The organism is Vibrio sp. 2304 (assembly GCF_033339475.1).
GTDB lineage: Bacteria > Pseudomonadota > Gammaproteobacteria > Enterobacterales > Vibrionaceae > Vibrio > Vibrio alginolyticus.
The window spans coordinates 1-115,343 of the sequence record NZ_JAWOUQ010000011.1; the positions used below are offsets into that span (position 1 = coordinate 1).

The 115,343-nt window shown below is 45.5% G+C and carries 95 protein-coding genes, 1 tRNA gene, 1 other RNA gene and 1 other annotated feature (1 of these 98 running past the window's edge); of the genes, 62 read left to right on the forward strand and 35 right to left on the reverse strand.

Annotated elements, in window-relative coordinates:
• Positions 1-81 precede the first annotated feature (81 nt).
• The 5 genes from R7P64_RS18555 to rpsU form a co-directional block, all read right to left on the reverse strand.
• Positions 82-157, reverse strand: a tRNA-Ile gene (locus R7P64_RS18555).
• Between the two features lie 155 nt (positions 158-312).
• On the reverse strand, positions 313-2,175 hold the full coding sequence (gene rpoD, locus R7P64_RS18560; protein WP_005395986.1) for an RNA polymerase sigma factor RpoD: 1,863 nt from the start codon (positions 2,173-2,175) through the stop codon (positions 313-315).
• Between the two features lie 99 nt (positions 2,176-2,274).
• The gene (gene dnaG, locus R7P64_RS18565; RefSeq protein WP_005379719.1) at positions 2,275-4,041 is read right to left on the reverse strand and encodes a DNA primase; all 1,767 of its coding nucleotides are present in this window, start codon (positions 4,039-4,041) and stop codon (positions 2,275-2,277) included.
• Between the two features lie 149 nt (positions 4,042-4,190).
• Positions 4,191-4,634, reverse strand: coding sequence for a GatB/YqeY domain-containing protein (locus R7P64_RS18570; protein ID WP_005379720.1), 444 nt, complete (start codon positions 4,632-4,634; stop codon positions 4,191-4,193).
• A gap of 27 nt (positions 4,635-4,661) precedes the next feature.
• Positions 4,662-4,877, reverse strand: a complete 216-nt coding sequence (gene rpsU, locus R7P64_RS18575; protein ID WP_001145625.1) for a 30S ribosomal protein S21 — start codon at positions 4,875-4,877, stop codon at positions 4,662-4,664.
• Between the two features lie 230 nt (positions 4,878-5,107).
• Here rpsU and tsaD point away from each other — a divergent pair, with 230 nt between their 5' ends.
• Together tsaD and R7P64_RS18585 are read left to right on the forward strand one after the other, a co-directional pair.
• Positions 5,108-6,124, forward strand: a complete 1,017-nt coding sequence (gene tsaD, locus R7P64_RS18580; RefSeq protein ID WP_005379854.1) for a tRNA (adenosine(37)-N6)-threonylcarbamoyltransferase complex transferase subunit TsaD — start codon at positions 5,108-5,110, stop codon at positions 6,122-6,124.
• Between the two features lie 176 nt (positions 6,125-6,300).
• A complete protein-coding gene (locus R7P64_RS18585; RefSeq protein WP_213966846.1) occupies positions 6,301-7,116 on the forward strand; it encodes an alpha/beta fold hydrolase in 816 nt (271 codons plus the stop codon).
• Positions 7,117-7,150: 34 nt separating this feature from the next.
• On the opposite strand, the gene plsY is transcribed toward R7P64_RS18585, so the two are convergent.
• Entirely contained in the window at positions 7,151-7,762 is a 612-nt protein-coding gene (gene plsY, locus R7P64_RS18590) for a glycerol-3-phosphate 1-O-acyltransferase PlsY (RefSeq protein WP_005379857.1), read from the reverse strand.
• A 250-nt stretch (positions 7,763-8,012) separates the two neighbouring features.
• Between plsY and folB the strand changes: the two genes are divergently transcribed.
• Genes folB through R7P64_RS18605 form a run of 3 tightly spaced genes read left to right on the forward strand, consistent with a single transcriptional unit; the run spans position 8,013 to position 9,669 of the window.
• Entirely contained in the window at positions 8,013-8,372 is a 360-nt protein-coding gene (folB, locus tag R7P64_RS18595; protein WP_005387458.1) for a bifunctional dihydroneopterin aldolase/7,8-dihydroneopterin epimerase, read from the forward strand.
• Positions 8,369-8,851: a 2-amino-4-hydroxy-6-hydroxymethyldihydropteridine diphosphokinase gene (gene folK, locus R7P64_RS18600; protein ID WP_005387457.1), complete on the forward strand. Its 483-nt coding sequence runs from the start codon at positions 8,369-8,371 to the stop codon at positions 8,849-8,851. The genes folB and folK overlap by 4 nt, the downstream gene beginning before the upstream one ends.
• Positions 8,852-8,865: 14 nt before the next feature.
• The gene (locus R7P64_RS18605) at positions 8,866-9,669 is read left to right on the forward strand and encodes an undecaprenyl-diphosphate phosphatase (RefSeq protein WP_137281697.1); all 804 of its coding nucleotides are present in this window, start codon (positions 8,866-8,868) and stop codon (positions 9,667-9,669) included.
• Between the two features lie 52 nt (positions 9,670-9,721).
• Here the strand turns inward: R7P64_RS18605 and R7P64_RS18610 are convergent, their stop codons facing one another.
• Complete coding sequence (locus R7P64_RS18610) at positions 9,722-10,942, reverse strand: multifunctional CCA addition/repair protein (protein ID WP_213987290.1); 1,221 nt, start codon at positions 10,940-10,942, stop codon at positions 9,722-9,724.
• A 138-nt stretch (positions 10,943-11,080) separates the two neighbouring features.
• Between R7P64_RS18610 and R7P64_RS18615 the strand changes: the two genes are divergently transcribed.
• The 3 genes from R7P64_RS18615 (at position 11,081) to ggt (ending at position 15,387) form a co-directional block, all read left to right on the forward strand.
• Positions 11,081-12,697, forward strand: a complete 1,617-nt coding sequence (locus R7P64_RS18615; RefSeq protein ID WP_033906082.1) for an ExeA family protein — start codon at positions 11,081-11,083, stop codon at positions 12,695-12,697.
• On the forward strand, positions 12,697-13,383 hold the full coding sequence (locus R7P64_RS18620; protein ID WP_005387437.1) for a general secretion pathway protein GspB: 687 nt from the start codon (positions 12,697-12,699) through the stop codon (positions 13,381-13,383). The genes R7P64_RS18615 and R7P64_RS18620 overlap by 1 nt, the downstream gene beginning before the upstream one ends.
• Positions 13,384-13,656: 273 nt before the next feature.
• Positions 13,657-15,387 carry a gamma-glutamyltransferase gene (gene ggt, locus R7P64_RS18625; protein ID WP_318123811.1) on the forward strand — a complete coding sequence of 577 codons (1,731 nt, stop codon included), beginning with the start codon at positions 13,657-13,659 and terminating at the stop codon, positions 15,385-15,387.
• 88 nt (positions 15,388-15,475) lie between these two features.
• Here ggt and R7P64_RS18630 read toward each other — a convergent pair whose 3' ends face one another.
• The 3 genes from R7P64_RS18630 to R7P64_RS18640 all read right to left on the reverse strand — a co-directional run bounded on the left by R7P64_RS18630 (position 15,476) and on the right by R7P64_RS18640 (position 18,337).
• Positions 15,476-16,087, reverse strand: a complete 612-nt coding sequence (locus tag R7P64_RS18630) for a TIGR04211 family SH3 domain-containing protein (protein WP_005379900.1) — start codon at positions 16,085-16,087, stop codon at positions 15,476-15,478.
• 178 nt (positions 16,088-16,265) lie between these two features.
• A complete protein-coding gene (locus tag R7P64_RS18635) occupies positions 16,266-17,525 on the reverse strand; it encodes an inorganic phosphate transporter (RefSeq protein ID WP_005379898.1) in 1,260 nt (419 codons plus the stop codon).
• A 131-nt stretch (positions 17,526-17,656) separates the two neighbouring features.
• Complete coding sequence (locus R7P64_RS18640; RefSeq protein ID WP_005379896.1) at positions 17,657-18,337, reverse strand: TIGR00153 family protein; 681 nt, start codon at positions 18,335-18,337, stop codon at positions 17,657-17,659.
• Positions 18,338-18,549: 212 nt separating this feature from the next.
• Between R7P64_RS18640 and R7P64_RS18645 the strand changes: the two genes are divergently transcribed.
• Positions 18,550-20,082, forward strand: coding sequence for an inorganic triphosphatase (locus R7P64_RS18645; RefSeq protein WP_005379894.1), 1,533 nt, complete (start codon positions 18,550-18,552; stop codon positions 20,080-20,082).
• A 41-nt stretch (positions 20,083-20,123) separates the two neighbouring features.
• Here the strand turns inward: R7P64_RS18645 and R7P64_RS18650 are convergent, their stop codons facing one another.
• Positions 20,124-20,897 (reverse strand): potassium channel family protein, encoded by a 774-nt coding sequence (locus R7P64_RS18650; RefSeq protein ID WP_025768395.1) that lies wholly within the window; start codon positions 20,895-20,897, stop codon positions 20,124-20,126.
• 105 nt (positions 20,898-21,002) lie between these two features.
• Between R7P64_RS18650 and R7P64_RS18655 the strand changes: the two genes are divergently transcribed.
• The 3 genes from R7P64_RS18655 to hldE all read left to right on the forward strand — a co-directional run bounded on the left by R7P64_RS18655 (position 21,003) and on the right by hldE (position 26,714).
• A complete protein-coding gene (locus tag R7P64_RS18655) occupies positions 21,003-22,259 on the forward strand; it encodes a methyl-accepting chemotaxis protein (RefSeq protein WP_005379890.1) in 1,257 nt (418 codons plus the stop codon).
• A gap of 113 nt (positions 22,260-22,372) precedes the next feature.
• The gene (gene glnE / locus R7P64_RS18660) at positions 22,373-25,216 is read left to right on the forward strand and encodes a bifunctional [glutamate--ammonia ligase]-adenylyl-L-tyrosine phosphorylase/[glutamate--ammonia-ligase] adenylyltransferase (RefSeq protein WP_267922876.1); all 2,844 of its coding nucleotides are present in this window, start codon (positions 22,373-22,375) and stop codon (positions 25,214-25,216) included.
• Between the two features lie 67 nt (positions 25,217-25,283).
• The gene (gene hldE / locus R7P64_RS18665; protein WP_017633601.1) at positions 25,284-26,714 is read left to right on the forward strand and encodes a bifunctional D-glycero-beta-D-manno-heptose-7-phosphate kinase/D-glycero-beta-D-manno-heptose 1-phosphate adenylyltransferase HldE; all 1,431 of its coding nucleotides are present in this window, start codon (positions 25,284-25,286) and stop codon (positions 26,712-26,714) included.
• Positions 26,715-26,892: 178 nt separating this feature from the next.
• On the opposite strand, the gene tolC is transcribed toward hldE, so the two are convergent.
• A complete protein-coding gene (tolC, locus tag R7P64_RS18670) occupies positions 26,893-28,221 on the reverse strand; it encodes an outer membrane channel protein TolC (protein WP_005379884.1) in 1,329 nt (442 codons plus the stop codon).
• Positions 28,222-28,450: 229 nt separating this feature from the next.
• On the opposite strand from tolC, the gene nudF reads away from it, so the two are divergent.
• The 6 genes from nudF (at position 28,451) to parC (ending at position 35,463) form a co-directional block, all read left to right on the forward strand.
• Positions 28,451-29,101, forward strand: a complete 651-nt coding sequence (gene nudF / locus R7P64_RS18675; RefSeq protein WP_005379881.1) for an ADP-ribose diphosphatase — start codon at positions 28,451-28,453, stop codon at positions 29,099-29,101.
• Positions 29,101-29,544 (forward strand): DUF1249 family protein, encoded by a 444-nt coding sequence (locus R7P64_RS18680; protein ID WP_005379879.1) that lies wholly within the window; start codon positions 29,101-29,103, stop codon positions 29,542-29,544. The genes nudF and R7P64_RS18680 overlap by 1 nt, the downstream gene beginning before the upstream one ends.
• A 61-nt stretch (positions 29,545-29,605) precedes the next feature.
• The gene (gene cpdA / locus R7P64_RS18685; RefSeq protein ID WP_005379877.1) at positions 29,606-30,412 is read left to right on the forward strand and encodes a 3',5'-cyclic-AMP phosphodiesterase; all 807 of its coding nucleotides are present in this window, start codon (positions 29,606-29,608) and stop codon (positions 30,410-30,412) included.
• 47 nt (positions 30,413-30,459) lie between these two features.
• Positions 30,460-31,044: an esterase YqiA gene (yqiA, locus tag R7P64_RS18690; RefSeq protein ID WP_258652993.1), complete on the forward strand. Its 585-nt coding sequence runs from the start codon at positions 30,460-30,462 to the stop codon at positions 31,042-31,044.
• A gap of 249 nt (positions 31,045-31,293) precedes the next feature.
• Positions 31,294-33,174 (forward strand): DNA topoisomerase IV subunit B, encoded by a 1,881-nt coding sequence (gene parE, locus R7P64_RS18695; RefSeq protein ID WP_005387417.1) that lies wholly within the window; start codon positions 31,294-31,296, stop codon positions 33,172-33,174.
• 3 nt (positions 33,175-33,177) lie between these two features.
• Complete coding sequence (gene parC / locus R7P64_RS18700) at positions 33,178-35,463, forward strand: DNA topoisomerase IV subunit A (RefSeq protein WP_017633605.1); 2,286 nt, start codon at positions 33,178-33,180, stop codon at positions 35,461-35,463.
• A gap of 37 nt (positions 35,464-35,500) precedes the next feature.
• Here parC and degS read toward each other — a convergent pair whose 3' ends face one another.
• The 3 genes from degS to zapG all read right to left on the reverse strand — a co-directional run bounded on the left by degS (position 35,501) and on the right by zapG (position 38,767).
• Positions 35,501-36,565, reverse strand: a complete 1,065-nt coding sequence (gene degS / locus R7P64_RS18705) for an outer membrane-stress sensor serine endopeptidase DegS (RefSeq protein ID WP_017633606.1) — start codon at positions 36,563-36,565, stop codon at positions 35,501-35,503.
• 190 nt (positions 36,566-36,755) lie between these two features.
• Positions 36,756-38,123: a Do family serine endopeptidase gene (locus tag R7P64_RS18710; RefSeq protein WP_025768400.1), complete on the reverse strand. Its 1,368-nt coding sequence runs from the start codon at positions 38,121-38,123 to the stop codon at positions 36,756-36,758.
• Positions 38,124-38,323: 200 nt separating this feature from the next.
• A complete protein-coding gene (zapG, locus tag R7P64_RS18715) occupies positions 38,324-38,767 on the reverse strand; it encodes a Z-ring associated protein ZapG (RefSeq protein ID WP_213987294.1) in 444 nt (147 codons plus the stop codon).
• Positions 38,768-38,962: 195 nt separating this feature from the next.
• Here zapG and zapE point away from each other — a divergent pair, with 195 nt between their 5' ends.
• From zapE to sspB, 8 genes are all read left to right on the forward strand, one after another.
• On the forward strand, positions 38,963-40,066 hold the full coding sequence (zapE, locus tag R7P64_RS18720; RefSeq protein WP_005387411.1) for a cell division protein ZapE: 1,104 nt from the start codon (positions 38,963-38,965) through the stop codon (positions 40,064-40,066).
• A gap of 251 nt (positions 40,067-40,317) precedes the next feature.
• Positions 40,318-40,746: a 50S ribosomal protein L13 gene (gene rplM, locus R7P64_RS18725; RefSeq protein WP_005372872.1), complete on the forward strand. Its 429-nt coding sequence runs from the start codon at positions 40,318-40,320 to the stop codon at positions 40,744-40,746.
• Positions 40,747-40,761: 15 nt separating this feature from the next.
• Positions 40,762-41,154: a 30S ribosomal protein S9 gene (gene rpsI, locus R7P64_RS18730; RefSeq protein WP_005372876.1), complete on the forward strand. Its 393-nt coding sequence runs from the start codon at positions 40,762-40,764 to the stop codon at positions 41,152-41,154.
• A gap of 694 nt (positions 41,155-41,848) precedes the next feature.
• Positions 41,849-42,439 (forward strand): ubiquinol-cytochrome c reductase iron-sulfur subunit, encoded by a 591-nt coding sequence (gene petA / locus R7P64_RS18735; RefSeq protein ID WP_005372877.1) that lies wholly within the window; start codon positions 41,849-41,851, stop codon positions 42,437-42,439.
• Complete coding sequence (locus R7P64_RS18740; RefSeq protein WP_005372880.1) at positions 42,439-43,704, forward strand: cytochrome b; 1,266 nt, start codon at positions 42,439-42,441, stop codon at positions 43,702-43,704. The genes petA and R7P64_RS18740 overlap by 1 nt, the downstream gene beginning before the upstream one ends.
• Positions 43,701-44,438, forward strand: a complete 738-nt coding sequence (locus tag R7P64_RS18745; protein ID WP_005372881.1) for a cytochrome c1 — start codon at positions 43,701-43,703, stop codon at positions 44,436-44,438. Before R7P64_RS18740 ends, R7P64_RS18745 begins: the two co-directional genes overlap by 4 nt.
• 96 nt (positions 44,439-44,534) lie before the next feature.
• Positions 44,535-45,170, forward strand: a complete 636-nt coding sequence (gene sspA, locus R7P64_RS18750) for a stringent starvation protein SspA (protein WP_005372897.1) — start codon at positions 44,535-44,537, stop codon at positions 45,168-45,170.
• 17 nt (positions 45,171-45,187) lie between these two features.
• On the forward strand, positions 45,188-45,673 hold the full coding sequence (gene sspB / locus R7P64_RS18755) for a ClpXP protease specificity-enhancing factor (protein ID WP_005387408.1): 486 nt from the start codon (positions 45,188-45,190) through the stop codon (positions 45,671-45,673).
• Between the two features lie 71 nt (positions 45,674-45,744).
• Here sspB and R7P64_RS18760 read toward each other — a convergent pair whose 3' ends face one another.
• The 4 genes from R7P64_RS18760 to R7P64_RS18775 are packed head-to-tail and all read right to left on the reverse strand — an operon-like array spanning position 45,745 to position 49,195.
• Positions 45,745-46,413 (reverse strand): BON domain-containing protein, encoded by a 669-nt coding sequence (locus tag R7P64_RS18760; RefSeq protein ID WP_017633609.1) that lies wholly within the window; start codon positions 46,411-46,413, stop codon positions 45,745-45,747.
• A 21-nt stretch (positions 46,414-46,434) separates the two neighbouring features.
• Positions 46,435-47,025: a phosphoheptose isomerase gene (locus tag R7P64_RS18765; RefSeq protein ID WP_005372901.1), complete on the reverse strand. Its 591-nt coding sequence runs from the start codon at positions 47,023-47,025 to the stop codon at positions 46,435-46,437.
• Positions 47,026-47,028: 3 nt separating this feature from the next.
• Positions 47,029-47,397, reverse strand: coding sequence for a YraN family protein (locus tag R7P64_RS18770; RefSeq protein ID WP_005372903.1), 369 nt, complete (start codon positions 47,395-47,397; stop codon positions 47,029-47,031).
• Positions 47,384-49,195 (reverse strand): penicillin-binding protein activator, encoded by a 1,812-nt coding sequence (locus tag R7P64_RS18775; RefSeq protein WP_318123815.1) that lies wholly within the window; start codon positions 49,193-49,195, stop codon positions 47,384-47,386. The genes R7P64_RS18770 and R7P64_RS18775 overlap by 14 nt, the downstream gene beginning before the upstream one ends.
• Positions 49,196-49,263: 68 nt before the next feature.
• Between R7P64_RS18775 and rsmI the strand changes: the two genes are divergently transcribed.
• The 16 genes from rsmI to lpxC all read left to right on the forward strand — a co-directional run bounded on the left by rsmI (position 49,264) and on the right by lpxC (position 67,572).
• A complete protein-coding gene (gene rsmI, locus R7P64_RS18780) occupies positions 49,264-50,127 on the forward strand; it encodes a 16S rRNA (cytidine(1402)-2'-O)-methyltransferase (protein ID WP_005372907.1) in 864 nt (287 codons plus the stop codon).
• 167 nt (positions 50,128-50,294) lie between these two features.
• Positions 50,295-50,725, forward strand: an RNA gene (rnpB, locus tag R7P64_RS18785) — RNase P RNA component class A.
• A gap of 175 nt (positions 50,726-50,900) precedes the next feature.
• Positions 50,901-51,851: a 16S rRNA (cytosine(1402)-N(4))-methyltransferase RsmH gene (gene rsmH / locus R7P64_RS18790; protein WP_005372918.1), complete on the forward strand. Its 951-nt coding sequence runs from the start codon at positions 50,901-50,903 to the stop codon at positions 51,849-51,851.
• 5 nt (positions 51,852-51,856) lie between these two features.
• Positions 51,857-52,174, forward strand: coding sequence for a cell division protein FtsL (gene ftsL / locus R7P64_RS18795; RefSeq protein ID WP_005387405.1), 318 nt, complete (start codon positions 51,857-51,859; stop codon positions 52,172-52,174).
• Entirely contained in the window at positions 52,171-53,964 is a 1,794-nt protein-coding gene (locus tag R7P64_RS18800) for a penicillin-binding transpeptidase domain-containing protein (protein WP_086046525.1), read from the forward strand. Before ftsL ends, R7P64_RS18800 begins: the two co-directional genes overlap by 4 nt.
• 62 nt (positions 53,965-54,026) lie before the next feature.
• Positions 54,027-55,508: a UDP-N-acetylmuramoyl-L-alanyl-D-glutamate--2,6-diaminopimelate ligase gene (gene murE / locus R7P64_RS18805; RefSeq protein ID WP_239938443.1), complete on the forward strand. Its 1,482-nt coding sequence runs from the start codon at positions 54,027-54,029 to the stop codon at positions 55,506-55,508.
• On the forward strand, positions 55,505-56,869 hold the full coding sequence (locus tag R7P64_RS18810; protein WP_318123817.1) for a UDP-N-acetylmuramoyl-tripeptide--D-alanyl-D-alanine ligase: 1,365 nt from the start codon (positions 55,505-55,507) through the stop codon (positions 56,867-56,869). Before murE ends, R7P64_RS18810 begins: the two co-directional genes overlap by 4 nt.
• Positions 56,869-57,951, forward strand: a complete 1,083-nt coding sequence (gene mraY, locus R7P64_RS18815) for a phospho-N-acetylmuramoyl-pentapeptide-transferase (RefSeq protein ID WP_005372931.1) — start codon at positions 56,869-56,871, stop codon at positions 57,949-57,951. The genes R7P64_RS18810 and mraY overlap by 1 nt, the downstream gene beginning before the upstream one ends.
• Before the next feature lie 39 nt (positions 57,952-57,990).
• Complete coding sequence (murD, locus tag R7P64_RS18820) at positions 57,991-59,304, forward strand: UDP-N-acetylmuramoyl-L-alanine--D-glutamate ligase (protein WP_213972922.1); 1,314 nt, start codon at positions 57,991-57,993, stop codon at positions 59,302-59,304.
• Between the two features lie 18 nt (positions 59,305-59,322).
• The gene (ftsW, locus tag R7P64_RS18825; RefSeq protein WP_005372933.1) at positions 59,323-60,519 is read left to right on the forward strand and encodes a cell division protein FtsW; all 1,197 of its coding nucleotides are present in this window, start codon (positions 59,323-59,325) and stop codon (positions 60,517-60,519) included.
• Positions 60,506-61,573 carry an undecaprenyldiphospho-muramoylpentapeptide beta-N-acetylglucosaminyltransferase gene (murG, locus tag R7P64_RS18830; RefSeq protein ID WP_213972921.1) on the forward strand — a complete coding sequence of 356 codons (1,068 nt, stop codon included), beginning with the start codon at positions 60,506-60,508 and terminating at the stop codon, positions 61,571-61,573. The genes ftsW and murG overlap by 14 nt, the downstream gene beginning before the upstream one ends.
• 23 nt (positions 61,574-61,596) lie before the next feature.
• Positions 61,597-63,054, forward strand: a complete 1,458-nt coding sequence (gene murC / locus R7P64_RS18835; RefSeq protein ID WP_005387395.1) for a UDP-N-acetylmuramate--L-alanine ligase — start codon at positions 61,597-61,599, stop codon at positions 63,052-63,054.
• Between the two features lie 192 nt (positions 63,055-63,246).
• Positions 63,247-64,029 (forward strand): cell division protein FtsQ/DivIB, encoded by a 783-nt coding sequence (locus R7P64_RS18840; RefSeq protein ID WP_025768409.1) that lies wholly within the window; start codon positions 63,247-63,249, stop codon positions 64,027-64,029.
• A complete protein-coding gene (gene ftsA, locus R7P64_RS18845) occupies positions 64,022-65,284 on the forward strand; it encodes a cell division protein FtsA (RefSeq protein ID WP_005372946.1) in 1,263 nt (420 codons plus the stop codon). The genes R7P64_RS18840 and ftsA overlap by 8 nt, the downstream gene beginning before the upstream one ends.
• 30 nt (positions 65,285-65,314) lie before the next feature.
• Positions 65,315-66,553, forward strand: coding sequence for a cell division protein FtsZ (ftsZ, locus tag R7P64_RS18850; protein WP_017633617.1), 1,239 nt, complete (start codon positions 65,315-65,317; stop codon positions 66,551-66,553).
• Positions 66,554-66,654: 101 nt separating this feature from the next.
• Complete coding sequence (lpxC, locus tag R7P64_RS18855) at positions 66,655-67,572, forward strand: UDP-3-O-acyl-N-acetylglucosamine deacetylase (RefSeq protein ID WP_005381871.1); 918 nt, start codon at positions 66,655-66,657, stop codon at positions 67,570-67,572.
• A gap of 113 nt (positions 67,573-67,685) precedes the next feature.
• Here lpxC and R7P64_RS18860 read toward each other — a convergent pair whose 3' ends face one another.
• The gene (locus tag R7P64_RS18860; protein WP_033906094.1) at positions 67,686-68,144 is read right to left on the reverse strand and encodes a DUF721 domain-containing protein; all 459 of its coding nucleotides are present in this window, start codon (positions 68,142-68,144) and stop codon (positions 67,686-67,688) included.
• Between the two features lie 407 nt (positions 68,145-68,551).
• Between R7P64_RS18860 and secA the strand changes: the two genes are divergently transcribed.
• The 5 genes from secA to carB all read left to right on the forward strand — a co-directional run bounded on the left by secA (position 68,552) and on the right by carB (position 77,626).
• Positions 68,552-71,281, forward strand: coding sequence for a preprotein translocase subunit SecA (gene secA / locus R7P64_RS18865; protein WP_047102008.1), 2,730 nt, complete (start codon positions 68,552-68,554; stop codon positions 71,279-71,281).
• Between the two features lie 155 nt (positions 71,282-71,436).
• On the forward strand, positions 71,437-71,835 hold the full coding sequence (gene mutT, locus R7P64_RS18870) for an 8-oxo-dGTP diphosphatase MutT (RefSeq protein WP_005387387.1): 399 nt from the start codon (positions 71,437-71,439) through the stop codon (positions 71,833-71,835).
• 110 nt (positions 71,836-71,945) lie between these two features.
• Positions 71,946-72,755, forward strand: coding sequence for a 4-hydroxy-tetrahydrodipicolinate reductase (gene dapB / locus R7P64_RS18875; protein WP_005381860.1), 810 nt, complete (start codon positions 71,946-71,948; stop codon positions 72,753-72,755).
• A 481-nt stretch (positions 72,756-73,236) separates the two neighbouring features.
• Positions 73,237-74,376: a glutamine-hydrolyzing carbamoyl-phosphate synthase small subunit gene (gene carA, locus R7P64_RS18880; protein WP_213972920.1), complete on the forward strand. Its 1,140-nt coding sequence runs from the start codon at positions 73,237-73,239 to the stop codon at positions 74,374-74,376.
• A 16-nt stretch (positions 74,377-74,392) separates the two neighbouring features.
• On the forward strand, positions 74,393-77,626 hold the full coding sequence (gene carB, locus R7P64_RS18885) for a carbamoyl-phosphate synthase large subunit (RefSeq protein WP_005381854.1): 3,234 nt from the start codon (positions 74,393-74,395) through the stop codon (positions 77,624-77,626).
• A 323-nt stretch (positions 77,627-77,949) separates the two neighbouring features.
• Here carB and R7P64_RS18890 read toward each other — a convergent pair whose 3' ends face one another.
• On the reverse strand, positions 77,950-78,375 hold the full coding sequence (locus R7P64_RS18890; protein WP_318123820.1) for a hypothetical protein: 426 nt from the start codon (positions 78,373-78,375) through the stop codon (positions 77,950-77,952).
• Positions 78,372-79,241, reverse strand: a complete 870-nt coding sequence (locus R7P64_RS18895; RefSeq protein ID WP_017633622.1) for a hypothetical protein — start codon at positions 79,239-79,241, stop codon at positions 78,372-78,374. The genes R7P64_RS18890 and R7P64_RS18895 overlap by 4 nt, the downstream gene beginning before the upstream one ends.
• Before the next feature lie 304 nt (positions 79,242-79,545).
• Between R7P64_RS18895 and R7P64_RS18900 the strand changes: the two genes are divergently transcribed.
• The gene (locus R7P64_RS18900) at positions 79,546-80,325 is read left to right on the forward strand and encodes a TSUP family transporter (protein ID WP_017821480.1); all 780 of its coding nucleotides are present in this window, start codon (positions 79,546-79,548) and stop codon (positions 80,323-80,325) included.
• Here R7P64_RS18900 and R7P64_RS18905 read toward each other — a convergent pair.
• From R7P64_RS18905 to gltB (R7P64_RS18950), 10 genes are all read right to left on the reverse strand, one after another.
• Positions 80,267-81,121, reverse strand: coding sequence for a LysR family transcriptional regulator (locus R7P64_RS18905; RefSeq protein WP_213972918.1), 855 nt, complete (start codon positions 81,119-81,121; stop codon positions 80,267-80,269). The genes R7P64_RS18900 and R7P64_RS18905 overlap by 59 nt on opposite strands.
• Positions 81,122-81,249: 128 nt before the next feature.
• Positions 81,250-81,870 (reverse strand): TRIC cation channel family protein, encoded by a 621-nt coding sequence (locus R7P64_RS18910; protein ID WP_005387377.1) that lies wholly within the window; start codon positions 81,868-81,870, stop codon positions 81,250-81,252.
• A 69-nt stretch (positions 81,871-81,939) separates the two neighbouring features.
• Entirely contained in the window at positions 81,940-82,761 is an 822-nt protein-coding gene (btuF, locus tag R7P64_RS18915) for a vitamin B12 ABC transporter substrate-binding protein BtuF (RefSeq protein ID WP_213972917.1), read from the reverse strand.
• The gene (locus tag R7P64_RS18920) at positions 82,761-83,714 is read right to left on the reverse strand and encodes a cobalamin biosynthesis family protein (RefSeq protein ID WP_138938957.1); all 954 of its coding nucleotides are present in this window, start codon (positions 83,712-83,714) and stop codon (positions 82,761-82,763) included. Before R7P64_RS18920 ends, btuF begins: the two co-directional genes overlap by 1 nt.
• Positions 83,715-83,725: 11 nt before the next feature.
• Entirely contained in the window at positions 83,726-84,421 is a 696-nt protein-coding gene (gene mtnN / locus R7P64_RS18925) for a 5'-methylthioadenosine/S-adenosylhomocysteine nucleosidase (RefSeq protein WP_005381837.1), read from the reverse strand.
• 63 nt (positions 84,422-84,484) lie between these two features.
• Positions 84,485-84,913 (reverse strand): DUF1499 domain-containing protein, encoded by a 429-nt coding sequence (locus R7P64_RS18930; protein ID WP_025768418.1) that lies wholly within the window; start codon positions 84,911-84,913, stop codon positions 84,485-84,487.
• A gap of 91 nt (positions 84,914-85,004) precedes the next feature.
• Positions 85,005-86,417: an FAD-dependent oxidoreductase gene (locus tag R7P64_RS18935; RefSeq protein ID WP_005381833.1), complete on the reverse strand. Its 1,413-nt coding sequence runs from the start codon at positions 86,415-86,417 to the stop codon at positions 85,005-85,007.
• A gap of 20 nt (positions 86,418-86,437) precedes the next feature.
• Positions 86,438-90,901, reverse strand: coding sequence for a glutamate synthase large subunit (gltB, locus tag R7P64_RS18940; protein WP_318123823.1), 4,464 nt, complete (start codon positions 90,899-90,901; stop codon positions 86,438-86,440).
• A 448-nt stretch (positions 90,902-91,349) separates the two neighbouring features.
• Positions 91,350-92,819: a glutamate synthase subunit beta gene (locus R7P64_RS18945; RefSeq protein WP_318118473.1), complete on the reverse strand. Its 1,470-nt coding sequence runs from the start codon at positions 92,817-92,819 to the stop codon at positions 91,350-91,352.
• Positions 92,819-97,369 (reverse strand): glutamate synthase large subunit, encoded by a 4,551-nt coding sequence (gltB, locus tag R7P64_RS18950; protein ID WP_064353629.1) that lies wholly within the window; start codon positions 97,367-97,369, stop codon positions 92,819-92,821. The genes R7P64_RS18945 and gltB (R7P64_RS18950) overlap by 1 nt, the downstream gene beginning before the upstream one ends.
• A gap of 551 nt (positions 97,370-97,920) precedes the next feature.
• On the opposite strand from gltB (R7P64_RS18950), the gene R7P64_RS18955 reads away from it, so the two are divergent.
• The 4 genes from R7P64_RS18955 to R7P64_RS18970 all read left to right on the forward strand — a co-directional run bounded on the left by R7P64_RS18955 (position 97,921) and on the right by R7P64_RS18970 (position 103,704).
• Complete coding sequence (locus tag R7P64_RS18955) at positions 97,921-98,880, forward strand: TIGR01212 family radical SAM protein (RefSeq protein WP_017633631.1); 960 nt, start codon at positions 97,921-97,923, stop codon at positions 98,878-98,880.
• 35 nt (positions 98,881-98,915) lie between these two features.
• Positions 98,916-100,661 carry a GGDEF domain-containing protein gene (locus tag R7P64_RS18960; RefSeq protein WP_017633632.1) on the forward strand — a complete coding sequence of 582 codons (1,746 nt, stop codon included), beginning with the start codon at positions 98,916-98,918 and terminating at the stop codon, positions 100,659-100,661.
• Between the two features lie 237 nt (positions 100,662-100,898).
• Positions 100,899-103,253: an aerobic respiration two-component sensor histidine kinase ArcB gene (arcB, locus tag R7P64_RS18965; protein ID WP_005381826.1), complete on the forward strand. Its 2,355-nt coding sequence runs from the start codon at positions 100,899-100,901 to the stop codon at positions 103,251-103,253.
• Between the two features lies 1 nt (position 103,254).
• Positions 103,255-103,704 carry a hypothetical protein gene (locus R7P64_RS18970; protein WP_005381825.1) on the forward strand — a complete coding sequence of 150 codons (450 nt, stop codon included), beginning with the start codon at positions 103,255-103,257 and terminating at the stop codon, positions 103,702-103,704.
• 85 nt (positions 103,705-103,789) lie between these two features.
• Here the strand turns inward: R7P64_RS18970 and arcA are convergent, their stop codons facing one another.
• Positions 103,790-104,506, reverse strand: coding sequence for a two-component system response regulator ArcA (gene arcA, locus R7P64_RS18975; RefSeq protein WP_005381824.1), 717 nt, complete (start codon positions 104,504-104,506; stop codon positions 103,790-103,792).
• Between the two features lie 361 nt (positions 104,507-104,867).
• Between arcA and R7P64_RS18980 the strand changes: the two genes are divergently transcribed.
• A complete protein-coding gene (locus R7P64_RS18980; protein ID WP_151514429.1) occupies positions 104,868-105,275 on the forward strand; it encodes a DUF3293 domain-containing protein in 408 nt (135 codons plus the stop codon).
• 64 nt (positions 105,276-105,339) lie between these two features.
• Complete coding sequence (locus R7P64_RS18985; protein ID WP_005381822.1) at positions 105,340-105,822, forward strand: putative 4-hydroxy-4-methyl-2-oxoglutarate aldolase; 483 nt, start codon at positions 105,340-105,342, stop codon at positions 105,820-105,822.
• On the opposite strand, the gene R7P64_RS18990 is transcribed toward R7P64_RS18985, so the two are convergent.
• The gene (locus tag R7P64_RS18990) at positions 105,819-106,289 is read right to left on the reverse strand and encodes a hypothetical protein (RefSeq protein WP_017633634.1); all 471 of its coding nucleotides are present in this window, start codon (positions 106,287-106,289) and stop codon (positions 105,819-105,821) included. The two genes, R7P64_RS18985 and R7P64_RS18990, sit on opposite strands and share 4 nt — an antisense overlap.
• A gap of 423 nt (positions 106,290-106,712) precedes the next feature.
• Between R7P64_RS18990 and thrL the strand changes: the two genes are divergently transcribed.
• The 5 genes from thrL (at position 106,713) to R7P64_RS19015 (ending at position 112,411) form a co-directional block, all read left to right on the forward strand.
• On the forward strand, positions 106,713-106,790 hold the full coding sequence (gene thrL / locus R7P64_RS18995; RefSeq protein ID WP_074192076.1) for a thr operon leader peptide: 78 nt from the start codon (positions 106,713-106,715) through the stop codon (positions 106,788-106,790).
• Positions 106,726-106,845: a sequence feature (Thr leader region), on the forward strand. Its footprint overlaps the gene before it by 65 nt.
• Before the next feature lie 53 nt (positions 106,846-106,898).
• Positions 106,899-109,358 (forward strand): bifunctional aspartate kinase/homoserine dehydrogenase I, encoded by a 2,460-nt coding sequence (gene thrA / locus R7P64_RS19000; RefSeq protein ID WP_318118472.1) that lies wholly within the window; start codon positions 106,899-106,901, stop codon positions 109,356-109,358.
• A 20-nt stretch (positions 109,359-109,378) separates the two neighbouring features.
• Positions 109,379-110,335 carry a homoserine kinase gene (gene thrB / locus R7P64_RS19005; protein WP_017635074.1) on the forward strand — a complete coding sequence of 319 codons (957 nt, stop codon included), beginning with the start codon at positions 109,379-109,381 and terminating at the stop codon, positions 110,333-110,335.
• On the forward strand, positions 110,332-111,612 hold the full coding sequence (gene thrC / locus R7P64_RS19010; protein ID WP_054576670.1) for a threonine synthase: 1,281 nt from the start codon (positions 110,332-110,334) through the stop codon (positions 111,610-111,612). Before thrB ends, thrC begins: the two co-directional genes overlap by 4 nt.
• Before the next feature lie 139 nt (positions 111,613-111,751).
• A complete protein-coding gene (locus R7P64_RS19015) occupies positions 111,752-112,411 on the forward strand; it encodes an NADPH-dependent FMN reductase (RefSeq protein WP_213972913.1) in 660 nt (219 codons plus the stop codon).
• A gap of 110 nt (positions 112,412-112,521) precedes the next feature.
• Here R7P64_RS19015 and grcA read toward each other — a convergent pair whose 3' ends face one another.
• On the reverse strand, positions 112,522-112,899 hold the full coding sequence (gene grcA / locus R7P64_RS19020) for an autonomous glycyl radical cofactor GrcA (RefSeq protein ID WP_005381814.1): 378 nt from the start codon (positions 112,897-112,899) through the stop codon (positions 112,522-112,524).
• 326 nt (positions 112,900-113,225) lie between these two features.
• Here grcA and nfo point away from each other — a divergent pair, with 326 nt between their 5' ends.
• The 3 genes from nfo to R7P64_RS19035 all read left to right on the forward strand — a co-directional run.
• Complete coding sequence (nfo, locus tag R7P64_RS19025; RefSeq protein ID WP_017821508.1) at positions 113,226-114,110, forward strand: deoxyribonuclease IV; 885 nt, start codon at positions 113,226-113,228, stop codon at positions 114,108-114,110.
• 289 nt (positions 114,111-114,399) lie between these two features.
• Positions 114,400-115,080, forward strand: coding sequence for a uracil-DNA glycosylase (ung, locus tag R7P64_RS19030; protein ID WP_005382846.1), 681 nt, complete (start codon positions 114,400-114,402; stop codon positions 115,078-115,080).
• A 113-nt stretch (positions 115,081-115,193) separates the two neighbouring features.
• Positions 115,194-115,343: the 5' end (the start) of a hemerythrin domain-containing protein gene (locus R7P64_RS19035; protein ID WP_005381807.1), read on the forward strand. It continues 402 nt past the right edge of the window; 150 of the gene's 552 nt are visible here — the first part of the coding sequence; the start codon lies at positions 115,194-115,196; its stop codon lies off the right edge, out of view.

Below are 115,343 nucleotides of genomic sequence, written 5' to 3' on the forward strand. Positions count from 1 at the left end.
AGGAAGTAATTGCAGACCGGATATGGAAAGGACTAGAACGAAAAAAGGCTTACGGATTTCTCCATAAGCCTTAAGGAGTAATGGTGGCCCCTATGTGACTTGAACACATGACCAATCGATTATGAGTCGACTGCTCTAACCACTGAGCTAAGGGGCCTTAATAGGACAACGATTATAGGGGAAGCGTTGCAAGGTGTCTAGATACCAACTAGGGCAATTGCGCTTAGTTTTTATCCACTTAGAACAGTAGATAATAAAAAAGGTGACCTAAAGTCACCTTTTTTGATTTCTAAAAGCTTGTATGCGCTGCGATTATTCGTCTAGGAAGCTGCGCAGAGTCTCTGAGCGGCTTGGGTGACGAAGTTTACGTAGTGCTTTTGCTTCGATCTGACGGATACGCTCACGAGTAACGTCGAACTGCTTACCAACTTCTTCTAGAGTATGGTCAGTGTTCATGTCGATACCAAAACGCATACGAAGTACTTTCGCTTCACGTGGCGTTAGACCTGCAAGCACGTCTTTTGTTGCCACCTTAAGGCTAGTTGCTGTTGCAGAATCTAGCGGAAGCTCTAGCGTTGTATCTTCGATAAAATCACCTAGATGCGAATCTTCGTCGTCACCGATTGGTGTCTCCATTGAGATAGGCTCTTTAGCGATTTTTAGAACTTTACGAATCTTGTCTTCTGGCATTTGCATGCGCTCTGCCAGTTCTTCCGGTAGTGGCTCGCGACCCATCTCTTGCAACATTTGACGAGAGATACGGTTTAGCTTGTTGATCGTTTCGATCATGTGTACCGGGATGCGAATCGTACGTGCTTGGTCCGCGATTGAACGAGTGATTGCCTGACGGATCCACCACGTTGCGTAAGTCGAGAACTTGTAACCACGACGATATTCGAATTTATCTACCGCTTTCATCAGACCGATGTTACCTTCCTGGATGAGATCCAAGAACTGTAGACCACGGTTGGTGTATTTCTTCGCGATAGAAATTACAAGACGCAAGTTTGCTTCAACCATCTCTTTCTTCGCACGGCGAGCTTTTGCTTCACCGATAGACATACGACGGCTGATGTCTTTAATGTTCTGTACGTTTAGAGAAGTCTCTTCTTCAATCATTTTTAGCTTAGCGATTGAACGACGGATTTCTTCTTCGTTACGTTTGATCTTTTCAGCGTATGGCTTGTCTGAAGCAAGAACTTCATCCAGCCAAGCTTCACTTGATTCATTACCAGTGAACAGCGCGATGAATGATTTCTTCGGCATTTTGCCGTATTCAACCACTGACTTCATGATCAGACGCTCTTGTGTACGAACGCGATCCATAGCAGTACGCAGTTCATTCACTAGGTGATCAAACTGTTTAGGCGTTAGACGAAACTCGCGGAATACGTCTAGCATCATTTCATTAGCAACGGTTGCTTTCGGGCTGTTATAGCCGTACTCGTTGATTGCTAATTGAAGATTTTGATAGGTGCTGCGTAGTTGGTTGAATTTCTCTAGCGCTAATTCTGGATCGATACCTACATCTTCTTCAGAATCATCTGAATCGTCATCGCTATCTTCGTCGTCATCAACGTCTTCATCGTCTTCTTCTTCTAACTGAGATTCAGTCAGTTCAGAACCGATGTGTGTTGCCGTTGGTGCAGCGGTGTCGTCAGCATCTGGATCTACAAAACCTGAAATTAGGTCTGTAAGACGTAGTTCTTCAGCTTGAACTTTGTCAAATTGCTCAAGAATGTACGGAATTGTGCCTGGGTATTCAGCAACAGACGATTGAACTTGGTTAATACCTTCTTCAATACGTTTTGCGATGTCGATTTCGCCTTCGCGAGTTAGAAGTTCGACAGTACCCATCTCACGCATGTACATACGTACTGGGTCTGTTGTACGACCAATCTCACTCTCTACGCTAGAAAGTGCAGCGGCTGCAGCTTCGGCTGCATCTTCATCGGTAATATTTGTGTCATCGTTCAGTGCTAAATCATCAGCATCAGGAGCAGTTTCTACTACCTTAATGCCCATGTCGTTGATCATCTGAATGATGTCTTCTACCTGTTCTGAATCTACGATTTCAGCAGGTAGGTGGTCATTTACTTCGGCGTAGGTCAGATAGCCTTGTTCCTTGCCTTTAATAACAAGTGACTTTAGCTGTGACTGCGGATTGTGATCCATAGACGGTATCCAACTTCGTAATCTGGTGAAGGAATCAGTATGCGAAATGCAAACCACTTACTATAACAAATTAAATCGTTGCTGACTAATTAAACAGGGTTACGCTTTTAAATCTAGCATAAGTGCTAGCAGCTCCCTTTTCTCTTCGGCTGATAAACCGACACTTCTTGCTTTGGCCTGCAGGTTTTCAATTTGTTTTTCTACGCACTGGGCAATAATTTTATCCAGTGAGTCTAAAAAGATTTCTTCTTGGTTGTCCTCATCGAGTGGAATGTCCCAACTCGCGAGACGAGACAGAAGGGTCTCATTTTGGCTGTTTCGCCAATGCTCTAATAATTGGCCTGTGTTGATATGGGGATGCGCTTGGCATTTATCAAGTACATCAACAAATAAACTTAGACCAGGAATGGGCAAATCTCTAACGCTGGTTAGATCTGGCACCATACTTACGTATTGTGGGTTTTGAATCAGTAACGCGATCACTTCTCGCATCGGCGTTCGCTTGATTTCTTTATGAGGTTGAGGCCTTTTATCCTCTTTACCTTGTTTTGAAATTAGCTGCTGTAGTTGGCGTTCATCAACCAAACCCAAACGGCGGCCAAGCAATTCTCTCAAGTATAGTCTTAAAGTGCCGCCAGGGACTTTATCAATGAGAGGAACCGCAAGAGTACTCAGTTTTGCCATGCCTTCTTTCGTGCTCATATCGACCTGCTGAGTCAATGAGCTGAACATGAATTCAGACAAGGGCATCGCATTAGACACTTGCTGCTCAAATGCTTGTTTTCCGTTTTGTCGGATATAAGAGTCGGGATCTTCTCCATCCGGCAAAAACATGAATTTTAACTGGCGACCATCCGTTAGGTAAGGCAATGCATTTTCCATGGCACGCCACGCTGCTTCACGGCCTGCGCGGTCACCGTCATAACAACACACGACGGTGCTTGTTTGCCTGAATAACACTTGCAAGTGATCGCCCGTTGTCGAGGTTCCCAATGAGGCAACGGAATAATCTACGCCATATTGAGCAAGCGCGACAACATCCATATAGCCTTCAACCACTAAAATTTGTGGTGGCTCACGGTACGCTTGTAGTACTTCATAAAGGCCATACAACTCTTTACCTTTATGAAATATCGGGGTTTCGGGTGAGTTGAGATATTTTGGTGTCCCATCACCTAATACTCGACCACCAAAGCCTATTACTCGGCCGCGTCTGTCTCGAATAGGAAACATCACTCGACCACGGAATCGGTCGTAGCGGTTGCCTTTATCGTTTTCAATCAACATGCCGCCAGTGACGAGCATGTCTTGGTTTTCTTTATTCTGGCCAAAGTTCTTACGAACTAAATCCCATTCATCAGCCACATAGCCGATGCCAAACTTCTGGACGATTTCACCAGACAGGCCGCGATCTTTTAGATACTCAATCGCCACCTTACTTGCTGGCTGTTTGAGTTGGTTACGATAAAATTGAGCAATGCTGCCCATTAAGTCGTATAGGTTACGTTTTTCACTGCTGCTTGCTTGTGGGCCTGATTGAAACGAACCATTACCGCCGCTACGTTGTTCGCGAGGAACATCTAAACCCAAGTATGAAGCGAGTTCTTCAATGGCTTCGACGAATTCTAGTCGGTCGAACTCCATCAAAAAATCGATGGCATTTCCATGCGCGCCACAACCAAAACAATGGTAGAACTGCTTTTCTTGACTGACACTGAATGAGGGTGTCTTTTCGTTGTGGAAAGGGCAGCATGCGCCGTAGTTTTTGCCTTTTTTCTTAAGTTTCACACGTGCGTCGATGATATCGACAATATCAAGTCGAGCTAGAAGGTCATCGATAAAACTGCGAGGGATGTGTCCAGCCATAAAACCTAACAAAAAAAGAAGATGATGAGTGGAGTGAATGCCTTAAAAGAATGAGCGTATTGCCCATTGATTTCATTCCATCCATCCAGATACAAACAAGCCGTGCGCTCCAAAGGATAGCACGGCTTGCTGCAATTGGGTGGGGTACCTTAAGCCAATTTAGCGCGAACTAAACCGCTTACTTTACCCATATCTGCACGCCCTTGAATTTGCGGTTTCAGAACGCCCATTACTTTGCCCATGTCTTGCATGCCAGCTGCGCCAGATTCAGCAATCGCGTTCTCGATGAGAGCCGCTACTTCTTCGTCTGTCAGTGGTTGAGGCATAAAGTCCTCAAGAACGGTAATTTCTGCTTGTTCCGCATCAGCAAGATCTTGACGACCCGCTGCTTCAAACTGCGCTACAGAGTCGCGACGTTGTTTAACCATCTTGGTCAATACTGCAAGAATGTCGTCATCGTTCAGAGTAATCTGTTCGTCAACTTCACGTTGCTTGATTGCTGATAGGGCTAAACGAATAGTACCAAGGCGCAATTTGTCCTTGGCTTTCATCGCTAATTTTTGCTCTTCTTTGAGTTGATCAATCAGAGCCATAACTAAATTCCTTTTGGAGCTCAGTTATTAGTACAGGCGAACGCGACGAGCGTTTTCGCGAGCTAGCTTCTTAGCGTGACGCTTTTGAGCTGCTGCTTTAGCGCGTTTGCGAACTGTAGTTGGTTTTTCGTAGTGCTCACGACGACGCACTTCAGAAAGGATACCTGCTTTTTCGCAAGAGCGCTTAAAACGACGTAGAGCAACGTCGAACGGTTCGTTTTCACGTACTTTAACTACTGGCATATGCCTTTCACCTCAGGGGTTATTCGTTAACGCTGGTATTCAACAGACCAAATCACAATTGTTAGGTCTCTTACCAGCTTGATCAAAAATGGTGCGGAATTTTAATCCGATCACAACTACTTTGTAAAGCCTTTTGTCGATTATTGTCTGTACAAAATTTGTTTGCAGCACCAAGGCGAGGTAATATGACGCCCAAATTTCCTCTATACAGAAAGCATACTGAGAAAACCATGCGCATTATTGGTATTGAAACCTCTTGTGACGAGACTGGCATCGCAATTTATGACGATGAAAACGGTCTCTTGTCACACAAGCTATACAGCCAAGTAAAACTGCACGCAGATTACGGCGGTGTGGTGCCTGAGTTGGCTTCACGTGACCACGTAAAGAAAACCATTCCTCTTATTAAAGAGGCACTAAAAGAAGCGAACTTAACTTCAAAAGACATCGATGGTGTCGCGTATACCGCGGGGCCTGGTCTTGTTGGGGCGCTATTAGTGGGTGCGACTATCGGTCGCAGTATTGCTTATGCTTGGGGAGTGCCAGCGGTACCTGTTCATCATATGGAAGGTCACCTATTGGCCCCAATGTTGGAAGATAACCCTCCACCGTTCCCGTTTGTGGCGGTATTAGTATCGGGCGGCCACTCTATGATGGTGGAAGTGAGAGGCATCGGTGAGTACAAAATTCTAGGTGAGTCGATTGATGATGCGGCGGGCGAAGCGTTTGATAAAACAGCGAAGCTAATGGGTTTGGATTACCCAGGCGGTCCACTATTATCTAAACTGGCGGAAAAAGGTACACCGGGTCGCTTTAAGTTCCCGCGCCCAATGACGAATGTGCCAGGTTTGGACATGAGTTTCTCTGGTCTAAAAACCTTTACGGCTAACACGATTGCTGCAAACGGTGATGACGAGCAAACCCGCGCGGACATCGCATTGGCATTTGAAGAGGCTGTGTGTGCTACGTTGGCTATTAAATGTAAGCGCGCGCTTGAGCAAACAGGCATGAAACGCATTGTTATTGCTGGTGGTGTGAGTGCTAACCGTCGTTTGCGAGCTGAGTTAGAGAAGTTAGCGAAGAAAGTTGGCGGCGAAGTTTACTACCCACGTACTGAGTTCTGTACAGATAACGGTGCGATGATTGCTTACGCAGGCATGCAGCGCTTGAAGAATGGCGAAGTGGCTGATATGTCAGTAGAGGCTCGTCCACGTTGGCCAATTGATCAACTAACACCTGTCGCTTAATCAAATTTATGCGGTAGGTTTGAAACCGGTTCTGTGTAATAAAGGTCTCTGCTCCTCAGAGGCCTTTATTTTTAATTATTCAATGAACCGCCTCGTTTTACATTCTGACTGATGCGAGCAGTTCGCTATTGTTTCAGTGCTAGGATGACGTGGAAGAATAAGAAATGGATATAACAATGAATAAGTTTGAAATTGAAGGTCAGCAACTTGCTTATCTAGATAAAGGTGAGGGCCCTGTGCTTCTATTTGGTCATAGTTACCTTTGGGATAGCCAAATGTGGGCGCCGCAAGTTGAGGTTTTAAGCCAGTCATTCCGTTGTATTGTGCCAGATCTTTGGGCACATGGTGAATCGGACGCTGCACCTGCATCGACACAGTCATTGGCCGACTATGCACAACATATGTTGGCATTGATGGATCATTTAGATATCGAAGAGTTCTCGATAGTGGGCTTATCTGTTGGCGGCATGTGGGGAGCAGAGCTAACGGCTCAAGCGCCGCAACGTGTTAAGTCACTGGTATTGATGGATACCTTCATTGGCTGGGAGCCAGAAGTTACGTATAAAAAGTATTTTGCAATGCTTGATACCATCAGCCAAGTCCAAGCAGTGCCTGCGCCAATTATTGAAGCCGTTGTGCCGCTGTTCTTTGCCAACAACGTCAATCAGGATAACCCTAAACTTGTCGCTTCATTCAAACGCAGTTTAGAAGAGCTGAACGGTGAGCGTGCGGTGGAAGTAGCTCGCATAGGGCGCATGGTGTTTGGTCGCCGGGATGTGATTGAGGATTCGGAAAAATTTGCTCTGCCGACGTTAATTGCAGTGGGCTGTGAAGATAAACCCCGTCCAGTTTTTGAATCTTATTTAATGAAAGACTGTATCACAGACAGTGAGTTGGTGGAGATTCCCCAAGCTGGACATATCAGTTGTTTAGAGCAACCTGAGTTCGTCAACCAGATGTTGTTGAACTTCCTGAATCGAGTTCATGCATAACCAATACATCCTTCTTTAAACGAAAAACTCGGCATTAAGCCGAGTTTTTTTGTGTCAGTTTTTTCTCGCCGATTTTTGGCTCGTCGCCAGACAAAAGCCGACGAATATTTTGATGATGCTTAAATACGATTAAGCAGCACAGCATAGCAACAGGTAACGTGTATTGCGGTTTAAACATCCAAGTATAAAACGGAGTGACCAAAACCGTGACGAGAGCCGCTAAGGATGAATAGCGGAATAGCGCGGCTACTGACAGCCAAGTTAACATTACCAATCCTGTTAAGTCCAAACCAATCGGAGCGATAGCGCCAAGCGCGGTTGCGACACCTTTTCCGCCTTTAAAGTGGAAAAAGATAGGGTACATGTGGCCAAGACAGGCAGCAATGGCGATGACGCCAAGAATGATAGGGTCGATACCAAGAAAGTATCCGCCCCACACGGGGATAGTGCCTTTGAGCATATCGCACAACAAGACTGAAACAGCGGCTCCTCGTCCGCCAATACGCAATACGTTCGTTGCTCCAGGATTGTTAGATCCCACACTGCGTGGGTCTGGCAGTTTTAAGAGTCGACAGATCAAAACCGCACTGGAAACCGAACCTAATAAATAGGCGGCCATTGTCATTATCAGTGCCAGTGCGTCCATAGAAGTCCTTGATGGATTGGAATTTAATGCTCGGTTCCCGCGTAGTTGCTATCATACCCCGAATTTACATAATGCAGAAATCCTCACTGTGATAGAGCTTGCATTATGTGATTTCTTGTATATAAAGATGCTTTCGCAGTTTATACCTAAGTAACATTGTGATGACCAAAGTAAATGTTACTTAGGTATAGAATACTACGATCAAATTACCCCTCACGGGTATCCGACCTCTGTAATAGAAGGACATAAGATGGCTCTGGATAAAGTTTTTATTGAACAGTTAGAAGTAATCACCACCATTGGCGTGTACGACTGGGAACAACAAATCAAACAAAAGTTGGTTCTAGATATTGAAATGGCACACGATAATAAACCTGCGGGCAAAAGTGATGATGTGCAAGATGCACTGGATTATTCGCAGGTGAGTGAGGCGGTACTTAACCACATTGAAAATGGTCGTTTCTTACTGGTCGAGCGCGTGGCTGAAGAAGTAGCAGAGCTTATCATGCAGCGTTTCTCTGTGCCTTGGGTGAAAATCCGCCTAGCGAAGCCTGGCGCCGTGCCACAAGCACGTGCTGTTGGTGTGGTGATTGAGCGAGGCCGAGCATGATCACCACCTATATCGGTGTTGGGACGAACGTAGAAAGAGAGCAACATGTGCTTGCTGCGTATCAGGAGCTGCAACGGCTTGGAGAAAATCTCCTCGTATCACCGATATATGAATGCGAACCTATTGGTTTTAGCAGCAAGAATTTCTACAACTTTGTCGTTGCAATGCGTACCGAGTTGTCATTAGAAGAGTTGAGCCATCAACTACGCGAGATTGAATTTAAGTGGGGACGCGAAGAAAACGCGCAAAAGTATCAGGATCGAACACTGGATCTCGATATAGTGTTGTTCGGTGAGCGCGTCTCCAAGAAAAAACCTGAGCTACCTCGCAGTGATATCTACAAATATCCTTTTGTCACAAAGCCGCTGTATGATCTCGAACCGCAATTAGTGATCCCAGGCGATGGACGCACAGTCGCAGACATTTGGCATGCTATGCAGCCAGTCGATTCGCTCAAACCCGTTTCCTTTCATTTTTAATTTGAGTTGTTTACATGAGTTATTTTGAAGCCTTTATTTTGGCTCTGATTCAGGGGCTGACAGAGTTTTTGCCTATCTCAAGCTCTGCCCATTTGATCCTGCCTTCCGCTATTTTAGGATGGGAAGACCAAGGTCTAGCCTTTGATGTTGCTGTTCACGTCGGTACATTAATGGCTGTCGTGATCTATTTTCGTCATGAAGTAATCACTTTGTTTCAAGCGTTATTTGCTTCGATCTTTAAAGGAGATCGCAGTAAAGAAGCTAAATTGGCTTGGATGATCGTGATTGCGACGATTCCAGCTTGTGTGTTCGGCCTATTGATGAAAGACATCATTGAAGTGTATCTACGTAGCGCTTACGTCATCGCGACTACCACGATCGTATTTGGCTTGTTGCTATGGTGGGTAGACAAAAACGCTGAACTCGTTGCCGATGAATACCAAACGGGTTGGAAGAAAGCTGTATTTATCGGTATTGCCCAAGCCTTAGCGATGATTCCTGGAACTTCACGTTCAGGGGCGACCATTACAGCAGCGCTTTACCTTGGCTTTACTCGAGAAGCGGCTGCCCGCTTTTCATTTTTAATGTCGATCCCAATCATTACATTAGCTGGTAGCTACTTAGGTATGAAGTTAGTGACCAGTGGTGAACCTGTCCATGTTGGTTTCTTACTGACTGGCATTATCACATCGTTTATCAGTGCGTACATCTGTATCCACTTCTTCTTGAAGATGATTTCACGCATGGGCATGACACCGTTTGTGATTTACCGTCTGATTTTGGGCGTCGGTTTGTTCGCTTTTCTATTAAGTGCATAATTGATGCTAACGAAAAACGCCCGCGAAATCCGCGGGCGTTTTTGTTTGTTCGTTACTTCTTAAGTGCTGCTTTCACAGCTTCAATACGTCGTTTTTCTTGCTCGTCACGAATCGCAGGGCCTTTAAAGCCCTCTTTGATTATGATTTGAACGTCAACTGCCGCTGCTGCTTGGTAGGCTTGCCTAAAAATATCCGCCTGTGGATATGGTTGCGTTTCCAGTCCTTTACGACCAGCGTGATCCGCTTGGCAGCAAAGCAAGATATCTTGCAGACGTTCGGACTTACGCCACACATCGAGCTTATTGAGTATTTTAATTATGGTTTGTGGTTTAAGTTCAGCCGCGCGATGAATATTGGAATGCTGTTCGCACACCATCAAGGCTAAATCACGAAACTCATTTGGTACCCGGACACGTTCGCACAGCTTTTTGATCAGTTTTAATCCTGTATAGCAATGCATTTTGTGGCTTGGCCATTCGCTCTCTGGCGTCACGCCTTTACCCAAGTCATGCACTTGGGCGGCAAACCTGACGGGGAGTGAGTTACTCAATTTTGCGGCTTGCTCTGCCACCATCAAAGTATGGATGCCAGCATCGATTTCTGGATGCCACTTCTCAGGTTGAGGTACGCCAAATAGTGCATCAATTTCAGGTAACACCACGGTTAATGCACCACAGTCTCGTAGAACCGATAAGAAAATATCAGGGCGAGGAGTAGAGAGAGATTTATGCCATTCTTGCCAAACACGCTCGGGAGTCAGTGTGCTTAGCTCTCCAGATTCTGCCATGTGACGCATTAACCGCATAGTTTCGTCGGCAACCGTAAAGTCTAGATCAGCCAGCTTTGCAGCGAAGCGAGCGACACGTAAAACGCGTAGAGGGTCTTCAATAAAGGCGTCTGATACATGGCGTAGCAGTTTATCGTTGAGATCTTGCTGGCCACCATATGGGTCATGGATCGTGCCATCACTCTCCATTGCCATCGCGTTAATGGTTAAATCACGACGTATCAAATCTTCTTCTAAGGTGACGTTTTGATCGAAGAAACATTCAAAACCAGTGTAACCAGAACCTGACTTTCTCTCTGTTCGTGCAAGGGCATGTTCTTCTTTACTTTTGGGATGCAGAAATACAGGAAAGTCTTTACCAACGGCGGTGTACCCTTGGGACAACATCATCTCAGGCGTCGCGCCTACGACCACCCAATCGTTGTCATAACTATCAATTCCGAGCAATTTATCTCGAACTGCGCCACCTACTAAATAAACTTGCACGAATTACCTCTTAATTTATGGATATGCCGTTGGACATTGTAGCAAGCAATGGTACTTTTCTTTACTCCCGAGAGTAGATGCGGCTATGTTTATATTATATCTGACTATTCTCAGGTGGTTTTTTAGCTGGAGAGCCTAATGTATAAGGACTTTTTTGGGTTTGTCGAACAACCATTTTCGATTGTTCCAAACTCACGTTATTTGTATTTAAGCCAACGTCACAAAGAGGCAATCACACATCTCCAAGCTGGGCTAGGCGATGGCGGTGGCTTTGCTATGCTTACTGGCGAAGTAGGTACAGGCAAAACGACCGTCGCAAAAGCGATGCTGGCGAATTTGGGTGATAACACCAAAGCGGGTCTTATCCTCAATCCCACGTTTTCGAGCAGAGACTTGCTTGAAGCCATTTGTGATGAGTTCAAAATCACCTATCCGCCAGACGCAAACCTCAAACAGCTAAACCAGGTTATCCATCAATATTTGCTGCGTAATTATCGTTCAGGTTGGCAGACATTGCTGGTCATTGATGAGGCTCAACACCTTGCTGCCGACGTTCTAGAGCAGTTGCGCTTGTTGACCAACTTGGAAACCGATACCAGAAAACTGCTCAAAGTGTTGTTGGTCGGGCAGCCTGAATTGCAGCGGTTATTACAAACAACACAACTACGCCAACTTGCCCAGCGTATTACCGGGCGTTATCACCTGTTGCCGTTGGATGAAAAAGAGACAGAAGATTACATCGCATTTCGACTACATACAGCAGGTGGCGACCAGCAACTGTTTAATCGTGCTTCTTGTAAACTTATAGCCAAATACAGTCACGGTATACCGCGGCTCATCAACCTTATCTGTGACAAATCACTCAACATTAGTTATCACCAGGGTAATGTGGTTGTGGATAAGCAAACCGTTCAGCAGGCCTGTGAAGAGGTGATGCAGTTTCAGGCAGATATTTATCAGCAAGATAAAAAAGAGCGCCGGACTTTCCGTTGGCCTGCTTGGGGCTCTGTCACGGTAGGCCTTATTGCTGCATTAAGTACGGGATGGGCGGTCGTGAATTATATGCCAGCTCAAGCGACGTCAGTGTTGACACAAGTGACGGAGCCAAGAGTAGAGCCAACACCAACCGTCGTCAGCCAACAGTTAACGGATGAGCAGCGTGATTTATTGTTAACACAAAAACAGTCGAACCTCGCTGTAAATGATTTGTATCGTTTGTGGGGATATCAAGCATCGGTTCGCGATAATCTTTGTTTGTCAGAACCGCAGTCGACTATGCGTTGTGAGCGTAAAATGGCGACTTGGCCGCTGTTGATGCAACAAAATCGCCCTGTGATCTTGGAGTTGAATTATCAAGGTGATGTTGGGTATGTCATTCTATATGCCGTCGGTAATGATCAAGCTGAAGTGCTCAATGGTAAGCAGCGTCTCCGTCTGCCAGTTTCGTGGCTAAAGCCGTTGTGGCAGGGCAATATTATCGAACTGTGGCATGCTCCGCTGAATGAAACATTACGTTTAGACATGGAAGGCCCTGCGATTGAAGTATTAGACCGATTATTAGCAGAAGCGGTGAGTGAGCCACTGCTTGAAACGTCTATTTTTGATGGTGCGATGAAAGAGCGAGTCGAATTATTTCAACGTTGGCAAGGAATTGGTGTCGATGGTATTGCAGGTAAGCGAACGCTAGACCGACTTCAGCAAAATGTTCAGCCAGATGCGCCTCAACTGGCGAGAATAGAGAAGGAGGACGCATAATGTCAGCTGTGAAACATATAGGTCTGTTCTTGCTGCCAATCACTGCTTCTGCTATCGGAGTCGCTTGGTACTTAGATCTCTTTGCACCGAGTGTTGAAGTAGATACAACGTCCCCGATAGAAAAGGTCGAAGTGGTATCACCTTTCAAAGTATTGGACTATCCAGAGAACACCCAGTTGGCCCAATTGCCAAGAGAGTGGCCAAGTGCAGAGCTATCGCGTGATTTTGGTACATTTACCACCCCCGATGAATACACAAGCCATACACCAAGCAGAGATGAAACACGCAACTCAGCATCAACCCAAACGACTTCTGCTGCTGAAGAGGACCTCGGGTTGTCTTTGGATGATCTGGATTTATCCTCATTATCTCCTGATTTAGCTAGGAAGGTCGAAAATGCCTTATCCCGAGATGATGACAATTCGTCATCACAAACGGCACGCGTGAACGATTTAGAGCGCAACGCTCACCAGTGGCAAGGGCGTCTACCTGCGCTTAATTTGCAAACCCATATGTACGCTAGTGATGAAAATCGCCGTTGGGTGAAAATTAACAATGTTGAGTATCATCAAGGGGATGTCGTTGATGATCAGGTCACTCTAAGAGAAATACAACCGCAAGCTGTGATTGTTGAGTTCCAAGGTGAGCAAATTCGTATACCAGCGTTGTATGAGTGGAAAGGGTAACTCTTGTAGAAACACATCAAGCCAGCGAAATCATATCGCTGGCTTTTTATTTTTCAGAGCATCTTTTGCATCTATTCTGGTGATGATTTTTAGATACTCAAACAAGCAAAATATAGCTTTTCTCAGTCGTTTAAATAGCACCAATATCATTCATCTATTGATAGCGCGATTCCAGTCAGCGTTGTGTAAAAAGACACCATCTTCACGAACTTCGGAGTAATGACTTGGTCCACGTTAGACCCCATCACATAATAGGAGTCTAAACAGAGACACATGCGTATTCTGATTTTTTCTTTAAGTATTGTTGCATCGACAAGCTATGCAGCAAAGCCAGACCCATTCCCAGTTACACCAGATAGTCGCGGGCAAGATTTCATGGTCAGTGCGACGAATCCTTACGTGAGCAGTACCGGTTACTCAATATTGAAAGAAGGCGGTAACGCTGTTGATGCTATGGTCGCGATGCAGATGGTGATGTCTGTCGTTGAGCCAGATATGACCGGAATTGGCGGCGGGACTTTCGCGCTGTTTTATCAACATGACGAGAAAAAATTTCTGGCCCTTGATGGTCGAGATGAAGCGCCCTCTAGCGCGAACCCTGAAATGTTTGTTGAGAATGAGGAAGTACTCAGTCGCAACGAAATATTAGGCCCTCGTTCTGTTGCGGTTCCGGGCACGTTGCGGTTGCTTTACACCACTCATGAACAATACGGCAAGTTGCCATGGGCAGAGCTGATTAAGCCGGCGATTATATTGGCGAGCAATGGGTACGCGATGAACAGCTACACCTACGACATCGTAGTAAGAGAGCAAAGCCGACTTGAGCAAGATCCGGAAGTGAAAGCCTTGTATTGGCAAGGGGACGATATTAAGCCGACGGGAACCTTGATGAAGAACCCTAAGATGGCTGAGACGCTGAGGAAGATCGCGCAACAAGGCGATCGTTACCTTTATGGTGGTGAGCTTGGTCAGCACATCGTAGAGACGGTTAATAGTCGTATTGATGACCAACACGAGAAGTTGTCTTTAGAAGATTTTAAACATTACCAAGTGAAGCAGCGTGACATCATTGAGAGCGACTACCGTGGGAATAAAATCGTCTCTTTTGGTTACCCAGCTTCGGGCGGTGTGATGGTCGCTCAGAGTCTTGAACTGCTCGCACCCTATGACATTGCCCATATGGCGAAAACGGATGTGGAACCTTGGCGTCTCATGACTGAAGCGATGCGAATAGCAAAAGCCGATCGTATTGCGTATGCCGGAGATCCGGATTATGTGGAAGCGCCAGTTGAACAGTTATTGTCTAAAGCCTATCTAGATCAGAGACGTGATTTAATCCCTGATAATGGCACTTCAGAAGAGGATCCAAAAGCAGGACAGATAACGCAAACTCAGTATGCGCAATATCAAGGCTTCGAGAGCAAAGATACAGGGCACATTTCTATCGTTGATAGGGAAGGTAATGCGATTGCTATGACCAGCACCGTTGGCACGGGAATGGGATCTGGTGTCATGGTTGATGGCGTTATCTTGAATGCACAAATGGCGAACTTTTCACCTCAACCAACGCTTAACGGTAAGCCTACTCAAAACTCGATTGAAGCGGGTAAGCGTCCACGCTCAGCCATTACGCCATTAATGGTGATGGACAGTGATGATAACTTGCGTTTGGTGGTTGGGTCACCAGGTAGTTCACAAATCCCGGGGTATGTACTCAAAACCGTGGTTGGGGTGCTGGATTGGAATTTATCAGCGCAAGAGGCTATTGACTTACCAAACATCCAGTATGGCACTAAGATAGACCGCACCAAGTCTTATGACCCGACTGGTTTGCTGGTGGAAAAGAAAACGTTCGCAGAAATGTTGGTGCCTGAGTTTATGGAGCTTGGCTACCCAGTGCACGTTGTTCCAGTGGTAAGCGGTTTGAATGCAATTGAGCTAAAAGATGGCAAGCTTTATGGCGCAACGGATCGTCGTCGAGCCTCTAGTTCAATGGGGGAGTAGTACTCACTTCTATCAAACGAAGCAAACTAAAAAGCCAGTCAATATCGACTGGCTTTTGCGTTCTTTTTAAAGATAAAAGCGTAAGGGTTTATGCCCAACCCGCAGGAGAGCGCTTTCTACGAGGCATGACATGCGGAAGAATCAAACCAAATAGTAAACCTAAACCTGCAACACCGCCGCCATAAGTGAAGTACTTAAGCAGCATGTCATCTTTTTGTGTATCCAGTTTTGCGCGTAGCTCGCGGTTTTCTGTTTCAACAGAAGTAAGCTGATCGCTGATCTCAGAGTATTTATTTTCTAGATCTGAAATTTGTTGGTTACGTGTTTCGAGAGAGGTAACAAGACCGGCTTTCTCTGCATCAGAAGTTTGACGAGCATTAGCAAGCTGCTCTTTGACTTCGGCTAGCTCTTTCTCAATGCGAGGAAGGCGAATTGCCATGCTCTCTTGGTTTGTCACAAACTTGCTTTGTACCCAACCAGTGCGACCACGGTCATCACGAACTTGCGTGTAGCCAGTATCTCGGTTGGTTTTAATCAGTTGTACTTTAGAACCGGCGTTAACACTACCAATAATACGGTAGGTGTTATTTGGACCTGAGTGCATAAAAGTGAAGAGGTCATCAGAAATATAACGGTCTGCTGCTAGGGCCGCTGGCGCTGCTAGCAAAGTAAACAAAACCGTGATGATTAGTTTTTTCACAGTAAATCCCTTAACGATTTTTCTTGGAGACAGCGTTGGCACCGAATGATTGGAGCCGGAAATAGACGAATAGTATGCAGTTTCAAACCTCGGTGCAACAAAGAAGGGAGGCAAAGCCTCCCTTTCTGTGCGTTTGAGTCAATAATGACAAAGCGCTTACATTCTATTGACGAGTGTCTTAAGCGAACATCGCTTGAAGTCCGTAGAAGAATACTACGGCCAATAACGCACCCGCTGGTAGTGTAACGATCCATGATGCCACGATGTTACGAACTACGCCTAGGTTCAGTGCTGCGATACCACGAGCAAAGCCAACACCGAGAACCGCACCAACCAATGTTTGAGTGGTTGAAATTGGCAGGCCTGTACCAGACGCTAGAACTACCGTACATGCTGTTGCTAGCTGTGCTGCAAAACCGCGGCTAGGCGTTAGCTCAGTGATGCCTGTACCAACGGTTGCCATTACTTTGTGACCTAGTGTTGCAAGACCGACCACGATACCAATACCACCAAGAGGTAGAATCCACCAAGCGATGGTGCTTTTCGTGCTGATTTCGCCCATGTGTTCAACAGTCGATACGACAGCAGACAGTGGACCAATGGCGTTTGCAACGTCGTTTGAACCGTGTGCAAATGCCATCGCACAAGCGGTGATAACCATCAGAACGCTGAAGATACCTTCCACGCCAGAAAAGCTGCGGTCTTCTTCGCGATTAGCGAATTTTTTCTGGATGTATACGTAGCCGCCAATCATCACAAGTGCTGAAACTGCTGCTGCCCACATCCAGGCTTCACCATTGGTCAGGTGAAGACCAACGTGTTTTAGACCTTTTTTGATGGTTACAAGTGCAATCACCATTGTTGTGATGAACATGTAAACAGGTACAAAACGTTTCGCATTAAACAGAGGGTTCTCTGTATCAAAAATCAGGCGTTGTGCGCTGACAAAGATAACGTAAGCAAAGAAACCTGAAATCACTGGCGTAATAATCCAGCTACCAACAATGCCTTGAACGCTGCCCCAGTCAACCGCTTCAGTACCTACTGATACGCATGCAAAACCAATGATTGCACCGATGATTGAGTGAGTCGTTGATACTGGCCAGCCCATGTAAGAAGCAAGAAGCAGCCATGTACCTGCTGCTAAAAGCGCAGACATCATGCCGTAGACAAGAACATCTGGTTGACTAGCAAATAAAGAAGTTTCGATTACACCTTTACGGATAGTGTCGGTTACTTCACCGCCTGCAAGGTAAGCACCTGCAAATTCGAAGATCATCGCAATGATGATAGCTTGTTTTACAGTTAGCGCTTTTGAACCTACAGATGTACCCATCGCATTAGCAACGTCGTTCGCGCCAATACCAATCGCCATCATGAAACCAAAAATCGCTGCAACAATAATCAGGACAGTGCCGTAGTTCGCAAGGATATCCATCGTAATACCTAGTTGTTTTATAACAAGCGGAACAAAATTTTACGCGCGCCAAACCATAAGACGATGAAAATAGTCATCGTCCCTATGACACGTGTTAATTATGCTCTTCGTTATGTCGTTAACTTTATGTTTTAAGATCGAGATAGCATGACTTCCAAACGAGCACCTACGCGCTGCGCTTGGTCGGCAATACCACCTACCCATTCAAGAATCTTGTACAGGAACATGACATCGATAGGGTTCATGTCAGCTTCAATCACCATCAACTGTTGGCGAAGTTCAATCTGCATGGCATCGGTATCATCTTCGATAACGTCTAATTGATGAATCATTTCAGCGACGAGCGTCACTTCACGGCCTTTGAAGCCGGTTTCTAGCAATTCATCAAGTTCATTGATTACCTTTTGCGCCTGATCGGCAGCATCAAGACAACGTTGAACGTAAGCGAGGAAGTTTGGTTGGAGAGCCTCAGGGATGACAAGTTGACGACCATATACACGGCCAGCAATGTCTTTTGCCAGGTTTGCAAGTTTGTCCTGTTGAGTCAAAAGCTCAAGCATGTCAGTACGGTCGACTGGCATGAACAAACCGCGAGGCAGTTTTAGACGGATTTCACGTTTCAGCACATCCGCTTCTTTCTCTAGGTGAGAAATTTGTGCACGGATTTCTGCTGCTTTTTCCCAATCACCCTTTGAAGATACTTCAAAGAATTTCACCAAGTGTGAACAACATTCGTTGACACACACAACGTGGCGTTGCAAAGGCTTAATTGGGGACTTTGCAAATAACCCCATAATTGTATTTACTGGCATGGTCATTCAACCTAATAACTATAACCTTAAAAAAACATACACCATTTCTGAGTGCTTGGCGAAATGTTGAACGATGGCTATAAAGGCGCGCATGGTAACGCATTAAATCGCTCATTAAAACTGTTTTAGATCATCAATCCGGCGATATTTCTCTCTTGCCGTGTGAGAAATTACGCAATATCCTGTTTCTATCTGCTTTGAAAGGTATAGCTATGGAAACCGAAATAGAACTGAAGTTTTTTGTTTCTCCTGAATTTTCAGAAACTTTAAAAGAAAAAATTTCTGAGACAAAAGTACTTCAGCATAGTTGTCGTGACTTGGGTAACACCTATTTTGATACTGCCGATAAATGGCTCAGAAAGCACGACATTGGTTTAAGAATTCGCCGTTTTGATGATGTATTCGTCCAAACCGTAAAGACAGCAGGACGCGTCGTCGCAGGCTTACATCAAAGACCAGAATACAATGCTGAGCACACTAGCGACGAGCCTAATCTGTCGCTTCATCCTCTAGATATTTGGCCTCCAGGTAAAGATGCAGAAACGCTGCAATCCGAGCTTATGCCATTATTCTCGACCAACTTCACACGTGAACAATGGCTGATTGGCATGCCCGATGGCAGTCAGATTGAAGTTGCCTTTGACCAAGGCTTAGTTGTAGCCAAAGGTGAAGACGAAGAAGAGAAGCAAGAGCCGATTTGCGAAGTTGAACTGGAACTTAAGTCTGGCCAAACCGAAGCTTTATTCACGCTGGCACGCAGCTTTTGCGAGCAAGGCGGTATGCGTTTGGGTAACTTGAGCAAAGCGGCGAAAGGTTATCGACTTGCAAGCGGTTATGCGGGTGATGAAGTAAAATCATTGGCACTTGTGGACAGTAGTCCGACGGATACCGTTGAATTTTGCTTGATCAACTCTTTAGAGCACGCTTTGTCTCATTGGCATTATCACGAGCAAATTTATGCTGAGCGTGACAGCGTGGAAGCACTGCGTGAAATCAGTAATGCCATTCGTTTCATTCGTCAAACATTGACTATTTTTGGCGGGATTGTCCCTCGTCGCGCGAGTGCGATTCTGCGCCAAGAGCTTAAATGGTTGGAAGAAGAACTGAGTTGGTTAGATGAGCATGCACACCTTGAAGAGCTCTTAGATGACAAAGGCAATGTGCTGCGTAAGTTGGATGCGCGTAAGTTCTTAGTATCTGAGCTGACTCAGCAGTTACAAGAGTTGCCAAGCCGTGAAGAAGTGCTAGGGTTGCTCAATTCCGCGCGTTACACAGGATTACTGCTGGATCTAAGCCGCTGGATCTTGGCGCGCGGCTGGCAGCCATTTCTTGATGAAAAAGCACGTGAAAAAATGGCAAGTAACATCATGCCGTTTTCAGTTACTCAGCTCGATCGCACTTGGGCTGAGCTAATGGAAGCTTTCCCAGCAGAGCGCGATTTGACGGCGCAAGAGTACGTTGATCAGCGTTATCGCTTATTGCGTAATCTCTATACCGGTATTGGTTTCGCGAGTTTGTATAACTCGGATGAGCGTAACAGCTTCCGTTTACCATGGGCGGATCTGGTGCATGGTATCGATGATCTTCTAATGCTGAACCACTTGCTCCCGTTGGTTGATATGCTGGAAGACGCAGAAAAAGAGCAGTTAGAACGCTGGTTGCACCGTCAAGAGCGCTCAATTTTGCATGCAATGGATCAAACCCGAGCGATCAGTGTGGAAGTACAGCCTTATTGGCGTGAATGATCGTTCTGGTGGTAACGACAAAAAAATAGGACCGCATGGTCCTATTTTTTTGTCTCTGTTTTACGTTGTTGTAGCTCTTTTTCCATGAAATCGAGTCGTTCTAGTATTTGCGCTTGTTGGGTTAGGAGCTGCTCGAGCATACGTTCTTTATTGATTGAACTGTGCGTCTGTTGTTTCGTTGGGGCAGTAAGGATAGAGGTGATAAGACCCGAGATCATACCAAAGATACCCACCCCGCAAACAATGATGATGACAGCCAAAAACTTTCCTATGGAGGTCACAGGATAATGATCGCCGTAACCAACCGTTGAGATCGTTACAAATACCCACCACAAAGCATCGGCGCCAGTGCGAATATTCGCTTCTGGGTTTTTCGCTTCGATAAACAGCATTGCACTAGAACCGAGCGTTATGAGGATAACCATCAATAGCAGTATAGAGGCGACCGTAGTTTCGCGGCGGTTTTCTTTGAGCTGATGCAAAATGAACTTTGACGAACGCAGTACTAATACCACTCGCATAATATGAAAAATACGCGCAAAGCGCAGGGGCTCTATCAATGGGATGCTCGCCACGAAATCTATCCAATGACGTTTAAGGAATAACCAGCGATCTGTGGACCGGATCAAATCAATGGTGAGCTGTAGTAGAAAAATACTACAGATTATGAAATCCAGACCGATAAGAACTTGACGGGTTTCGTGATCGATCGGGAAAAACAACAAGCCAGAGATCACAAATAGTGCCATAAAAGACAATATTAGTGACAACAGGCCCATCGGTCGTGTGCTGTCTTTGATATCATTGTTTTTCATACGAAGCTCAAAATAAATCGCGTAACCACGCAAAGCGCGAACATAACTATAAGTAATATAAAGATTATAGATAAAGACTATATAAGACTCGGTGGAGAACTGACAATGGAAAAGCTGGCATTTAAGCCATGGGAAAGGGTCATATCCGACATTCGACTGGTGCCTAAAATGGTCATGTTGATGGTCTTCAGTACTGTCCTGATCGTGGCAAAACAACTGTGGGACGCAAACACTTTTTACGACTCACTTTTAGCGGCGACACAAAACGCGCAAGTTGCCCAACAGCATTATGAAGCATACTTAACGCAAGTTGCTTGGCAAACCGCCTTATTGATAGTGGTTTTTGTCGTGCTCTTATTAGCGGCGGCTAGAGTGATGTTGCGTCAAACACAGTATCTGAGCGACGCGATCAAACTGATGGCGAGCAAGAACCTCTCTGTTCCATTTGGTATGGATTGTAAAGATGAATACGGAGACGTGGCACGTGAATTAGAAAAGACACGTCGACAATTGCACGATGTGATTCAAATGCAAATTAATGCGTCTGATGAATTATCAACGCTCACCGAAGTCATGACACTGAGCATGTCGGAAACGAAGGAATCAGCGCAAGAAGAGTTTAACGAAATTGATCAACTTGCTACGGCGATGAGTGAAATGTCGTCGACGGTCCAAACGGTTGCGGAACATGCCCAGACGGCATCTTCTCTAACAGAGCAAGCTTCCGCACAAGCAATTTCTGGTCAGCAGTTCTTGCAAAGTACAATGGCGAAAATGAGTGAACTTTCGTCGGATATCGCTTCATCGGCACAAGCGGTTAACCAAGTTGAAGAACGTGTTGAAGCCATTGGTAGCGTTGTGGGGACGATTCAAGGCATTTCTGAACAAACCAACCTGCTTGCACTGAATGCGGCGATTGAAGCGGCGCGAGCTGGCGAGGCTGGGCGGGGTTTTGCTGTGGTTGCAGATGAAGTTCGTAACCTTGCCCAACGCACACAACAAGCGACGGTAGAAATTCAAGAGATGATCGCACAGCTGCAAACCAGTGCTGAATCTGCGGTAGAACTCATGGAAAAAAGCGTTGTAGAAGCGGCAGATGGAAACGAGCTGGTTTCTAATGCTGGATCTGAGCTCGATGGTATTGTTGGGCAAGTGACGCAAATCAATGACATGAACTTCCAGATCGCGACGGCGTCTGGTCAGCAAAGCAGTGTTGCAGAAGAGATGAGCCAAAACCTCACCAATGTACGTGAGTTGGTGGAAGCCTCAGTTGTTGTTGTTACCGAGCTGCTAGAAACCTCTGAAATGATGCAAAATAATGCAGGTGAGCTAGACAAGAAGATCAAATCTTTCCAAGTCTAATATTCGATCCCGAACTTTTGATAAAACGCCCACAAACCTTTTGTGGGCGTTTTTATTTGCTTTCAGTCTGGTATAAAGAATGAGTTACCGTGCTTTTCAAACAAGGAAGAAAAATGCAGCTGCCTTCGCCACTGATTTCTATCGCTGAATCTGCCGTACAAAACGCCCAAGACGCAGGTTATTTTCCCCTTTGGCCCGATGAGGTTGCGCAGCAATTTCGTTATGTGGCGGGCTTAAGCCAGTTTATAACTGAAGCCATTCATCGCGATGAAGTCTTAGCTCGTGAGTTGCCAAGTATGTTAGCGCAGCCAAGTCGTCAGGAGTCTTACCGCTCACGCCTTGCTGAACTGTTGGAACAATGTCCTGATGAGATGTCTGGTCATCGCGTATTGCGTCAGTTTCGCAACCGAGAAATGGTGTACATTGCGTGGAAGGATTTCACGCATGCATGGTCTCTAGAGACGTCTTTAAGCCACTTATCTGAGTTGGCAGAAGCGATGATTTTTGAAACCTATCAATGGCAATATCAAGTGTGTTGTCAGGAGTGGGGCACGCCAACAAGTGAGGACGGTGAAGTGCAGCCGATGTTAATTATCGGCATGGGGAAACTGGGTGGTGGCGAGCTAAACTTTTCTTCCGATATTGATCTAATTTTCACGTACCCAGAGAATGGTGAAACCCAGGGCGCACGCCGAAGCATTGCCAATGCCCAGTTCTTTACTCGTCTTGGTCAACGCATCATCAAAGCGCTCGACCAACAAACCTTCGATGGTTTTTGCTACCGCGTCGACATGCGACTTCGCCCATTTGGAGAAAGTGGCCCCTTGGTAATGAGCTATGCCGCACTTGAAGATTATTACCAAGAACAGGGGCGAGATTGGGAACGTTACGCGATGATCAAAGCTCGGGTGATGGGATGTGAGATGTACCCGCAGTATCAAGAGCTACGCCAAATGCTGCGCCCTTTTGTTTTTCGTCGTTATATTGATTTCAGTGCGATTCAATCTTTGCGTCGAATGAAGTCGATGATCAGTAGCGAGGTTCGCCGCCGAGGGTTGAATAACAACATTAAGCTAGGTGCGGGTGGCATCCGAGAAATTGAATTTATCGCTCAAGTTTTTCAATTGATTCGAGGTGGTCGAGAACCTTCTTTGCGTAATCGAGGGCTATTGGAAACACTGCAAGGCATTGAAGAACTGGCATTGCTTACTCCACAAGAAGTCAGCGATCTAGAATCTGCATACAAGTACTTGCGTCAATTAGAAAACTTGTTGCAAGCAATGGCGGATAAGCAAACCCAGACGCTGCCTGATTGCGAAACCGAACGCTTAAAGCTCGCCACCGCGATGAAAATAAGCTGTTGGGAGCAATTGATTGAGCAAACCCAGCAGCATATGGCAAATGTTCACCAAGTTTTTGAATCACTAATTGGTGATGATGAAGAAGACGAGGGGACTACTGTTGCTCGTCATTTTCATGAGCTATGGGATATGGCCGACAAACAAGACGTTCTTGAGCATATCTTGCAGCAGGATATTCAGATTGAAGACTTTGCTTCATGCGCGAAAACCATCATCAACTTTAAAACCGATCTGGCCAAAAAAACGTTAGGCCCACGTGGACGCGAAGTGCTCAACCGTTTGATGCCGAAAGTGTTTGATGCGGTCTTTGCCCATCCTGATGCACAGTTTGGTTTATCTCGTGTACTTCACTTGCTACACAACATCTGCACTCGCACGACTTACTTGGAATTATTGGATGAGCATCCAGCGGCTCTGGTGCAGCTCGTACGTTTGTGTACCGCAAGCCCAATGATTTCAGAGCAGCTGTCTCGTTATCCTATCTTGCTTGATGAGTTGATCGACCCTGCGCAGCTGTACAATCCCATTCCATTAGACAGTTACCGTACAGAGCTACGTGATTATTTGGCGCGTATTCCTGAAGATGATATGGAACAGCAAATGGAAGCGTTGCGTCAGTTTAAGCAAATTTGTATTTTGCGTATTGCAGCGGCAGATATTGCTGGCGCATTGCCAGTGATGAAAGTGAGTGACCATTTAACTTATTTAGCGGAAGCTATCGTTGATGCGGTGATCAGTCAGGCTTGGTTGCAAGTGTCTGAAAAGTACGGCGAGCCAACGCATGTGAAAGATCGTGAAGGTAAAGGCTTTGCTGTAATTGGTTATGGTAAAGTCGGAGGGTGGGAGCTCGGCTATAACTCCGATTTGGATATTGTCTTCATGCATGACTGCCCAGTCAATGTCTACACTGACGGCAAGAAAGAGATTGATGGTCGTCAGTTCTACCTTCGTTTAGCACAGCGTATCATTCATATTTTCTCCACTCGCACCGCTTCCGGTATTTTATACGAGGTCGATACCCGATTGCGTCCGTCCGGTGCATCGGGTTTGTTGGTTAGCCCAACGGACGCGTTCGACGACTATCAACATCAAGACGCGTGGACATGGGAGCATCAAGCACTTGTCCGCGCGCGCATGATTTATGGTGATGAACCACTGGCAATTGCATTTCACAATACGCGGCATGATGTGCTGTGCAAAGCACGCGATCAAGCTGAACTGAAAAAAGACGTTGTCGAAATGAGAGAAAAAATGCGCGGTCATCTTGGGGGGAAAAAGCCAGGCCGCTTTATGCTCAAGCAAGATGTAGGTGGGATTACCGATATCGAATTTCTCGCTCAGTACCTAGTGCTCAACTATAGTCACGATAAGCCGAAATTGACGCGTTGGTGTGATAATGTGCGCATCTTTGAAACGCTCATTGCGCAAGATGTTATGGACGAAGACCAAGCAATGCAGTTGATACGTGCTTACACGACAATGCGCAACGAAATACACCGCCGAAATCTACTCAATTTAGACGCTGATGTGGTGGAAGATAAGTTTGTTGCCGAAAGGGAGTGGGTAAAACAGGCTTGGAATCAGTGGTTCAGTTAAGACCATATATTTAGCCTCGATAAGGGCTGTGATAAACTCACTTCGATTTAATTTTTGGAGACCAACAATGAAACCAATTCTACCTGATTACAACAGCGCTGGTGTGCTCATCATCGGTGATGTCATGCTAGATCGTTACTGGTATGGCCCAACCGGGCGCATTTCTCCTGAAGCGCCGGTTCCTGTTGTAAAAGTAGAAAACAATGAAGAGCGTCCTGGTGGTGCTGCGAACGTTGCGATGAACATCGCATCATTAGGTGGCCATGCTCACATTGTTGGTCTAACTGGGGAAGATGAGCCTGCAAAAGTGCTGACGGAGACGCTGAGCTCGCTCAATGTGAAGTGCGATTTCGTTGCGCTGCCTGATTACCCAACGATTACGAAGCTTCGTGTAATGAGCCGTGGACAACAGCTTATTCGTCTCGACTTCGAAGACAAGTTTGAAAACACAGATTCTGCGCCAGTGTTATCTCGAATGGATGCCGCACTGCCAAACGTTAAAGCCGTGATTATGTCTGACTACGCAAAAGGTTCGTTAGAGCATGTTCAGGCATACATTCAAAAAGCGCGCGCAGCAAATATTCCGGTTTTCATTGACCCGAAAGGTGCTGATTTTGAACGCTACCGTGGCGCAACACTTCTTACGCCAAACATGAAAGAGTTCGAAGACGTTGTAGGTAAAGTGAAATCTGACCAAGAGCTAGTAGAGAAAGCACTGGCTTTGGTTGAAGAGTTTGAATTTGAAGCGCTTTTAGTGACACGCAGCGAAAACGGAATGACCTTGATTCGTCGTGGCCAGGAACCGTTCCACCTTCCAACTCAAGCGAAAGAAGTGTACGACGTGACAGGTGCGGGCGACACGGTTATCTCTGTATTGGCAGCGTCTGTTGCCGCAGGCAAATCATTTGAAGAAGCGTGTGCACTAGCAAACGCAGCGGCAGGTGTTGTAGTTGGTAAACTAGGCACGTCAACGCTTTCTGAGATTGAATTAGCAGAAGCGGTACATGGCAGCCAAGACACGGATTACGGTGTGATTTCAGAAAAAGCACTGATCGAAGCGGTGAAAAAAGCACGAGCTCGTGGCGAGAAAGTCGTTATGACAAATGGCTGCTTTGATATTCTGCACGCTGGGCATGTGTCTTACTTAAACCATGCTGCTGAACTGGGCGATCGCCTAATCGTTGCGGTAAATACCGATGAGTCAGTAAAACGCCTTAAAGGCCCTGGTCGTCCGGTAAACCCAACCGATCGCCGCATGGCGGTGTTGGCAGGTTTGGGCGCTGTGGATTGGGTTGTACCATTTAGTGAAGATACGCCGCAGCGTTTGATCTCAGAAGTTCTACCAAGCTTGCTAGTAAAAGGCGGTGACTACAAACCAGAAGAGATTGCTGGTGGTAAAGAAGTCATTGCGGCGGGTGGTGAAGTTCGTGTATTGAACTTTGAAGATGGCTGCTCGACCAGTGAAATCATTAATGCAATCAAAGGCGGTAAGGGCTAAGCCTGCTGTTTGTTAGCATTGAAATGCTATTTGCTCATAAAGGTCGCTAAGTGCGGCCTTTTTGATACTTGATGCTCAGAGACACTTATAGGCTCTGAACTATAAGTAATAAAAAACGCCAGCTGATAACTCAACTGGCGTTTTTTATTTATTAAGGCCTGAAGTATTCAGTTCGCGGTTATTTTGCCGCTTTCAAACCTGCATCAACATCCAAGATGTCTTGTTCGCTTAGCGTACCAACGGCTTGGCGTAGCTGAAGAACACTTAAAATGTAGTCGTAACGAGCGTTCGATAGGTTTTTGTTCGCATCGTATAGACGACGAGTCGCGTCCAGTACATCAACGATAGTACGAGTACCTACATCAAAGCCAGCTTCTGTTGCTTCTAGTGCAGAGCGTGCAGAAATAACCGCTTGCTCATACGCACGTAATGCGCCGATAGAGGCGTTAATGTTGTTGTTTTGTGCGCGAACATCTTTTACTACGCTACGGTACTGTGCTTCAAGATCTTCGCTTGCTGCCACGTACGCGTATTCAGCCTGTTTGGTTTGAGAGGTTACGTTACCACCTGTGTATAGCGGTACTGCAAGGTTCACACCAATATTGAAGTTGTCTGTCGTGTTATCACGAGAGCTATGAGAAGTATCACCGTAGTTGTAACCACCATCTAGAGAGAGCGTTGGTAGGTGGCCAGAGCTTGCTAGTGAAATATTGTCACGCGCAATGTCTTGAAGAATACGTGAAGATAGCAAGGTCAGGTTTTTGGTTTTTGCTTCATCAATGAGCGATTCAGCTGGTACGGTCGATGGGCTAGCAGTGAAGCGGCCAGTGTCCAAAATGTTGAGATCTTTGTGCTCTTGGCCTGTAATTTCACGCAGTGACTCGTAGCTATTAGTGAGCGCGTTTTCTGCCAACACTTCGTCCGCTAGCACTTGGTCGTACTGAGCTTGTGCGTCATGCACGTCAGTGATTGCAGACAAACCTACTTCAAAACGCTGTTTAGTTTGCTCAAGTTGACGGCCAACCGCGGCTTTTTCTGCACGTACGAAAACAAGATTATCTTGTGCGCGTAGAACTTCAAAATACGCTTGTGACACGCGAAGAATCAGTGCCTGTTGCGTCGCTGCGTAAGTTGCGTCTGCTTGGCGAGCACTTTTCTCAGCAGTATCTAGAGAGATCCAAGATGCGCGGTTGTAAAGTGCTTGTGAAAAGCTAACGCCAGCGGTTAGTGCGTTGCCATCGTTTGATACGTCGCTAATTAGATTTGAATCGTATTCAGTATCACCACGAGTTAAATTGTAACCCGCAGTAAGGTTAATTTGTGGTAATAGAGCACTACGGCTTGAGGTGATTGCTTCGAAAGCTTGGTCACGTTGTGCTGCTACACTGAGCAATTGTGGATCATTTTGTTTTGCCAAGTCGTAGATTTCAGCCAAAGAGTCTGCGAACGCAGACGTACTCATGCTACCTAGCGCTGCACTGATAAATAGTGGAAGCAATTTTTTCATTTTCTATTCCCGCGGTCCATAGATTGGTTAATTCTCAGTAGTTTAACTCAATTTGCACGATATTTACTCTAAAGTTTGCACTTTTTTACACGTAATTATCCACTTGTGCAATAAATTTTTAGCAAAGACTTAAATTAATTTGTAACTATTATACAAAAAGTTGAGCCAAGTCCTTTGAGCAAGCGAATAACAATGAGTAAACTACAGGATTCACTCAGAGAGGTGTTGAATGCAACAGCGTGACAAACAACAACAAGATTTTACTTCGCGAGATGTAAAAGTCATCTCGAAAGAAACCTTATTTGAAGGTTTTTTCAAAATGGTGAAATACCGCTTTCAGCATAGGCTATTTGCTGGTGGTTGGAGTGGAGTTGTCGAACGAGAAATGTTCGAGCGTGGTCACGCAGCAGCGATGCTTCCTTATGATCCAAAGACGGACCAGGTCGTAATCATTGAACAGATTCGTATTGGCGCGTTGGAACATGAACACCCTTGGCAGCTAGAAATTGTCGCCGGTATGATTGACCGCGATGAATCTGCTGAAGCCGTAATTCGTCGAGAGGCTGTCGAAGAAGCGGGGATTCAGGTGGGGCGCGTTATACCTGTCACTTCTTATTATCCTTCGGCTGGTGGTTGCTCGGAAAAGCTAGACGTCTTTGTTGGTGAAGTGGATGCGTCTAAAGCGCACGGCATTCATGGTTTAGACTATGAGAATGAAGATATCCGAGTTCATGTCATGAGTCGTGAAACGGCGTATCAATGGGTGAAGGACGGAAAATTTGAAAATGGTGCGTCGATTATTGCGTTGCAATGGCTGCAATTACACCATCAAGAGTTAAAGTCAGAATGGGGACTATCCCAAACGGTGGAGAGTGAGTAATGGCACAATTGGCTGAAAAACAGAGATATCATGTTGATTTAGCTGGTCTTATGAGAACGTATGAGACCAACTACGCTAAATTGAATGCCTTATTGCCTGCTTCTGCTGAAGTTGGGGATGTACGTTGCTACCAAGCGGCGAACATGGTTTACCAATTGACCGTGAATGAAATCACAAAATACACCACAGTTGTTGAGATATGTCAGAGTGATGAAACGCCAGTGTTTCCTTTACCGACGATGTCTGTCAGGCTTTATCATGATGCGAGAGTAGCCGAAGTATGCTCAAGCGGAGAGTTCTCTCGCATAAAAGCTAAGTATGATTATCCCAATGACCAACTGATGCAGAAAGATGAAAAGCATCAATTAAACACATTCCTCGGTGAATGGCTGACGTTTTGTTTACGAAGTGGTATCAGTAGAACACCACTTGCCTTCAATTGATCGTCACTTCACTAAAGGAAAATAACAAATAACGATATAGTGGACGAATCAGGTTTTCATTTTGCAATCATCTAGTGACAGCATCAAACTTTTACAAATTACGGATACTCATCTGTTTGCTGCCGATGAGGGAAGTTTGCTAAGCGTAAAAACAGTCGATAGCTTTAATGCTGTTGTTGCTGATGTTTTACGCCGCAACGTGGCGTTTGATTACATCTTGGCGACAGGCGATATTTCCCAAGACCATAGTGCAGAATCTTATCAGCGCTTTGCCAACGGCATTGAACCGCTAGAGAAAGACTGCTTTTGGCTACCTGGTAATCATGATTACAAGCCTAATATGGGCAGTGTTTTGCCTTCGCCACAAATCAAAGCCGCAGAGCATGTGTTGCTTGGCGAGCATTGGCAGTTAATTCTTTTAGACTCGCAAGTTGTTGGCGTTCCTCATGGGCGCTTGAGTGATCAGCAATTAACGCTACTCGAAGAAAAGCTAGCCGAACACCCAGAAAGACACACACTTGTTTTGTTGCATCATCACCCGTTACTGGTCGGAAGCGCGTGGCTTGATCAACATACTTTAAAAGATGCCGAAGCGTTTTGGCAGGTTGTCGAGCGTTTTGATAACGTGAAAGGCATTCTCTGTGGTCATGTTCATCAAGATATGAATGTGCTTTACAAGGGCATTCGAGTGATGGCAACACCCTCAACTTGTGTTCAGTTTAAGCCTAACTCGGATGATTTTGCCCTTGATACCACTTCGCCTGGTTGGCGGGAGCTGCAACTACACGCTTGTGGCGATATTACGACCCAAGTAGGTCGGCTTCCTGATGGCCAGTTCCAACCAGACTTCTCTTCTAACGGCTACTAACGCGCCCGAGCTCTCTGTTCGGGCTCGCTTTTTTGTGCGAGATATCTATGAGTAAACCTTCACTTCTTCTCTATATCCATGGCTTTAATAGCTCTCCACTCTCCATGAAAGCGAATGTGATGAGAGCCTACTGCGAGCAACATAGGTCTGATATCAAGGTGATTGTTCCCCAGTTACCTTGTTATCCTCAGCAAGCGGCGAAAATGTTGTTGGATATTATCGAGCAATATAAAGATGACTATAAAATTGGTCTAGTGGGCAGCTCATTAGGCGGTTTTATGTCAACGTGGCTAAATGACAAGTATGGGTTTAAAGCGGTAGTGGTTAACCCCGCAGTCAAGCCTTATGAGTTGCTAGTAGATTATTTGGGTAAGCAAACTAACCCATATACGCATGAAACCTATACACTTGAAGCTTGTCATATTGACGAGTTAAAAGCTCTTGATGTACAAAGCATCGCGTCGCCACATTCTTTTTGGTTATTGCAACAAACAGAAGATGAGGTTTTAGACTATCGACAAGCGGTAGATAAGTTTGCAGACGCTAAGCAAACAGTAGAACAAGGCGGTGATCACAGTTTTGTAGGCTTTGAGCGTTATCCTGCACAGATTATCGAATTTCTAGAACTGTAATTCGAAAGCGATTGGAAAAGGCTCATAGTTTTTATTGATATATCCAACCGTTTCTTGACATGGGCGGTATGCTTTCCGACTATGTTTTGCCAAAAGATCTTAAGGGTCGAGGACCCTGGCTACTTTGTTATGCATCATGTTTACAAACTCTTAGTGATGTGAACAGGGTGGCTTTTTCGTTTCCTGAGTATGGGTACGCCCATTGGTGATACTCAGGCAACAAGTAAACTTTGAGAATAATTCCGTATTATGACTGAACAATATAATGCTGGTGCCATTGAAGTACTGAATGGCTTAGAGCCAGTACGTCGCCGACCAGGGATGTATACGGATACAGCGCGCCCAAACCATTTGGGCCAAGAAGTTATCGACAACAGTGTCGATGAAGCGCTAGCCGGACATGCCTCAAAAGTACAAGTCATCCTACATGCTGACCAATCACTCGAAGTGATCGATGATGGTCGAGGCATGCCTGTTGATATCCACCCAGAAGAGAAAGTATCAGGCGTAGAGCTAATTCTATGTAAGCTACATGCGGGTGGTAAGTTCTCTAACAAAAACTACCAATTCTCTGGTGGTTTGCACGGGGTAGGTATATCTGTAGTAAACGCGTTGTCAAAACGCGTTGAAGTAACAGTTCGTCGTGATGGTCAAGTGTATGAAATTGCATTTGAACACGGCGAGAAAGTGTCTGATCTGACCGTAACTGGCACATGTGGTCGTCGCAATCGCGGTACCAGCGTGCATTTCTGGCCTGATGCGAAGTACTTCGATTCGGCTAACTTCTCTGTGACGCGCCTAGTCAACAACCTGCGCGCAAAAGCGGTTTTGTGTCCGGGCTTAGAAATCACATTAACCGACAAAGTTAATGGCAAAGACTATAAGTGGTACTACGAAGACGGTCTTAAAGACTATCTTGCGGAAGGTGTAAAAGGCTATCCAGTTATTCCTGAAGAACCATTTACTGGTGAGTTCTTGGCGGATACTGAAGCGGCAAACTGGGCGGTAATTTGGCAGCCAGAAGGCGGTGAGATGATCACCGAAAGCTACGTTAACCTGATCCCAACCGCTCAAGGTGGTACGCACGTTAATGGTTTACGCCAAGGCTTGTTGGAAGCGATGCGCGAATTCTGTGAGTTCCGTAATCTATTACCTCGTGGTGTGAAGCTAACGGGTGATGACGTTTTCGACCGCTGTTCTTACGTGCTGTCGGTTAAAATTCAAGATCCACAATTTGCAGGCCAGACCAAGGAACGTCTCTCTTCTCGTCAAACCGCGGCATTTGTCTCTGGCGTTGTAAAAGATGCGTTCAGTCTTTGGTTGAACGAAAAGCCTCAGCTCGCAGAGCAATTGGCAGAAGTCTGTATCGCTAACGCGCACCGTCGTATGCGAGCGGCGAAAAAAGTCGTACGTAAGAAAGTGGCGTCCGGCCCGGCTCTGCCAGGCAAGTTGACCGACTGTTCAGCACAGGACTTAAGTCGCACTGAAATCTTCTTTGTGGAGGGTGACTCTGCGGGTGGCTCGGCAAAACAGGCACGTGACCGTGAATTCCAAGCTGTGATGCCACTGCGTGGTAAGATCTTGAACACGTGGGAAGTCTCTGCCGATCAAGTTCTTGCGTCTCAAGAAGTACACGATATCTCTGTTGCTTTGGGTATTGACCCAGATAGCGACAACCTCGAGAGTCTTCGTTACGGTAAGATCTGTATCCTTGCCGATGCGGACTCGGATGGTCTTCACATCGCAACGCTGCTTTGTGCTCTATTTACTCGTCACTTCCGCGCACTAGTGGAAGCGGGTCATATCTATGTGGCAATGCCGCCTCTGTATCGAATCGACTGCGGGAAAGAAGTGTTCTACGCCCTCGATGACGATGAAAAAGATGGCATTTTAGAGCGCTTGTCGAAGAAGAAAGCCAAAATCAACGTGCAACGATTCAAAGGTCTGGGTGAGATGAACCCACTTCAGTTGCGTGAAACCACCATGGATCCGAACACGCGTCGCTTAGTGCAGTTAACCATTGACGACTCTACGGCGACCATGGAAATGATGGACATGCTGCTAGGTAAAAAGCGTGCAGATGACCGTCGTTCTTGGCTACAAAACAACGGCGACTTGGCAGAGGTGTAACGGATGTCTACAGAAATTACCTACGATGGCGTCGAACAATTGCCAATGCGCAAGTTCACTGAAGACGCTTATTTGAACTACTCGATGTACGTAATCATGGACCGCGCCTTGCCATACATTGGTGATGGCTTAAAGCCGGTTCAACGACGCATCATTTATGCGATGTCAGAGCTTGGTCTCTCTGCATCAGCAAAATACAAAAAATCTGCACGTACCGTTGGTGACGTGCTAGGTAAATATCATCCGCACGGTGATTCAGCGTGTTACGAAGCGATGGTATTGATGGCTCAGCCATTCTCTTACCGCTATCCATTAGTGGATGGTCAAGGTAACTGGGGTGCGCCAGATGATCCGAAATCATTTGCGGCAATGCGTTATACCGAAGCAAAACTGTCTAAGTTTGCTGAAGTATTGCTTGGCGAACTTGGCCAGGGCACGGTTGAATGGCAACCTAACTTTGATGGCACAATGAAAGAGCCACAAATGTTGCCAGCACGTCTGCCTCACATCCTGCTTAACGGTGTAACCGGCATTGCCGTTGGTATGGCAACAGACATCCCACCGCACAACGTTCGTGAAATCGCAGATGCGACTATTCATTTGATCGACAACCCGAAAGCAGAACTGCCGGACGTGATGCAGTATGTCAAAGGTCCGGATTACCCAACAGAAGCAGAAATTATCTCGCCGCAAGCGGATATCGAGAAGATTTACCGCAACGGTCGTGGTAGCATCAAAATGCGCGCGGTTTGGCATAAAGAAGGTTCTGATATTGTTATCACTTCTTTGCCTCACCAAGTATCGGGTGCCAAACTGCTTGAGCAAATCGCTAACCAGATGCGTGCGAAGAAGCTGCCAATGGTTGACGATCTTCGTGACGAATCGGATCACGAGAACCCAACGCGTATTGTTGTCGTGCCTAAGTCAAACCGCGTCGATTGTGACTTGTTGATGAACCATTTGTTCGCATCAACGGATCTTGAGCGCAGTTACCGCGTTAACTTGAACATGATTGGTTTGGATAACCGTCCTCAAGTTAAAGGTCTGGTGCAAATTCTGTCTGAGTGGATCGAGTTCCGTCGTACGACTGTGCGTCGTCGTCTACAACATCGCCTAGACAAAGTAATGGCTCGTCTACACATCTTGGAAGGTTTGTTGGTTGCTTACCTCAACCTAGATGAAGTGATTGAGATCATCCGTACTGAAGACGATCCAAAAGCGGTGCTGATGGAACGCTTTGGTATTACCGATATCCAAGCGGATGCAATTTTAGATACCAAACTTCGTCATCTAGCAAAACTAGAAGAGATGAAGATCCGTGGTGAGCAAGACGAGCTAGAGAAAGAGCGTGAGAAGCTAGAACAGCTACTCGGTTCTGAGCGTCGTCTGAACACACTACTGAAAAAAGAAATCAAAGCAGACGCAGAGAAATACGGTGATGATCGTCGCTCTCCAATGGTTGAGCGTGCAGAAGCAAAAGCGCTGACTGAACGTGACCTCGTACCAAGTGAGCCAATCACGGTTGTGCTTTCTGAGAAAGGTTGGATTCGTCACGCGAAAGGCCATGACGTGGATGCCGAAGGCTTAAACTATAAGTCGGGTGATAAGTATTTAGCGCATGCTCGAGGTAAGAGTAATCAGCCTGCGGTATTCCTAGGTAGTGACGGTCGAAGTTACTCTCTGGAATCGCACTCACTGCCTTCTGCTCGTAGTCAAGGTGAGCCGATTACCGGTCGCTTGAATATTACGGCTGGTAGCAGTATTCGCCAAGTCATCATGAGTGAAGAAGATCAGCTGTGGCTGGTGGGCTCAGATGCAGGTTACGGCTTTGTATGTAAAGGCGCGGACTTGCTGTCTAAAAACCGCAGTGGTAAAGCGCTCGTCACTTTACCTGCCAACTCTGAGATCATGACGCCAAAAGAGATTGAAGATTTAGACTCTGATGAAATCTTAGCAATCACTAACCAAGGTCGCATGCTGCTGTTCCCAATCAAAGACTTGCCACAACTGGCGAAAGGTAAAGGGAATAAGATCATCAACATTCCTGCTGCTAAAGCAAAAGAGCGAGAAGAAGTACTATCTCACTTAATGTCTTTACCAAAAGGTGCATCGTTAACGCTGTACGCGGGTAAGCGAAAGTTGGGTCTTAAACCGTCTGACCTTGATAACTTCCGTGGCGAACGTGGTCGCCGAGGTGGGTTATTACCGAGAGGTTTGCAGCGAGTCACTCGTATTGAAGTTGAGCTAGATGATTCCGATACGACGGAAACACCGAGCGATAGCGAGTAACGCACAAATAAAAATCCCAGCCAATGGCTGGGATTTTTTATGCTTCTTGCTTGTCTTCGGCAATGGTGACTTTCAAGGTCATCTCTTTTCCTTTGCGAATGATACCGACGTCCACGGTGGTGCCAGGACGTAAATCGGTGACGATATCCATAACGCTCTGACGCCCTTGTACTTTATTGCCATCAATACTGATAATGATGTCCTGCTTTTGGAAGCCTGCCGCATTGGCTGGACCATTTGGATCAATACCAAGTACGACAATACCACCTATGTGTTCATTTCCAAGCAGGCGAGCAGTGACCGCATTAATGTCTTGGCCGTCGATTCCAATATAACCACGAATCACGCGGCCATCAGCGATGATTTTCTGCATGATCTTACTCGCTAGCGGCGCAGGGATCGCAAAAGAAATACCGTAAGTTTCTAAGTCTGTCGCTTGCTGAAAAGAGGCGGTGTTAATGCCGACGAGCTCGCCTTGTGTGTTCACTAGGGCTCCACCAGAGTTACCTTCATTGATGGCGGCATCGGTTTGAATGAATGCTTGACGACCATCGCTAATCGATGAACGACCTGTGGCAGAAATAATGCCGAACGTTGTGGTTTGTCCAAGGTTGTATGGGTTACCGATGGCTAGTACTACATCGCCCACTTGTGGTTTGTAGTTAGAGTTCAGAGGGATTACGGGCAAATTCGAACCTTCGACACGCAGCACGGCTATATCAGTACGCTTATCTGTCCCTACGAGCTGAGCCGCTGCGGCTCTGCCGTCTTGTAATGCCACAACAATTTGATCAGCTTGAGCAACCACATGATAGTTAGTAATGATGTAGCCTTTCTCACTAACAATCACACCTGACCCCAGGCCTTGAGTCGAGAGTTTACTGCGGTCATTCTCAACATACTTACGACTGTAGATGTTTACCACTGCAGGTGCTGCTCTTCGGACTGCTTGATTAAACGTCAACTCGACTGATGCGATATTAACAGGTTGAGGATCAAGCGCGGCAGGAATTACGTTGTTGCGCAAAGATGGAACCGCCAGTAATACCACTGCGGCAGTAGCCAAGCCTAAAAAGACAGAACGTAATAAAAAGCTGAGCATATCCTCTCCATGCGTGAGCGCCAAAATGGCATCGAAGATGAAGAATAGCATTACATTGAAAAATAACAAAAGGGCAGCGCGTCATCGCGTTGCCCTTTTCATTAGTTATTGAGCGATAAGGAAAAGTGTTCGAGCCTTATCACTCAGTACTATGCATCGAAAACCTTATTTTCTATCACTTTGAAAGTGGTTAACGAATGACAAGATAAATAGTACGTTCACCACGTTGAATATTAAGAGCCAGTACACCTTTGTGTTTCTCTACGATTGTACGAAGCTCGGCAAGGTTTTTCACTCGTTGACGGTTCACACCGATAATAATGTCACCTTGTTGTAATTGATATTGAGCAGCCGGAGAGTTATCTGCAACGCTCGATACTTTAACACCTTGGATTACATCACTTGGTGTTGTATTGCTTAACTCCGCACCTTTGAGTCCCTCATGTAATGTCTCCGCTTTAGCTTTCATATTCGTAGATTCGCCAAGCGTTACATCAAAGGTTTTATTCTTACCATCTCGAACCACACCTAATGTGATTTCTTTACCTGCGCCCAGTGTTGCCACTTTTGCGCGGAGCTCTGAGAAAGTATTAATCGCTTTGCCGTTCACCGATACAATTACGTCACCGGCTTTTAACCCTGCTTTATCGGCTGCGCTGTCCGGTACGACTTGACCAATAAAGGCCCCTTTACTTGACTCGTAACCCAATGCATCAGCTAGCTCAGAGGTTACTTCGCCACCTTGCACACCCAACATGCCGCGTTTGACTTCACCAAACTCTAGAATTTGATCAGTGAGGTTTTTCATCATGTTTGATGGAATCGCAAAGCCAATACCCACATTACCGCCGTTAGGGCCTAAAATCGCAGTATTAATACCGATCAGCTCACCATTAAGGTTGACCAATGCACCACCAGAGTTACCGCTGTTAATTGCGGCATCGGTTTGGATGAAGTTTTCGAAGTTTTCAACGTTTAAGCCACTACGACCAAGGGCTGAAACAATACCCGAAGTCACAGTTTGACCGAGTCCAAATGGGTTACCAATCGCAACCGTAAAGTCACCGACACGCAGTTTGTCGGAATCCGCGACTTTAATCTGCGTTAAGTTTTTCGCTTTCTCTAATTTAAGTAACGCAACATCGGCCATTTCATCACCGCCAACGAGCGTAGCGTCATACTCGCGCCCGTCAAAGAGGCGAACTCGAATCTCATCTGCGCCCTTGATCACATGGTAGTTAGTGACAATATGGCCTTTCTTCGCATCAATAATGACACCAGAACCTAAACCTCTGAACGGGCGCTCTCGCCTTTGTTCCATAGGAAAGTCTGGGCCAAAGAAAAATTGAAATTGCTCGGGAATGCGACTGGTTTGTACCTGTTTACCTTCTACAGCAATACTCACAACAGCTGGGGTCACCTTCTCAAGCATTGGTGCCAAGCTAGGTAACTGTTGGCCATCCACATTCAAAGGTAATGCGGCAGTGGCTTGAACTGGGGCAATAATCGAACCCAAACTCAGAGATAGAACGGTGAGCGCAAGCAGTGGTTTTTTCATCCAATAACTCCTCTTGAAACATGTCTGCCAAAAAGAAATATCCGAACGTTTCGTTCACTTTGTTAATAACTAATATAGGGTCTAGTTCGGACAATCAAAAGGGGAGGCAGTGCACATCCAAGTTAGAGCGAAGGTGAGGTGAAAAAGTTCAAAAAAGGGCCGATACAAATGTATCGGCCCTAGATAGAAGTAAGAGAGGATTATGATGCTTTTGCGGTTACCGCTTCGGGAGCATTAATGATTTCTTTCTCTTGATCCCTCAAAAGACCGGTGGCGCCATTTGCGTAGTCTTTTGGTTGTTCGTTAAACTCTGGTTGATCTTCTGCAATGGTTTCAGACGACATTGCCGTTTTCTTATCAAACGGGTTGTCTTGTTCTGGTAAGTTTGGCAAAAGCTCAGAAGAGGTCTTGGCCATATGTTGGTATAGCTTGGTGTAATCTTTACCTAGGGTGTCCAACATTTCTGCGGTTTGTGCAAAGTGATCGACGAGCTCTTGACGTTGTTGCTCTAATTCAAACTTGGCCGCTTCAAGTTCTTTCTGCACAGACTTTTGTTTCTTGTATTCAGGGGTGGTTAGTCTACTAATGACTACGCCTACGATTGTACCGACCAGCAAACCCACAATGGCATAAATCCAAGGCATAACTGCTCCTTATAGTTGTTTTAACAAGTCTTTTACTACTTAGTTACACGCGGTGCTCGTCCATGTTACTATGGCTTGAACAGCCGATAAAGAAAAATAGCAGTATGTCTTCGGGGACTGATAACTACTTCTCTCTATTCTCAAAGTTGACCCCGAGGTAACCCTTTTCTCTATACCTCTATACGACTTAATACGATGACACCACTACAACAATATCAAAAAGACATAGCAGAACACGGGTTTCAGCGTGATGAAGCTCAGTATCAAGCGGTCGTTGCATTAGACAAGCTTTACCATGCTATCGTTGAATTTCAGTCAGCGCCTGTTCCTCAGCTTTCCAAATGGCAAAAGCTAATGGGGAAAAAAATCGACAAGCCTGAACCACCAAAAGGTCTTTACTTTTGGGGTGGGGTAGGTCGCGGTAAAACCTACCTTATGGATGCATTTTTTGATGCTTTACCGACCCAAAGAAAAATGCGCGTCCACTTCCATCGATTTATGTATCGAGTACATGATGAGTTGAAGCTGTTAGGTGATGTCGAAAATCCTCTATCAAAAGTGGCGGATAAATTTAAAGAAGAAGCAGATGTGGTTTGCTTTGATGAATTTTTTGTTTCCGACATTACTGATGCGATGATCCTTGCAACGTTACTTCAAGAAATGTTCAAGCGACAGATGATCCTAGTCGCGACTTCAAACATCGAGCCGCAGAACTTATATCGTAACGGTTTGCAAAGAGCGCGCTTTTTGCCCGCGATCGATATGATTTTGGCACGTTGTGAAGTGTTGAATGTCGATAGTGGCGTTGATTATCGCTTAAGAACGTTAGAACAGGCTGAAATATACCATTACCCGCTTGATGAGCAGGCTAGCATAAACCTTAACAAATATTATCAGCAGCTGACTGGAGAGCGTCAGTTTGTTGCTCATCAAATCGAAGTTAACCACCGTCAACTAGCGGTGATTGAAGCAAGCGACGGGGTGCTGCATGCGTCGTTTGCTCAGTTGTGTCAAACTGCTCGCAGTCAAAATGACTACATTGAATTGTCTCGTATTTACCACACGGTATTACTGGCAGATGTTCAACAAATGAACCGAAAAATCGATGATGCGGCGAGACGCTTTATTGCGCTGGTCGATGAGTTTTACGAGCGCAATGTTAAGTTGATTATTTCTGCTGAAGTGCCAATGGCCGACTTATATACTGATGGGCAGTTAGAGTTCGAATTTAAGCGCTGTTTGTCTCGGCTTACTGAGATGCAAAGTCATGAGTATCTCGCGCGTGAACATTTGGCCTAGATCCAATGGGTTCTTAAAAAAGTGAAGAAAAAATTAGTGATTTGGCGCAAAAAAAGGTGATTTTTTCTTCGCTCTTCTCTATAATCCTGCGACCCACCGTTACTGCAGACCTGATTATCGAAGTTATTTCGAAATTGAAGGTCGAGAGTACCAACGACTCGAAGGGGTGATGACTGGGCTCTTAGACAGTGTGGGAGCACTATTGGGTGTTCCTTTAAAGTTTAAAATTTAATTAACGGGTTATTGTTAGCATGAAAACTTTCGTTGCTAAACCAGAAACTGTAAAACGCGACTGGTACGTTGTAGACGCTGAAGGTAAAACTCTTGGCCGTCTAGCAAGTGAAATTGCATCTCGCCTACGTGGCAAACATAAAGCTGAATACACTCCTCACGTTGACACTGGTGATTACATCATCGTTATCAACGCTGAGAAAGTTGCTGTAACTGGTAACAAAGCTAAGAACAAAGTGTACTACCGTCACTCTGAATTCCCAGGTGGTCTAAAATCTATCACTTTTGAAAAGTTGATCGATCGTAAACCTGAGATGGCTCTTGAGCTTGCAGTTAAAGGCATGCTTCCACGTGGTCCTCTAGGCCGTGCTATGTACCGTAAGCTAAAAGTTTACGCGGGCGCTGAGCACAACCATGTTGCTCAACAACCACAAGTACTAGACATCTAATTGGGGATTTCGAAAATGGCAGAGAATCAATACTACGGCACTGGCCGTCGCAAAAGCTCAGCTGCACGTGTTTTCATTAAACCAGGCAGCGGTAACATTGTAGTAAACAAGCGTAACCTTGACGAATACTTCGGTCGTCCAACAGCACGTATGGTTGTACAACAACCTCTAGAGCTAGTTGAACTAACTGAAAAGCTAGACCTTTACGTAACAGTTAAAGGCGGCGGTATTTCTGGTCAAGCTGGTGCTATCCGTCACGGTATCACTCGCGCGCTTATGGAATACGATGAGTCTCTACGTCCTGCTCTACGCGCAGCTGGCTACGTTACTCGTGACGCTCGTTGCGTTGAACGTAAGAAAGTTGGTCTACGTAAAGCACGTCGTCGTCCACAGTTCTCTAAGCGTTAATTTCCTCTTATCGGGAATTATGCTTTTCAGAGTTACTCTGGAAACTGTGTACCAAAAGCTCGGCTCTATGCCGGGCTTTTTTGTATTTAAAGACATCATACTTGTCTTCAAGCAACGAACAGTCTTCATTTATCATCACATTCCGAGTAGGCCTTCTTATTCGTCCTCTTCGTCGAAAGGTTGCCAGTGCCGTTTTATATGTGTGCCTTATTTAATCGCGACTCACCACGCTTTCTCTTGCGATGCAGCATAGATGTATTCATCAGCAAGAATGTCTTTGTATCTTATTCTCCCTGTAACATGTTTTAAAATGACTTACGCTCCTTTTTGAGCATTCTGCGTGCTACAAAATTGAAAATATAAACACAGCAAGCTGAACGCGTAATACGAAATATTTCTCTGTGTAATTAACTGAAAACTACCAAGATAAAAGGTTTTATCCGCTTTCAGCGGGGCTTCTATGTGGTGCTTTCTTGTTACAAATCACATCAATTTTTTATAATTCTGCCGCTTTTGTGACGACGCGAGCGATTTGCCTCACAAATGTTACAAAAAGGTAGCTTTATCTTGTCAAAAAGTAGGGTTTTCTTTATCATTTCCCTCCAATAAATAGAACTAAATTCATTATTTGTTAGCCATGCTCTTATAAGCGGAATAATAACGATCCAAAGGGAGCAAATGGGAGAATGTTTGGATGAGCAACGCGCCTTTAAATAACGGTCGCAGGCGTTTTCTAACCGCTACAACGGCAGTTGTTGGTGGGTTAGGGGCAGTCGCCGTCGCCGTGCCTTTTATCAAATCATGGAATCCGAGTGCTAAAGCCAAAGCGGCGGGCGCACCGGTGGAAGTGGATATAAGTAAAATTGAACCAGGTCAGCTGGTTCGTGTTGAGTGGCAGGGAAAACCTGTATGGATTGTTCGCCGCACTCAAAGCGTTCTGGATAACTTAAAATCGATCGGTGATAAGCTTCGCGATCCACAATCTGAAATGGAGCAGCAGCCTGAGTACGCTCAGAATGAGTTTCGTTCGATTAAGGAAGAGTTTTTCGTCGCAGTTGGTTTCTGTACCCACTTAGGTTGTTCACCAACCTATCTACCTGACTCTTTCTCAGAGCAGGTGCAGGGCGTAAGATCTGGCTTCTTCTGTCCTTGTCATGGTTCTAAGTTCGACATGGCTGGTCGAGTGTTCCAAGGAGTACCTGCTCCGTTGAACCTTGTCGTTCCTAAGCACATGTATTTGAGCGATACCAAGCTCATTGTGGGTGTTGATGAGGGAGATGCATAATGCAAGCAATGTTAGATTGGGTTGAAAAGCGTATTCCTGCAATGAATGCTTATAAAAAGCATTTGTCTGAATACCCAATGCCTAAGAACTTCAACTTTTGGTACCTTTTCGGTTCTCTGGCGATGCTGGTTCTTGTTAACCAAATCCTAACGGGTATTTGGCTAACGATGAACTATGTTCCTTCAGGTGACGGTGCATTTGCGTCTATCGAATACATTATGCGTGATGTAGAGTACGGTTGGCTTCTGCGTTACATGCATTCCACTGGCGCGTCAGCGTTTTTTGTTGTTGTGTATCTTCACATGTTCCGTGGTTTGATCTACGGTTCATACCAAAAACCTCGTGAACTGTTGTGGATCTTCGGTATGTTGATCTTCCTTGTTCTCATGGCTGAAGCGTTCATGGGTTACCTACTTCCATGGGGTCAGATGTCATACTGGGGTGCGCAGGTAATCATTTCCCTGTTTGGTGCTATTCCTGTTATCGGTGATGACCTAACGCTTTGGATTCGTGGTGACTACATCATCTCTGGTGCAACGCTAAACCGTTTCTTCGCACTACACGTTATTGCCCTGCCTATCGTTTTGCTTCTTCTTGTTGTTTTGCACGTATTGGCGCTGCACGAAGTAGGCTCAAACAACCCGGATGGTATCGAAACTAAGCTGCCAAAAGGCTCAATGGGCGACGATTACAAAACGCAATTCAAGTTCCACGATTACTACACGAAGAAATATGACATCATTGATTCGATTCCTTTCCATCCGTACGGCACGGTTAAGGACTTGGTTGGTGTCGCTGGTTTCTTGTTCTTCTTCTGTTACGTGCTGTTCTTTAACCCAGAAATGGGTGGGTACTTCCTTGAGCCGCCTAACTTTGAAGCTGCAAACCCACTGAAGACACCAGAGCATATTGCTCCGGTATGGTACTTCACGCCGTTCTACGCAATCTTACGCGCGGTTCCAGACAAACTATTAGGTGTTATCCTAATGGGTGCGTCAATTGCAGTGCTGTTTGTTCTACCTTGGTTGGATCGTTGTAAAGTTCGTTCATACCGTTACCGTAGCAAACTTCATCTATTGAATATTGTACAGTTCACTATCGCCTTTATCGCTCTGGGTATTTTAGGTGCGTTACCTGCAACACCAACGTACACACTACTATCTCAGATCTTTAGCTTGTGTTACTTCATGTTCTTTGTGTTGCTGTTCTTCTACAGCAAAAATGAAGCAACCAAACCATTACCAGAGAGGGTGACATTCAAATGAAGAAGTGGATTGTAATTCTATTTGCTATGTTGCCATCACTAGCGATGGCAGCTGGGGCCAATGTTCCGCTGGATAAAGCGAATGTTGACCTTACGGATAAAGCTTCGCTACAAAACGGCGCGAAGTTGTTCATGAACTACTGTTTTGCTTGTCACTCTACGCAATACCAGCGTTACGAGCGTGTAGCAACAGACTTGGAAATTCCAACAGACTTAATGAAAGAAAACCTGATTTTCAATCCTGAAGCGAAAATCGGTGATCTAATGGTCAATGCTATGCCACCGAAGCAAGCTGCAAACTGGTTTGGTGCTCCACCACCAGATCTTACGTTGGTTGCACGAGTTCGTGGTGCTGATTGGTTATACACTTACTTACGCTCTTTCTATGTTGATCCATCTCGTCCATTCGGCGTGAACAATATCGTCTTCCCGAGTGTTGGTATGCCGCATGTGCTTGAAGAGCTACAGGGCATCCCGACGCCGATTTACGATACGAAAATCGTAGATGGCGAAGAAGTACAAGTTGTTGTTGGTACTGAAACCGATGGCACGGGTGAGCTGAGTGAAGGCGAATATGACAAAGCGGTTGGCGATCTCGTTAACTTCTTAGTTTATTCAGGTGACCCAGTGCAGCTTGAGCGTCACGCTCTAGGCTGGTGGGTAATGGGCTTCTTAGTGCTTCTAACCATCGTTGTTGTGATGCTCAAGAAAGAGTATTGGCGCGATGTGCATTAATTGTGCTAAAATACCGTGCTAATTCCCAATTTTAATTGATGTACAATGGAGGCTTAGCCTCCATTGTTTTTATTTGTAAGTGTACTGGAGGGCTCCATGGCTGTAGCTGCCAATAAACGTTCTGTGATGACTCTTTTCTCAAGTGCATCAGATTTGTATAGCCATCAGGTTCGCATTGTACTAGCTGAAAAAGGCGTAAGTGTTGAAGTTGAGCTTGTTGACGAAGCAAACCTTCCTGCTGAGCTTGTTGAGCTAAACCCATATAAATCAGTGCCAACTCTTGTTGACCGTGAGCTAGCTCTTTACGATTCAAAAATCATCATGGAGTACTTGGACGAGCGTTTCCCTCATCCACCTCTAATGCCGGTTTACCCTGTTGCTCGTGGCAACAGCCGCTTGATGATGTACCGTATCGAACGCAACTGGTATTCACTCGCTGAAAAAGTGATGAAAGGTAATGCGGAAGAATCAGAAAAAGCACGCACAAAGCTGCGTAATGATCTTCTGACGTTAGCGCCAATTTTTGCTGAATATGAGTACTTCATGAGCGAAGAATTCAGCTTGATCGATTGTTACCTAGCTCCACTATTGTGGCGTTTGCCTCAACTTGGTATCGATCTTGTTGGCCCTGGTTCAAAAGAAATCAAGGTATACATGAACCGCGTATTTGAACGTGATTCGTTCCTTGCTTCTTTGACTGAAGCTGAACGTGAAATGCGCCTAGTTCGTTAAGCGATTTAAAACACGTTATGGATATTGCAAAAATGACTGCTCGCCGCCCGTATATGCTTCGCGCATTTTACGACTGGTTAGTAGACAATGACTTGACTCCTCACTTGGTTGTGGATGCAACAATGCCAGGGGTGCGTGTCCCGGTTGAATTTATTCAAGATGGTCAAATTATTTTGAATATTGCGCCACGTGCAGTGGGTAATCTTGAGTTAGGTAATGATGCGATTACCTTCCATGCTCGCTTTAGCGGTCGTCCGCACTCAGTGATTGTGCCTGTGTATGCTGTTCAAGCTATTTATGCACGTGAGAATGGTGCTGGTACTATGTTTGAACCAGAAGAAGCGTACACTCACATCGAAGAAGAAGCGATGACCGAGGAAGAATCATCCCCATCGTTCACAACGGTTAGCGATGAGCCTTCTGAGTTAGTTTCTGATTCAGATGCCGAAGAGGACGATGCTCCTCGACCAAAAGGCAAACCAAGCTTAAGAGTGATTAAATAATAAAAAAGCAGCGTAACGCTGCTTTTTTCTTTTTAACTTGTTGAAGATGATTTCAAGCCAGACTTTGGAAATTACTCACTAATCGTAAAGACTTCGACGTTCTCTTCACTTTCTGTACTTGCCTCACTTTCTATTGTTTGTACACCGTCACTCGGTAAGTCTACTTCAACAGGCTCCATTTCGCCGTATTGGAACCCTTTAATGACTTGTTTTACGCCTGAGATATTACGCGCGATTTCTGTCGCTCGATCGCCTTGCTCTGGCGTGACATAACCAAACAGAAAAACGTCGCCATCTTCGGTGATCACTTTAACCTTAACACCATTAAGCTCAGAATCAGTAAGCAAAGCTGACTTTACTTTGGTTGTGATCCAGCTGTCATTGCTAATCTGGGTAACAGTGAGTGGCTCTTTTTGTTTGATTTGATTGTGTATGACTTTTACACCACTAACTTCTCGAGCCCTTCGCTCTAAAGCAAGGATAAGGTCTTGTGTCGGAGCTTGTCCCATAAGGACTACAGTCCCATTATATGAACTGGCAACGACACGTACTTCACCTTTAAACGGTGCTTTATTGCCGATCGCCGCAACTTCGAATTCAATGTTATTGTCCTGCCAGATTTGTTTTGTCGTGCGTGTGTCCGTGACAATATTCGCTGTGGTTGCTGCACCTGCGATAAACAAACCTGCGCAACCACTTAAACTCAATGCTGTTAATAAGATAACAAGGCTACGTATCATAATTCTGACTCTCAGTCTTGGTTACTCTTCGTGAGCAGGGAAAAGCACCTGGTCAATAAGATCACAAAGGCAATGGAGTGTTACCATATGTACTTCGTGAATACGTGCAGTGCGGTGTGATGGAATACGAATTTCGACGTCGTTCTCACCGAGCAGTCCTGCCATCTCTCCGCCATCTTTTCCTGTTAGCGCGATAATCGTCATGTCTCGAGTTACGGCTGCTTCCATCGCTTTGATAATATTTTTACTGTTACCGCTAGTCGACATGGCAAGCAAAATGTCGCCTGGTTGACCAAACGCTCGTACCTGTTTTGAGAAGATTTCCTGGTAGTGGTAATCGTTGGCCACTGCGGTTAGGGTGGTATTATCGGCGGTTAAGGCCATTGCTGGTAGGCTAGGGCGCTCAGTTTCAAAACGGTTTAAAAGACAAGAAACAAATTGTTGAGCGTTTGAAGCACTGCCGCCATTACCACAACATAAAATTTTATTGCCATTAAGCAGGCTCGACACCATCGCTTGAGCTGCATGAGTAATGGCATCAGGCAGCGCCTCTGCTGCTGCGATTTGAATTTGAATACTTTCTGTAAAGCTGTCTTTAATGCTGTCTAGCATCGCTTATCCTTCAGAGATTGCGTTTTCTATCCAGTTGATATCTCGACCATTATCATGAATGGCGATGACATCAAATCGATAATCGATATTGTGTTTTAAGCGCTTTTGTTGGCTAAGCCAAACTTGTGCGGTTTTGACTAGCTTGCGCATTTTAGCGTGCGTCACCATTTCTGCTGCCGAGCCAAAGTGATTGTTCTTACGGTATTTGACTTCAACAAACACAATAGTTTCACCTTGTTGGAAGATTAAATCAATCTCACCGACCTTAGTCAGAAAATTTTGTTCAATAAAGTTTAAGCCCTGGCGTTGTAAATACTGCTTCGCCAGAGCTTCATATTGATTTCCGATTTGGCGCTTGCTAAAGAGCCCCACGCTCAGCCCAGCTTAGCTCACGCTGTACAACACAATTATTGTCGATACTTAAAATACCGGTTTGGCCGCCAACTGAGTAGCCCGGAACGACCTTCATTTGTGGCAGCTCCCCAATCAATTTATACGCATCCATACCCAGTGCTTTCAAACGTTTTTCCATGTTAGATTGCTCTGACCACAACTCGTTCATTTCAGCGGTCACGCTAGGGTCTGGGTCAATCAGCAATGGAATATCGCTGTAGATGATGCCTGTTAGATCTTCGTAAGTCGCGCCGCCACTGTTGCTACGCGAGCTAGAGAAAATTTGTGGCGCTTTGGCGTCTGGATTAATCGCTACCTCAATAAACGGCTTAATCAAAGTCAGTTCCGTGCTTCTAGCAACAATATAAACCGCATCGACATCACGACGGCTACGTGGCTGTGTTTCAAGCTTGATACGCATTAGTGATTGCATCTGAGCAATACGTTGTTTGCTTTCTTGCAGACCAAATACTTCATTGATGTCTTTTTGAAGTTGGCGCTTGTCACCAAAATAACTTGCTGCGACTTTATTAGAGCTGTACTTGCGCCACTCTTTGTTGAACGCTTCAGTTACACGTTCACCAAAGCTGCCCTTTGGTGCCAGAATCAGAGGGAAGTTATAGCCTTCGCTGAACAAGTGTTTCGCTGCTTGTGCGGCTTCTTGTTCCGGTGATAATGCCAAGTAGCAAATATTGCTATCTGGTTGCACATCTTCGGGAATATTTAGCGCAAGGGCTGGAATCGTAGGACCATTTTCTGAGCCATCCATGGTTGTGTGCAATAGCTCAACGTTCTCTTTTTCTAGAGGACCAACAACAAAATCGATGTTTTCATTGATCAAACGTTGTTTAATTTGGTCGGCGTTATACGCATTAGTGTCTATTACCGTGAGGGTAGCGCTTGGATCACGGTTACGATCATTCATCATCGCAAACACAAAACCATCACGAATTAATTGCGCTTGTGGCGAGAATTTACCAGTAAGCGGCAGTAACAAAGCGGTGTTGTTTGGTTTAACAATGTCTAGAGAGAGAATGTTTTGAATCTCTTCTGGTGTGTAGATAGCGGCTGGGTGAGATGGGTTCTCGTTTAACCAGCGTTCTAGGGTATTTTTTAGTTGGGATAAGTTGCCCGACAGCGTTTTCGCATAAATAGCGAGTTGTAGCCAACCATCTAAAACATCTTCATTTGGCTCTGTTTCTAATGAGGTCAGTTCGTACTCGGAGTAGCTGCCAAAGTTCATCCAAATACGGCTAGAAATCTCTCTCTGCTCCGCGGACGATGCATATTGACCAAATGCAACCAGTTGGCGGTTTGCCTCAAACGCTTGGTTAAGACCTTGATAAGCGTCGGCACGCATCAAGTAATAGTCTTTCCATTGCTCATTTGGCAACTTCCACCAAGGTTTAAAATTCAACAATTGCAGCAACTGAGAGTAATTACCCTGTTTTTGCTGTATGGTCGCACGCGCTAGTTGCCACTCTGCTTGCTGAACTTCGGTTAAATGCTGACGAGCCAGGCGCTTGATCAACATTTCTGCTTGATCAAACTGGTTTGCTTGAATCGCGGCTTTGGTTGCCATGATCAACCAGTCATTTTGTAAACTGCCTTCCGTGCTATCAGCTTGGATCATATAGTTCTGAACAGACTGAGTAGGCTCAAGTGTTACATCAACGCCATCAGGCTGTCTTGGACCTGAAGAACAGGCGGCGAGCGTAATTGCTAGTGCAACAGGAGTAAGTATGCGTGGTACACTGAGTCTCTTATGGTTAATCATTGCCGTGAGTTCTCTATAATTTTGTACAAAATTGTCTCTATATTAATCGTTGAAGTGATGGTAAACAAATGACAGATAAAAATAAGTTGCCGAATGAGGGGCCAACTCTCTATATCGTACCGACTCCAATCGGAAATTTAGCGGATATCACCCAACGTGCTATCGAAATTCTGTCGACTGTGGACATCATTGCCGCTGAGGATACTCGACATACGGGCAAATTACTGTCTCACTTCAATATTCAAACCAAAACTTTTGCTCTACATGACCACAATGAGCAGCAAAAAGCACAAGTTTTGGTAGAAAAGCTGCTTTCCGGTCAGTCTATCGCATTAGTTTCTGACGCTGGTACGCCACTTATCAGCGACCCAGGATACCATTTGGTGACAAAATGTCGTCAAGCGGGCGTTAGAGTTGTGCCTCTTCCAGGTGCCTGTGCGGTCATTACGGCGTTAAGTGCCTCTGGCTTGCCATCGGATCGCTTTAGCTTCGAAGGTTTTTTACCACCGAAAAGCAAAGGTCGTAAGGATAAATTCCTAGAGATTGCTTCGGTAGAGCGTACGTGTATTTTTTACGAGTCACCGCACCGTATTTTAGACTCTCTACAAGACATGTTAGACGTTCTTGGCCCAGATAGAGAAGTTGTGTTGGCAAGAGAGCTAACAAAAACCTTTGAAACCATTCAAGGCATGCCGTTAGGTGAGCTGATTGAATGGGTGAAAAGTGACGATAACCAACAGCGTGGTGAAATGGTATTGTTGGTACATGGCCATCGTGAAACAACAGACGACTCACTACCTGAAGATGCTTTACGCACGTTAGGGATTTTGACCAAAGAGCTGCCTTTGAAAAAAGCAGCTGCTTTGGTGGCAGAAATACATAACTTGAAGAAGAATGCGCTATATAAATGGGGCTTAGAAAACTTAGACTAAGTGCCGCTAGCGAGATAAATGGTCAATGAGGGCTGATGTTTAGGCATCGGCCTTTTTATTATCTATTTTTGGCACGTTGACTAAAAAGTCATCACTTAGTGCATTCATTTCATCATATCTGTGATCTAACTAGACTCTGAAGTGAGAACTCTATACAATCCGCCCTCGGAGCTGACTGGGTAGTCGCTGCTTTGTTGATGTCCTTCGGGAGACTGACGTCGAAGTCCCTTTGGGAGACTGACGTTGACGTCCTTCGGGAGACTGACAAAGGGGAGGAAAGTCCGGGCTTCATAGAGCAAGGTGCCAGGTAACGCCTGGGGGGCGCAAGCCTACGACAAGTGCAGCAGAGAGAAGACCGCCGATGGCCCGTAAGGGTACAGGTAAGGGTGAAAGGGTGCGGTAAGAGCGCACCGGACGACTAGCAATAGTTCGTAGCAGGGTAAACTCCACCTGAAGCAAGACCAAATAGGCCTCCACATTGCGTTGCTCGCGTAAGGAGGCGGGTAGGTTGCTCGAGCCAGTGAGTGATTGCTGGCCTAGACGAATGGCTACCGCCGCGCAAGCGGAACAGAACCCGGCTTATGTGTCGGCTCCACCTATTCGAGACCCATCTCTACTTCGGTAGTGATGGGTTTTTTGCATTTAATTGACGCAAACTATGTCATTACCAATAAACTTGGCGTAAATCACGTCTAACTTTAGACTTGTGGTGGCGATGATGTAGGAAATCAGTACACTAAAGAATCGCTTCAAGATCATTCAACGAGAAAGCTATGACCGAAACCTTCCAACATATTTCCGTGTTATTAAATGAATCCATTGATGGCTTAGCTATCAAACCAGACGGCGTCTATATTGATGGAACATTTGGCCGTGGCGGTCACAGCCGGACAATTCTATCTAAACTCGGTGAAAATGGCCGACTGTACAGTATCGACCGTGACCCTCAAGCGATCGCTGAGGCAGGCAAAATCAATGACCCTCGCTTCACCATTATTCATGGCCCATTTTCTGGTATTGCTGAGTATGCTGAAGAGTATGGGCTAGTTGGAAAAGTGGATGGTGTTCTGCTGGATTTAGGCGTTTCTTCTCCTCAGTTAGACGACGCAGAGCGTGGCTTTAGCTTTATGAAAGACGGTCCGCTAGATATGCGTATGGACCCGACATCAGGTGTTCCAGTATCTCAATGGTTGATGGAAGCAGACCTCGATGATATCACTTGGGTCATTCGCGAGTTTGGGGAAGATAAACATGCGCGCCGTATTGCAAAAGCGATTGTTGCCTACCGTGAAGATGAAGAAAATGAGCCAATGGTTCGCACAGGTCAGCTGGCAAAATTGATTTCAGATGCCGCACCGAAAAGTTTTAAAGAGAAAAAACACCCTGCGACTCGTGCTTTCCAGGCTTTTCGTATTTACATCAACAGTGAGTTAGAAGAAATTGATACGGCACTTAAAGGCGCGGCGAGCATTCTGGCTCCTGAAGGCCGTTTATCTGTGATTAGCTTCCACTCTCTGGAAGATCGTATGGTCAAACGTTTTATCCGTAAAGAGAGCAAAGGGCCTGAAGTGCCACACGGTATTCCAATGACGGAAGAGCAAATTCGTGCTCTTGGTAGTGCGAATATGAAAGCGGTGAGCAAAGCGATCAAGCCAAGCAAACAAGAAATTGAAATGAACCCTCGCTCGCGCAGCTCTGTGTTAAGAATTGCGGAAAAGCTTTAATTATTATGACGAAACCCACTCCTAATCTTGCTAAGTTGATTGCAACAGATCTCCTCACTGTTGGTCGCTGGCCATTACTGTTGTTGCTATTGATCGTGGCATCGGCAATGGGAGTGGTATTTGCTACCCACCATGCGCGTCAAGCGATCACTGAGAAAGATCACACGTTGGTTGAACGAGAACGGTTAGATAGCGAATGGCGTAACTTAATGTTGGAAGAAACTGCCCTCGCGGAACACAGTCGTGTTCAAGACCTTGCCAAAAAAGAACTTGAAATGAAACGACCTGATGGCGATAAAGAAGTGGTTGTCACGCTCAAATGATTAGAAAAAAATCCAACACGAAACAAGCCAATAAGCGTAAACCTGTAGCAAAAGAGAAAGCGGCTACGGGGGATAAGAAAACCGATAACAAAGCAGTGAAAGTGGCGGTCGAAGAATCTTTCTTGATTCGTTGGCGCTTCCATCTATTACTGTTTTTTGTTTTTTGTGCATTTGCCCTTTTGGTGGCACGCGTAGCCTACATCCAAATCATTGAGCCAGATAACCTGATTAAACAAGGTGACCTACGTTCGGTTCGTGTTAAATCCATTCCTTCTGCTCGCGGTATTATTTCGGATCGAAATGGTGAGCCGCTTGCTGTCAGTGTGCCGGTTGAGGCGGTTTGGGCAGATCCTGCCACTATATTTAAAGAAAACGCGTTAAGCCAGACCAAAAGTTGGCATGCATTAGCGGATGTTCTTGGTATTGACCGACAAGGGTTAATAGACAAAATTAAGCGCAATGAAAAACGTCGCTTTATATACTTGCAGCGCCAGGTCAGTCCGGCCATGGCGAACTATATTCGTGAGCTAAAGCTGCCAGGTGTTGGCCTTAAGTCGGAATCTCGTCGTTATTATCCTGCAGGTGAGGTTAGTGCTCACTTAGTCGGTGTAACAGGCATTGACGGGCATGGCCTAGAAGGTGTGGAGCGTAGCTACGATGAGTGGCTCACTGGCGCGGCGGGTAAGAAAACTATTCGTAAAGATCGCTATGGTCGTGTTGTGGAAAACATTGCTTGGCAAGACAAGCAAGAAGGTAAATCACTTCAGCTAACCATCGATCAGCGCCTACAGGCGATTGCGTATCGTGCGATTAAGCAAGCCGTTGCGGACCACCGCGCTACTTCAGGTTCTGTTGTCATGTTGGATGTAAAAACGGGCGCCGTATTGGCCATGGTTAATGCTCCTTCTTACAACCCTAACAATCGTAGCGATTGGCAAAGCTATCAAATGCGTAACCGAGTGATCACGGACTCAATGGAGCCCGGTTCGACCATTAAGCCTTTCGTTATTTTAGCCGCCTTAGAAAATGGGATAGCCGATAAAGATACCATCGTAGATACCGGTAATGGTGTCCTACGCTTAGGTGGTAGTCGAGTCAGAGATGTCTCTCGCGTAGGCAAAGCGAGCTTGACCACGATCCTTAAAAAGTCGAGTAATATCGGTGTGACGAAGCTAGCAATGCAAATGCCGGTAGAGGCGCTTCTTGGGCTGTACAGTTCAGTGGGTTTTGGTGAGCTTTCTGGCCTAAACCTAGTTGGGGAAGTGACGGGTATTTTTCCTACACGAACTCGTTGGTCGCCAATTGAGCGCGCCACGATTGCGTTTGGTTACGGTCTATCAATTACACCAATCCAGCTAGCCCATGCTTATGCGACGCTTGGAAACCTTGGCAAATACGAGCCTATTCATATTATTGAAAGCAATGATCATGACATGTCACGTCAAGTGGTGAGTGCGAAGTATGCGCGTCAAGTATTAGACATGTTGGAAACCGTAACTCAAAAAGGGGGCTCGGCTCGCAGAGCGGCAGTTCCTGGTTATCGAGTGGGAGCGAAAACGGGTACATCACGTAAAGCTTCTGCTGGTGGGTACAGCGATGAGTACATCACCTACACGGCTGGGCTTGCTCCGGTTAGCGATCCGCGAATTGCTTTAGTAGTGATCGTAAATGAGCCTCAAGGCGATGACTATTATGGTGGTTCGGTAGCGTCTCCTGTCTTCTCTGAAATCATGAAAGGCGCGCTACAAATACTCAATGTTGCACCTGACGAAAACAAATTCCAACAGTAAGCCCTGTGGTTTACTGAGCAAACAAAATTAAGAAAACCTGAGCCAAAGCTCGGAGAACAAATATGACTAAAGCCATCAGTATGGACGTGCTGCTTTCCCCTTGGGTGGATTGCCCTAGCTTATCGTCCGTTCTTGTTTCTGAATTGGAGCTCGACAGCCGAAGAGTTCAACCTGGAACCACGTTTGTAGCAGTGATTGGCCATGTTGTGGATGGGCGTAAATTCATTGCCTCTGCAATTGAGCAAGGTGCAAATGCAGCCCTGGCGCAAGCCTGCGATGTCAAAACACATGGTACGGTGGAAATCATTGATGATGTTCCCGTCATTTACATTGATAGGTTGGACCAACGTTTATCCGCAATTGCTGGAAAGATCTATGCTTACCCTGATATGGATTTGATTGGTGTCACCGGCACCAACGGCAAAACCACCATTACCCAGTTAATAGCGCAATGGCTAGAACTGCTTGATCATAAAGCGGCGGTAATGGGAACAACAGGAAATGGCTTCCTCAATAACTTGCAACAAGCTGCGAATACAACGGGGAATGCCGTTGAAATTCAGAAAACGCTCTCCTCTCTCGCAAATCAACAAGCCACATACACCGCGCTAGAAGTATCTTCCCATGGCCTGACGCAAGGTCGTGTCAAAGCATTATCATTTGCGGCGGGCGTGTTTACTAACTTAAGTCGTGACCATCTTGATTACCATGGCACGATGGAAGAGTATGCCAATGCAAAGCTTGGGTTGTTCACGCAACACCAATGTGAACGTGCCATTATCAATGTTGATGATGAAGTAGGTCATCAATGGGCGTCGCAGTTAAGTAATGCGGTCGCTGTTTCGCTCAAACCGAACACTGAATTTGAAAGCGCAATTTGGGCGACGGAAGTCAGTTACGCGGAGTCAGGGATTACTATTAAGTTCGATGGTAAATTTGGCTCAGGTGAATTGCACGCGCCATTGATTGGTGAGTTTAATGCAACCAACTTAATGCTCGCTTTTGCGACCTTATTAAGCTTAGGTAAAGAGAAACAAGCGTTACTCGAAACCGCAGGTCAACTGCAACCTGTACTCGGCCGAATGGAGTTATTCCAAACTGAGGATCGTGCCAAAGTCGTGGTTGATTATGCCCATACTCCTGATGCTTTAGAAAAAGCGCTGCAAGCTTTACGAGTTCATTGTGAAGGCCAGCTGTGGGCTATTTTTGGCTGCGGTGGCGATCGCGATGCAGGTAAGCGCCCAATGATGGCGGAAATTGCAGAGCGTCTAGGCGACAGAGTGGTGTTGACTGACGATAACCCACGCAGCGAAGACCCGGTTCAGATTGTGAAAGACATGTTAGCTGGGCTGTCAAAACCTGCTGAAGCGATTGTTCAGCATGACCGCTTCAAAGCACTGTCTTATGCCATTGAAAATGCTTCGCCAAACGACATTATCTTGTTAGCTGGGAAGGGTCATGAAGATTATCAGATTCGTAATGGCGAAACGATTCATTACTCCGACCGCGAGTCCGCAATGCAACTTTTAGGATTGACCTCATGATCAAAGTAACGTTATCTCAAATTGCAGACATCACACGTGGCGAGCGATTCGGCGACGATCTACTTATTGACGCGGTTTCTACTGATACACGAACGATTGATCGTGGGGCTCTATTTGTGGCGTTAGTAGGGGAGCGCTTTGATGCGCACAACTTTTGCCAACAAGCGGTAGATGCAGGTGCCGGTGCTTTACTCGTGGAAAAACGCTTAGATGTGAATGTGCCGCAAATTGTGGTGTCGGATACCAAACTTGCATTGGGTGAATTTGCTTCTTGGGTGCATCAAGCATGCCAAACACCTACCGTTGCGATCACCGGAAGTTGCGGTAAAACGACCGTAAAAGAAATGGTTGCGAGTATCCTGCAATTGAAAGGCAAAGTGCTATTCACGGCGGGTAACTTCAATAATGATATTGGTGTTCCGTTGACATTATTACGCTCACAGCAGGATGATGATTATGCCGTGATTGAGCTTGGTGCTAACCATATCGGTGAAATTGCTTACACGACTCAGTTAGTAAAACCAGATATCGCGTTAGTGAACAATGTAGCAGCCGCTCACCTTGAAGGCTTTGGTTCTATCGATGGCGTGAAACAAGCCAAAGGTGAAATCTACCAAGGCCTTTCAGCTGGTGGTATTGCGATTGTTAACCTAGACAGCAATGGTGAAGCCAAGTGGGATGAAGTGTTAGCAGATAAGAAAGTCATTACTTTTTCACAAAGTAATACTGATGCAGACTTCTTCGCTTCTAACATCGTATTGAACGCCGCAGGTGAAGCAAGCTTTGACTTACATATCGCAGCAAGCTCACAAGAAATTGAACTGTCTCTGGGTATTATAGGTCAACACAACGTTGCGAATGCGATCGCTGCTTCTATTATTGCGTTACAAATGGGCGCCACATTAGAAGAGGTTCGTGCTGGCCTTAAACATTTGAACAAAGTGAAAGGTCGCGTCGAGGTTGAAGCGCTGAGCGAAAAGATAAAATTGATTGACGACAGCTACAACGCGAGCGTGCCAGCCATGAAAGCGGCAGTTGATTTATTGGCCGCTTTCCCAGGTCAACGCTGGCTGATTTTAGGTAATATGGCGGAATTGGGCGAGGAAAGTCTTGCACTTCATCGTCAAGTCGGGGAACATGCTGCCCCACAAAAATTTGAACATGTTCTCACATATGGTGCAGACGCCAAGGTGATCAGTGATCTTTGCCAAGGCATTCATTTTGAGACGCACCAAGAGATAATTGAATACATCAAGCAGCATCTAGACCAAGCCGTTCCTGAAAGCCATACGATGTTGGTGAAAGGAGCGAACGGTGCACGTATGTTTGAAGTCGCTGCTGCTTTGAAGGAGTATTATTAATGATTATTTGGCTTGCCGAGCTGCTACAGCCATACCTGTCTTTTTTCCGATTGTTTGAATACTTGTCTTTTCGAGCAATCCTAAGCGTATTAACCGCTCTAGGTCTGTCATTATGGATGGGACCAATCATGATCAAGCGTTTGCAAATGCTGCAAATTGGTCAGGTAGTACGTAACGAAGGTCCTGAATCTCACTTTAGTAAGCGTGGTACTCCAACTATGGGCGGTATCATGATCTTAGCGGCCATCTCAATCACGATTTTGCTATGGACAGACTTATCCAACCCATATGTATGGGCGGTATTGACGGTCTTGCTTGGCTACGGTGCAGTCGGATTTGTTGATGATTATCGTAAAGTGGTGCGAAAAAATACCGATGGTTTGATCGCGCGTTGGAAGTACTTCTGGCAATCGTTGATCGCGTTTGTCGTGGCTTTTGCATTGTACGCTTACGGTAAAGACACTGCAGCCACTCAGCTCGTGGTGCCATTTTTTAAAGACATCATGCCGCAACTTGGTTTGATGTACATTATCCTGACTTACTTTGTGATTGTCGGTACGAGTAACGCGGTTAACCTGACCGATGGTCTAGACGGTTTGGCAATCATGCCAACGGTTCTTGTTGCTGCAGGCTTCGCGGTTATTGCATGGGCGACGGGTAACGTTAACTTCTCTGAATACCTTCATATTCCATACTTACCACATGCTTCTGAGTTGGTTGTCGTATGTACAGCAATCGTCGGTGCAGGCCTTGGTTTCTTGTGGTTTAACACTTACCCAGCACAAGTGTTCATGGGCGATGTGGGCTCACTAGCGCTTGGCGGTGCATTGGGCACCATTGCTGTTCTAGTTCGTCAAGAGTTGGTGTTGGTGATCATGGGTGGCGTATTTGTGATGGAAACGCTATCAGTCATCCTACAGGTAGGTTCTTACAAATTACGTGGTCAGCGCATTTTCCGTATGGCACCAATTCACCACCACTACGAATTGAAAGGTTGGCCAGAACCTCGTGTAATCGTGCGCTTCTGGATTATTTCTATGGTTCTTGTTCTGATTGGTCTTGCGACATTGAAAGTGCGTTAATCGCACTTTCCAAGAATAAGATTTACAGTGTGATCAAATATGGAACGTTGGCAAAACATACATAGTGTTGTCGTCGTAGGGCTCGGTATTACCGGGCTCTCTGTCGTTAAACACCTAAGAAAAAATCAGCCACAACTTGTGGTCAAAGTCATTGATACTCGTGTAAACCCTCCAGGTGCAGAGCGCTTGCCGGAAAGTGTTCAACTGCATAGTGGTGGTTGGAATACAGACTGGCTTTCTGACGCGGATCTTATCGTGACCAACCCTGGTATTGCGCTAGCGACACCAGAGATCCAAGCCGTATTAGCAAAAGGTACGGCAGTAGTAGGTGATATCGAGTTATTCGCTTGGGCGGTGCAGAAACCGGTGATTGCGATTACGGGCTCAAACGGTAAGAGCACAGTAACCGACCTCACAGGTGTGATGGCTAAGGCTGCAGGTTTGGATGTTGGCGTTGGTGGTAACATCGGTGTGCCTGCACTGGATTTGTTAGAACAAGACGCAGACCTATATGTACTCGAACTCTCGAGCTTCCAGTTAGAAACGACGTCAAGCTTAAAGCTCAAAGCCGCTGCGTTTCTGAATCTTTCTGAAGATCATATGGATCGTTATCAAGGCATGTCTGACTATCGACAAGCTAAGTTGCGTATTTTTAACCATGCTGCTCTTGCAGTCGTGAACCGTGATGATCAAGAAACCTTCCCAGACGCAGAGATGCCATTGGTGACATTTGGCAGCGACAATCAGGACTTTGGTCTCGAGGTGGATGGCAACCGTACTTGGCTGCTCGATCACAGTCAACGAGTTGTCGCAAGTGATGAGCTTAAGTTGGTTGGTAAGCACAACTTATCTAACGCTCTGGTTGCTTTAGCGCTATTAAAAGCTGCGGACGTAAACTATCACAAAGCATTGAATGCACTTAAAAATTACACGGGACTGACACACCGATGCCAGGTGGTTGCGGATAATCAAGGCGTCAAATGGGTGAATGACTCTAAAGCAACTAATATTGCCAGCACTATGGCTGCGCTATCTGGTTTGGAATCGACAGGCAAGCTCTACTTACTCGTTGGTGGTGTTGGCAAAGGTGCTGACTTCTCGCCATTAAAACCGATCTTCGCGACGCTTAACTTGCAACTGTGTTGCTTTGGCGCTGATGGCGATGAATTTATGCCACTGCATGAATCTGCAATACGTTTCGACACTATGGAAGATGTGATTCAACAAGTATCTTCGCAGTTAAAACCAGGTGATATGGTGATGCTGTCTCCTGCATGTGCTAGCTTTGATCAATTCGACAACTTTATGGCAAGAGGTGATGCTTTCGCTGCTCTTGCTCAGAAATATGCATAATTAAAGGTTACACACTTCGTGGGTTTAGGTAACGTTAAACGCAGTATTGGCAATTGGCTCAAGCATCCAGCCCCAGAGGCGATGTTTGATCGTCAGTTAGTGTGGATTGCACTGGGTTTGATGTTGACTGGTTTGGTCATGGTAACCTCTGCATCATTTCCAATCAGCTCTCGATTAACGGAACAGCCGTTCCACTTTATGTTTCGTCATGCGACGTTTCTCGTGCTGGCATTAGGGACCTCCGCTGTTATTTTGCAAGTGCCTTTGCAAGAGTGGTTTAAGAAGAGCCATTACTTACTTTGGGCTTCTTTCGCACTGTTGATCATCGTGCTCTTGGCGGGTAAATCGGTTAATGGTGCGTCTCGTTGGATTCCCCTTGGGCTGTTTAACCTTCAGCCAGCGGAAGTCGCGAAGCTATCGCTGTTTATCTTCATGTCTGGTTACTTAGTTCGAAAGCAAGACGAAGTACGACAAACGTTCTTTGGTGGCTTTATGAAGCCAATAATGGTGTTTGCCTTCTTCGCAGTATTACTACTTGGTCAGCCAGACTTGGGGACGGTCGTCGTGATGCTGGTCACGCTGTTTGGCATGCTTTTTATCGCAGGTGCAAAACTAACCCAGTTTCTCGCCTTGATGGTGGCAGGTATCGGTGCTGTCGTTGGTTTGATTCTCGTCGAGCCATACCGTATGCGACGTGTAACCTCCTTCCTTGACCCGTGGGAAGACCCATTTGGCAGTGGCTATCAGTTGACTCAGTCTTTGATGGCGTTTGGTCGTGGTGAATGGTTCGGTCAAGGTCTCGGTAATTCAATTCAAAAACTGGAATATCTACCGGAAGCACATACCGACTTTGTGTTTGCCGTACTTGCTGAAGAGCTTGGTTTCGTGGGCGTAGTGTTGGTCTTAATGCTGATTTTTAGCTTGGTGCTAAAAGCGGTTTACATCGGAAAGCGTGCATTTGAAGAAGGCGAAATGTTCGGTGGTTATCTTGCTTTCGGAATTGGTATTTGGTTTGCGTTTCAAACCTTGGTTAATGTTGGAGCTGCCGCCGGTATTGTTCCAACTAAAGGTTTAACACTCCCACTCATCAGTTATGGTGGTTCTAGTCTAATAATTATGTCCGTCGCAGTGTCCATATTACTGCGTATCGATTACGAATGCCGCTTGAAACGCGAGCAACAACAATCAGAACAACAAGCTAATGAAACAAAATAAACGTTTGATGGTGATGGCTGGTGGTACTGGCGGTCACGTATTCCCAGGTTTGGCGGTAGCAAAACAGCTTCAAGAACAAGGTTGGGAGATCCGTTGGTTAGGTACGGCGGATCGAATGGAAGCGGATTTGGTGCCAAAACATGGCATTGAAATCGACTTTATCAAAGTGAAAGGGTTACGAGGTCAAGGCGTTAAACGTCTTCTTGCAGCTCCATTTCAAATTATCAATGCCATTATGCAGGCTCGTGGTCACATGAAACGCTGGCAGCCAGACGCAGTGCTTGGTATGGGCGGTTATGTTAGCGGCCCGGGTGGTATTGCCGCTTGGATGAGTGGTATTCCTGTTGTTCTGCATGAACAAAATGCAGTAGCAGGTTTAACGAACCAATGGTTATCGAAAATCGCTAAGAAGGTTTTTCAGGCTTTCCCAGGCGCTTTTCCAAATGCCGAAGTGGTTGGGAACCCAGTTCGTGAAGACGTGACTCAATTAGCAGCGCCAACTGAGCGCATGCAAGAGCGCCAAGGTCCAATTCGCATTTTGGTGATGGGTGGCAGCCAAGGCGCACGTATTCTTAACCAAACTCTGCCAGAAGTGATGTCGAAATTGGGCGAAGATTACTGTATTCGTCATCAAGCGGGCAAAGGTGCCGCCGAAGACGTGAATGCAGCATACCAAGCTAAAGGTGTGGTAAATGCAGAAGTAATGGAATTCATTGATGACGTGGCACAAGCTTACGCATGGGCTGACCTTTTAGTTTGTCGCTCTGGAGCGTTAACTGTTTCTGAAGTCTCGGCGGCAGGTGTAGGCGCTATTTTTGTTCCATTCATGCACAAAGACCGCCAGCAAGCACTTAATGCAGACCACTTGGTGGATTGCGGCGCGGCGAAAATGATTGAACAACCAGATTTAACCGTTGAGTCTCTGACTCAGCAGATCCAACAATTGGATCGCCAAGCTTTACTTACAATGGCTGAGCAAGCGCGTGGCGCTGCAAAATTGAATGCTGACCGAGTTGTCGCACAAGCCATTGTCGCTTTGACCGAAAAGCGTTAACCGAATTATTGAGAATAGAATTGATGACAATCCAACATACACAAGACTTAGCTCAGATTCGCGCAATGGTGCCAGAGATGCGCCGCGTGAAATCCATCCACTTCATCGGTATTGGTGGTGCGGGCATGAGCGGCATTGCAGAAGTGCTGTTGAACGAAGGCTACCAAATCACAGGTTCTGATCTATCAGAGAACGCTGTGACAGAGCGTTTGGTATCAAAAGGTGCGACGGTATTTATTGGTCATCAAGCCAGTAATGTAGAAAAAGCAAGTGTGGTTGTTGTGTCAACGGCGATCAACGAAGAAAACCCAGAAGTGATGGCGGCACGTGAATTACGCATCCCTATTGTACGCCGCGCAGAGATGTTGGCTGAATTGATGCGATTCCGTCACGGTATTGCCGTTGCGGGTACACACGGTAAAACCACGACGACCGCTCTTGTCACTCAAATCTATTCTGAAGCCGGTCTTGATCCAACGTTTGTGAATGGCGGTTTGGTGAAAAGCGCAGGTACAAATGCGCGTCTAGGCTCGAGTCGTATTCTAATTGCAGAGGCAGATGAAAGTGACGCGTCATTCCTGCACTTGCAACCAATGGTGAGCATTGTTACCAATATCGAAGCCGATCATATGGATACCTATGGTGGTGACTTTGAAACCTTAAAGCAAACCTTCATCGATTTCCTTCATAATCTACCGTTTTACGGCCAAGCAATTGTTTGCATTGATGATCCTGTGGTTCGAGAGTTAATCCCACGTATTAGTCGTCAAGTGATAACTTACGGTTTTTCTGAAGATGCCGACGTACGTATTGAAGATTATCGTCAAGAGGGGCAGCAAGGCAAATTTACGGTAGTACGTAAAGGGCGAGCTAACTTAGATATCACGCTGAATATTCCAGGTCGTCACAATGCATTGAATGCGTCTGCTGCGATTGCGGTTGCTACTGAAGATGACATTGAAGACGATGCGATCCTAAAGGCAATGGCTGGTACGCAAGGTACGGGAAGACGTTTTGATCACCTTGGCGAGTTTGATACTGGCAACGGCCATGCAATGCTTGTTGATGACTACGGCCATCATCCAACAGAAGTGGATGTAACCATTAATGCAGCACGCAGTGGTTGGCAAGACAAGCGTTTGGTGATGATTTTCCAACCGCACCGTTATAGCCGTACTCGTGATTTATACGATGATTTCGCGAATGTGCTTGAACAGGTGGATGTATTGATCATGCTGGATGTTTACGCAGCGGGTGAAAAGCCGATTGCAGGTGCTGATGGGCGCGCTTTATGTCGCACAATTCGCAGCCGAGGCAAGGTAGACCCGATTTTTGTTCCAGAAATCGAGCAATTACCTTCAGTTTTAGCTAACGTTATACAAGACGGCGACCTAATCTTAACGCAAGGTGCGGGTGATATTGGTAAAGTGGCGAAACAGCTGGCAGGTCTTAAATTGAATATAAACAAGATGCTTGGCTGACACATATTGTTGATGCGAAGGACAGATAAAGACTCAGATCTCGATTTTGCGTCAATATCATTGTGATTTATTGCTATCAGTGTTTGATAGTTTACAAGAGCTCAGTATAATCCCAAGGTTAAAGTCAAGACTTTTACCTCTGCGTAATTATATGGGTAAAAAGTACACGACAAAAGTCAGGAAACGAAGACGTTGTTGAATATTGCACTGAATGACGAGCGACCAAATACGGGTAACAACCCTGGTCGCCAAGAAAAAATCTTGGGTGCGTTATTTTTCGTTGTGGTTGTGACTTTAATTAGTTCTGTTTTGTACGCGGCGATCAGTTGGATGTGGGATGACCAAAGGTTACCTCTCTCCAAAATAGTACTTCAGGGGAAACTGGAGTATGTCCAAGCTGACGATGTGCAGGCTGCATTTAGTCGAATTGATCACATCGGTACATTTATGTCCCAGGATATTGATGTATTACAGCAAAGTGTCGAAGCTCTGCCATGGGTAGCGCATGCCGCAATCCGAAAGCAGTGGCCGGATACAGTAAAAGTTTTTTTGACGGAGCATCAACCAGAAGCCATTTGGAATGGCAACGAACTGTTAGATAAAAACGGGTTCGTTTTTGATGGAGATGTTGCTCTGTTGCAAGAAGAAAAAGTGAAGCTGTACGGACCCAAAGATAGCGGGCCGGAAGTCTTACAGACTTACCGTGATTTGAGTCCTAAGTTTCAGCAATTGGGTTTAGCGATATCGTCTCTGGTATTAAACGAGCGACGAGCTTGGCAAATCATCCTTGATAACGGTATTCGATTAGAGCTCGGTAAAGAGTCTCTTCTTGAGCGTATAGAGCGCTTTTTTAAGCTCTATAACAAGCTTGGCAGTGACACGCAAAGAATCAGTTATATCGATCTTAGGTACGATACAGGAGCCGCAGTTGGTTGGTTTCCTGAACAAGAGTTAGAAGAGAGTACAGATGACTAAGGCCGCTGATGACAACATTATTGTTGGTCTTGATATAGGCACTGCAACCGTATCGGCTCTAGTGGGTGAGGTTTTACCAGACGGTCAAATTAATATTATTGGCGCAGGTAGTAGCCCCTCACGCGGCATGGATAAAGGTGGCGTGAATGATTTGGAGTCGGTTGTAAAATCAGTACAACGTGCAATTGATCAAGCTGAATTAATGGCAGAGTGCCAGATCAGCCGAGTCTTCATTTCGTTGTCTGGTAAGCATATCGCAAGCCGAATTGAAAAAGGTATGGGCACGATTTCTGATGAAGAGGTGTCTCAAGAAGACATGGATCGCGCTATCCATACCGCAAAATCGATTAAAATCGGTGATGAACAGCGAATTCTTCATGTGATCCCGCAAGAGTTCACCATTGATTACCAAGAGGGAATCAAAAATCCGCTTGGTTTATCTGGGGTAAGAATGGAAGTGAGTGTCCACCTTATCTCATGCCATAATGACATGGCACGCAACATTATTAAGGCGGTAGAACGCTGCGGCCTTAAAGTAGAACAACTCGTATTTTCTGGGCTTGCTGCTAGCAATGCAGTAATCACCGAGGATGAAAGAGAGCTTGGAGTTTGTGTGGTTGATATTGGCGCCGGCACGATGGATGTGGCCATCTGGACTGGCGGTGCGTTACGTCACACAGAAGTATTTTCGTACGCAGGAAATGCTGTAACCAGTGATATTGCTTTTGCTTTTGGCACGCCAGTGAGCGATGCTGAAGAAATAAAAGTCAAATATGGCTGTGCTTTGAGTGAACTGGTCAGTAAGGATGACACGGTTAATGTACCAAGCGTAGGTGGACGACCATCACGTAGCCTGCAACGTCAAACGTTGTCAGAAGTGATTGAGCCACGCTACTCTGAGCTTATGGGACTGGTTAACCAAACTATCGACTCTGTACAAGCAAAATTGCGCGAAGAGGGTATCAAGCACCATCTGGCTGCGGGAGTTGTACTCACTGGCGGTGCTGCGCAAATGGACGGAGTGGTAGAATGTGCGGAACGCGTATTCCGCAATCAAGTAAGGGTCGGCAAACCGCTCGAAGTCAGCGGATTAACTGACTATGTAAAAGAGCCGTACCATTCTACGGCAGTTGGATTACTTCATTACGCAAGAGACATGCAGTCTAGCGACGATAGCGATTATAATGAACCTAAACGCTCATCTGTAACTGGCTTTTTCGATAAATTGCGTAACTGGATACAAAAAGAGTTTTAACCTGAGTTGCAGGATAAACGGAGACAACACATGTTTGAACCGATGATGGAAATGTCTGACGATGCAGTAATCAAGGTCGTTGGGGTTGGTGGCGGCGGTGGTAACGCCGTTGAACACATGGTGCGTGAATCCATCGAAGGTGTGGAATTCATCAGCGTCAACACTGATGCGCAAGCACTTCGTAAGACAAGCGTTGGCAATGTTATTCAGATCGGTGGTGATATCACTAAAGGTCTGGGTGCAGGTGCTAATCCACAGGTTGGCCGTGACGCAGCTCTCGAAGACAGAGATCGAATTAAAGATTCCCTGACTGGCGCCGATATGGTGTTTATCGCAGCTGGTATGGGTGGCGGTACCGGTACTGGTGCAGCGCCTGTTATTGCTGAAGTGGCTAAAGAGCTTGGCATTCTAACAGTAGCGGTAGTAACTAAACCGTTTAGTTTTGAAGGTAAAAAGCGTTTGGCATTTGCTGAGCAAGGTATCGATGAGCTGTCTAAGCATGTTGACTCTTTGATCACGATTCCAAACGAAAAGCTACTTAAAGTACTTGGTCGTGGTGTAACACTACTAGAAGCTTTTGCAAGCGCTAACGATGTTCTTAAGAATGCCGTTCAAGGTATTGCTGAGCTAATTACTCGCCCTGGCATGATCAACGTCGACTTTGCGGACGTAAGAACTGTAATGTCTGAAATGGGTCACGCAATGATGGGTAGCGGCATCGCCAAAGGTGAAGACCGTGCTGAAGAAGCGGCTGAAATGGCAATTTCTAGCCCACTTCTGGAAGACATCGATCTAGCGGGCGCTCGTGGTGTTCTTGTCAATATTACTGCTGGTCTGGATATGCGTCTTGACGAGTTTGAGACGGTTGGTAATACAGTGAAGGCATTCGCTTCTGACAATGCGACTGTTGTTATCGGTACTTCTCTAGACCCTGATATGACTGACGAAATCCGCGTAACAGTTGTAGCGACAGGTATTGGTAATGAGAAAAAGCCAGATATCACGCTAGTTGCGGGTGGTAAAGCTAAAGTGGCACCGACGCCGCAAGCTCAACCACAGCAACAAGCAGCGGCAACGCAAGCTGAAGAAAAACCGGCACAGACCTTGCAAAATAATCAAGTGCAAGAGAAGCCACAGGTAACTCCTCAGCCGACAAACACTGCTCCTTCTTCTCCAGCTTCGTCGAGCCAAAGTTCTGCGGCTCCAAAGCAAGAAAAGGAAAGTGGTTATTTAGATATACCGGCATTTTTGCGTCGTCAGGCTGATTAATCTTTAACCCATAAATTTGACATGGCTCAAAATTATGGTAGCATTCACGGTCGACGTTACAGACGGCCGTGTTTTGTAGCAAATTTTTGAGAGGCAAGCAGATGATCAGACAACGTACTCTGAAAGAAATAGTGAAAACAACTGGTGTGGGTCTCCACTCTGGTCGTAAAGTCACACTTACTCTGCGCCCGGCTGCTGCAAATACAGGTATCATTTACCGTCGTACAGATGTAAATCCACCTGTAGATTTTCCAGCTGATCCAGCTTCGGTTCGTGACACCATGCTTTGTACTGCATTGGTAAACGATGAAGGTGTGCGTATTTCAACTGTTGAGCACTTGAATGCGGCACTTGCTGGTATGGGCATCGATAACATTGTTGTCGAAGTAGACGCACCTGAAATTCCGATCATGGATGGTAGTGCAAGCCCATTTGTATACTTGCTACAACAAGCAGGTATCGAAACGCAAAATGCGCCAAAACGCTTCATCCGCATCAAAAAGCCAGTTCGTTTTGAAGATGGTGATAAATGGGCAGAATTTGTACCATTTAACGGCTTCCGTATGGACTTCGAAATTGAGTTTAATCACCCAGCGATTGAATCAGACGAGCAACGTTTGCTGTTTGATTTCTCGTCAAAAGGCTTTGTTCGTGAGATTTCTCGAGCACGTACGTTTGGCTTTATGCGTGATATCGAATATCTACAATCTCAAAACCTAGTTTTGGGTGGTAGTTTTGACAATGCTATCGTTTTGGATGATTACCGTATTCTTAATGAAGAAGGTCTACGCTTTGAAAATGAGTTTGTGACTCACAAAGTGTTGGATGCGATTGGTGACCTTTACATGTGTGGCCACCCAATCATTGGTGAATTCCGTGCCTTTAAATCTGGCCACGGTTTAAATAACCAACTGTTACGTGCTGTTCTTGCAGATCAGGAAGCGTGGGAGTGGACTACATTCGAAGAAGAAGTCGGCTCACCAGTAGCATTCGCAGAACCAAATATGGTGCTTGCGTAAATACTTGGCATTAGAATTAATAAAAAACCAGGCTTATGCCTGGTTTTTTGCTATTTGGCTTTAATCCTGGATTTATCAATAACATTCAAGCTTTCAGCATATTGAAATAACGTTCACTTACGATCTTCCTTTTCTGCCATATCGGCTAATCGTTTTAAACGCTCTTGAATTTTCGGTGGCGCCATGTCGGCAATCGTCATTAATGACTTTGCTGCAGATTCGGTTAGTGGTGGACGCTTAGGTCTGTCGTCTTGTTGAAAGCGGTTTCGATATAGTGAAGGATTGATCCTCACTTCAACGCTCATCAGCTTGGCAAAGCCTTGAGTACGAAGTTTATTTAGGATCATGAGGCGATCGTAATCGATCTTCATTTTGATCGCGGCACTAGAGACATCGATCAATAGATGGCCGTTACGAACATTCGCTACTCGGCAATGATCGGCCGTCCCCGTGGGTAAGACCTCTTGCAAAGCTTGGTTAAGCTGTAAGATTTCTCCAGCATGTTCTTGAATCTGCTTGAACTGTGACTCAGCAATAACATCTTCAGTCGAGGTTGGACGGTGATCACGCATAGGTAAAATCTAATTTTGTTGAGATATAGCTATTCTAGAGCAGCTTTCTATCAAGGTATAGTTTACATTAACGTCTTTAGATTCAGTTTTACAATGTAGCAAGGTAAAAAGCAAAGTTTGCTCTGGATGGATTACACATATTGCGGTATGCAATATCGGCTAATCAGTCACCACTTTAAGTAAAAACTTCAGAGTGCTTCAAACAAATACGTCTATTTATGGTTGTATCGATTAAAAATCCTTACACTAAGCCACATTGTTTCAAAACTTAGCCTTGAAATATGGATGTTTGAACTCAATATCTTTGATAAATGATTTATCTCAGTATTCTTAGTTCCAAACTGGCAGAGACTGAAGGCATTATGAGTAGATCGGGAACGGTCTGAATAAAGAGAGATTCACGAAAAATGATAACTAAGCTACTGACAAAAGTGATTGGCAGTCGCAACGACCGAACACTGCGCCGCCTTAGAAAAATTGTAAAAGAAATTAATAACTATGAGCCAACATTCGAGGCTCTAAGTGATGAAGAGTTAAAAGCAAAGACGGTTGAATTCCGTGAGCGCCTAGAGAAAGGTGAAACTCTTGATAAACTACTTCCAGAAGCTTTTGCTACGGTTCGTGAAGCATCTAAGCGTGTCTACGGTATGCGCCACTTCGACGTCCAGCTTATCGGCGGTATGGTTCTAAATGCGGGTCAAATCGCTGAAATGCGTACGGGTGAAGGTAAAACGCTGACGGCAACGCTTCCTGCTTACCTAAATGCCCTGGCTGGTAAAGGCGTTCACATTGTAACAGTGAACGATTATCTAGCTAAACGTGATGCAGAGACAAACCGCCCTCTATTTGAATTTTTAGGTATGACTGTTGGCGTAAACGTGCCAAACATGCCTCCTCAAGAGAAAAAAGAAGCGTACCAAGCTGATATCTTGTACGGAACGAACAATGAATTTGGTTTTGACTACCTTCGTGACAATATGGCCTTCCGTAGCGAAGACCGTGTACAGCGTGATCGCTTCTTTGCAGTTGTCGATGAGGTGGACTCAATCCTAATTGATGAAGCTCGTACTCCTTTGATCATTTCTGGTCCTGCTGAAGATAGCTCTGAGCTATACACCCGAATCAACCTTTTGATCCCGCATCTTAAAAAGCAAGACAAAGAAGACTCTGAAGAATATCGTGGTGATGGTCACTACACTGTTGATGAGAAATCAAAGCAAGTATACCTCACAGAAACGGGCCAAGAGTACGTTGAAGAACTGTTGGTGAAAAATGGTCTTATGGAAGAGGGTGACACACTTTACTCTCCGACTAACATCAGCATGTTACATCACGTGAATGCCGCTTTGCGTGCTCATGTGTTGTTTGAGCGCAACGTTGATTACATCGTTACTGACGAAGGTGAAGTAGTAATTGTTGATGAACATACTGGTCGTACAATGCCAGGTCGTCGTTGGTCTGAAGGTCTTCACCAAGCAGTAGAAGCGAAAGAAGGCGTTAAGATTCAAAACGAAAACCAAACTTTGGCTTCGATTACCTTCCAGAACTACTTCCGCTTATACGAAAAACTGTCTGGTATGACAGGTACTGCGGATACTGAAGCGTTTGAGTTCCAATCTATTTATGGCTTGGAAACGGTGGTTATCCCAACCAACAAACCAATGATTCGTAACGATATGCCGGATGTGGTGTACCGTACCGAAGCTGAGAAGTTTGCTGCAATCATTGAAGATATCAAAGAGCGCGTTGCGAAAGGTCAGCCAACATTGGTTGGTACCGTATCGATTGAAAAATCAGAACTACTCTCCAACGCCTTGAAGAAAGCGAAGATCAAACACAACGTATTGAATGCGAAATTCCATGAGAAGGAAGCGGAAATTGTTGCTGAAGCGGGTATGCCGGGTGCGGTAACTATCGCGACCAACATGGCCGGTCGTGGTACGGATATTGTGCTTGGCGGTAGTTGGCAGTCAAAAGTGGAAGCTTTGGAGAACCCAACTCAAGAACAAATCGATGCGATTAAAGCAGAGTGGAAAGTGGTACATGATCAAGTACTAGATGCTGGTGGTCTACACATCATTGGTACTGAGCGCCACGAATCTCGCCGTATTGATAACCAGCTACGTGGTCGTTCTGGTCGTCAAGGTGATGCGGGTTCATCGCGCTTCTACCTATCTATGGAAGACTCTTTGTTACGTATTTTCACTTCTGATCGTATGGCGAGCCTTATTCAAAGTGGTATGGAAGAAGGTGAAGCTATTGAATCGAAAATGCTTTCTCGCTCAATTGAAAAAGCACAGCGCAAAGTGGAAGGTCGTAACTTTGATATCCGTAAGCAGCTACTAGAATACGATGATGTGGCGAACGATCAGCGTAAGGTTGTCTACGAGCTGCGCGACGAATTGATGAACGTTGAAGACATCAGCGGTATGATCGAGCAAAACCGTGAAGATGTGCTAACCGCGGTTATTGATGAGTACATCCCGCCACAATCACTAGAAGATATGTGGGACGTTGAAGGTCTGCAAGAGCGCTTGAAAGCAGACTTCGATCTTGATGCGCCAGTGAAGCAATGGCTTGAAGAAGACGATAAGCTTTACGAAGAGGCGCTACGCGAGAAGATCATCAATCTAGCCGTTGAAGTGTACAAAGAGAAAGAGGAAGTGGTGGGTGCGCAAGTGCTTCGTAACTTCGAGAAATCGGTTATGCTTCAAACTCTGGATACGCTTTGGAAAGAGCACTTGGCAGCAATGGATCACTTGCGTCAGGGTATTCACTTACGCGGCTATGCGCAGAAGAACCCGAAACAGGAATACAAGCGTGAATCGTTTGAACTGTTTGAAGGTCTACTAGAAGCGCTGAAAACTGATGTGATTACTGTTCTATCTCGCGTTCGAGTTCAGCAACAAGAAGAAGTTGAACGTATGGAAGAGCAACGTCGTGCGCAAGCTGAAGAGGCCGCTCGTCGTGCTCAAGCGCAACACGCAGCAGCACAAAACCCTCTTTCTGAAGGTGAAGAATCTGAAGAAGGTTCAAGTCAGCCAATGGTACGTGATGAACGTAAAGTAGGTCGCAATGAGCCTTGCCCTTGTGGTAGTGGTAAGAAGTATAAACAGTGCCACGGCAAGATCGACTAACGTATTAGTCAGATAATTTTTTAAAGAGTCGCCTAGGCGGCTCTTTTTTTAAGCAAATTCTGTGGCTGTCGAATTTCATAAGTTTTGATAGCATCGGATAGTTTTAGAGATGCAAAGACCGTTGAAGTGTAACGGCTTGAGAGTTAGGAACCCCTATGAAAAGAATTCACATAGTCGCGGCTATTATTTTTAACCAAGACAAATCAAAAATTTTTATTACGAAGCGTCCAGACGACAAGCATAAAGGCGGGTTTTGGGAGTTTCCCGGCGGGAAAGTCGAGTCAGGAGAAAGTATTGAACATGCTCTAGCAAGAGAACTTGAAGAAGAAGTAGGAATTGAAGTTACTGAGCAAGCCCTTTTCGAGCATTTGGAATATGACTATCCAGACAAATCACTTAAGTTTGATTTTATTACGGTATCTAAGTTCAGTAATGAGCCTTATGGCCGAGAAGGTCAAGAAGGTCGCTGGGTTGAGATAAGAGAATTGGGTAACTATGCCTTTCCTGAAGCGAACGTGCCTATCTTGGAGCGTGTCGTAAAAGAGTTCGCTTAAGCCTGATGAACTTGCTTGTGGTAACCACGGTATGTTGTTAGTTTAAATAGATTAAGCGAAACGAGAGAACGAGAGCAAACCTCGTTATCCAGAGAAGGAGAGAAAGCGCAATGGTTCGTATTGCAATCGCAGGAGCAGCAGGCCGAATGGGCCGTAATTTGGTTAAAGCTTCACACCTTAACCCAGAGGCGACAGTGAGCGCGGGATCAGAACGACCTGAGTCCTCACTTGTCGGTGTCGATATCGGTGAACTTTGTGGTGAAGGCAAATTCGATGTGTTCTTAACGGATGATCTTGCTAAAGACGTCGATAATTTTGATGTAATCATCGATTTTACTGCCCCAGTAAGTACGTTGGCGAATCTTGAACTGTGTAAGAAGCATGGAAAGAGTATTGTGATTGGGACGACTGGTTTCAGTGATGCAGAGCGTGAACTGATTGACGAAGCCGCTAAGCAAGTGCCTGTTGTCATGGCTCCTAACTACTCTGTTGGTGTGAACCTAGTATTTAAGCTTCTTGAGAAAGCAGCCAAAGTGATGGGCGACTACTGTGATGTTGAGATTGTCGAAGCACATCATCGTCATAAAGTTGATGCTCCTTCTGGTACCGCTATCGGGATGGGCGAAGCCATTGCTGGTGCGATGGGCAACAAGCTGAATGATGTAGCTGTCTATGCGCGAGAAGGTATCACAGGTGAACGTACTAAAGATGAGATCGGCTTTGCTACAATTCGCGCTGGCGATATTGTCGGTGAGCACACAGCCATGTTTGCTGATATCGGGGAACGAGTGGAGATAACGCACAAAGCGACCGATCGTATGACGTTTGCTAATGGCGCCGTCAAGGCCGCTGTTTGGTTGAGTGCCAAACCTGCGGGCTTTTATACCATGACAGATGTTTTGGGATTGAATGAACTCTAAATACATAATTATTCGCCGGCGGTAGCCGGCTTTTTTATATCTATAGAATTATTTGTAAATGAAATGATTCTAACAGAAAGTATTTTGGCACTTACTTTTGTTGTTGTTTTGGTTGTTTTGTGGGGGTTTTTGGTTTTGATGTCTAAAAACTAATGTCTTTTTTGTTGGGTGAACGTTTGCGTGAAAAACTCATACTTTTTTGTGATCTCTAAAAAGTTCAAATTTGTAAAATTCATTAAACCTCTATGCCTCTCTATGTAATAGCATGTAAAAGTTATCTTTTTGGGCCTTACTGATTCAAAATGACCTTACTCGCTAGAAATTAATCATTTATTTTTGATTGTAGGTTGACAGGTTTCGAGTCCAACTTTAGAATACCGCCAATTTGTCTGAAATACCTATTTATGTAGATTTTATAGGTAAAGGAAGGCATGTTTGCAGTTTGATTTATTTTTTTTGCATTTTTATTCTGGAGGTTGTCTTGGGTAAATTAGCACTGTTGGTCCTAGAAGATGGGACAGTGTTCCGCGGAGTGTCCATAGGGGCAGATGGTCTTTCCGTTGGTGAAGTCGTTTTTAATACCTCGATGACGGGGTATCAAGAAATCCTCACTGATCCTTCCTATTCTCAGCAAATCGTCACTCTCACTTATCCTCACATTGGCAATACCGGAACCACTTCCGAAGATGAAGAATCCTCTTCCATTCATGCACAAGGCCTTGTGATTCGCGATCTTCCTCTAATCGCTTCTAACTTCCGTAACGAACAATCCCTCTCTGATTATCTTAAGTCGCAAAATATCGTTGGCATCGCTGATATCGATACTCGTAAGCTCACTCGTATCCTGCGTGAAAAAGGTGCTCAAAACGGCTGTATTGTTGCGGGCAACAACCTAGACGAAGCTTTGGCACTAGCGAAAGCAAAAGAATTCCCAGGCTTAAAAGGAATGGACCTTGCGAAAGAAGTTACAACAAAAGAAGCGTATCAATGGAAGCAAGGTTCGTGGACGCTTGAAGGTGGACTTCCAGAGGCGAAAGATGACAGCGAGCTGCCATACCACGTTGTCGCTTACGACTTTGGCGCAAAACGCAACATCTTACGAATGTTGGTTGACCGCGGCTGCCGCTTAACGGTTGTACCTGCAGAAACGTCAGCGGAAGAAGTTCTGGCACTAAATCCAGATGGCGTATTCTTATCGAACGGCCCTGGTGACCCAGAACCATGTACTTACGCGATTGAAGCAACCAAAGTGTTCCTAGAAAAAGGCCTGCCAATTTTTGGTATTTGTCTAGGTCACCAAATTCTGGCGCTAGCATCAGGTGCGCAAACGGTGAAAATGAAGTTTGGTCACCACGGTGCAAACCACCCAGTAAAAGATTTAGAGCGTAACGTTGTGATGATCACTTCGCAAAACCACGGCTTTGCGGTAGATGAAGCAACATTACCGGAAAACTTACGTGCTACTCACGTATCGCTATTTGATGGCTCTTTGCAAGGTATCCACCGCACAGACAAGCCAGCATTTAGCTTCCAAGGTCACCCAGAAGCGAGCCCTGGTCCACATGACGCGGCACCGCTATTTGACCACTTTATCGAACTAATCAAAAAACACAGCGCTTAATTCGGAGTAGTAGATAATGCCAAAACGTACTGACATTCAAAGTATTCTAATTCTTGGTGCTGGTCCGATTGTTATCGGTCAGGCATGTGAGTTTGACTACTCTGGCGCACAAGCGTGTAAAGCTCTTCGCGAAGAAGGCTACCGAGTTATCCTGGTTAACTCTAACCCAGCAACCATCATGACTGACCCAGAGATGGCAGATGCGACTTACATCGAGCCGATTCAGTGGGAAGTTGTACGCAAGATCATCGAGAAAGAACGTCCTGATGCAGTTCTGCCAACTATGGGTGGTCAGACAGCACTTAACTGTGCGTTAGATTTAGAGAAGCACGGCGTTCTCGCAGAGTTTGGCGTAGAGATGATTGGTGCAACGGCTGATGCAATCGACAAAGCGGAAGACCGTTCTCGTTTTGATAAAGCGATGAAGTCTATCGGCCTTGAGTGTCCTCGCGCAGATACAGCGAAGAGCATGGAAGAAGCTTACAAAGTTTTAGATATGGTTGGCTTCCCTTGTATCATTCGTCCATCGTTCACCATGGGTGGCACTGGTGGTGGTATCGCGTACAACAAAGAAGAGTTCGAAGAAATCTGTCGTCGCGGTCTGGACTTATCTCCGACCAACGAACTTCTTATCGATGAGTCACTAATCGGTTGGAAAGAGTACGAAATGGAAGTCGTTCGTGACAAAGCGGACAACTGTATCATCGTATGTTCAATCGAGAACTTTGACCCAATGGGCATCCATACGGGCGACTCAATCACGGTTGCTCCAGCACAAACACTGACTGACAAAGAATACCAGCTTATGCGTAATGCATCGCTAGCTGTTCTGCGTGAAATCGGTGTTGAAACAGGTGGTTCAAACGTACAGTTTGGTATCAACCCGAAAGATGGTCGTATGGTCATCATCGAGATGAACCCGCGTGTATCTCGCTCTTCTGCGCTAGCATCAAAAGCAACAGGCTTCCCAATTGCGAAAATTGCCGCGAAACTGGCTGTTGGCTTTACGCTAGACGAACTACAAAACGACATCACAGGTGGTGCAACACCCGCGTCATTTGAACCAACTATCGACTACGTCGTAACTAAGATCCCTCGCTTTAACTTCGAGAAATTTGCTGGTGCAAACGATCGTCTGACAACTCAGATGAAATCGGTTGGTGAGGTAATGGCGATTGGTCGTAACCAACAAGAATCTCTTCATAAAGCACTGCGTGGCCTAGAAGTTGGCGCAACTGGTTTTGATGAGATGGTCGATCTGGAAGCGCCAGATGCACTGACTAAGATTCGTCACGAACTTAAAGAAGCAGGTGCAGAGCGTATCTGGTACATCGCCGATGCATTCCGAGCGGGTATGTCAGTCGACGGTGTGTTCAACTTGACTCAAATCGACCGCTGGTTCCTGGTTCAAATCGAAGAAATTGTAAAACTCGAAGAACAAGTCAAGGCGGGCGGCTACGCAGGTTTGACCAAAGAAGTGCTTCGTCAGATGAAACGCAAAGGCTTCTCTGATGCTCGCTTGTCTAAATTGCTTGGTGTCGCTGAAAGTGAAATTCGCCGTGCTCGTGAGCAGTTTGATATTCATCCGGTTTACAAACGTGTGGATACATGTGCAGCAGAGTTTTCTTCTGACACGGCTTACATGTACTCATCTTACGATGAAGAATGTGAAGCAAACCCAACAGACAAAGATAAGATCATGGTTCTTGGTGGCGGTCCAAACCGTATCGGCCAAGGTATCGAATTCGATTACTGTTGTGTCCATGCATCACTTGCGCTGCGTGAAGACGGTTACGAAACCATTATGGTTAACTGTAACCCAGAAACGGTATCTACTGACTACGATACGTCTGATCGTCTGTACTTCGAGCCAGTAACTCTGGAAGATGTACTGTCTATCGCTCGCGTTGAAAAACCAAAAGGTGTGATTGTTCAGTACGGTGGTCAAACGCCACTTAAACTGGCTCGTGCTCTAGAAGCGGCTGGTGTGCCAATCATTGGTACTAGCCCAGATGCTATCGACCGTGCGGAAGACCGTGAACGCTTCCAAGCCGCTGTTGACCGTTTAGGTCTACTTCAGCCAGAAAACGCGACAGTAACAACGATGGAGCAAGCGGTTGAGAAATCGAAAGAAATTGGCTTCCCATTAGTTGTTCGTCCATCTTATGTACTCGGTGGTCGTGCGATGGAAATCGTGTACGACGAGCAAGACCTGCGTCGCTACTTCAACGAAGCAGTAAGCGTATCGAACGAGTCTCCAGTTCTGCTAGACCGTTTCTTGGATGATGCAACCGAAGTTGATATTGATGCTATCTGTGACGGTGAACGCGTCGTTATCGGCGGTATCATGGAGCACATCGAACAAGCGGGTGTTCACTCTGGTGACTCTGCATGTTCACTGCCTGCATACACGCTAAGTCAGGAAATTCAAGACAAGATGCGTGAGCAAGTTGAGAAGTTAGCATTCGAACTCGGTGTGCGCGGTTTGATGAACACGCAGTTTGCTGTGAAAGATAACGACGTTTATCTAATTGAAGTGAACCCTCGTGCTGCTCGTACGGTACCATTCGTATCGAAAGCGACAGGCGCTCCTCTAGCGAAAATCGCTGCACGTGTAATGGCGGGTCAATCTCTAGAGTCACAAGGCTTTACTAAAGAGATTATCCCTCCTTACTACTCAGTGAAAGAAGTGGTTCTGCCGTTCAACAAATTCCCTGGTGTTGACCCTCTATTGGGCCCTGAAATGCGCTCAACAGGTGAAGTAATGGGTGTGGGTGCAACGTTCGCAGAAGCTTACGCGAAAGCAGAGCTAGGTTGTGGTGCGGTTTATCCTGAAGGTGGTCGTGCGCTACTGTCTGTACGTGAAGGTGATAAAGAGCGTGTTGTTGACCTAGCTTCTAAGTTAGTGAAACTGGGTTACCAGTTGGATGCGACACACGGTACAGCTGTAATTCTGGGCGAAGCGGGTATTAACCCACGTTTGGTAAACAAAGTACACGAAGGTCGTCCACACATTCTTGACCGCATCAAGAACAACGAATACACCTACATCGTAAACACGGCTGCTGGTCGTCAAGCGATTGAAGATTCGAAAGTTCTACGCCGTGGTGCACTGGCAGAAAAAGTGAACTACACAACGACACTGAATGCAGCGTTCGCTACATGTATGTCTCATACTGCAGACGCAAAAGCGTCAGTAACTTCGGTTCAAGAGTTACACGCTAAAGTGAAAGCGAGTCTAGACGCGTAACAGATAAAAATCAGTAAGCTCATTAATCAGGGCTTACATGACAACCTCATTGCCCGCTCATTTGAGCGGGCTTTTTTATATCGAGGTTTTTCTAAAATGAAGAGCATTAAAGTGTGCTAGGAACGATTGGTATGCTTCGCTTTTGAAGATCATCAAGCTAATGATGGCAAGCAATGTGCCCAAAGAGGAAGAAATAGTACTACCACTTGCTACAACAAAATTAATGCTGTAGGACTGAGGTATTAAGCCGACCATAACTCTTTAAGCAGATAGGTAATTAGAAAAAGTTAAAATAAGCAGTGTCGAGCTTAAAAACATACTAACTATGGAGTGCTTCGATAGGTTCTTTTTTCTAAGACTAAGTTATAAGTTGATTCTTCAGTATAAAGAGAGTATCCGTTACTTTTTGCAAAAACATCTGCTGCTAGTAGCGAGGGATAAAGAAGAAAAAAACTAGTTACCGATATAGTTAGGAATATCTTACTAGAGTTTTTAAACTCACTTTTAGTTAGGAAATTATTTGATTTTAATGTTTTTACGGACATTCTAGAGCATTCAAATAAGATCAAACTAGAGCCTATAATCAAAATATCAGCCTGATCAAAAGATGAATAACTTTCATTATTATAGATGTTAAGATAAAAGTCTGACAATCCATCAAAACCATATATTAACAGTGATATTGCTGATGCTAATAAAATTATTAAATAAAAAAACACTTGCGTTCGGTCGTAACTCCCTTTTTTCATCGTAACAAACCTCGCTGTATTTCTTGCGAGAAAATCATACTTTGAGTTTTACGTTGAATCTCATTATATTCTTCTTTTGCTCTTCTCTTTGCTTCTATATCTCTTTGCTTTAAGTAAATATCTATAGAGGCTATTAACTTCTGTGTTAAACCTCGTTTATCATTTTCTCTATTCAATAAAAGACCTACAGCCGAGCTTATCAAAATAGCCCCTAATAATGGGCCAGCACTTAAAGTTACAACACTGCCACCCACTGCTGCGGCAAAGTTTACAAATATAGCTGCTGCAGCTGACGATAACCCGATAGTGATTATATCACTAGCTAAAGTACCAAATAGTTTGGCTAAGGTTTGACGGTCATTGAGGAAAAAGTCAATCACTCTGTATGTGGATATTAAGATAATTGTTATTATGCCCCCACTTCTAATGGATTGTAATGCCCCTTCTGGTCCAACAGCGAACTTTGCCACAGTTGGAGTGGGAAGAAATTTTCCTAATCCAGAAAGCTTTGAGTGCATAGCAGGGGAGCCTGTGAGTATGATATGTGGAGCTCCAGAATAATTTTTAACGATAACAGAGCTATTATTTCCGTACAAATAGTTTGATAAGTTGGTTATAAAAACTAAGTCCTGTCCTGTAGCATAATAGTTTGCTGTATTTTCAAACATTCCCTTTATCTTTTCCCAACGTTCTAATTTCGCTTTATCTTTTACATTGTTCTTGACAACGATATCGAAGCTCTCGATAGATAAGATAATGGTTTCTTGATTTCGATGTTGATGATTTGATTTATAAAGTGGGTAGGTGCTTATACTACCACTATTTTTTGAGGATTGATGTCGTGATAAAGGGTAGTTGCTAGTCATGTATTTTCCTCAGATATCGGGCCTTGAGAGCTGACAATGTAAACTCTACATGCTGAACAGATCTTTCATATTCGTCTAGTTTTATATTTAAAGGTAAGCGTTTGATCTCATTATCAGGAATAGATTTGTGACAATGATTCAATTCTTTCTGACAACTAAATTTTATATAAAAGTTTGGAGTCAAGTTTAAGCATTAATTCTATGAAAATTAGGAATAGATTGGTGTCTTGACTTTCCATTGGTAGTTTTGTGAATAAGTGCTACCGTTTCTTCCTCTTTGATACCTCTTCAAAAAGGAAGTGTAGTGGAAATCACGGTTGAGATTTTGTTGGCCTTATTTTTGGTTGCGACTGCCGCAGGCTTTATTGATGCGATGGCTGGTGGGGGAGGGCTCATTACGCTCCCTGCGCTTTTGGCTGCGGGGTTGAGTCCGACTCAAGCTCTAGCAACCAATAAGTTACAAAGTTCGTTTGGCAGTTTCTCTGCTAGCTGGTATTTCGTGCGTAACGGTATTGTCAGCCTAAAGGAAATGCGTTTCGCGATACTCTGTACTTTTATTGGTGCAGCGATCGGTGCCGAGGCTGTGCAGTTTATTGATGCTAGCGTACTCACCAGTTTGATCCCTGTTCTTTTGATAGCCATTTCCCTCTATTTTTTACTCGCGCCAAGTACGAGAAAAATCGATGGAGAACCAAAGTTATCTGAAGCGATGTTTGCGCTATGCATTGGTGGAGGGATCGGTTTCTATGATGGCTTTTTTGGCCCTGGGACTGGATCTATTTTTACTGTTTGTTTTGTTGCACTAGGTCACTTTTCTTTGGTCGAAGCCACAGCTAGAACCAAAATCCTCAATTTCACGTCAAACATTGCGGCACTACTCTTTTTTATCTTAGCTGGGTTGCCAGTGTGGAAGCTTGGCTTAACTATGGCTGTTGGCGGTTTTCTTGGTGCTCAGTTAGGGGCGAAGGTCGTGGTAAGTAAAGGGCAAAAATGGATTCGTCCTCTAGTTATAGTGATGTCGATGCTCATGGCAACGAAACTTCTTTGGCAACAACATCAGCAATGGATTCTGTCAGTGCTTTAACTCGCTCGCTACGATATGTGCTGTGACGTAAGCAGATATGTATTGGTCGAACTAACTGATCTAGCTCTTCAAAGTCATAGCAGAACTTAGGTGTGATATTAAGTGTCGTTAGGATAGATTTAGGGATTAAAGCGGGAGCCATACCTCCCAAAGCCAGTTGTGCTGCCGCAGTATACGAATCCATTTCCATCAAAGGTTCGATTCCGTGTTTGGATAAAATAGCTTGTTGATATGTGTTGGCAGGGTTAGTTAGGTCATTGGTCAAAATAGCTTTAGGTAGTTGTGAAAGTGAATGTCGACTGACAATTGAGAAAGGTTCATCGGCGAGGTGAAGGCTCATTAATCCATGATGAGGTGGTAGATAGCCAGCGCAAAATCCCAATGTAGCTTTGCCTGATTTCACATTCTCAATAATGCGTGGCGTATGATTGGTCGATATTCGTATGTACTGATCATGGGCAAAGTGTTCTGCCATGATCATGCTGAGGTATCCAGCAACTAAGGTTTCAGAGCAGTCTATCTTGATCAAAGAAGTATCTTCTATTTGTTGTTGATCGTAGATTTTTCCTCTTAACTCATTGAACGTTGGCTCGATCGTGTTGATGAGCGCAAGGCCATCGGAGGTCAGCTTTATGTGCCGACCATTTGGCTCTATCAATTTTTTTCCTAACTTCTTCTCTAGATTTGAAATACGTTTACTCACGGCAGATTGACTAATATAGAGTTGACTGCCTGTGCGGCTCATGGTTTTTTCTTTACTGAGGACAAGTAACGTTTCAATACCTTCAAGCAACATAATGATTAATGAAAGTTAGGAATGGTTGAGATAATTTAGCGAATTGCCCAAGAATTGGCGAATCAAATGAGCATAAATGAGAGGAGCCGACACTTGGTCGACTCCATGGTGAGTGATGATGTTTGTGTTTAACGGTTAATGGCGAAAGTTGGCAGGGATAGATGCCAACGAATCGCACCGAGACGTATAATGAGCGTTGAGATTACACCAGCGAGTAAAGCCGTTGAGTGGTCATAACCCATGTTTACCGCCATCGTATGGAAGATGCCGCCAATAATACATGCCGTAGCATAGACTTCACTTCTTAATACCATAGGAACTTCGCGAGCCAGCACGTCTCGTATAATGCCACCGCCACAGCCAGTAATAACCCCCATTATCACAGCGACCATCCCAGATGCATTGTAGGCGAGTGCCTTTTCTACTCCTATTCCCACAAATACAGCGAGACCGATGGCATCACAAACGGGTAATACCCACCATGAGAGTCGCTTGGGTCTTCGAATAACAAGCATGGTTAGTAGACACGTAACAAATATCACCCATAAGTAAGTCGTATCTGTTATCCAAAATACGGGAGTGGCACCAAGCGCCATGTCTCGGATTGTTCCGCCACCTATAGCAGTCACACTGCCGAGCACGATAACGCCGAATGGATCCATTTTTAAACGGCCCGCCAGTAATACGCCAGAGATAGCGAAAACAGCGGTACCGAACAAATCGATCATATAAAGCAGCATGGAGTCCATGTTACTTAGTACCTTTAAATAGTGTGAGAAAAAATGGGCGGAAATTGTACGGTATTTGCCACGAAATCGTTAGCGTTTTTGACGAACGCTTTTAAAGTGCTCACACACTTCTTTGATCGCGTTCAATGTGCGTGGTGTCGGACGGTTAATCCAATCAGAGTTTAGGGACCAGATGTGTTTGTTTTTAAGGGCAAGAAGCTCATTACTCCACTCAGCCCACATACCATCGTTACTCATTGCGTGACGAGAAGTAAAAATAACCTCTGGCTGGCGAGTAATGACTTGCTCGATGCTAACTTGAGGATAAGGCGCGCTAGATGCGGCGAAAATGTTCTCACCACCGCAAAAAGTAAAGACTTCACTTGGCCAGTTCTTTCCAGCGACAGTGATGATAGGCTTTTCACTCAACTGATAAAAGTAACTAACTTTCTCGTTCGTGTTGTACTGTTCTTTTAGTGTACTCAGCTGCGTTCTAAAATCTTCAGCGGCCTTTTTTCCTACTTGTGGAGTTTCGCTGTATTGGCTGAGTTGCTCGATATTATTGGCGATATCTTCTAATGAACCTGTAGTGGAGTAATAGATAGGAATACCGAACTGTTTAATTTTCTCCAACTCTTTAGCGGGGTTTCCGGCTGGCCAAGCAATCACTAAGTCCGGTTGAAGAGCAATAATGCGCTCTAATTTAATTCCTTGATAATTTGAGACTCTTTCTAGCTGCTTTGCCTGTTCTGGATAATCGCTCATTTCGCTGACAGCAACAAGCTGGTCTCCTAGCCCTGCTACAAAGGCAATTTCGGTGGCATGTGGAGCTAAACTTATAATGCGTTGAGCGGGTTGAGCGAAGGTCGCTGTCGAAACAAACAGCGTTAATGCGAAGCATAATTTATTCATCATAATCCTTGATAAATTATTCCTAAAAGCAAACTTTGGATTGCGATCCAAGCCAGGACGCGCCAAACGAGCAGCGTATGTATTTGTGAAAGGTGAATAGCCGATGGCGCAATGCGCCCACCGATTTTGGCGCGCTCTGCACGCACACCTTGATAGATAGCAGGGCCGCATAAAGACAGTTGTAGTTTGTGTCCGATAGTACATAACACCCAGCTAGGTCCTGGTAAGGACCAAGATTTCGCTTGCTGTTGTATTCCAGAGAGCACATTACTTGTATTCTTTCCGGCAGCTAAAAGTATGGCAAAGAGACGAAGTGGAATAATATCCAGAGTAGCAACCAGTTGAATCACAGGTTTACCAAACGGCAAATATTGGCGTCGGCTAGGGGACCACACTCGCGCTAATTCTGTTGTGAGTCGATACATTAACGCACCAATGCCACCTGTTAGTGCGTACCAAAATAGCACACCGATCACGTTGCGGCTGTATCCCATAATCAGGGTTTCTGAGCCAGCTTTACCTATGCCAACGATCGAGAGGCTACCAGTATCGCGATTAAGGTATGGTCTCAGTAATGCTCGACACTGAGCTTTGTCTTCCGAAGACATACTAGTTACGAGCTGTTTCGTTAACGTTTCGCTGTTGCGCCAGTCTAGCGCAAGGATCAATAGAACCAGTTCATATAAAGGGATTTGCCAAACAAATGGCTTTACTGCAATCAGTAATATCAAGCAAGGAAACAGCATCAAGCCTAATGCAAGACTGCCTGAGATTACACTCTGTGAGTAATTGTGATTATTGTTCACTTTGTTAGCTAGCTGCTCTGCTAGCTTTCGCCATAAAGTGATGGGGTGCGCTGAATGGGGGATTGGCACTAAAAGGTGCAAGATCAGTGCACCCCACATAATGAGGAGCGCACCGTTGGCATAAAATGACTGAAAAACTTCTTCCATGAATGAGTCGTTTACTTAATGAGTTCCAGCATTTTGAATACCATTTCGGAAGAGCTTTTTGCTGCTAGAGGCAGGAACTCATCAAAGCTCATTGGTGATTCTTTATCAGCGACATCAGAGATTGCACGCACAACAACAAACGGTGTGTTGAATTGGTGACAAGTTTGAGCGATAGCAGATGCTTCCATTTCTACAGCGATAACTGACGGGAAGTGTTTACGAATAAACTCTTGACGCTCAGCAGTACAAACAAACGCATCGCCAGTACAAATTAGGCCGCGAACCGCATGAGTGTTTTCCATTTGTGCTAGGGCTTTTTCGGCTAAGTCCATTAGCTTGTCATCCGCTTTGAATGCAGCTGGTTGACCGGCCATTTGGCCAATCTCATAACCAAAAGCGGTTACGTCTGCATCATGATGACGAACTTCTGTAGAGATAACTACATCGCCAAGGTTTAAGCTTGAATCGAAACCGCCAGCAGAGCCTGTGTTAATCACAACGTCTGGTTGGTATTCATCAAGAAGGATTGTCGTGCCCACTGCCGCTGCAACTTTACCGATGCCCGATTGTAGTACGACGACTTCAACATCGTTAATTTGACCAGAGAAAAACGTACAACCTGCTTTATTTACAGTTTTGCAGTTTGTAATTGCTTGTTTCAGGATGGTCACTTCTTGTTCCATCGCACCGATGATACCAACTTTCATAACACTCTCTTTAAGTAAATATTTTAGTTGGCCGAGAGTATAGCACTCCCCGTTGGCAGTTTTCTATTTGATGAGCTTCGCTTGAGTGAGCTTTTCTCGTAATTGATCGGCGCGCTTTCTGTTTACGCCAAAGTCAGAGTAGCCCACACGAGATTCTGAGCGCACAATCAGTTGGTCTCCTGCTATTTTTAGTTCGAGGTCATCCACGAAGCGCATGATTTTAGATGTGCACTCGATACGAAGGTAGTTGCTTTCTTTCACCGCGGTTTTCGCGCCTGGCAGTTCAAGCGCAACTTGCTCAATAGCGTCGATGTTCGCTGAATCAACTAAGATAAATGGCGTTAGGTTGTATTTTTCTCGCGTGTCTTGGGTGGAGACGCAGTTTGGTTTGTCACCACAAGGTGATTGAGAACGATCCGTCATGGTTGTGACTCCTTGGCTACAAGCGGTTAAGCCGAGCAAAGTAATGGAAAGGAGAGCGGCTTTTTTCATTATATTTACTCTTATAATTTTGTTTCTAATTATATGGATACAAAAGAAAAAGGATCCAATAACAGGACCCTTTTTGTGAGGTTAGCTGAGATTAAACTTCGAGGTAATCGAGAATGCCTTCTGCCGCTTTTCGTCCTTCATCAATTGCGGTTACGACAAGATCAGAGCCTCGTACCGCATCGCCGCCCGCGAAGATCTTTTCATTGCTGGTCTGGAATTGGAACTCTTGCTTCGCAGGGGCTTTGATACGACCCCACTGATCCAAATCGACATCAAACGGTGCTAACCAGTCCATTTTGTGCGGCTGGAAACCAAACGCCATGATAACAACGTCTGCTGGTAGAACGTGCTCGCTGCCTTCAACGGGCTCTGGGCGTCGGCGACCCGCTTCATCAGGTTCACCAAGTGCGGTTTTCACCACTTTGACCCCCGAGACTTTGCCTGACGCATCCACTTCAACTCCCAAAGGTTGAAGGTTGAACATGAACTTCACGCCTTCTTCCTTTGCGTTTTTTACCTCGCGACGAGAGCCCGGCATGTTGGCCTCATCACGACGATAAGCACAAACTACGTTGGAGGCACCTTGGCGAATTGAGGTACGAACGCAGTCCATTGCTGTATCACCACCACCCAGTACGACGACTTTCTTTCCTGCCATATCGATAAAGGGTTGGTTACTCTCAAGATCCATGACTTTGTAGGTGTTCGAAACTAAAAATGGCAGCGCGTCATACACACCCGGCGCATCTTCATTATCTAGACCTGCACGCATGTATTTATAGGTGCCAACGCCCAAGAAAACAGCATCGTATTCATCAAGTAGCTCTTGCATTTGGACATCTTTGCCTACTTCCATGTTCATGCGGAACTCGACGCCCATTTCAGTGAACACACGGCGGCGGTTTTCCATCACGCCTTTTTCAAGCTTGAAGGAAGGAATGCCGAAGGTCAGAAGGCCTCCAATTTCAGGGTAGCGGTCAAACACGACGGGCTTAACGCCATTGCGCACTAGGATATCTGCGGCAGCCAAGCCAGCTGGGCCAGCTCCAATGATTGCAACCTTTTTATCGGTCCACTCCACCTTGGACATATCTGGCTTCCAGCCCATTTCAAACGCTTTGTCGGTAATGTACTTTTCTATGTTACCGATGGTGACGGCACCAAAGTCATCATTAAGCGTGCATGAACCTTCACATAGGCGGTCTTGAGGACAAACGCGCCCACATACTTCCGGTAGGCTATTGGTTTGATGCGATAGTTCAACCGCTTCAAGAATACGACCTTCATTGGCAAGTTTTAACCATTGAGGGATGTAGTTGTGGACTGGGCATTTCCATTCACAATATGGGTTGCCACAATCTAAGCAGCGATCCGCTTGTGCAGTCGCCTGTTGTTTAGTGAACGGTTCATAGATTTCAACGAACTCGATCTTACGAACTTTGATAGGCTTTTTCGCAGGATCTACACGCTGCACATCGATAAATTGATAAACGTTCTGGCTCATGATTCAAACATCCTCCATGATTACTGTGCTTGAACACGCAGCTCTGCGGCACTGCGGCTCTGGTGACCAAGTAGCGTGCGAAGATCTGCCGCTTGTGGTTTCACCAAATAGAACTTTGGAATCCATTCATCAAAGTTCGCCAAAATATTTTCTGCATGACTCGACCCTGTTTCTTCAAGGTGTTCCGCAATTAGGCCACGCAAATGTTCTTGGTGGATGTAAAGATCGGACAATGAGATGGCTTCGACAGACTCAGTATTAACTCGACCTTCAAAGCTTTGGTTCTCATCCAGAACATAGGCAAAGCCTCCAGTCATACCCGCGCCAAAGTTCACACCTGTCGCACCAAGAATGGCAACAATACCGCCAGTCATGTACTCACAAGCGTTATCGCCAGCACCTTCAATGACGGCTATCGTACCTGAGTTTCGTACGCCGAAACGTTCACCTGCTTTACCCGCCGCAAACAGCTTGCCGCCAGTCGCGCCGTACAGGCAGGTGTTACCAATGATAGTTGCTTCATTGCATTTAAATGCGGTACCAAGGTGAGGTTTGATAACCACTTTACCACCCGCCATGCCTTTGCCCACGTAGTCGTTCGCATCGCCCGTGAGGTAAAGCTCTACACCACCTGCGTTCCAAACACCAAAGGACTGACCTGCGGTGCCGTCAAGATAGATTTTGATAGGGGAAGCCGCCAATCCTTGGTTGCCATAGCGTTTTGCTATTTCGCCAGATAAGCGTGCACCAACAGAACGATCAGTGTTGATGACATTGTAGAAGAAACTTGCCGATTGACTGCTTTCGACCGCATGCATGGCATCATCAACGATCTTTTGGTTGAGCTCAGCTTTATCAAACGGTTTGTTTGGCTCTGTCCAAAATAGCGGATGGCCCTCAGGTGATACTGGAGCTTCTAGAATATTGGATAGATCCAGCTTGGTCTGTTTCGCTGTAAATCCCTCTACTGCCTCAAGTAAATCGGTACGACCAATCAAGTCCGTCAGCTTTTCAACGCCAAGTTCGGCGAGTAATCCGCGCACTTCGTCTGCCAGGCCGATGAAGTAATTCATCACCATTTCTGGTAGACCTTTGAAGTATTCTTTACGCAGTGTCTCGTCTTGAGTCGCAACCCCAGTTGCACAGTTGTTGAGGTGACAAATTCGTAGGAACTTACAACCCATAGCGACCATTGGCGCAGTACCAAAACCGAAGCTTTCTGCACCTAAAATTGCGGCTTTAACTACGTCTAAACCAGTCTTTAGACCACCATCTACCTGTAGGCGGATCTTATGACGCAGACCATTAGCAACCAGTGCTTGTTGTGTTTCTGCCAACCCCAACTCCCAAGGGCTACCAGCGTATTTTACCGAAGTTAATGGGCTTGCTGCGGTACCACCGTCGTAACCCGAAATGGTAATAAGATCAGCGTAAGCCTTGGCTACGCCCGTTGCGATGGTGCCGACACCTGGCTCGGAGACGAGTTTTACCGAAACCAGCGCATTTGGGTTGACTTGTTTAAGGTCGAAGATCAGCTGGGCCAAATCTTCAATCGAATAGATATCGTGGTGCGGAGGAGGGGAGATCAGAGTCACGCCTTGTACCGAATAACGCAGTTTTGCGATTTCAGCGGTGACTTTGTGTCCTGGTAGCTGTCCACCTTCACCCGGTTTCGCACCTTGTGCCACCTTGATTTGCAGTACATCCGCATTAGTTAGATAATGCGGCGTTACACCAAATCGGCCAGAAGCAATCTGTTTGATACGTGAGTTACGCTCAGTACCGAAACGGCGAGGATCTTCACCGCCTTCACCCGAGTTAGAGTAACCACCAAGACGGTTCATCGCCGTTGCAAGTGCTTCATGCGCTTCTGGGCTAAGTGCGCCAATGGACATTGCCGCTGAGTCAAAGCGTTTGAACAGTTCAGTGCGTGGTTCTATTTGCTCGAGTGGCAGCGGTGAGTCTGATTTTTTCAGCGACATTAAGTCACGCAGCATGGCAACAGGGCGTTGGTTTACCTGCTTAGCAAAGCTCTGATAGTCGTTACTTTCGCCAGATTTAACGGCCTGTTGCAGCGTGCCGACGACATCCGGGTTGTAAGCATGATATTCACCTCCATGGACGTACTTTAACAAGCCGCCATGATCAATCGATTTGCGTTTCGCCCATGCTTTACGAGATAAGTTTGTAAGATCTTGCTGGAAGTCGTCAAAATTCGCGCCTTCAATTCGAGTTGTGACGCCTTTAAAACACAGATCGACCACATCTTGGCTCAAGCCAACTGCTTCAAACAGTTGTGAGCAGCGGTAAGAGGCGATGGTTGAGATCCCCATTTTCGACATGATCTTGTACAGGCCTTTGTTGATGCCGTATTGGTAGTTTTGCATCACATCACGGTAGTCTTTCTCTAGTGCTTTATCATCAATCAGTTTACCTAACGCTTCATAAGCAAGGTATGGGTAAACCGCAGTGGCACCAAAACCAAGCAAGACGGCAAATTGGTGTGGATCACGGGCTGTTGCGGTTTCGACAACAATGTTGGCATCGCAACGTAAGTTCGCGTCAATCAGACGAGTTTGAACGGCGCCGACTGCCATTGCTGCCGGAATTGGCAACTTACCTTTGACCAAGGCTCTGTCCGAAAGCACCACTAAAACCGTGCCTTCACGAACGACTTGCTCTGCTTGCTCACACAGATCATTAATGGCTTGTTTAAGATCTTTTTGTTGTGGGTCGTAGTTGATATCAAGAATGGTATTACGGTAATGATCGTCACTCAGCTCTAGTAGTTGCTGCATGTCTGAATAGAGCAGTACTGGAGAATCAAAGGTTACACGATGCGCGTGGCCATCGGTTTCACAGAAGACGTTCATCTCCTGGCCGATGCTGGTCGCCAGCGACATGACGTGTTTCTCACGCAGCGGATCGATTGGTGGGTTGGTGACCTGCGCGAACTTCTGACGGAAGTAATCAGTCACCAAGCGCTCTTTCGAAGAAAGAACCGCCATCGGGGTGTCATCACCCATCGAACCGACGGCTTCTTGCCCCATATCACCGAGGACACGCAATACTTGATCGACTTCTTCATTGCTCATGGCAAACTGCTTTTGATAAGTCTTAAGCAAGTCTTCATCAAAGCTGCGCTCACCTACTTGATCTTCAGGCAGTTGAGAGAACGGTGTTAGTTTGCGAACGTTGTTCTCCATCCATTCGCGATAAGGGTGACGAGATTTCAGGTCATTATCGATCTCGCTAGACTGCCAAAGCTTACCTTTACGAGTGTCGATGACGAGCAATTCCCCCGGACCTACACGACCTTTTTTGGCAACTTCATCTGGGGCGTAATTCCAAATCCCTACCTCAGATGCCAGAGTGATCAGCTTGTCTTTGGTAATTACATAACGCGCAGGACGTAGACCGTTTCGGTCTAGGTTACAAGCAGCATAACGACCATCGGACAGTACGATACCTGCTGGGCCATCCCATGGTTCCATGTGTTTGGAGTTGAAATCGTAAAACGCACGCAAATCCGGATCCATGTCAGGGTGGTTTTGCCATGCTGGCGGCACAAGCATACGCATGGCACGGAAGATATCCATGCCGCCAGCTAAGAAGAGATCTAGCATATTATCTAGGCTAGACGAGTCTGAGCCTGTCTCGTTCACAAACGGTGCTGCAGTTTGTAGGTCAGGCAGCAGTGGTGACGAGAACTTATAAGCACGAGCGCGTGCCCATTGTCGGTTACCTTCAATGGTATTGATCTCACCATTATGAGCAAGGTAGCGGAACGGTTGAGCTAATGGCCAACGCGGTTGAGTGTTGGTAGAGAAACGCTGGTGGAACAGACAGATAGCAGATTCCATACGTAGATCGGCAAGATCAAGATAAAAGCGCGGTAAGTCCGCAGGCATGCATAGGCCTTTGTACACCAAAACTTGAGTCGACAAGCTACAGATGTAGAAATCCGGATCTTCGGTGATTTGTTTCTCGATGCGACGGCGTGCGATGTAGAGACGACGTTCAATGTCGCGTTCGCGCCAACCTGCCGGTGCAGAGACAAAGACTTGCTGAATATTTGGAAGCGAGTTGGCCGCAATTGGACCGAGTACTTCTGAATTAGTTGGTACTTCACGCCAACCAGCCACAGTTAGCGTCTCTTGCGCCAGTTCTTTGTTGACGATGTCTTTAGCGAGTTGAGCTTTGACTGGATCTTGGTTGAAGAAAATCATCCCTACGGCGTATTGCTTGCCAAGGTTGAAACCATTTTCTTCGGCAATAAGACGTAAATAGGAATCGGGCTTTTGTAATAGAAGACCACAACCATCACCAGTTTTACCATCGGCGGCGATACCACCACGGTGAGTCATGCGGTCAAGTGCAGAAATTGCTGTACGTACCAGCTTGTGGCTTTGTTCGCCTTCCATATGCGCGATCAAGCCAAATCCACAGTTGTCTTTCTCAAGACTTGGATCATAAAGAGCCATTGCAATTCTCCCTTTGCTTATCCGTCATCCCGACAGATATATCAACACTGCTTACGTTGATATCGATGACTAACTATGCGTCATCTTTATAGCTTTATGTATAATTATTCAGTAAAAGTTGTGAAATATTTAACATTTTTTGAGTGTTTTATTTTCATCAACTTCACAAGCTATAGCTTATTGTAAAAAAGGTCAAGTTATTAGTGGATCATCACGTGAATATACGATTTACCATTTAATAAGCTAAAATAGTTTAATAATTTCAAATAGATAGAAAATTGATTGTTACAAAAAAGTAACATTTGATTCTGTGGGAGATAAAAAAGACCAGCATAAAATGCTGGTCAAAATAGAAAGATTGGAAGGAATTGTTTTCTTTCTTCACCGATAGCCATCGATATTGCTGATGGCTATTAGGCAATTGAAAGAGAGAAGCATGACTGCTTCGTTAAGCAGAAAGCATCAGTGAATCTGCTTTTGCTTCTAGGTTTGTGCTACCCATTAGATAATCATCGATAGCACGGGCACATTCGCGGCCTTCATTGATACAACGAACCACCAAAGATTGGCCTGTTCGCATATCACCAGCAGCAAATACGCCTTCTTGGTTAGTAGCAAAATCTTGAGTTGCTACGTTACCGCGATCGTCTAGTGCGATATCCAGTTGAGCAAGTACGCCTGTTGGTTCAGGGTGTAGGAAGCCCATCGCTAGAAATGCCATATCACATGGAATCACACGCTCGCTGCCTTCTACTTCTTTGAAGCTTGGGCGCTCGCCTGGTTTTGCATCTTGCCAAACGATATCAGCAAGACGAAGGCCTGTGACTTCACCTTTGTCATTTCCGATGAACTCTTTGGTCAGGATGTTCCAGTGACGATCGACACCTTCTTCATGAGAGGTCGAAGTACGTAGGATCATTGGGTATTGAGGCCAAGGCATATTGGCTGGGCGCTTCTCTGGTGGAATCGGCATGATTTCAACCTGAGTGATGCTTGCTGCACCGTGGCGGTTTGATGTACCTACACAGTCAGAACCCGTATCACCACCACCGATAACGACAACGTGTTTACCCGCGGCGTGAAGTTCTTCACCCTTAAGATCCATGTCGTTGGCACGGCGGTTATTTTGACCTAGGAATTCCATCGCGAAGTGAACGCCTTTTAGTTCACGACCCGGAACGGGCAAATCACGTGGAACCGTTGAGCCACCGGTTAGTAGAACCACATCGAACTCTTGACGCAATTGTTGAGCATTTACATCAACACCGACGTGTTGGTTTACTTTAAACTCAATGCCAGCTTCTGCCATTAGATTGATCTTGCGATCAATGACTTCCATGCTCAGTTTAAAGTCTGGGATACCAAAACGTAGCAGACCGCCCACTTTCTCGTCTCGCTCGAATACCGTCACAGTATGACCAGCGCTGTTTAGCTGCTCTGCTGCCGCAAGGCCAGCAGGACCTGAACCAATGATCGCAACGGTTTTGCCAGTGCGAGAGCGTGGTGTTTTTGGTTTGGCGTACCCTTCACGATACGCCGTTTCTACGATGGTTTTCTCGATATTACAGATAGTGATTGGATCTTGGTTGATGCCAAGTACACAAGCACTTTCACACGGAGCAGGGCAAACACGACCAGTGAACTCTGGGAAGTTATTGGTTGAGCTTAGAATGTTCCAAGCTTCTTCCCAGCTATCACGATAAACCGCATCGTTAAACTCTGGGATGATGTTACCGATAGGGCAGCCGTTATGACAAAACGGCACACCACAATCCATACAACGAGAAGCCTGAGTATTGATCTTGTCACCAAACTCCTCGTTCAGAACGAACTCTTTGTTGTTCTTGATGCGTTCAGCTGGGTCGATCTTCTGTGGTAGTTCACGACCATGCTCTAAAAATCCAGTAGGCTTACCCATTATACGGCCTCCACTTGAGTTTCGTTTCCTTGAGACTGTGCTTCAGCTTTACGCTTTTGAAGAACCGCTTTGTAGTCACGCGGCATTACCTTAACCATAGAGGCTAGGCTTGCTTCAAAGTTGTCTAGGAAAGACTGAGCGACTTCACTTCCTGTGAATTGAACATGCTTAGTTAGCATGTCGAGTAATAGATCTCTGTCTTCTTGCTCGATTGGATCTAGGTCTACTAACTCTGGGTTCAGTTTTGACTCAAAGTCACCTGATTTATCCCATACGTAAGCCACGCCACCACTCATACCTGCGGCAAAGTTACGACCTGTTGACCCAAGGATGATGGCTGCACCGCCAGTCATGTATTCACAACCGTGGTCACCGACGCCTTCTACTACTACTTTCGCGCCTGAGTTACGAACACAGAAACGTTCACCAGCCATACCACGAATGAAAGACTCACCCGAAGTTGCACCGTAGAAGCACACGTTACCAACCACGATGTTGTCTTCCGCGACAATGCTTGATTTCGCATCTGGATAAAGTACTAAAGTACCGCCGGATAAGCCTTTACCCCAGTAGTCGTTCGCGTCGCCTTCTACTTCGAACTTCACGCCCTTAGCTAGGAATGCGCCGAATGACTGACCCGCAGAACCTTTGAACTTCACGTTCATTGGCTGAGGTAGACCGGCATCTTTGTACACTTTCGAGATTTCGTTCGACAGCATGGTACCTGCAGAGCGGTCCGTATTGACGATAGGGAACTCGGCATTCACCGCTTCGCCTTTCTCGAGTGCAGGAATCGCTGCTTGAATCAGCTTACGGTCTAGCACTTCTTCTAGGTTGTGGTTCTGTTGAGCTTGGTTGAATACACCATCAGCTTCACGTGGTTGCTCAACGTGGAGAACAGGAGACAGATCTAGGTTCTTGTATTTCCAGTGAGAAATGTCTTGGCGAATCTTCAGCTTCTGACCTTGACCGACCATCTCATCGATAGTGCGGAAGCCAAGTTCAGCCATGATTTCACGTAGACCTTGTGCCATGTATTGGAAGAAGGTTACGACGTCTTCTACGCGACCATCAAAGCGCTCGCGAAGTGTTTTGTTTTGAGTCGCGATACCAACAGGACAGGTGTTCTTATGACACTTACGCATCATGATACAACCTTCAACCACCAATGCTGCGGTTGCCACGCCCCATTCTTCTGCACCGAGTAGTGTTGCCACTGCAAGGTCGCGAGGTGTCTTCATCTGACCATCCGCTTGAACCACGATACGGTTACGTAGACCGTTCTTTAGTAGCGTTTGGTGCGTTTCTGCCAAGCCAAGTTCCCAAGGAAGACCGGTATGACGGATTGAAGACATTGGTGATGCACCTGTACCACCGTCGAAACCAGCGATAAGTACAACGTCCGCTTTCGCTTTCGCTACACCAGAAGCGATCGTACCTACGCCAGCTTCCGATACCAGCTTCACGTTTACACGGCCCGCGCGGTTCGCGTTCTTCAAGTCATAGATAAGCTGAGCCAAATCCTCGATTGAGTAGATATCGTGGTGTGGCGGTGGCGAGATAAGACCGACGCCCGGAGTTGAGTGACGTGTAGCACCGATCCAGTCATCTACTTTATCGCCTGGTAGCTGACCACCTTCACCTGGCTTCGCGCCTTGAGCCATCTTGATTTGTAGCTCTTCAGCGTTAGTTAGGTAGTAAGAGGTTACGCCGAAACGACCTGAAGCCACCTGTTTGATTGCAGAGCGTTCCCAATCGCCGTTCTCTTTGCGCTCGAAACGCATTGGGTCTTCACCACCTTCACCAGAGTTCGATTTCGCGCCAAGACGGTTCATCGCAACAGCCAGTGTGGAGTGTGCTTCGTAAGAAATAGAACCGAATGACATTGCACCTGTCGCGAAGCGTTTCACGATGCTTTCAATTGGCTCGACGTCGTCGATAGAGATAGAACCAGCGGGGTTCTTAATGAACTCAAGTTGGCTACGCAGGGTTACCGCGTTGTCACCTTGCTTATCTACAGCAGTCGCGTATTGCTTGAACTGATCGTAGTTCTTGTTGCGCGTAGACTCTTGCAGTAGAGAAATGGTTTCTGGGTTGAATAGGTGCTTCTCACCACGCTGTTTCCATTGGTAAACACCACCAACATCCAGCATTTGAATTGGGATTTCGCGTTGTGGGTAACCGATGCGGTGACGGATAAGTACTTCTTTGGCGATATCATCAAGGGTTAGACCTTGGATACGAGAAACCGTCCCTGTGAAGTATTTGTCGACCACGGATTTGTGGATACCCAATGCTTCGAAGATTTGCGCACCATGGTACGACTGTAGCGTAGAGATGCCCATCTTCGAGAAGATCTTCAGAAGACCGCCATTGATCGCTTTACGGTAGTTGTTGAACAGATCGCGAGGGTTCGCTTCTGGATCCAACTTCTTCGTACGTTGAAGTTCAATGATGGTTTCAATCACTAGGTAAGGGTTAACCGCATTCGCACCGTAACCAAGTAGCGTTGCAAAGTGGTGCGTTTCACGCGCGTCACCAGTTTCAACCACGATGTCACACTTCGCACGTAGACCTTTACGGATCAAGTGGTGGTGTACTGCGCCAACTGCCAGCATTGCTGGGATCGCCGCGTGGTTTGAATTCACTGCGCGGTCAGTGAGTAGGATGATTGAATAACCATCGATAACCGCGTCTTCTGCGTATTGGCAGATACGTTTTAATGCACGCTCAAGTTTGCCTTGATCTTCACTAGCTTGGAATACGATATCCAACGTTTTCGCTTGTAGGTGCTCGTTATCGATCGCACGCAATTTTTCAAGCTCAGAGTTGGCTAGAACAGGCGATTCCAATTCTACTTTCTGACAGTGAAGTGGTGTTTCAGTCAGAAGGTTTTGGTCTTTACCCAAGTAAGTGTTCAGCGACATAACCATGCGCTCACGGATCGGGTCGATCGGCGGGTTGGTTACCTGTGCAAACAGCTGCTTGAAGTAGTTTGAAAGGTGCTGAGACTGATGAGATAGAACCGCAAGAGGCCAGTCGGCACCCATTGCTGATAATGGTTCTTTCGCGTCATTCGCCATTGGAACGATGATTTCGTTCACTTCTTCAGTGCTTACGCCAAACGCTTGTTGGCGGTGTAGAAGGTGTTCTGGCTTAGGTTGGCTGAACTGGTTGCTCGCATCTGGCAGCTTCTTCAAGCTCAGTAGGTTTTCTTCTACCCACTTCTCGTAAGGCTGTGCCGTTGCGATGGTGTCTTTCACTTCTTCATCAGAGATGATTCGACCTTGTTCTAGGTCTGCAACGAAGATACGACCTGGCTGTAGGCGACCACGGAACTCAACGTTTTCTGGTTCTATATCCACAACACCAGATTCAGATGCCATCACTAGGAAGTTATCTTTGGTCACTGTGTAGCGAGAAGGGCGCAAACCGTTACGGTCTAGTGTCGCACCAACTTGAACACCATCAGTAAAACATACGGAAGCCGGGCCATCCCATGGTTCCATGATGTTCGCATGGTACTGATAGAACGCGCGACGTTTAGGATCCATGTTTTTGTTTTCTTGCCATGCTTCAGGAATCATCATCATCAATGCGTGTGGCAGGCTGCGACCAGACAGAACTAGGAGCTCAAGTGCCATGTCAAAGTTAGATGAATCCGAGCTGCCTTCCTGACAGATTGGAAGAAGCATGTCGATTTCAGCCTGAGTGAACAGGTCTGATTCTAGGATTGCTTCACGGGCTTTCATCCAGTTCAAGTTACCGCGAACTGTATTGATTTCGCCGTTGTGGGCAATGTAACGGAAAGGCTGTGCAAGACGCCATTTCGGGAAGGTGTTGGTAGAGAAACGAGAGTGTACCAGTGCCAGTGCAGTCACCATGGTCGGGTTTTGCAGATCGAGGAAGTACTGAGGTACTTGCTCAGTCGTTAACTGACCTTTGTACACTAATGTCTTGTAAGACATGGAGTTAATGTAGAAGTCGTCACCAATGTTCGAAACGCTTTCTAGGCAAACGCGTACGGTGTAATTACGAAGTACGTACAGTTTGCGTTCTAGCTCTTCAGGCGTGATGCCAGGGCCGCCGGAGATAAACACGTGCTCAAATTGAGGCTCTGTGCTTAGAGGGTCGGCACCAATCATGGAGTTGTCGGTTGGTAATACGCGGTAGCCGATAACTTCAAGGTCTAGACGTTGTGCGTTACGTTCTAGAATGTCACGGCATTGCTCGCGTTTGTATTCGTCTTTCGGGAAAAGAACGACACCAACACCATACTTTTCAAACGAAGGCAGTTTAATGCCTAGCTTAACGGCTTCTTCTAATAGGAATTCATGAGGTTTTTGTAGCAAGATACCCGCACCGTCACCGCTGCATGGGTCACAACCTTGACCACCACGGTGTTCCATGCGAGCCAGCATATCCAATGCTTGAGTCACTACTTCATGAGATTTACGGTTTTTAAGGTGAGCAACAAAACCGATACCACAAGCGTCATGCTCCAGTTCCGGAGTGTACAGACCCTGTGGATTTTGCTCTCTATCTACCATAGATACATCCTTCCAGTTCAATGTCGACGCAAAAGTACCGGGCAGCAAATACTACCTAGACTATTGATTACGTCTTGTCCTTTATATTTATTATCGCCACCGATCTAGGTTGACCGGTCTTGATTCCTTTCCGTATCTCGCAGGAAAAGTTTTGCGAGAAAAACAATCCTTGGTGGTATCCCTTTATTTATTATCACTATCTAGTGATTTATATAGGTAGGAGTGGGATAACACCGACAAATCCCGCAGTGTGCTTTGTAATAAAAGTCACAAAAATAACGGGGTTGTGTAAGTATCCTACAATTTTGTCACTTCAGAATGCAATGAAAAAGTCGGCGTTGTGACCCAATTTTTTCGTTTAATTATGCATTTTTAGTTTAACATTTACGCAACATGAACGATTTTTGTCTTTAATTATGCAAGTTTATTGATTTTGACCTGCATGATGGGTGTTTGAATTGATTAATATTGTGTGTTTTTTCTTGCAGGGATGTAATTTATTTACACAGATCGTAGTGAGATTGATTACGATTTACTGTTGGTGAGAATTTATGCAGTTACATGAGTTGGTCAATACAATCGGCCAAGATCTTCAGCGTCGATACGGTGAAAAGGTTCATAAGTTAACATTGCACGGTGGATTTAGTTGCCCTAACCGCGATGGCACGATTGGGCGGGGAGGATGTACATTTTGCAATGTGGCTTCGTTTGCAGATGAAGAAGTCCAGATAAAAAGCATTCACGAACAGTTAAAAGATCGCGCAGGTGAAATTCACAGAGCGAAGAAGTATCTCGCTTATTTTCAGGCCTACACCAGTACCTATGCAGAAGTACAAGTTCTCAAAAACATGTATGAGGAAGCACTAAAGGCTGCAGACATGGTTGGTCTTTGTGTGGGGACGCGTCCTGATTGCGTCCCTGATGCGGTATTGGATTTACTGTCGGGCTATGTACAGCAAGGTTATGAAATTTGGCTAGAACTAGGTCTTCAAACCGCCAACAATGACACCCTAAAACGTATCAATCGTGGTCATGACTTTGAGTGTTATGCCGAAATCACTAAGCGTGCGCGAACACTTGGAATCAAGGTTTGTACTCACTTAATTGTGGGTTTACCCAAAGAAACCCGCGCCGAAAATATTGAAACGCTGCAAAAAGTGTTGGCCGTGGGAACGGATGGCATCAAGTTACATGGCTTGCATATTGTCGAAGGTAGCACCATGGCGAAAGCTTGGCGTGCTGGAAAGCTAGAAGCCCCTGAATTAGAAGAATATGTTGCGATCGCCAGTGAAATGATTCGTATGACACCACCAGATGTGATTTATCATCGCGTTTCATCAGCAGCTAGGAGGCCCACGTTATTATCGCCTCTGTGGTGTGAAAACCGTTGGCTAGCGATGACGGAAATTGGTCGAGATCTCAGTGCTCATGGTGCTCAAGGGAGTCTTACGGGGAATACCTTTATCTATACTAAACCGGAATTAATAGCAGATCGCTCAATAAATAACTGATATATTTTAACCAGTGTTCTTTGAAGGTTTAAACGATGGATCAGTTACTCAATTGGCTTTGGGGTGGTCAAGGCGGTTATGGCTATGTCGTCTTGTTGTTAATCGCAGGCGTGTGCGCGTTAGCACTGATCTATTTGCACTTTCAGACGTCACTTAAGCAACTAGTAACGGATTCTCCCTATCCAGTCATAGTGGTGGACACTAGCCATGCTCAGCTCTTGCTATCTAACCAGGCTGCGATGCAGTTATTAGGCATTCGCTCTTTGGGAACGGGGTATTTGTATCCTGCTTTATTCGATATTCATGAGCTTGAGCAGTTTCTCGATCGCTTCTCTAGTAGTCATTTTCGTCAGCAGGCTTTTGACTGGCGACTATCTGATAGTGAATCTATTAAAGTGGAGCTGTCAGGCAGAAAGAGTTTATTGCGCAATCATCGAGTTTGGATTCTTTATGCTCAGCCATATCAAGCCACTCACCAAGAGCAGCAACAAGAACTTGCACAATTAATCATCGCACGTTCGGCATTAGACTCACTTTCAGAGCTGATTTGTACCCAAGACCGCCAAGGCAATCTGTTAACGACCAATCGAGCATTTGATCAATTCTGGCAAGGGCGAAGGGAAGAAGCTTGCGCATCCAAGACCTTGGGTGAGATGACCAGAAAAAGCGAACGTAAATGGACAACGGATCCACAAGGTCGAAGTTGCTTACTGGAAGTCAATCAAAACTCTCTTGTTTCGCCGAGTGGTGAGCTTATCGGTACGCTGTCTATTAGTCATGACGTGACTGAATGGCACAAGATGCAACAGAATCTGCGAGATGAAATGGAGCGTCGCAAAGATACAGAGGTGGCGCTAGCGCAAAGAGATACTATCTTACAAACGATTCTGGATGCCAGTCCGGACTCTATTGGTATTTTCAATGAGAACATGGTCTATCAAGCGTGTAATCAGCCTTTTGTTAAGGCGTTAGGAATTTCAAAAATTTCTGATTTGATAGGTAAGCGCCTCCAAGACGTGATTCCTAAAGAGATGTACGCGCGCTTAGCAGACAGTGACTTAGAAGCATTACGCCAGTTAGAGCCAGTTCGATACATAGATAAAGTCGTGAGTAGTGATGGTAAAAGTACGTGGTTTGATGTGGTGAAATCGCCTTTTAAAGATAAAGCATCAGGAACGAATGGTGTGCTGATCATGGCGCGTGATATTTCTGAGCGTTATCTTGCAGAACAAAAGTTGGAAAAAGCCAACCTAGAGTTAGAAAAATTGAGCTTTATGGATAGCTTAACTCAAGTATCGAACCGACGCCGTTTCGATGAACAACTGCAGGTATTGTGGTACCACCATGCTAGAGAAAAGCTGCCGCTCACCATCATGTTATGTGACATCGACTTTTTCAAAGATTACAACGACTGTTACGGTCACCAACAAGGTGATGAAGCGTTAGTCAGTGTTGCTACCGTGTTTACACAAGTCATCAATCGTTCTTCGGATTGTGTTGCGCGTTATGGTGGCGAGGAGTTTGGTTTTATCTTGCCGAATACCACCACGGAAGGTGCGCGCAACGTAGCACAGCGTATTCATGAGAAAATTCTACAGCTTGATATGGAACACGACAGTTCAGAAGCATCTGAACGCCTTACCGTCAGTATCGGTCTGGTCTCTTACATTCCTCAGCATGGTGATGAACCCGAAATGGGCATCGCTATGGCTGACAGTGCGTTATATCAAGCTAAAGCTGATGGACGTAATCGCACTTGTATTCACCCCAGTTCTTGCTAACGCTTTGTGACCGCTTGCTCTAAGTTGATAGCTGATTGTTTAAATCACCGTATTAAACACGTTAAACTTACACAAGCCTGTGCGCTCGTTGGTTTATCTTTTTATCTCGTATCACAAGAGCAGATCGCACCGTGTGTTTTTCACTAATCAAACAGACCTAAATTGCGTTAGGTCGAGTGCATTTACCTGTTTTTCATCATCGAATGGCGCTATCTAGCCACCACCATGGAGTAGTTAATGAAACCCATGAAAAATCTCGCCCAGTATTATGTCGACTTGCTAGTCAAACTGGGGATTGTTCGCTTCTCTATTTTGCTAGCCCTTGCGCTGGTGGCATTAGCTGTTGTGGTGCAGGTAGGGATTACTTTAGCTCTCAAAGGGCGAGTAGATGATATCGACATTGTCCGTTCGGTGTTTTTTGGTCTATTGATCACCCCTTGGGCGGTTTACTTCCTCTCTGTGGTTGTCGATCAACTAGAAGAGTCTCGCCAGCGTTTAACTAAGCTGGTGTCCAAACTGAAGGACATGCGTTCGCGAGATCAAGAGCTGAATTACCAACTTCAACAAAACATTGAAAAGCTTAACCAAGAAATTGAAGAGCGTATTAAAGCGGAAGAAGCACGTGAAGAGGCGATGCAAGACCTCGAAAATGAGGTGTTCCAACGCGAACGTACTCAATTAGAGTTGGCAGAACGTACCGCATTACTGCGTTCATTTATTGATGCCTCACCAGACTTAATTTACTACCGCAATGCGGATGGTGTTTTCTCTGGCTGTAACCGCGCGATGGAAGAGCTAACGGGCAAGAAAGAGCACCAGTTAGTCGGATTAAGCCCTTGGGATGTGTATAGCAAAGAAATCGCCGAGCATATCGTTGATACTGACCAAAAGGTTTTTGCCGATAATCAAGCAATTACTTACGAGCAATGGCTCGAATACCCAGATGGTCGCAAGCATTACTTTGAGCTGCGTAAAGTGCCATTTTACAGCAAAGATGGCCGCCACCTTGGTCTCGTTGGGTTCGGTCGTGATATCACTGAACGTAAGCGCCATGAAGAGTCGTTAGAGAAAGCAAGCCGCGACAAAACTACCTTCATCTCAACCATCAGTCATGAGCTGCGAACGCCGCTGAATGGCATTGTAGGCTTAAGTCGTATGCTTCTAGATAGTCCGTTGACAGAAGAGCAGCGTAAACACATGCAGACCATCAATGTGAGTGCGATTACTCTAGGTAACATCTTCAACGATATTATCGATATGGATAAATTTGATCGCCGTAAGTTAGAACTATTACCTGCGCCACTTAACTTCGAAGACTTCGTCGCAGAGATTGAGAGTATCTCAGCTCTGATGGCGGAACAAAAAGGGTTACGCTTTGACTTAGAACGTTTAAGCGACTTGCCAAAAGCAATTGAAGTGGATGCAACCCGTCTACGTCAGGTGATTTGGAACTTGGTCAGCAACGCAATGAAGTTCACCAAGGAAGGTGGCGTTGTGATGACAGTGAGCGCGGATGTCGAAGACGATTTTGCGACCATTATTATGGAAGTGGAAGACACAGGTATTGGTATCCCAGACGAAGAGCTAGATAAGATCTTTGCGATGTACTACCAAGTGAAATCAGGCAAGGACAACCTGCATGCGGTCGGTACAGGTATTGGTTTGGCGGTATCTAAGCAACTGATCAATATGATGGATGGTGACATTACGGTTACCAGTGAGGAAGGCTTTGGTAGCACTTTTACTGTATCGATCCACGTTCCGATTGTTGAACTAGCTGAGCCAGTCATTGATGCGAAACGCGACAATGTGCGCCTCAACATATTTATGGTCGAAGACATCGAGCTTAACGTAACTGTGGCTAAATCGTTACTAGAGAGCCTAGGGCACTCTGTCACCGTGGCAATGACGGGCCAAGAAGCGTTAGTGAACTTTGTGCCAGAAAAATACGACTTAGCGTTGTTGGATATCCAACTGCCTGATATGACGGGCTTTGATGTCGCCAATTATTACCGCAAGCATTATAACAATCTTCCTCCATTGGTCGCCTTAACTGCTAATGTAATGAAAGATCGTCGTGAATACTTAGATAACGGCATGGATGATGCGATCAGTAAGCCGCTGGCAGTGAATGCTATTCAGTCAGTGATTGATAAATTCTTCGCTCACCAGTTAGAACAACCTAAGGAAGTGGTGAGCGGTCCCGAAACAGTGGAAGAGCCAGTGCCTTCTCCTGTGATTGAGACACATTTGCTCGATATGGATATGTTAGAGTCTTACGTCGATATTGTTGGTGCAAAACCTGTCTACGACAGCATAAAAATGTTTGAAGATATGATGCCAGACTATATTGATGTCTTAGATTCGAACATGACAGCGAAAGATCAAGATGGGATTGTTTCTGAAGCGCATAAAATCAAAGGTGCTGCAGGTTCAATTGGCCTGAAACGTATCCAAAGTGTGGCGCAAAAAGCGCAATCGCCTGATATGCCAGCATGGTGGGAAAACATTTCAGACTGGGTTGAAGAGATCAAAAATGAATACCAAAACGATATTCAAGTCCTCAAAAGTTGGTTGGAACAAAGGAAATAACATGAAAAGAATCGCACCATTGGCATTAGCCATGGCATTGATGGCAGGCTGTAGTTCCGTTCCAAATGTGAATTGGCAACAAAACAGTCAGATTACGATTAATGAGGTTAATGTTGAGCTCAAAAGTAATTTATGGGTGAACCTCATGCCGAATATTGGGGACGTGGAAGAGCAAAGTATTCAAGGTGCACTTTACCTCGAAGGAGATCAGTTACTTCCTGCAAATCTAACGGCAGAAGCTCTTATTATTAAACAGGGGCAAAAAGAGTGGTTGGTGGACAGTGCGTCTTTAGATACTCGAACGCACAGTGAAAGCCGATGGGAGGTGGCGTTCTCGTCTCACATTGATGTGAACACAGAAAAATCGGTTGATATCGCAGTGCTTCTAGACGATGCGGGTAAACAGCGTTGGTTAGTCGAAAAGTACGTGAAGATTAACAAGGTTTATTAACCGCAATGATGTTGCATTAGTCGTTAAACCTAAAACAAAAAGGGCTTGCTCATTGAGCAAGCCCTTCGCATATTAGCGGTTAAATCTAGTCTTCTAGATCGCCACAGAAGCGGTAACCTTCGCCGTGGATAGTGGCGATGATTTCTGGCGTACCTGAAACAGACTCAAAGTGCTTACGGATACGACGAATCGTTACGTCTACAGTACGGTCGTGTGGCTTAAGTTCACGACCAGTCATCTTCTTAAGAAGATCGGCACGAGTTTGAATCTTACCCGGGTTCTCACAGAAGTGCAGTAGTGCGCGGAACTCAGAGCGAGGTAGCTTGTAGCTATCACCAGCAGGGCTTACTAGAGAGCGGCTGTTGATGTCTAGTACCCAACCGTTGAATTCATACTTTTCTACCGAGCGCTTCTCTTCTTGCACCGCGTTAGAGCTCATTGAGCGACTAAGTAGGTTACGTGCACGAATAGTTAGCTCACGTGGATTGAATGGTTTAGTGATGTAGTCATCTGCACCAATCTCAAGACCTAGGATCTTGTCTACTTCATTGTCACGGCCTGTCAGGAACATTAAAGCAATGTTCGCTTGCTCGCGTAGTTCACGCGCTAATAGAAGGCCATTCTTGCCTGGAAGATTAATGTCCATAATAACCAAGTTGACTGAGTTATCAGACAACACTTGGTGCATCTCTTCACCGTCACTGGCTTCAAAAACAGCGTATCCCTCTGCTTCAAAAATACTCTTAAGAGTGTTACGAGTTACTTGCTCATCTTCAACGATAAGAATCTGCGGGGTTTGCATTGGCGGTACCTAAATTTGTGACAAAATTGTGCTAATAGAATAAATTCTAGGCAAAAATATAACATACAGGTAATGTGATTTTGATAATAAATCAAGTTGATCAAAAAAACACTTCTTTCAGTTATCCGCCCTCCATGGAATTTTGCCAACTCACCAGTATCCAATGGCGACGTTTATTCTAAAGGGCTTGTTTACCTTTCATTTCCTGCTTTCAGTGGGGCCTGAAACGTAAACACCCTAAGATATTGAGCGGATTTTATATTGTTAACAGCATGCTAACAATGCTCAAATGTTAATTCCATTCAGTTTGTTGATTTATATCAATTGATGAAATGTAACTGTTATTAATCGTTTAAGACTTATGATAGAAAAAAGTAATACGAACATAGACGCATCGTTATGGAATGCTTATTCAGAATCTTTTTTCAGATTCGAAGCCGAGTGGCGTGTTTCAAACTATGCTGTGATAACCGCTTGGAACCCATACAGTAACTTGAGGTCCAAAGAAGAGAACAGCATAAACAATCACGCGTTAGAAAAACAGCTACAGCACGTTAATTACGCGCCTGTCACGGTAGGTGATAGCGCTTTTACATGGTATGAGGAAAGCTTTGCCGTCGAGTTGTCGCCAGAGGTAGCCGTTGAATTGGCGAATGACTTTCAACAAAACGCGATTTATTACGTCATTAATGACCAACTTTATCTTATTGCGTGCTCGCAGCCGAAAGTTTTGCATACGTTAGGCTCCATTAAGCCTCGGCTCGTATAAAAGGTATAGAAAAGGATACTGCTCACTGAAGCAACGCTTGGGTGAGAAAATTCACGGAGGAAATATGAGAGACATTACACCCGATATTTGTGACCAATTTGAAGACCAAGTGAGCTTGCTTACTTTACCATTGCAGAACTTTGGTCAACGTAGCGCTTTTTACGGTGAAATCGTTACGGTGCGCTGCTATCACGATAACTCGAAAGTGCGTGAAGTACTGGGCGAAGATGGAACGGGTAAAGTATTGATTGTTGACGGACATGGATCGTGTCAGAGAGCATTACTCGGCGATCAATTAGCGATACTCGGAATAGAAAATGGGTGGGAAGGCATCATTGTCTATGGTGCAATACGCGATGTAGCACAAATATCTCAAATGGACATTGGCGTTCAAGCTCTTGGCACCAACCCGTTTAAAACAGAGAAACGCGGGATAGGAGAGGTAAACGTAACCTTAACGATGCAAAACCAAATCGTTCAACCTAAGCACTACGTTTACGCGGACTGGAACGGTGTATTGATTTCTAAGCAAAAGCTGGACTTCTAAAAACGAAAGCCTAAACCAACCTCAAAGCCTTGTTGCCAATCTTGGTAATCAAGAGTCGCGTGAAGATCCAGTTTATCGGTAATTTTTACGCGACTTGAGACTTCAGCCGCGAGGCTACTGTCGTCTTGGCGAATACCTTCCACTGTTTCGTTCTTGTAAGAGCGAACTGTACTTTTCAGCGTGACACGATCATTAAAGTGATAGCTGATCCCGCTCAAAAAACCACTTTGATTTTGGGTAGGAGAGTTATTGACTCGCGCACCGACATAAACGTCTACCGAATCAAAAAGCTCGTAAGCGTAACCCGTATCGATATTCCAAACATCAAAACTGTCAGACTGATAACTGTCGCTGGAAATGAATAGCTTATGAGGAGAAGGGGATGTTTTACCTGGAAGCGGCGGAAGTTCGTTTGCTAGACAAACACCAGGCACAAAAAACAGCAACAGAAAAAGCCCTCTTTTCATGTTCACCACTCCTTGTGTCAACTTTTTTATTAGTATGCGCCCAAAGCTTCTCACTATTAAAGCATAGAATATGAAAGCTAGCTCACCTATTTTCTAAATAATTCGATCCTATGAACATAAGTCACAGTTAAGTTGTTGTTATGTGTCACAACCCTCTCGAATTATTTGATCGTACGTTTTATGGCAAAGATTAGACTAGTTATTAGATAAAAAACCGAACTGGTGATGATAGTTAAGTCCTTTACAAAAACTAACTGTAGATTTCCAAATGATCAATAATGTGTAATTAACTATAAATATCAATGACATTGCTTAGCAGAAATCTCTGAAAGATGGAAAAACAAACAATTTTTTGTTGACTATGTATCAGAAACTCGGTAAACGTAGAGTTAAGCAAACACAATTAACGTTGAATATTTATTTATGCCATCTAACAGCCTAGTAGTAATGACCACGACCATTATTATTACCGACACGACACATGTTGGGGCAGGCTGCTGAGCGAAAGAAATTCACAAAAAAGGCCTGTATCCAACAAGATACAGGCCTTTTTTTATGCTTTTTTATCCAGAATTTAGACAAATTTAAGAAGATATACCGGAGGAAGGGATGCGAGTATTGAAGTTTGGCGGATCATCACTAGCTGATGCAGATCGCTTTTTGAGAGCGGCAGACATTATTGCCAATAACGCTCAACAAGAAGAAGTAGCGGTTGTTCTTTCCGCTCCTGGTAAAACAACAAACAAATTGGTTGCGGTCATTGAAGGCGCATTGCGCAATGGTGAAGCAGAACTACAAATCAAAGAGTTGGAGGAGTCGTTTAAAACGCTCTTCACTCAAATCCAAGCAGTACTACCCAATATCGATGGTTCAGCTTTCGATAACCAAGTGAAAACTTCTCTCTCTCAATTACGCCAGTTCGTTCATGGCATCAACCTTCTTGGCATGTGCCCAAATAACGTCAATGCACGCATCATCAGCAAAGGCGAACGCGTTTCAATTCAATTGATGAAGGCAGTGCTTGAAGCGAAAGGCCAACCTGCGCATCTTATCGACCCAGTCGAGTATCTATACGCAAAAGGCGATCACCTAGAAGCCATGGTCGATGTTGAAGTTTCGACTCAGAACTTCCGCCAGAATCCTCTTCCTCAGGGCCATGTGAACATCATGCCTGGTTTTACTGCCGGTAACGAGAAAGGTGAACTAGTTACACTAGGTCGTAATGGTTCAGACTACTCAGCGGCGGTTCTTGCGGCGTGTCTGCGCGCAGATTGCTGTGAGATCTGGACAGACGTAGATGGTGTGTACAACTGTGACCCTCGCTTAGTCGAAGATGCTCGCCTACTTAAATCTCTTAGCTATCAAGAAGCGATGGAGCTTTCTTACTTCGGTGCTTCCGTTCTGCACCCGAAAACCATCGCCCCAATCGCACAATTCCATATCCCATGTCTGATCAAAAACAGCTTTAACCCACAAGGTGCAGGAACTCTGATTGGGCAAGACACTGGTGAAGACAATCTGGCGATCAAAGGTATCACGACGCTAAACGACCTAACCATGGTTAACGTCTCCGGCCCAGGTATGAAGGGTATGGTTGGCATGGCAAGCCGCGTATTTGGCGCAATGTCTTCCGCTGGTGTGTCTATTGTTCTTATTACTCAGTCTTCTTCTGAGTACAGCATTAGCTTCTGTATTGAGGCAGAAGATAAAGCAAAAGCGCAACAAGTACTGGCCGATGCGTTTGAGTTGGAACTGAAAGATAGCTTATTAGAGCCGGTCGAGTTTATTGATAATGTTTCAATCATAACGTTGGTTGGTGACGGCATGCGTACATCGCGCGGTGTTGCATCTCGCTTCTTCTCATCTCTTGCTGAAGTGAACGTAAACATTGTAGCCATCGCACAGGGCTCATCTGAGCGTGCTATCTCAGCCGTGATTCCTGAAGATAAAATCTCTGAAGCAATCAAAGCGTGTCACGAAAACCTCTTCAACTCTAAGCACTTCCTAGACGTCTTCGTGGTTGGTATTGGTGGCGTTGGTGGTGAGCTGGTGGATCAGATCGAGCGTCAACAGGCGAAGCTTGCGGAAAAAGGCATCGTTATTCGCGTGTGTGGCTTGGCAAACAGCAAAGGTCTTTTACTTGATAGTGAAGGTCTGCCACTCGAGCATTGGCGTGATCGTATGTCGGCAGCGACAGAAGAGTTCAGCCTAGCGCGTTTGATTTCTTTGGTTCAACGTAACCACATCATCAACCCAGTATTGGTTGACTGTACATCAAGTGAAGATATCGCGAACCAATACGCTGACTTCCTAGCAGCTGGTTTCCATGTCGTTACACCAAATAAAAAAGCAAACACAGCAAGCATGGCTTACTACCATCAGCTTCGCGATGTTGCGCGCAGCTCTCGTCGCAAGCTGATGTACGAAACAACTGTGGGGGCGGGTCTACCGGTAATCGAAAACCTGCAAAACCTAATCTCAGCGGGTGATGAGCTAGAGCGCTTTAGCGGTATTCTTTCTGGCTCTCTATCATACATCTTCGGTAAGTTAGATGAAGGTATGAGCCTAAGTGAAGCTACTAATATCGCAAAAGAAAATGGTTTTACTGAACCGGATCCTCGTGATGATCTTTCTGGTATGGATGTCGCGCGTAAGCTTCTGATCCTAGCTCGTGAAGCAGGCATGTATCTAGAACTAGAAGACGTTGTGGTTGATCAAGCACTGCCACCAGGTTTTGATGATTCTGGTAGCGTTGATGAATTTATGGCGCGTTTACCTGAAGCAGACGCTTACTTTAAAGAATTATCTGCAAAGGCAGCGGAAGAAGGCAAAGTACTGCGCTACGTTGGTGAGATTAATGAGGGCAAGTGCACAGTAAGCATCGCAGCGGTGGATGAAAACGATCCAATGTATAAAATCAAGGACGGTGAAAACGCACTGGCATTTTACAGCCGTTACTATCAGCCAATCCCACTAGTGTTACGTGGCTATGGTGCAGGCACCGAAGTAACGGCTGCAGGTGTATTTTCTGACGTGATGCGTACTTTAGGTTGGAAACTAGGGGTATAACAATAATGAGTTCAAGTGATATGGATGTAGTGGTTTATGCCCCAGCATCAATTGGTAATGTAAGCGTTGGCTTTGATGTGCTGGGGGCTGCCGTGTCTCCAGTGGATGGCACACTATTGGGTGACCGTGTATTGGTGAAATCTGGGGCTGATCCGTTCAGCCTTAAAACGGCGGGTGATTTTGTTGAGAAATTGCCAACTGAACCAAAAGAGAACATCGTTTACGACTGTTGGCTCGTGTTTGCTCGTGAGTTAGACAAAAAAGGCGTTGAGCTAAAACCACTTGAGATGACGCTAGAAAAGAACATGCCAATTGGCTCTGGTTTAGGCTCAAGTGCATGTTCTATCGTCGCTGCATTAGATGCATTGAACCGATTCCATGGACAGCCACTTAACGAGACAGAATTATTGGCGCTGATGGGAGAGATGGAAGGCAAGATCTCTGGTGGTATTCACTACGACAACGTTGCGCCATGTTACCTTGGTGGTGTGCAACTGATGCTTGAAGAGTTGGGTATCATCAGTCAAGAAGTGCCTTGCTTTGATGATTGGTACTGGGTGATGGCGTATCCGGGTATCAAGGTATCAACGGCGGAAGCGCGTGAGATCCTTCCATCTCAATACCGCCGACAAGATATCATTGCTCATGGTCGCCACCTTGCGGGCTTTATTCATGCGTGTCATTCTGGTCAGCCAGAACTTGCTGCAAAAATGATCAAAGACGTGATCGCAGAACCGTATCGTGAGAAACTGCTTCCAGGTTTTGCGAATGCACGTCAATACGCAGCGTCTGCGGGTGCATTGGCAACCGGTATTTCTGGCAGTGGTCCGACACTGTTCAGTATTTGCAAAGAGAAAGATGTCGCTGAGCGAGTTGCTCGCTGGTTAGAACAAAACTACGTACAAAACGAAGAAGGATTCGTCCACGTTTGTCGTCTAGATAAGCAGGGTTCGAAAGTAACAGGAAGTGAGCTATGAAGCTTTACAATATAAAAGAAAATGATGAACAAGTTTCCTTTGGCCAAGCCGTTCGCCAAGGGTTAGGTCGCAATCAAGGTCTATTTTTCCCATCTGAATTACCAAAATTTGAAGATATCGATGCGCTACTAGCAGAAGACTTTGTCTCTCGTAGCACTAAGATTCTATCGGCGTTAATTGGAGATGAACTTGCAGAAGAGCAGGTGAATGCTCTTGTTGATGCTGCATTTCAATTCCCTGCGCCTATCAACCAAGTAAAAGACGGTGTTTACGCACTAGAGCTGTTCCATGGTCCAACGCTTGCATTTAAAGACTTTGGTGGTCGCTTTATGGCGCAATCTCTTGCTGCGGTTTCGGACGGCGGCAAGATCACCATTTTGACGGCAACTTCTGGCGATACTGGCGCAGCCGTTGCGCATGCTTTCTACGGTATGGAAGACATCAACGTTGTGATTCTTTACCCGAAAGGCAAGATCAGCCCACTGCAAGAGAAGCTATTCTGTACGCTTGGTAAGAACATCCATACTGTCGCGATCGATGGAGACTTCGATGCGTGTCAGGCACTGGTTAAGCAAGCTTTTGATGATTCTGCACTGCGTGAAGAGATCGGTCTGAACTCTGCAAACTCAATCAACATCAGCCGTTTGATGGCGCAAATCTGTTACTACTTTGAAGCAGCTGCGCAAATGAGCAAGCAAGAGCGTGAAAACCTTGTTGTGTCTGTACCAAGTGGTAACTTTGGTAACCTAACTGCTGGTCTACTGGCAAAAGCGCTGGGCTTGCCTATCAAACGCTTTATCGCGGCAACTAATGCCAATGACACGGTTCCTCGCTACCTAGAAACAGGTAAGTGGGAGCCAAAACCAACAGTCGCAACAACATCGAACGCGATGGACGTGAGCCAACCAAACAACTGGCCTCGTATTGAAGAGCTGTGCCGCGTGAAAGAGTGGGGCTTGGAGACGTTAGGTAAAGGCGCAGTATCTGATGAGCAAAGCGCACAGTCAGTGAAAGATTTACATGCTCTAGGCTACCTATGCGAACCGCATGGTGCGATTGCTTACCGAGTGCTTGAAGAACAATTGCAAGACGGTGAAACCGGTCTATTCCTATGTACTGCTCACCCTGCGAAGTTCAAAGAAGTCGTGGATGATATTCTAGAATCCGATATCGAGCTTCCTGCGCCACTAGCGAAGCACGCTGCGATGGAGCTGCTATCGGAAGAGCTCGACGCAGACTTTGACGCATTGAAACAAGTACTGCGCCGCGTGCAGTAAGCTTCAAAGTATAGTAAGTATCAAAAACAGAAATAACGAGAGGTGAATGAGTAATCATTCACCTTTTTTATTGTCGGTAAGTTTTGACTCTCTTTATGATTGAGAAACGAACTTAACTAAATGAGATGGAAAGAGAAGCATGCATTTTTTGATTTTTCTTGGCTCAGTAAGAGACAGCACGCCACCACGACCAGCCCGTTTAGGAATGCGAGTCAGTAAAGCGTGTGAAAAACTCATCGCGAGTCAACATTCGCAACATACGGTCGAAATCATCGACCCTTTGAATTACGACTTTGGCGATGTGTTTAAGCCCGAGTTTGCTTATCACCGCTCTAAAGTTCCGCAGCACCTAAGTGAGCTGGCAGACAAAATCAAACAGGCCGATGGGTATGTGATGGTTAGCCCGGAATATAACCATTCGATGAGTCCTGCTTTGGCGAACATGCTTAACCATTTCGGCAGTTCGCTGTTTTCTTACAAGCCGAGTGCTATCGTGACCTATTCTGCCGGACAATGGGGTGGTGTTAGAGCTGCCGTTTCTATGCGTACCTTCTTATCTGAACTTGGATGTCTACCTGTCTCTGCGATGATCCACATTCCGAAAGCGCAAGAAGTGTTTGATGAACAGGGCGTTGCTGAGGATGAGTCGGAGCAGACGCAGTGGGACAACTATATGAATCGCACTATGCATCAATTGATTTGGTGGGCAGAAGGGGCGTCACTGCAAAGAGATAGGCTTGATCCAACCTCTTTAGCGCAAGCGTTTCAGAAAGATCCTTCGCAAAGAAATGCACCTTAGAGGCGAGTTGCTTTCCATTATAGAAAGGGTTTAGAAGGATTCTGAAACAAAAAAGCTTGGTCATTGCTGACCAAGCTTTTTAAATTCTAGCGAGCTAGTTTACTGAGAGATTATAGAGTCTCAGTAAAAGTACGAGCGATTACATCACGTTGTTGCTCTGGAGTTAGCGAGTTAAAACGTACTGCGTAACCAGAAACACGAATAGTTAGTTGTGGGTATTTCTCTGGGTGTGCAACTGCATCTTCTAGTGTTTCGCGTTTAAGCACGTTCACGTTTAGGTGTTGGCCGCCTTCGATACGAGGAGCAGTTTCGATTGCAACTTCACGGCTTTCGTATTCACCTAGGTCGCTGATTGCGATAACTTGGTCTGCTTCGTAGCCAGCAGTTGCAGCAACACAACGAGCTTCATTTTTTTCGCTATCTAATAGCCAGATAGAGTTTAGTAGGTCGTCGTTTGCCGCTTTTGTAATTTGGATACCTTGGATCATCACTATCTCCTAGACCACTTACGTGGTGATTATTGGTGTTAATTTTCGAATTTTCGTTGAGCTGAGTATTATATAGCTAATATCCACTATTTTAATATTGATTTAAGTCAAAAAACAACCAAAAACATTATTTTTATTAAGGTAATTTTATTGAGTTAAATCAATAAAACCTTTGAAAACAAACTAATTACAATTTATTTGATAATATAAAAAATATTTAATAACTAGTTTTGTTGTAAATTTACTACAAGTTGAGATTAAAGTTTAAACTGGCTAACGCAACTATCTGTATTTAGGTAGCAATACTGAAAGTCTAAAGTGATTAAATGACAAACATGAAAAACAAGCTTGGGAATAAACTCATTGGTGCACATGTCTCTGCTGCTGGTGGGGTCGATCAAGCTCCGTTGAGAGCTCGTGAAATTGGCGCGAATGCATTCGCACTATTTACAAAAAACCAACGCCAGTGGGTGGCGAAGCCTTTAGAAGCAAAAACCATCAGTGCGTTTAAAGCGAACTGTAAAATGCTGGGTTTCGGAGCAGAACATATTCTTCCCCATGATTCTTATCTGATTAACTTGGGTGCGCCGGAAGAAGAAAAGCTGAATAAATCCCGCGCGGCATTTATTGATGAAATGGAGCGTTGTAATCAGTTAGGGCTGACTTTGCTTAACTTCCACCCGGGTAGTCACCTAAAGAAAGTCTCTGAACAGGAGTGCCTCGCAACGATCGCCGAGTCGATCAATCTTGCGCATAAAGCGGTGCCGAATGTGATCGCTGTTATCGAGAATACGGCAGGTCAAGGTACTAACTTAGGCTGGAAGTTTGAGCACCTTGCTGAAATCATCGAGCAAGTGGAAGATAAAGATCGTGTCGGCGTTTGTATTGATACCTGCCATACCTTTACGGCTGGTTATGACTTACGTACAAAAGAAGATTGCGAGCGCACCTTTGCAGAGTTCGACCGTATCGTAGGTATGCACTATTTAAGAGCAATGCATCTAAATGATTCAAAAGTAGAGTTTGCCAGCAAAGTAGATCGCCACCATTCTCTTGGTAAAGGAGAGATCGGGTGGGATTGCTTTGAGTACATCGCGAAAGACCCTCGTTTTGATGGTATCCCTCTGATTTTAGAAACAATTGATCCAGATATTTGGCAGCAAGAGATCAACACGTTGCGTCAATTCCATTTAGCGGCCATTGACAGTTAATGGCGTAACCACAAAGTTGGCACCTTTCTTTCTTAGTCATTGAACATCAATCTCTGAATTAGCAAAGAAGGATGCCAACATGTCTCGACCACTCTCTTTTACTCCTTATGCTTACACTCGTCGCGTGCTTCGCTTACCGATGCCTAATCGTCACATTACCGGACAGGGGCATTTTCGAACGCCACAGAAGCATTAGTCTTTTATTACTTGTCTCAAGTTCGTGGTAAGTTTTTGTTTGTTTGAGTTTCGCTCGTTAGAATAGAAGCAAAATTTAGGACAGGAACTTTCCATGAATCAGTCACCCACTTGGCACGATGTGATCGGCGAAGAGAAAAAGCAGAGCTACTTTGTAGACACCTTGAATTTTGTTGAAGCCGAACGCGCCGCAGGCAAAGCTATTTTTCCTCCCGCAAAAGATGTCTTTAACGCGTTTCGTTTTACCGAGTTCAAAGACGTTAAGGTCGTGATTCTAGGACAAGACCCATACCACGGCCCAAATCAGGCGCATGGCCTGTGTTTCTCTGTACTTCCTGGCATTAAAACGCCACCGTCACTGGTTAATATGTATAAAGAGCTGGCGCAAGATATTGAAGGTTTCCAAATCCCTCAGCATGGTTTTTTGCAAAGCTGGGCTGAACAAGGCGTATTGTTACTCAATACGGTATTAACGGTGGAGCAAGGTAAAGCGCATTCACATTCAAAGACAGGTTGGGAAACGTTTACTGATCGAGTGATTGAAGCCATTAATCAGCATCAAGAAGGTGTAGTGTTCTTGCTGTGGGGTTCACATGCACAGAAGAAAGGTCGTTTTATCGATCGCAATAAGCACCATGTGTTAGCTGCCCCACACCCATCGCCACTTTCTGCACATCGAGGCTTTTTCGGTTGTAAGCATTTCTCTCAAGCAAACCAGTTGCTTACATCACAAGAAAAAGCACCAATTAACTGGCATTTGCCATTAACGGTATAAATGAAGAGACAGCGATCATGGATGGTATGATCGCTGTTTTTTTGAGCACGCTCGAGGCTGATAGTAAATTTCTCATGTACACTTACTAAAAGTAGGTGTTAAGGAGAGACGCTATGATGATCGAAAGAATTCGACGCGAACATGGTTATATGGTTCGTCTGTTGGCGATACTGCGCCATAAGCTTAATGAGATAAAAAAAGAACGTGTAATCAACTATGCGTTAGTAAGCGAAATTGTTGATTACCTCTCTAATCATTCGGAG

Bases quoted from the DNA above. Each gene is read 5' to 3' on its own strand.
- thrB (WP_017635074.1), top strand. From the start codon at position 109,379: ATGGATGTAGTGGTTTATGCCCCAGCATCAATTGGTAATGTAAGCGTT.
- R7P64_RS18935 (WP_005381833.1), bottom strand. From the start codon at position 86,417: ATGAGCCAGAACGTTTATCAATTTATCGATGTGCAGCGTGTAGATCCT.
- rsmI (WP_005372907.1), top strand. From the start codon at position 49,264: ATGACAGATAAAAATAAGTTGCCGAATGAGGGGCCAACTCTCTATATC.
- ung (WP_005382846.1), top strand. From the start codon at position 114,400: ATGAATCAGTCACCCACTTGGCACGATGTGATCGGCGAAGAGAAAAAG.
- carB (WP_005381854.1), top strand. From the start codon at position 74,393: ATGCCAAAACGTACTGACATTCAAAGTATTCTAATTCTTGGTGCTGGT.
- mutT (WP_005387387.1), top strand. From the start codon at position 71,437: ATGAAAAGAATTCACATAGTCGCGGCTATTATTTTTAACCAAGACAAA.
- zapG (WP_213987294.1), bottom strand. From the start codon at position 38,767: ATGCCTTGGATTTATGCCATTGTGGGTTTGCTGGTCGGTACAATCGTA.
- parE (WP_005387417.1), top strand. From the start codon at position 31,294: ATGACTGAACAATATAATGCTGGTGCCATTGAAGTACTGAATGGCTTA.
- nfo (WP_017821508.1), top strand. From the start codon at position 113,226: ATGACAAACATGAAAAACAAGCTTGGGAATAAACTCATTGGTGCACAT.
- thrC (WP_054576670.1), top strand. From the start codon at position 110,332: ATGAAGCTTTACAATATAAAAGAAAATGATGAACAAGTTTCCTTTGGC.
- R7P64_RS18980 (WP_151514429.1), top strand. From the start codon at position 104,868: ATGATAGAAAAAAGTAATACGAACATAGACGCATCGTTATGGAATGCT.
- folK (WP_005387457.1), top strand. From the start codon at position 8,369: ATGATCACCACCTATATCGGTGTTGGGACGAACGTAGAAAGAGAGCAA.
- R7P64_RS19015 (WP_213972913.1), top strand. From the start codon at position 111,752: ATGCATTTTTTGATTTTTCTTGGCTCAGTAAGAGACAGCACGCCACCA.
- rpoD (WP_005395986.1), bottom strand. From the start codon at position 2,175: ATGGATCACAATCCGCAGTCACAGCTAAAGTCACTTGTTATTAAAGGC.
- R7P64_RS18990 (WP_017633634.1), bottom strand. From the start codon at position 106,289: ATGAAAAGAGGGCTTTTTCTGTTGCTGTTTTTTGTGCCTGGTGTTTGT.
- R7P64_RS18745 (WP_005372881.1), top strand. From the start codon at position 43,701: ATGAAGAAGTGGATTGTAATTCTATTTGCTATGTTGCCATCACTAGCG.
- sspA (WP_005372897.1), top strand. From the start codon at position 44,535: ATGGCTGTAGCTGCCAATAAACGTTCTGTGATGACTCTTTTCTCAAGT.
- R7P64_RS18765 (WP_005372901.1), bottom strand. From the start codon at position 47,025: ATGCTAGACAGCATTAAAGACAGCTTTACAGAAAGTATTCAAATTCAA.
- R7P64_RS18800 (WP_086046525.1), top strand. From the start codon at position 52,171: ATGATTAGAAAAAAATCCAACACGAAACAAGCCAATAAGCGTAAACCT.
- glnE (WP_267922876.1), top strand. From the start codon at position 22,373: ATGCAGCTGCCTTCGCCACTGATTTCTATCGCTGAATCTGCCGTACAA.
- R7P64_RS18860 (WP_033906094.1), bottom strand. From the start codon at position 68,144: ATGCGTGATCACCGTCCAACCTCGACTGAAGATGTTATTGCTGAGTCA.
- plsY (WP_005379857.1), bottom strand. From the start codon at position 7,762: ATGGACGCACTGGCACTGATAATGACAATGGCCGCCTATTTATTAGGT.
- dapB (WP_005381860.1), top strand. From the start codon at position 71,946: ATGGTTCGTATTGCAATCGCAGGAGCAGCAGGCCGAATGGGCCGTAAT.
- R7P64_RS18605 (WP_137281697.1), top strand. From the start codon at position 8,866: ATGAGTTATTTTGAAGCCTTTATTTTGGCTCTGATTCAGGGGCTGACA.
- zapE (WP_005387411.1), top strand. From the start codon at position 38,963: ATGACACCACTACAACAATATCAAAAAGACATAGCAGAACACGGGTTT.
- R7P64_RS18970 (WP_005381825.1), top strand. From the start codon at position 103,255: ATGAAAAGAATCGCACCATTGGCATTAGCCATGGCATTGATGGCAGGC.
- R7P64_RS18985 (WP_005381822.1), top strand. From the start codon at position 105,340: ATGAGAGACATTACACCCGATATTTGTGACCAATTTGAAGACCAAGTG.
- R7P64_RS18895 (WP_017633622.1), bottom strand. From the start codon at position 79,241: ATGACTAGCAACTACCCTTTATCACGACATCAATCCTCAAAAAATAGT.
- thrL (WP_074192076.1), top strand. From the start codon at position 106,713: ATGCCATCTAACAGCCTAGTAGTAATGACCACGACCATTATTATTACC.
- murE (WP_239938443.1), top strand. From the start codon at position 54,027: ATGACTAAAGCCATCAGTATGGACGTGCTGCTTTCCCCTTGGGTGGAT.
- hldE (WP_017633601.1), top strand. From the start codon at position 25,284: ATGAAACCAATTCTACCTGATTACAACAGCGCTGGTGTGCTCATCATC.
- R7P64_RS18620 (WP_005387437.1), top strand. From the start codon at position 12,697: ATGTCAGCTGTGAAACATATAGGTCTGTTCTTGCTGCCAATCACTGCT.
- R7P64_RS18655 (WP_005379890.1), top strand. From the start codon at position 21,003: ATGGAAAAGCTGGCATTTAAGCCATGGGAAAGGGTCATATCCGACATT.
- mraY (WP_005372931.1), top strand. From the start codon at position 56,869: ATGATTATTTGGCTTGCCGAGCTGCTACAGCCATACCTGTCTTTTTTC.
- R7P64_RS18615 (WP_033906082.1), top strand. From the start codon at position 11,081: ATGTATAAGGACTTTTTTGGGTTTGTCGAACAACCATTTTCGATTGTT.
- sspB (WP_005387408.1), top strand. From the start codon at position 45,188: ATGGATATTGCAAAAATGACTGCTCGCCGCCCGTATATGCTTCGCGCA.
- R7P64_RS18955 (WP_017633631.1), top strand. From the start codon at position 97,921: ATGCAGTTACATGAGTTGGTCAATACAATCGGCCAAGATCTTCAGCGT.
- R7P64_RS18585 (WP_213966846.1), top strand. From the start codon at position 6,301: ATGAATAAGTTTGAAATTGAAGGTCAGCAACTTGCTTATCTAGATAAA.
- R7P64_RS18930 (WP_025768418.1), bottom strand. From the start codon at position 84,913: ATGAAAAAAGCCGCTCTCCTTTCCATTACTTTGCTCGGCTTAACCGCT.
- arcB (WP_005381826.1), top strand. From the start codon at position 100,899: ATGAAACCCATGAAAAATCTCGCCCAGTATTATGTCGACTTGCTAGTC.
- btuF (WP_213972917.1), bottom strand. From the start codon at position 82,761: ATGAATAAATTATGCTTCGCATTAACGCTGTTTGTTTCGACAGCGACC.
- ftsL (WP_005387405.1), top strand. From the start codon at position 51,857: ATGACGAAACCCACTCCTAATCTTGCTAAGTTGATTGCAACAGATCTC.
- murC (WP_005387395.1), top strand. From the start codon at position 61,597: ATGACAATCCAACATACACAAGACTTAGCTCAGATTCGCGCAATGGTG.
- lpxC (WP_005381871.1), top strand. From the start codon at position 66,655: ATGATCAGACAACGTACTCTGAAAGAAATAGTGAAAACAACTGGTGTG.
- arcA (WP_005381824.1), bottom strand. From the start codon at position 104,506: ATGCAAACCCCGCAGATTCTTATCGTTGAAGATGAGCAAGTAACTCGT.
- tsaD (WP_005379854.1), top strand. From the start codon at position 5,108: ATGCGCATTATTGGTATTGAAACCTCTTGTGACGAGACTGGCATCGCA.
- mtnN (WP_005381837.1), bottom strand. From the start codon at position 84,421: ATGAAAGTTGGTATCATCGGTGCGATGGAACAAGAAGTGACCATCCTG.
- gltB (WP_064353629.1), bottom strand. From the start codon at position 97,369: ATGGTAGATAGAGAGCAAAATCCACAGGGTCTGTACACTCCGGAACTG.
- ggt (WP_318123811.1), top strand. From the start codon at position 13,657: ATGCGTATTCTGATTTTTTCTTTAAGTATTGTTGCATCGACAAGCTAT.
- R7P64_RS18680 (WP_005379879.1), top strand. From the start codon at position 29,101: ATGGCACAATTGGCTGAAAAACAGAGATATCATGTTGATTTAGCTGGT.
- murD (WP_213972922.1), top strand. From the start codon at position 57,991: ATGGAACGTTGGCAAAACATACATAGTGTTGTCGTCGTAGGGCTCGGT.
- R7P64_RS18570 (WP_005379720.1), bottom strand. From the start codon at position 4,634: ATGGCTCTGATTGATCAACTCAAAGAAGAGCAAAAATTAGCGATGAAA.
- R7P64_RS18650 (WP_025768395.1), bottom strand. From the start codon at position 20,897: ATGAAAAACAATGATATCAAAGACAGCACACGACCGATGGGCCTGTTG.
- R7P64_RS18760 (WP_017633609.1), bottom strand. From the start codon at position 46,413: ATGATACGTAGCCTTGTTATCTTATTAACAGCATTGAGTTTAAGTGGT.
- R7P64_RS18775 (WP_318123815.1), bottom strand. From the start codon at position 49,195: ATGATTAACCATAAGAGACTCAGTGTACCACGCATACTTACTCCTGTT.
- rplM (WP_005372872.1), top strand. From the start codon at position 40,318: ATGAAAACTTTCGTTGCTAAACCAGAAACTGTAAAACGCGACTGGTAC.
- R7P64_RS18960 (WP_017633632.1), top strand. From the start codon at position 98,916: ATGGATCAGTTACTCAATTGGCTTTGGGGTGGTCAAGGCGGTTATGGC.
- parC (WP_017633605.1), top strand. From the start codon at position 33,178: ATGTCTACAGAAATTACCTACGATGGCGTCGAACAATTGCCAATGCGC.
- folB (WP_005387458.1), top strand. From the start codon at position 8,013: ATGGCTCTGGATAAAGTTTTTATTGAACAGTTAGAAGTAATCACCACC.
- ftsA (WP_005372946.1), top strand. From the start codon at position 64,022: ATGACTAAGGCCGCTGATGACAACATTATTGTTGGTCTTGATATAGGC.
- R7P64_RS18910 (WP_005387377.1), bottom strand. From the start codon at position 81,870: ATGGACTCCATGCTGCTTTATATGATCGATTTGTTCGGTACCGCTGTT.
- R7P64_RS18640 (WP_005379896.1), bottom strand. From the start codon at position 18,337: ATGCCAGTAAATACAATTATGGGGTTATTTGCAAAGTCCCCAATTAAG.
- murG (WP_213972921.1), top strand. From the start codon at position 60,506: ATGAAACAAAATAAACGTTTGATGGTGATGGCTGGTGGTACTGGCGGT.
- yqiA (WP_258652993.1), top strand. From the start codon at position 30,460: ATGAGTAAACCTTCACTTCTTCTCTATATCCATGGCTTTAATAGCTCT.
- dnaG (WP_005379719.1), bottom strand. From the start codon at position 4,041: ATGGCTGGACACATCCCTCGCAGTTTTATCGATGACCTTCTAGCTCGA.
- thrA (WP_318118472.1), top strand. From the start codon at position 106,899: ATGCGAGTATTGAAGTTTGGCGGATCATCACTAGCTGATGCAGATCGC.
- R7P64_RS18635 (WP_005379898.1), bottom strand. From the start codon at position 17,525: ATGGATATCCTTGCGAACTACGGCACTGTCCTGATTATTGTTGCAGCG.
- R7P64_RS18810 (WP_318123817.1), top strand. From the start codon at position 55,505: ATGATCAAAGTAACGTTATCTCAAATTGCAGACATCACACGTGGCGAG.
- R7P64_RS18920 (WP_138938957.1), bottom strand. From the start codon at position 83,714: ATGGAAGAAGTTTTTCAGTCATTTTATGCCAACGGTGCGCTCCTCATT.
- nudF (WP_005379881.1), top strand. From the start codon at position 28,451: ATGCAACAGCGTGACAAACAACAACAAGATTTTACTTCGCGAGATGTA.
- R7P64_RS18890 (WP_318123820.1), bottom strand. From the start codon at position 78,375: ATGAAAAAAGGGAGTTACGACCGAACGCAAGTGTTTTTTTATTTAATA.
- R7P64_RS18945 (WP_318118473.1), bottom strand. From the start codon at position 92,819: ATGGGTAAGCCTACTGGATTTTTAGAGCATGGTCGTGAACTACCACAG.
- R7P64_RS18645 (WP_005379894.1), top strand. From the start codon at position 18,550: ATGGAAACCGAAATAGAACTGAAGTTTTTTGTTTCTCCTGAATTTTCA.
- petA (WP_005372877.1), top strand. From the start codon at position 41,849: ATGAGCAACGCGCCTTTAAATAACGGTCGCAGGCGTTTTCTAACCGCT.
- gltB (WP_318123823.1), bottom strand. From the start codon at position 90,901: ATGGCTCTTTATGATCCAAGTCTTGAGAAAGACAACTGTGGATTTGGC.
- R7P64_RS18905 (WP_213972918.1), bottom strand. From the start codon at position 81,121: ATGTTGCTTGAAGGTATTGAAACGTTACTTGTCCTCAGTAAAGAAAAA.
- R7P64_RS18710 (WP_025768400.1), bottom strand. From the start codon at position 38,123: ATGAAAAAACCACTGCTTGCGCTCACCGTTCTATCTCTGAGTTTGGGT.
- rpsI (WP_005372876.1), top strand. From the start codon at position 40,762: ATGGCAGAGAATCAATACTACGGCACTGGCCGTCGCAAAAGCTCAGCT.
- R7P64_RS18740 (WP_005372880.1), top strand. From the start codon at position 42,439: ATGCAAGCAATGTTAGATTGGGTTGAAAAGCGTATTCCTGCAATGAAT.
- secA (WP_047102008.1), top strand. From the start codon at position 68,552: ATGATAACTAAGCTACTGACAAAAGTGATTGGCAGTCGCAACGACCGA.
- degS (WP_017633606.1), bottom strand. From the start codon at position 36,565: ATGCTCAGCTTTTTATTACGTTCTGTCTTTTTAGGCTTGGCTACTGCC.
- rpsU (WP_001145625.1), bottom strand. From the start codon at position 4,877: ATGCCAGTAGTTAAAGTACGTGAAAACGAACCGTTCGACGTTGCTCTA.
- ftsZ (WP_017633617.1), top strand. From the start codon at position 65,315: ATGTTTGAACCGATGATGGAAATGTCTGACGATGCAGTAATCAAGGTC.
- rsmH (WP_005372918.1), top strand. From the start codon at position 50,901: ATGACCGAAACCTTCCAACATATTTCCGTGTTATTAAATGAATCCATT.
- tolC (WP_005379884.1), bottom strand. From the start codon at position 28,221: ATGAAAAAATTGCTTCCACTATTTATCAGTGCAGCGCTAGGTAGCATG.
- grcA (WP_005381814.1), bottom strand. From the start codon at position 112,899: ATGATCCAAGGTATCCAAATTACAAAAGCGGCAAACGACGACCTACTA.